General features: G+C 57.8%; 101 protein-coding genes, 9 tRNA genes, 2 rRNA genes and 1 pseudogene (2 of these 113 only partly in view). 27 read left to right on the top strand and 86 right to left on the bottom strand.

The window, feature by feature from the left end; genetic code table 11:
- Positions 1-470 carry the 3' end of an efflux RND transporter periplasmic adaptor subunit gene (locus tag R5R33_RS02780; RefSeq protein WP_318954543.1) on the top strand. 706 nt of this gene lie to the left of the window's left edge, so only the last 470 of its 1176 coding nucleotides appear in the window; the start codon falls outside the window, past its left edge; its stop codon occupies positions 468-470.
- Between the two features lie 12 nt (positions 471-482).
- Positions 483-3623, top strand: a complete 3141-nt coding sequence (locus tag R5R33_RS02785) for an efflux RND transporter permease subunit (RefSeq protein ID WP_318954544.1) — start codon at positions 483-485, stop codon at positions 3621-3623.
- Between the two features lie 435 nt (positions 3624-4058).
- Here the strand turns inward: R5R33_RS02785 and R5R33_RS02790 are convergent.
- Positions 4059-4146 (bottom strand) — tRNA-Ser (locus R5R33_RS02790).
- 188 nt (positions 4147-4334) lie between these two features.
- Positions 4335-4907 (bottom strand): nitroreductase family protein, encoded by a 573-nt coding sequence (locus tag R5R33_RS02795; protein ID WP_318954545.1) that lies wholly within the window; start codon positions 4905-4907, stop codon positions 4335-4337.
- Positions 4908-5236: 329 nt separating this feature from the next.
- Between R5R33_RS02795 and R5R33_RS02800 the strand changes: the two genes are divergently transcribed.
- Complete coding sequence (locus tag R5R33_RS02800; protein WP_318954546.1) at positions 5237-6631, top strand: adenylate/guanylate cyclase domain-containing protein; 1395 nt, start codon at positions 5237-5239, stop codon at positions 6629-6631.
- Between the two features lie 67 nt (positions 6632-6698).
- On the opposite strand, the gene queF is transcribed toward R5R33_RS02800, so the two are convergent.
- The 11 genes from queF to msrB all read right to left on the bottom strand — a co-directional run bounded on the left by queF (position 6699) and on the right by msrB (position 11573).
- Positions 6699-7529, bottom strand: coding sequence for an NADPH-dependent 7-cyano-7-deazaguanine reductase QueF (gene queF, locus R5R33_RS02805; protein ID WP_318954547.1), 831 nt, complete (start codon positions 7527-7529; stop codon positions 6699-6701).
- 25 nt (positions 7530-7554) lie between these two features.
- On the bottom strand, positions 7555-8328 hold the full coding sequence (locus R5R33_RS02810) for an ABC transporter permease (RefSeq protein WP_318954548.1): 774 nt from the start codon (positions 8326-8328) through the stop codon (positions 7555-7557).
- The gene (locus R5R33_RS02815) at positions 8325-9275 is read right to left on the bottom strand and encodes an ABC transporter ATP-binding protein (protein WP_318954549.1); all 951 of its coding nucleotides are present in this window, start codon (positions 9273-9275) and stop codon (positions 8325-8327) included. The genes R5R33_RS02810 and R5R33_RS02815 overlap by 4 nt, the downstream gene beginning before the upstream one ends.
- A gap of 140 nt (positions 9276-9415) precedes the next feature.
- A tRNA-Gly gene (locus R5R33_RS02820) sits at positions 9416-9491 on the bottom strand.
- 41 nt (positions 9492-9532) lie between these two features.
- Positions 9533-9608, bottom strand: a tRNA-Glu gene (locus R5R33_RS02825).
- 116 nt (positions 9609-9724) lie between these two features.
- Positions 9725-9800 (bottom strand) — tRNA-Gly (locus tag R5R33_RS02830).
- Position 9801: 1 nt separating this feature from the next.
- Positions 9802-9877, bottom strand: a tRNA-Glu gene (locus R5R33_RS02835).
- 108 nt (positions 9878-9985) lie between these two features.
- Positions 9986-10061 (bottom strand) — tRNA-Gly (locus R5R33_RS02840).
- Position 10062: 1 nt separating this feature from the next.
- Positions 10063-10138: transfer RNA gene (locus R5R33_RS02845), tRNA-Glu, on the bottom strand.
- Between the two features lie 232 nt (positions 10139-10370).
- Positions 10371-11132 (bottom strand): DUF1499 domain-containing protein, encoded by a 762-nt coding sequence (locus tag R5R33_RS02850; RefSeq protein WP_318954550.1) that lies wholly within the window; start codon positions 11130-11132, stop codon positions 10371-10373.
- Positions 11133-11159: 27 nt separating this feature from the next.
- Entirely contained in the window at positions 11160-11573 is a 414-nt protein-coding gene (msrB, locus tag R5R33_RS02855) for a peptide-methionine (R)-S-oxide reductase MsrB (protein ID WP_318954551.1), read from the bottom strand.
- Between the two features lie 271 nt (positions 11574-11844).
- Between msrB and R5R33_RS02860 the strand changes: the two genes are divergently transcribed.
- Together R5R33_RS02860 and R5R33_RS02865 are read left to right on the top strand one after the other, a co-directional pair.
- On the top strand, positions 11845-13059 hold the full coding sequence (locus R5R33_RS02860; protein ID WP_318954552.1) for a pyridoxal phosphate-dependent aminotransferase: 1215 nt from the start codon (positions 11845-11847) through the stop codon (positions 13057-13059).
- Positions 13060-13091: 32 nt separating this feature from the next.
- On the top strand, positions 13092-13487 hold the full coding sequence (locus R5R33_RS02865; protein ID WP_318954553.1) for a hypothetical protein: 396 nt from the start codon (positions 13092-13094) through the stop codon (positions 13485-13487).
- Between the two features lie 186 nt (positions 13488-13673).
- On the opposite strand, the gene R5R33_RS02870 is transcribed toward R5R33_RS02865, so the two are convergent.
- From R5R33_RS02870 to R5R33_RS02890, 5 genes are read right to left on the bottom strand one after another with little or no spacing between them, the layout of a single operon-like run.
- Entirely contained in the window at positions 13674-14612 is a 939-nt protein-coding gene (locus R5R33_RS02870; protein WP_318954554.1) for a class I SAM-dependent methyltransferase, read from the bottom strand.
- A complete protein-coding gene (locus R5R33_RS02875; RefSeq protein ID WP_318954555.1) occupies positions 14613-15806 on the bottom strand; it encodes an ATP-NAD kinase family protein in 1194 nt (397 codons plus the stop codon).
- A 15-nt stretch (positions 15807-15821) separates the two neighbouring features.
- Positions 15822-16973: a 4-phosphoerythronate dehydrogenase gene (locus tag R5R33_RS02880; RefSeq protein WP_318954556.1), complete on the bottom strand. Its 1152-nt coding sequence runs from the start codon at positions 16971-16973 to the stop codon at positions 15822-15824.
- The gene (locus R5R33_RS02885) at positions 16970-17923 is read right to left on the bottom strand and encodes a 5'-3' exonuclease (protein ID WP_318954557.1); all 954 of its coding nucleotides are present in this window, start codon (positions 17921-17923) and stop codon (positions 16970-16972) included. The genes R5R33_RS02880 and R5R33_RS02885 overlap by 4 nt, the downstream gene beginning before the upstream one ends.
- Complete coding sequence (locus R5R33_RS02890; protein ID WP_318954558.1) at positions 17920-18459, bottom strand: elongation factor P hydroxylase; 540 nt, start codon at positions 18457-18459, stop codon at positions 17920-17922. Before R5R33_RS02890 ends, R5R33_RS02885 begins: the two co-directional genes overlap by 4 nt.
- Before the next feature lie 540 nt (positions 18460-18999).
- On the opposite strand from R5R33_RS02890, the gene R5R33_RS02895 reads away from it, so the two are divergent.
- Positions 19000-19686, top strand: a complete 687-nt coding sequence (locus R5R33_RS02895) for a hypothetical protein (RefSeq protein ID WP_166215316.1) — start codon at positions 19000-19002, stop codon at positions 19684-19686.
- A 96-nt stretch (positions 19687-19782) separates the two neighbouring features.
- Here R5R33_RS02895 and tusA read toward each other — a convergent pair whose 3' ends face one another.
- From tusA to R5R33_RS02915, 4 genes are all read right to left on the bottom strand, one after another.
- Entirely contained in the window at positions 19783-20016 is a 234-nt protein-coding gene (gene tusA / locus R5R33_RS02900; RefSeq protein WP_318954559.1) for a sulfurtransferase TusA, read from the bottom strand.
- 69 nt (positions 20017-20085) lie between these two features.
- Positions 20086-20739: an alpha/beta family hydrolase gene (locus R5R33_RS02905; protein WP_318954560.1), complete on the bottom strand. Its 654-nt coding sequence runs from the start codon at positions 20737-20739 to the stop codon at positions 20086-20088.
- Positions 20739-20969, bottom strand: coding sequence for a YheU family protein (locus R5R33_RS02910; RefSeq protein WP_318954561.1), 231 nt, complete (start codon positions 20967-20969; stop codon positions 20739-20741). Before R5R33_RS02910 ends, R5R33_RS02905 begins: the two co-directional genes overlap by 1 nt.
- Before the next feature lie 237 nt (positions 20970-21206).
- Positions 21207-22037, bottom strand: a complete 831-nt coding sequence (locus R5R33_RS02915; protein ID WP_318954562.1) for a class I SAM-dependent methyltransferase — start codon at positions 22035-22037, stop codon at positions 21207-21209.
- 224 nt (positions 22038-22261) lie between these two features.
- On the opposite strand from R5R33_RS02915, the gene R5R33_RS02920 reads away from it, so the two are divergent.
- The 4 genes from R5R33_RS02920 (at position 22262) to mnmC (ending at position 25996) form a co-directional block, all read left to right on the top strand.
- Positions 22262-22792, top strand: a complete 531-nt coding sequence (locus R5R33_RS02920; RefSeq protein WP_318954563.1) for a glycine cleavage system protein R — start codon at positions 22262-22264, stop codon at positions 22790-22792.
- A 106-nt stretch (positions 22793-22898) separates the two neighbouring features.
- Positions 22899-23363: a tRNA (uridine(34)/cytosine(34)/5-carboxymethylaminomethyluridine(34)-2'-O)-methyltransferase TrmL gene (gene trmL / locus R5R33_RS02925; RefSeq protein WP_318954564.1), complete on the top strand. Its 465-nt coding sequence runs from the start codon at positions 22899-22901 to the stop codon at positions 23361-23363.
- Between the two features lie 53 nt (positions 23364-23416).
- Positions 23417-23938, top strand: a complete 522-nt coding sequence (fldB, locus tag R5R33_RS02930) for a flavodoxin FldB (RefSeq protein ID WP_318954565.1) — start codon at positions 23417-23419, stop codon at positions 23936-23938.
- A 12-nt stretch (positions 23939-23950) separates the two neighbouring features.
- Entirely contained in the window at positions 23951-25996 is a 2046-nt protein-coding gene (gene mnmC / locus R5R33_RS02935) for a bifunctional tRNA (5-methylaminomethyl-2-thiouridine)(34)-methyltransferase MnmD/FAD-dependent 5-carboxymethylaminomethyl-2-thiouridine(34) oxidoreductase MnmC (RefSeq protein WP_318954566.1), read from the top strand.
- Positions 25997-26161: 165 nt separating this feature from the next.
- Here mnmC and R5R33_RS02940 read toward each other — a convergent pair whose 3' ends face one another.
- Positions 26162-26788 (bottom strand): DUF502 domain-containing protein, encoded by a 627-nt coding sequence (locus R5R33_RS02940; RefSeq protein WP_318954567.1) that lies wholly within the window; start codon positions 26786-26788, stop codon positions 26162-26164.
- Positions 26789-26839: 51 nt separating this feature from the next.
- On the opposite strand from R5R33_RS02940, the gene R5R33_RS02945 reads away from it, so the two are divergent.
- Entirely contained in the window at positions 26840-27622 is a 783-nt protein-coding gene (locus R5R33_RS02945) for a glutaminyl-peptide cyclotransferase (RefSeq protein WP_318954568.1), read from the top strand.
- A 56-nt stretch (positions 27623-27678) separates the two neighbouring features.
- On the opposite strand, the gene R5R33_RS02950 is transcribed toward R5R33_RS02945, so the two are convergent.
- Complete coding sequence (locus R5R33_RS02950; RefSeq protein ID WP_318954569.1) at positions 27679-28104, bottom strand: hypothetical protein; 426 nt, start codon at positions 28102-28104, stop codon at positions 27679-27681.
- A gap of 233 nt (positions 28105-28337) precedes the next feature.
- Here R5R33_RS02950 and recQ point away from each other — a divergent pair, with 233 nt between their 5' ends.
- Complete coding sequence (gene recQ / locus R5R33_RS02955; RefSeq protein WP_318954570.1) at positions 28338-30230, top strand: DNA helicase RecQ; 1893 nt, start codon at positions 28338-28340, stop codon at positions 30228-30230.
- A gap of 114 nt (positions 30231-30344) precedes the next feature.
- The gene (locus tag R5R33_RS02960) at positions 30345-31697 is read left to right on the top strand and encodes a serine hydrolase domain-containing protein (RefSeq protein ID WP_318954571.1); all 1353 of its coding nucleotides are present in this window, start codon (positions 30345-30347) and stop codon (positions 31695-31697) included.
- Between the two features lie 78 nt (positions 31698-31775).
- Here R5R33_RS02960 and R5R33_RS02965 read toward each other — a convergent pair whose 3' ends face one another.
- Positions 31776-32720 carry a DUF533 domain-containing protein gene (locus R5R33_RS02965; RefSeq protein WP_318954572.1) on the bottom strand — a complete coding sequence of 315 codons (945 nt, stop codon included), beginning with the start codon at positions 32718-32720 and terminating at the stop codon, positions 31776-31778.
- Positions 32721-32897: 177 nt separating this feature from the next.
- Here R5R33_RS02965 and R5R33_RS02970 point away from each other — a divergent pair, with 177 nt between their 5' ends.
- Positions 32898-33881: a calcium/sodium antiporter gene (locus R5R33_RS02970; protein ID WP_318954573.1), complete on the top strand. Its 984-nt coding sequence runs from the start codon at positions 32898-32900 to the stop codon at positions 33879-33881.
- Between the two features lie 12 nt (positions 33882-33893).
- On the opposite strand, the gene R5R33_RS02975 is transcribed toward R5R33_RS02970, so the two are convergent.
- From R5R33_RS02975 to R5R33_RS03010, 8 genes are all read right to left on the bottom strand, one after another.
- Positions 33894-34211, bottom strand: coding sequence for a chaperone modulator CbpM (locus R5R33_RS02975; RefSeq protein ID WP_318954574.1), 318 nt, complete (start codon positions 34209-34211; stop codon positions 33894-33896).
- Between the two features lie 19 nt (positions 34212-34230).
- Positions 34231-35172 carry a DnaJ C-terminal domain-containing protein gene (locus R5R33_RS02980; RefSeq protein WP_318954575.1) on the bottom strand — a complete coding sequence of 314 codons (942 nt, stop codon included), beginning with the start codon at positions 35170-35172 and terminating at the stop codon, positions 34231-34233.
- 125 nt (positions 35173-35297) lie between these two features.
- The gene (locus R5R33_RS02985; RefSeq protein ID WP_318954576.1) at positions 35298-36059 is read right to left on the bottom strand and encodes an OmpW/AlkL family protein; all 762 of its coding nucleotides are present in this window, start codon (positions 36057-36059) and stop codon (positions 35298-35300) included.
- A gap of 531 nt (positions 36060-36590) precedes the next feature.
- Positions 36591-36896 (bottom strand): BolA family protein, encoded by a 306-nt coding sequence (locus tag R5R33_RS02990; RefSeq protein ID WP_318954577.1) that lies wholly within the window; start codon positions 36894-36896, stop codon positions 36591-36593.
- Positions 36897-36928: 32 nt separating this feature from the next.
- Entirely contained in the window at positions 36929-37717 is a 789-nt protein-coding gene (gene djlA, locus R5R33_RS02995; RefSeq protein ID WP_318954578.1) for a co-chaperone DjlA, read from the bottom strand.
- Positions 37718-37891: 174 nt separating this feature from the next.
- Positions 37892-39205: a sodium ion-translocating decarboxylase subunit beta gene (locus tag R5R33_RS03000; protein WP_318954579.1), complete on the bottom strand. Its 1314-nt coding sequence runs from the start codon at positions 39203-39205 to the stop codon at positions 37892-37894.
- A 10-nt stretch (positions 39206-39215) separates the two neighbouring features.
- The gene (gene oadA / locus R5R33_RS03005; RefSeq protein WP_318954580.1) at positions 39216-41003 is read right to left on the bottom strand and encodes a sodium-extruding oxaloacetate decarboxylase subunit alpha; all 1788 of its coding nucleotides are present in this window, start codon (positions 41001-41003) and stop codon (positions 39216-39218) included.
- 119 nt (positions 41004-41122) lie between these two features.
- On the bottom strand, positions 41123-41374 hold the full coding sequence (locus R5R33_RS03010) for an OadG family protein (protein ID WP_318954581.1): 252 nt from the start codon (positions 41372-41374) through the stop codon (positions 41123-41125).
- Between the two features lie 303 nt (positions 41375-41677).
- Here R5R33_RS03010 and R5R33_RS03015 point away from each other — a divergent pair, with 303 nt between their 5' ends.
- Entirely contained in the window at positions 41678-42715 is a 1038-nt protein-coding gene (locus R5R33_RS03015; RefSeq protein WP_318954582.1) for a tRNA dihydrouridine synthase, read from the top strand.
- A 246-nt stretch (positions 42716-42961) separates the two neighbouring features.
- Positions 42962-43038, top strand: a tRNA-Arg gene (locus tag R5R33_RS03020).
- A gap of 203 nt (positions 43039-43241) precedes the next feature.
- On the opposite strand, the gene R5R33_RS03025 is transcribed toward R5R33_RS03020, so the two are convergent.
- The 17 genes and pseudogenes from R5R33_RS03025 to R5R33_RS03100 all read right to left on the bottom strand — a co-directional run bounded on the left by R5R33_RS03025 (position 43242) and on the right by R5R33_RS03100 (position 54340).
- Positions 43242-43616, bottom strand: a complete 375-nt coding sequence (locus R5R33_RS03025; RefSeq protein ID WP_318954583.1) for a hypothetical protein — start codon at positions 43614-43616, stop codon at positions 43242-43244.
- A 122-nt stretch (positions 43617-43738) separates the two neighbouring features.
- Positions 43739-44155, bottom strand: coding sequence for a GNAT family N-acetyltransferase (locus R5R33_RS03030; RefSeq protein ID WP_318954584.1), 417 nt, complete (start codon positions 44153-44155; stop codon positions 43739-43741).
- Positions 44156-44633: 478 nt separating this feature from the next.
- Positions 44634-45083, bottom strand: coding sequence for a hypothetical protein (locus R5R33_RS03035; protein ID WP_318954585.1), 450 nt, complete (start codon positions 45081-45083; stop codon positions 44634-44636).
- 108 nt (positions 45084-45191) lie between these two features.
- Positions 45192-45638: a hypothetical protein gene (locus R5R33_RS03040; RefSeq protein ID WP_318954586.1), complete on the bottom strand. Its 447-nt coding sequence runs from the start codon at positions 45636-45638 to the stop codon at positions 45192-45194.
- 109 nt (positions 45639-45747) lie between these two features.
- Complete coding sequence (locus tag R5R33_RS03045; RefSeq protein ID WP_318954587.1) at positions 45748-46122, bottom strand: hypothetical protein; 375 nt, start codon at positions 46120-46122, stop codon at positions 45748-45750.
- A gap of 141 nt (positions 46123-46263) precedes the next feature.
- Positions 46264-46638 (bottom strand): hypothetical protein, encoded by a 375-nt coding sequence (locus R5R33_RS03050; protein ID WP_318954588.1) that lies wholly within the window; start codon positions 46636-46638, stop codon positions 46264-46266.
- A 133-nt stretch (positions 46639-46771) separates the two neighbouring features.
- Positions 46772-47170, bottom strand: coding sequence for a hypothetical protein (locus R5R33_RS03055; RefSeq protein WP_318954589.1), 399 nt, complete (start codon positions 47168-47170; stop codon positions 46772-46774).
- Positions 47171-47273: 103 nt separating this feature from the next.
- Positions 47274-47927 carry a hypothetical protein gene (locus R5R33_RS03060; protein ID WP_318954590.1) on the bottom strand — a complete coding sequence of 218 codons (654 nt, stop codon included), beginning with the start codon at positions 47925-47927 and terminating at the stop codon, positions 47274-47276.
- A gap of 214 nt (positions 47928-48141) precedes the next feature.
- Positions 48142-48423, bottom strand: coding sequence for a putative quinol monooxygenase (locus R5R33_RS03065; RefSeq protein WP_318954591.1), 282 nt, complete (start codon positions 48421-48423; stop codon positions 48142-48144).
- Between the two features lie 131 nt (positions 48424-48554).
- Positions 48555-48943: pseudogene (locus R5R33_RS17770) on the bottom strand (VOC family protein).
- A gap of 93 nt (positions 48944-49036) precedes the next feature.
- Positions 49037-49501, bottom strand: coding sequence for an excalibur calcium-binding domain-containing protein (locus R5R33_RS03070; RefSeq protein WP_318954592.1), 465 nt, complete (start codon positions 49499-49501; stop codon positions 49037-49039).
- A 672-nt stretch (positions 49502-50173) separates the two neighbouring features.
- Positions 50174-50758, bottom strand: a complete 585-nt coding sequence (locus R5R33_RS03075; RefSeq protein WP_318954593.1) for a hypothetical protein — start codon at positions 50756-50758, stop codon at positions 50174-50176.
- 86 nt (positions 50759-50844) lie between these two features.
- Positions 50845-51078 carry a hypothetical protein gene (locus tag R5R33_RS03080; protein WP_318954594.1) on the bottom strand — a complete coding sequence of 78 codons (234 nt, stop codon included), beginning with the start codon at positions 51076-51078 and terminating at the stop codon, positions 50845-50847.
- A 566-nt stretch (positions 51079-51644) separates the two neighbouring features.
- Positions 51645-51911, bottom strand: a complete 267-nt coding sequence (locus tag R5R33_RS03085) for a hypothetical protein (protein ID WP_318954595.1) — start codon at positions 51909-51911, stop codon at positions 51645-51647.
- A gap of 178 nt (positions 51912-52089) precedes the next feature.
- Positions 52090-52287: a hypothetical protein gene (locus R5R33_RS03090; protein ID WP_318954596.1), complete on the bottom strand. Its 198-nt coding sequence runs from the start codon at positions 52285-52287 to the stop codon at positions 52090-52092.
- Positions 52288-52421: 134 nt separating this feature from the next.
- Positions 52422-52862: a hypothetical protein gene (locus R5R33_RS03095; protein ID WP_318954597.1), complete on the bottom strand. Its 441-nt coding sequence runs from the start codon at positions 52860-52862 to the stop codon at positions 52422-52424.
- A gap of 1058 nt (positions 52863-53920) precedes the next feature.
- The gene (locus R5R33_RS03100) at positions 53921-54340 is read right to left on the bottom strand and encodes a hypothetical protein (RefSeq protein ID WP_318954598.1); all 420 of its coding nucleotides are present in this window, start codon (positions 54338-54340) and stop codon (positions 53921-53923) included.
- Positions 54341-54692: 352 nt separating this feature from the next.
- Here R5R33_RS03100 and R5R33_RS03105 point away from each other — a divergent pair, with 352 nt between their 5' ends.
- Positions 54693-55736 (top strand): integron integrase, encoded by a 1044-nt coding sequence (locus tag R5R33_RS03105; protein WP_318954599.1) that lies wholly within the window; start codon positions 54693-54695, stop codon positions 55734-55736.
- Positions 55737-55797: 61 nt separating this feature from the next.
- Here the strand turns inward: R5R33_RS03105 and groL are convergent, their stop codons facing one another.
- From groL to R5R33_RS03120, 3 genes are all read right to left on the bottom strand, one after another.
- Positions 55798-57429: a chaperonin GroEL gene (gene groL / locus R5R33_RS03110; protein WP_318954600.1), complete on the bottom strand. Its 1632-nt coding sequence runs from the start codon at positions 57427-57429 to the stop codon at positions 55798-55800.
- A gap of 45 nt (positions 57430-57474) precedes the next feature.
- Entirely contained in the window at positions 57475-57768 is a 294-nt protein-coding gene (locus tag R5R33_RS03115; RefSeq protein WP_105104448.1) for a co-chaperone GroES, read from the bottom strand.
- A 232-nt stretch (positions 57769-58000) separates the two neighbouring features.
- Complete coding sequence (locus R5R33_RS03120) at positions 58001-58492, bottom strand: FxsA family protein (protein ID WP_318954601.1); 492 nt, start codon at positions 58490-58492, stop codon at positions 58001-58003.
- Between the two features lie 255 nt (positions 58493-58747).
- Between R5R33_RS03120 and cfa the strand changes: the two genes are divergently transcribed.
- Positions 58748-59923 carry a cyclopropane fatty acyl phospholipid synthase gene (gene cfa / locus R5R33_RS03125; RefSeq protein ID WP_318954602.1) on the top strand — a complete coding sequence of 392 codons (1176 nt, stop codon included), beginning with the start codon at positions 58748-58750 and terminating at the stop codon, positions 59921-59923.
- Between the two features lie 50 nt (positions 59924-59973).
- Here cfa and R5R33_RS03130 read toward each other — a convergent pair whose 3' ends face one another.
- Together R5R33_RS03130 and R5R33_RS03135 are read right to left on the bottom strand one after the other, a co-directional pair.
- Positions 59974-60735, bottom strand: coding sequence for an SDR family oxidoreductase (locus tag R5R33_RS03130; RefSeq protein WP_318954603.1), 762 nt, complete (start codon positions 60733-60735; stop codon positions 59974-59976).
- 52 nt (positions 60736-60787) lie between these two features.
- Positions 60788-61783: a DUF481 domain-containing protein gene (locus R5R33_RS03135; protein ID WP_318954604.1), complete on the bottom strand. Its 996-nt coding sequence runs from the start codon at positions 61781-61783 to the stop codon at positions 60788-60790.
- Between the two features lie 104 nt (positions 61784-61887).
- Between R5R33_RS03135 and R5R33_RS03140 the strand changes: the two genes are divergently transcribed.
- Positions 61888-62277, top strand: a complete 390-nt coding sequence (locus tag R5R33_RS03140; RefSeq protein WP_318954605.1) for an MGMT family protein — start codon at positions 61888-61890, stop codon at positions 62275-62277.
- 39 nt (positions 62278-62316) lie between these two features.
- Here R5R33_RS03140 and R5R33_RS03145 read toward each other — a convergent pair whose 3' ends face one another.
- From R5R33_RS03145 to R5R33_RS03175, 7 genes are all read right to left on the bottom strand, one after another.
- Positions 62317-63687 carry an AmpG family muropeptide MFS transporter gene (locus R5R33_RS03145; RefSeq protein ID WP_318954606.1) on the bottom strand — a complete coding sequence of 457 codons (1371 nt, stop codon included), beginning with the start codon at positions 63685-63687 and terminating at the stop codon, positions 62317-62319.
- 86 nt (positions 63688-63773) lie between these two features.
- Entirely contained in the window at positions 63774-64331 is a 558-nt protein-coding gene (locus R5R33_RS03150; RefSeq protein ID WP_318954607.1) for a YbhB/YbcL family Raf kinase inhibitor-like protein, read from the bottom strand.
- Between the two features lie 147 nt (positions 64332-64478).
- Complete coding sequence (locus tag R5R33_RS03155) at positions 64479-65468, bottom strand: threonine ammonia-lyase (RefSeq protein ID WP_318954608.1); 990 nt, start codon at positions 65466-65468, stop codon at positions 64479-64481.
- Positions 65469-65525: 57 nt separating this feature from the next.
- Positions 65526-66446: a regulatory signaling modulator protein AmpE gene (ampE, locus tag R5R33_RS03160; protein ID WP_318954609.1), complete on the bottom strand. Its 921-nt coding sequence runs from the start codon at positions 66444-66446 to the stop codon at positions 65526-65528.
- 54 nt (positions 66447-66500) lie between these two features.
- Positions 66501-67094, bottom strand: a complete 594-nt coding sequence (ampD, locus tag R5R33_RS03165; protein ID WP_318954610.1) for a 1,6-anhydro-N-acetylmuramyl-L-alanine amidase AmpD — start codon at positions 67092-67094, stop codon at positions 66501-66503.
- Positions 67095-67295: 201 nt separating this feature from the next.
- Entirely contained in the window at positions 67296-69809 is a 2514-nt protein-coding gene (locus R5R33_RS03170) for a DUF1631 domain-containing protein (RefSeq protein WP_318954611.1), read from the bottom strand.
- 482 nt (positions 69810-70291) lie between these two features.
- Positions 70292-72565 carry a DUF1631 domain-containing protein gene (locus R5R33_RS03175; protein ID WP_318954612.1) on the bottom strand — a complete coding sequence of 758 codons (2274 nt, stop codon included), beginning with the start codon at positions 72563-72565 and terminating at the stop codon, positions 70292-70294.
- A gap of 411 nt (positions 72566-72976) precedes the next feature.
- Here R5R33_RS03175 and nadC point away from each other — a divergent pair, with 411 nt between their 5' ends.
- On the top strand, positions 72977-73834 hold the full coding sequence (nadC, locus tag R5R33_RS03180; RefSeq protein ID WP_318954613.1) for a carboxylating nicotinate-nucleotide diphosphorylase: 858 nt from the start codon (positions 72977-72979) through the stop codon (positions 73832-73834).
- A gap of 22 nt (positions 73835-73856) precedes the next feature.
- Here the strand turns inward: nadC and R5R33_RS03185 are convergent, their stop codons facing one another.
- The 14 genes from R5R33_RS03185 to R5R33_RS03250 all read right to left on the bottom strand — a co-directional run bounded on the left by R5R33_RS03185 (position 73857) and on the right by R5R33_RS03250 (position 88865).
- Complete coding sequence (locus R5R33_RS03185) at positions 73857-74942, bottom strand: glycosyltransferase family 2 protein (protein WP_318954614.1); 1086 nt, start codon at positions 74940-74942, stop codon at positions 73857-73859.
- Positions 74930-75358 carry a GtrA family protein gene (locus tag R5R33_RS03190; protein ID WP_318954615.1) on the bottom strand — a complete coding sequence of 143 codons (429 nt, stop codon included), beginning with the start codon at positions 75356-75358 and terminating at the stop codon, positions 74930-74932. The genes R5R33_RS03185 and R5R33_RS03190 overlap by 13 nt, the downstream gene beginning before the upstream one ends.
- Entirely contained in the window at positions 75345-76763 is a 1419-nt protein-coding gene (locus R5R33_RS03195; RefSeq protein WP_318954616.1) for a glycosyltransferase family 39 protein, read from the bottom strand. The genes R5R33_RS03190 and R5R33_RS03195 overlap by 14 nt, the downstream gene beginning before the upstream one ends.
- Positions 76764-76765: 2 nt before the next feature.
- Entirely contained in the window at positions 76766-78178 is a 1413-nt protein-coding gene (locus R5R33_RS03200; RefSeq protein ID WP_318954617.1) for an isoprenylcysteine carboxylmethyltransferase family protein, read from the bottom strand.
- Between the two features lie 169 nt (positions 78179-78347).
- Positions 78348-79289, bottom strand: coding sequence for a sulfite exporter TauE/SafE family protein (locus tag R5R33_RS03205; protein WP_318954618.1), 942 nt, complete (start codon positions 79287-79289; stop codon positions 78348-78350).
- Entirely contained in the window at positions 79289-79519 is a 231-nt protein-coding gene (ccoS, locus tag R5R33_RS03210; RefSeq protein ID WP_318954619.1) for a cbb3-type cytochrome oxidase assembly protein CcoS, read from the bottom strand. The genes R5R33_RS03205 and ccoS overlap by 1 nt, the downstream gene beginning before the upstream one ends.
- Positions 79520-79576: 57 nt before the next feature.
- The gene (locus R5R33_RS03215) at positions 79577-82087 is read right to left on the bottom strand and encodes a heavy metal translocating P-type ATPase (protein WP_318954620.1); all 2511 of its coding nucleotides are present in this window, start codon (positions 82085-82087) and stop codon (positions 79577-79579) included.
- Between the two features lie 4 nt (positions 82088-82091).
- Complete coding sequence (locus R5R33_RS03220; protein WP_318954621.1) at positions 82092-82649, bottom strand: FixH family protein; 558 nt, start codon at positions 82647-82649, stop codon at positions 82092-82094.
- Positions 82650-82699: 50 nt separating this feature from the next.
- The gene (gene ccoG, locus R5R33_RS03225) at positions 82700-84115 is read right to left on the bottom strand and encodes a cytochrome c oxidase accessory protein CcoG (protein WP_318954622.1); all 1416 of its coding nucleotides are present in this window, start codon (positions 84113-84115) and stop codon (positions 82700-82702) included.
- Between the two features lie 150 nt (positions 84116-84265).
- Positions 84266-85174, bottom strand: a complete 909-nt coding sequence (gene ccoP, locus R5R33_RS03230; protein ID WP_318954623.1) for a cytochrome-c oxidase, cbb3-type subunit III — start codon at positions 85172-85174, stop codon at positions 84266-84268.
- Positions 85171-85395 carry a cbb3-type cytochrome oxidase subunit 3 gene (locus tag R5R33_RS03235; RefSeq protein WP_318954624.1) on the bottom strand — a complete coding sequence of 75 codons (225 nt, stop codon included), beginning with the start codon at positions 85393-85395 and terminating at the stop codon, positions 85171-85173. Before R5R33_RS03235 ends, ccoP begins: the two co-directional genes overlap by 4 nt.
- Before the next feature lie 13 nt (positions 85396-85408).
- Entirely contained in the window at positions 85409-86026 is a 618-nt protein-coding gene (ccoO, locus tag R5R33_RS03240; RefSeq protein WP_318954625.1) for a cytochrome-c oxidase, cbb3-type subunit II, read from the bottom strand.
- Positions 86027-86038: 12 nt separating this feature from the next.
- Entirely contained in the window at positions 86039-87499 is a 1461-nt protein-coding gene (gene ccoN / locus R5R33_RS03245; RefSeq protein WP_318954626.1) for a cytochrome-c oxidase, cbb3-type subunit I, read from the bottom strand.
- A gap of 145 nt (positions 87500-87644) precedes the next feature.
- Complete coding sequence (locus tag R5R33_RS03250) at positions 87645-88865, bottom strand: argininosuccinate synthase (protein ID WP_318954627.1); 1221 nt, start codon at positions 88863-88865, stop codon at positions 87645-87647.
- A gap of 357 nt (positions 88866-89222) precedes the next feature.
- Between R5R33_RS03250 and pyrC the strand changes: the two genes are divergently transcribed.
- From pyrC to R5R33_RS03270, 4 genes are all read left to right on the top strand, one after another.
- On the top strand, positions 89223-90260 hold the full coding sequence (gene pyrC, locus R5R33_RS03255; RefSeq protein WP_318954628.1) for a dihydroorotase: 1038 nt from the start codon (positions 89223-89225) through the stop codon (positions 90258-90260).
- Positions 90261-90305: 45 nt separating this feature from the next.
- Positions 90306-90983: a ribonuclease T gene (gene rnt / locus R5R33_RS03260; RefSeq protein WP_318954629.1), complete on the top strand. Its 678-nt coding sequence runs from the start codon at positions 90306-90308 to the stop codon at positions 90981-90983.
- Between the two features lie 98 nt (positions 90984-91081).
- Complete coding sequence (locus R5R33_RS03265; protein WP_318954630.1) at positions 91082-92026, top strand: extracellular catalytic domain type 1 short-chain-length polyhydroxyalkanoate depolymerase; 945 nt, start codon at positions 91082-91084, stop codon at positions 92024-92026.
- Positions 92027-92127: 101 nt separating this feature from the next.
- Entirely contained in the window at positions 92128-92325 is a 198-nt protein-coding gene (locus tag R5R33_RS03270; RefSeq protein ID WP_318954631.1) for a hypothetical protein, read from the top strand.
- Positions 92326-92430: 105 nt separating this feature from the next.
- Here R5R33_RS03270 and secF read toward each other — a convergent pair whose 3' ends face one another.
- The 4 genes from secF to queA form a co-directional block, all read right to left on the bottom strand.
- Entirely contained in the window at positions 92431-93432 is a 1002-nt protein-coding gene (gene secF, locus R5R33_RS03275; RefSeq protein WP_318954632.1) for a protein translocase subunit SecF, read from the bottom strand.
- Between the two features lie 10 nt (positions 93433-93442).
- Entirely contained in the window at positions 93443-95311 is a 1869-nt protein-coding gene (gene secD / locus R5R33_RS03280) for a protein translocase subunit SecD (RefSeq protein WP_318954633.1), read from the bottom strand.
- 202 nt (positions 95312-95513) lie between these two features.
- A complete protein-coding gene (tgt, locus tag R5R33_RS03285; protein ID WP_318955767.1) occupies positions 95514-96629 on the bottom strand; it encodes a tRNA guanosine(34) transglycosylase Tgt in 1116 nt (371 codons plus the stop codon).
- Between the two features lie 70 nt (positions 96630-96699).
- On the bottom strand, positions 96700-97758 hold the full coding sequence (gene queA, locus R5R33_RS03290; protein WP_318954634.1) for a tRNA preQ1(34) S-adenosylmethionine ribosyltransferase-isomerase QueA: 1059 nt from the start codon (positions 97756-97758) through the stop codon (positions 96700-96702).
- Between the two features lie 144 nt (positions 97759-97902).
- On the opposite strand from queA, the gene R5R33_RS03295 reads away from it, so the two are divergent.
- Positions 97903-97989: transfer RNA gene (locus R5R33_RS03295), tRNA-Leu, on the top strand.
- 64 nt (positions 97990-98053) lie between these two features.
- On the opposite strand, the gene R5R33_RS03300 is transcribed toward R5R33_RS03295, so the two are convergent.
- Complete coding sequence (locus tag R5R33_RS03300; protein ID WP_318954635.1) at positions 98054-98524, bottom strand: hypothetical protein; 471 nt, start codon at positions 98522-98524, stop codon at positions 98054-98056.
- Between the two features lie 353 nt (positions 98525-98877).
- Between R5R33_RS03300 and R5R33_RS03305 the strand changes: the two genes are divergently transcribed.
- A complete protein-coding gene (locus tag R5R33_RS03305; protein ID WP_318954636.1) occupies positions 98878-99906 on the top strand; it encodes a beta propeller repeat protein in 1029 nt (342 codons plus the stop codon).
- On the opposite strand, the gene R5R33_RS03310 is transcribed toward R5R33_RS03305, so the two are convergent.
- From R5R33_RS03310 to R5R33_RS03320, 3 genes are read right to left on the bottom strand one after another with little or no spacing between them, the layout of a single operon-like run.
- Positions 99903-101120 (bottom strand): C69 family dipeptidase, encoded by a 1218-nt coding sequence (locus R5R33_RS03310; protein ID WP_318954637.1) that lies wholly within the window; start codon positions 101118-101120, stop codon positions 99903-99905. The two genes, R5R33_RS03305 and R5R33_RS03310, sit on opposite strands and share 4 nt — an antisense overlap.
- The gene (locus R5R33_RS03315; protein WP_318954638.1) at positions 101068-102483 is read right to left on the bottom strand and encodes a flavin monoamine oxidase family protein; all 1416 of its coding nucleotides are present in this window, start codon (positions 102481-102483) and stop codon (positions 101068-101070) included. Before R5R33_RS03315 ends, R5R33_RS03310 begins: the two co-directional genes overlap by 53 nt.
- 49 nt (positions 102484-102532) lie before the next feature.
- Positions 102533-103639 carry a carbon-nitrogen hydrolase family protein gene (locus R5R33_RS03320; protein ID WP_318954639.1) on the bottom strand — a complete coding sequence of 369 codons (1107 nt, stop codon included), beginning with the start codon at positions 103637-103639 and terminating at the stop codon, positions 102533-102535.
- 100 nt (positions 103640-103739) lie between these two features.
- Between R5R33_RS03320 and R5R33_RS03325 the strand changes: the two genes are divergently transcribed.
- Positions 103740-104480, top strand: coding sequence for a Mut7-C RNAse domain-containing protein (locus R5R33_RS03325; protein WP_318954640.1), 741 nt, complete (start codon positions 103740-103742; stop codon positions 104478-104480).
- Positions 104481-104575: 95 nt separating this feature from the next.
- Here the strand turns inward: R5R33_RS03325 and rrf are convergent.
- Positions 104576-104691, bottom strand: a 5S ribosomal RNA gene (rrf, locus tag R5R33_RS03330).
- A gap of 203 nt (positions 104692-104894) precedes the next feature.
- Positions 104895-105614: ribosomal RNA gene (locus R5R33_RS03335) — 23S ribosomal RNA — on the bottom strand; it runs 2166 nt beyond the window's last position.

Genomic DNA, 105614 nt, shown 5'->3' on the forward strand with positions numbered 1-105614 from the left:
TGGGCTTTGTCGCCAACCGCAAAAGCCCCGGTCCGGCAGTCACCCTCTCCGCCCTGGTCGGCACCCACGAACAACACTGGCAGGGTCGCATTGTGCGCACCCAGGCGGCGGTGGATCAGCAGACCCGGCTGATTTACGCGGTGGCAGAAGTGCAGGATCCCTATGGCGCCGGAGCCAGCAACGGTGTACCGCTGGCAGTCGGGCTATTTGTCACTGCCGACGCCGAGTCAACCGAACAGCGCCAGGCCGTCGTGGTCCCCAGAGAAGCACTGCGCAGTGCCGACAAGGTTTATGTTGTCGACGAGAACAATCGCCTGAATATCCGCACTGTGGATGTACTTTCCACTTCTGAGGACCGCGTGGTACTCGCCTCCGGTGTCGCAGATGGCGAGCGCGTAGTGACTTCCACCGTCGCCAACCCGGTAGACGGCATGGAAGTGCAGCCCATCACCCACCTGGCCCGCCGTTAAGGGAGTACGTTCATGAACAGTCTCATTGCCTGGTGGGCCCGCAACAGCGTGGCCGCCAACCTCGCCATGATCGGGATTCTGGTTGCCGGCGTGATTGGTTTCTTCAGCATGGAGCGGGAAATGGACCCGCAGGTGCGTTTCCCCGGCCTCGAAATCCGCGTTTCCTGGCCTGGCGCCGCGCCGCAGGAAGTGGAAGAGCAGATCGTCTCCCGCATCGAGGAAGCGGTGAGCGATCTCGACAATATCGACTGGGTGCGCTCCAGTTCCGGCGAGGGCATGGGCGAGGTATATATCCTCGCGGAAACCTCCGTGGACTTTTCCCGCTTCATGAATGACGTGAAGATCCGTGTGGATGGTATTTCGTCTTTCCCCCGCGACATCGAACCGCCGCAGGTGCACCAGTGGGTGAACCGCGAGGAATTTATTCGCGTGGCGGTACATGGCGATGTAGGCGAGCGGGAACTGAAGCGCCTGGCGGAACAACTGCGCCGCGAAGTGGCCACCCTGCCGGCGATTTCGGTGGTGGAGCTGTTCGGCACACGCATGGAAGAAGTTTCCATCGAAGTCAGTGAGCAGGCACTACGCCGCTATGGTATGACCTTCCAGGAACTGGCGAACGCGATTCGCAACAGCTCCATCAACCAGTCCGCCGGCACCGTGCGCACCGAAGTGGGCAGCTACCAGCTGAAAGTACGCAAGCAGGCGGACAGCGAACAGGAATTTGCCAACATCATCGTGCGCCAGACCGCCGACGGCGGCACCATCCGCGTGGGCGATGTGGCGAAAGTCATCGACGGCTTTGAGGACAACGAGATCCTCGCCACCCTGAACGGTGAACCCGCGGTACTGCTGCAGGTGATGAGCACCGAGACCATGGACATCGTCACTGCTTCGGATTCCATCCGCAAGTGGATTGAGGATCGCAGCAAAACCCTGCCCACCGGGGTAAAGCTCACCCTGTGGACCGACAATGCGGTTGAATTCAAAGGCCGCATGGAGACCATCGGCAGTTCCGCACTCCAGGGGCTTGTCCTGGTATTGCTGGTGCTGGTTTTCAGCCTGCGGCCGAAAGTGGCCTTCTGGGTGTCCATCGGTATCGGCACCGCCTACGCCGGCGCCTTTGTGTTGCTGCCGAGCATGGGTGTATCCCTGAACATGCTCTCGACCTTCGCCTTCCTGCTGGTGCTCGGTATCGTGGTGGACGATGCCATCGTGGTGGGCGAAAGCATTCACACCGAATCCCACAACCCGGAACACCAGCATCCGGGCGGCGGTCTCAACGCGGCCATTCTCGGTACGCAACTGGTGGCGAAGCCGGTGATCTTCGCGGTGGCCACTACCATCCTTGCGTTCCTGCCGTGGATCTTTATCAGCGGCTCCACCAGCGAATTCACCCGACACATCACCTGGGTGGTCATCCTGGCACTGGCGTTCTCGCTGGTTGAAGCGCTGTTTATCCTGCCGGCGCACCTGAGCAACCTGAAACCACAGACCAATCTTGGGCGCTTCGGACGCGTACAGAACCGTATCGCTGACAGCATTATTCACTTCGCGCAGAACCACTACCGCCGCATCGGCAACTGGGTGGTGGAGCGCCGCTATCTCACCTTGAGCATTTTTGTCGCGGTACTGATGATCGGCTTCGGCATGTTTGGCAGTGGCTGGGTGAAAAAAGGCTTTATGCCGGACATCGAATCCGATCAGGTAATTGTGAACGTGACCATGCCGGAGGGCGCACCCTATAGCCGCGCGCTGGAAGTGCTGGCGCAATTGCAGGATGCAGAAAAACAACTCGAGGAAGAGGTCAATCAGCGCACCAACGGTGAAGGCGCCCTGATCGAAAACTGGTACACCCGCTCCCGCCGCGACAGCGTCATGGCCATCGTGCAGCTGGCGCCGCCGGAAACCCGCGACATGTCCGCCAAGGACGCCGCCCTGCGCCTGCGCGAACTGCTCGGCGATATACCGGACGCAAAGGAAGTCTCGGTTCAGTACTCCTTCAACAACAACGGCCCCGGTTTTGAACTCTCCATCCGCCACCCCGACCTCGACGTACTGCGCGAGGCCACCGCGGACCTGGAGGCAAAACTGCGCACCTTCGAGAGCCTGTACGATGTCCGCAATAACCTTGAGAGCGCCTCGGAGGAAATCCGTATCGACCTCAAGCCCGGTGCCGCCAAGCTCGGTCTGACCCTCGCTGACGTCAACCACCAGGTGCGCCAGGCGTATTTCGGAGAAGAGGTACAGCGCCTGCCCCGCGCTGGCCAGGACGTGAAGGTCATGGTGCGCTACCCGCTGGAATCCCGCCGCTCCATCGAGAGTCTCAAGGATTTCCGTGTGCGTACCGCCGACGGCCGCGAAGTACCTTTGCTGGCCATCGCCGATCTCGAATACGCACCGGGTATCAAACGTATCCAGCGCTGGAACGGCAACCGTGCCGCGCGGGTGATGGCGGACCTCAAAGACGATGTGCGCGGCGAGATCATGAAAGACCTGGACGAAAACTTCTTTCCCGAGTGGGAGAAGCGCTACCCCGGGATCATCCGCGGCGCCATCGGCCAGGCCGAAGGTGAAAAACGCTTCGTTCAGGAAGTCCTCGGCCTCTACACCATCGCCTTCTTCGCCATGTACAGCCTGCTGGCGGTGGCTTTCCGCAGCTATTCGCAACCGATCCTGATTCTGGTGGCCATTCCGTTCGCGTTTATCGGTGCCATCTTCGGCCACGCGGTGATGGGCATGACGATGGCCATCTTCAGTTACTTCGGTATTGCCGCAGCGGCGGGCGTGGTGGTCAATGACAACCTGGTATTGATGGACCAGTGCAACCGCCTGCGGGAAAAAGGCATGGAGCCCTTGAAGGCCATCGTGGAAGCCGGTGTTTCCCGCTTCCGCCCCATCCTGCTGACCACCGTTACCACCATTGTCGGCCTGTTGCCGATGATGATGGAGCGCAGTATTCAGGCGGCGTTCCTGAAGCCTATCGTGATCGCACTGGCATTCGGGGTATTCATCGCTTTCTTCGTCACCCTGCTGCTGGTCCCAGCGATGTACGGGATTGGAGTGGATATTCGTACCGTTTCCGCGCGGGTGAAGAACCGGATTGTGTCTGCACTTGGCGGCAAGCCAGCGGACAGTATTGCCGTTCCGGAATAAGTAACTTAACGACCACCTGTATACAAAAAACGCCGGCAGTCTCAACAGCTGCCGGCGTTTTTTTATGTCTGGGCAAAATTCATTTCGCAGTGGTTTTCACCCACGTTAATTCGCGAACGATTTTGTACACTTTATTGCTGGGGACTGAATCCTGTCAGCAATTGAGATTGCTGGCAGCTCGTGGCGGGGCAGAGCATTTCTATAATGTTGGAGTCGAACGCAATCAAATGAGTTCGCCCAGAACCAAGTTAGGAGTGAACAGCAACCCCGGTCGGGATTGACTCAAAACACGCTCGCGCGTGTTTTGACCCTGCGGGCTCGGCTGCGCCTCGGTCTCAACTCGCTGCGCGAGTTGATCGAACCCGCGAGGTTTCTCACCCGACCTCGGCGACATTAAACGAAAAAGCCCGGCATATAGCCGGGCTCTTCGTTTAATGGCGGTGAGGGAGGGATTCGAACCCTCGATACCTTTCGATATACACACTTTCCAGGCGTGCTCCTTCGACCACTCGGACACCTCACCAAATTGTATGCGTTGTCACGGTTTGTTTAGCGAGCTTACCGTCCGCACGCTAGCGGGCTCGTCGGCATTTTTGCCTTGCTAATCAGTAACATAGCGCCCCGATCAGCGAGCGCGCACTTTACAAAAAGGCGGCGGCTGGTGCAAGCCTATTTTGAAAAAAAACCTGCCACTCACCAAGCCGCTAGCGATCACTGCCCCTGCCAGTCGGCAAAAAAATCGCTCACCGCAAGCGCTGGCGCGGGGCGCGGCGTTTTTTGCGGGGTGCCCATATAGATGAAGCCGCTGATCTCTTCGTTGTCCGCCAGACCGAGGGCGCGCGCGACCTGGCGGTTTTCGGCAAGCTCGCCGGTGCGCCAGTAAGCACCCACCCCTTCGGCGAAGGCGGCGGTGAGCATGGCCTGCACGGCGCCGGCGGTGGACATGCGCTGTTCGCTCTGCGGGACCTTGGGGTGCTCCTGCAGGCGGGTGATGGCCACAAGGATCAGGGGCGCGCGCAGCGGCATGGCCAGGAAGCGCTCACGCTGGGCATCACTCAACGGCTCGCCCTCGGTGTCGCCGCTCTCGCTGGCGTCGAGGTAGATCTCCCCCAGGCGGTTGCGGGCCTCGCCTTCCACCACCAGAAAACGCCAGGGGCGCAGATTGCCGTGGTCGGCGGCGCGCAGCGCGGCGCGGAAGATGTTGTCGCGCTGCGCGCTAGAGGGGGCGGGATCGGTGAGTACACCGACGGATACCCGATTGTGCAATGCTTCCAGCGCGTCCATGGTTGCCTCCTGATTCTGGCACGGTATTGGCGCCGAAACTCTGGGTGTCGGGCCGTGAAAGGTGTGGGAGTTTACCCCAAGGCGCGGAGATTCCGATGCCAGACGAATACTCAATTTTAGGAACTTGTCCCTATTGACCGTCGCTTTCCGGGGTGCCAGAGGGTAAACTTTGCGCCTGTCCGTGATCCACCCCTCGAAATGGCGACCACAGCGCCTAATGTAACGTCGGGGGGTGCGCTGCATCGAGCCAGCTGGCTGGTCAGCAAGAAAAAAAGACTAAAGACTCCCGGACGACTCAAACCCAGCTATCAAAATAAGACCAAGCGTTCATGCAGAATCCGCCAGAAGAAACCAGCGGCCGCCAGACGGAATCCAGGTATCCGCTCTATTTCCGTGCCCTGATCTGCTTCGCGGCTTCAGGGACCTTACTGAACAGTATCAACTGGTCCGCTGTCTTTTCCCAGAACACGCTGTTACAACTCGCCATGGCCGCCCTGCTGCTGGGCTATATTCCTGTTGCCTACCAGATCGCTCGCCGCAGCGACCCGGACAACAGCGACGTCGTGCGTCGCTGGCTCGCGTTTACCGATGCGTTGCTGATCGGCATGGCGATGGCCATGTCCAACTTCAATCTTCTGCCCAGCCTGCTGTTCCTTACCATGATCCAGTTCAACGCCCTAACCCAGGGCGGTGGGCGCAGCTGGTTTGAGCACAATACGGCAATGCTGCTGGGCGTGGCCATCGGCTATCTGATTCACCGTCCGGCACTGGTAGTGAATGCTGACCTGAATATCAGCGCCGCCAGCCTGATCGGTGTTTTTACCTATTTCTGCTGCTACGCCTTTTACACCCACAACCAGATCGCGCGACTGAAGGCGGACAGCCAGCAATTGCAACAGGAACAGCGCGCCGCCAACCTGGCCAGTTACAAACTGTCCCGCTACCTGCCCAAGCGCCTGTGGCGGGCAGTGACCACTGGCAAGGAAAAGGAAATTGTCACCGAGCGCAAGCTGCTGACGGTGTTCTTTTCCGATATCAAGGATTTCAGCCAGCTCACCGAAGAGATGGAGGCGGAGACCCTCACCCGCCTGCTGAACAACTACCTGACCGAAATGTCACGCATCGTCGCCCACTACGGCGGCACCATCGACAAGTTCATCGGTGACGCGGTGATGGTGGTGTTCGGGGACGATCAGAGCAAAGGGCCAAAATCCGATGCCCTGCGCTGCGTGGCCATGGCGCTGGCGATGCGCAAGCGGGTGCGGGAAATGATGCAGGAGTGGTACGACCAGGGTATTTCCCACCCGCTGCAGATCCGCATTGGTATCAACACCGGCTACTGCACCGTGGGGGTTTTCGGCACCGCCGACTACCACACCTATACGGTGATGGGTACCCATGTGAACCTGGCGGCGCGACTGGAAAGCGCGGCGGAGCCGGGCGAGATCCTAATCAGCCATGAAACCTGGTCGATGATCAAACAGACGGTGATGTGCCGCGACAAGGGGCATGTGAGCGTTAAGGGCTTCAGCACCCCGGTGAAGGTCTACTCGGTGACCGACCTGCGCAAGAATCTCGGCGGCCAGCTGAGCTATCTCGAAGAGCACGCACCGGGATTTGCCATGCACCTGGATCTGGACAAGATCCGCAATTACGACAAGGAAAAAGTCATGCAGGCGCTGCAAACCGCGCAGGCACGCCTGAAGAGCAAAGTCATTATCTGACGCGTATAAAGCGCCCCCCACTATCACGGGGCGCTTGTCGCACCCCGTTACCTCCCAAACCCCACACTTACTGCCGGGCAAAACGCCCGGGAAATACGATTTCGCCGGTTGAGGTGCGCAGTGGATTGATATCCAGGCCACCGCGGCGGGTATACCGCGCGCAAACGGTGAGCTTTTCAAATTCTGCCAGCTTCTGCAGATCGCAGTAGATGCGCTCCACGCAGTGCTCATGGAAGTCCTGGTGCTCGCGGAAGGAGATGATGTAGGCCAGCAGCGCCGCACGCTTCAGCGCGGGGCCACGGTACTCGATCACCACTGTGGCCCAGTCCGGCTGGCCGGTTACCGGGCAGTTGCTGCGCAGCAGATGGCTGTAAAGCACCTCCTCTGCCACCTCGCCGCTCTCTTCCAGTTTGAGCAATGCTGCATCCGGCTGATAGGTGCGCGCCTCGATATCGAGCCCGTCCAGACAAACGCCGGTCGGCCTGTGCACGTCGAGCGCGACATCCTCCACATCGAACAGGGTCACGGCCACGTCGCTGCCCGCCGCTGAACTCAAATCCCGCTCAAGCGTTGCCTGTACTGCATCCCTGGACGGGAACTCGGTCTGGTTGTAGGAGTTCAGATACAGCTTGAAGGATTTGGACTCGATCATCGCCGGGCTCGAAGCCGCAAAGCGGAAGCGAACCACCGCCACCTGTGGCACCCCCTTTGGATTCAACCAGGAAAGTTCAAATCCCCACCATTCGTCCGCACCCGAGAATGGTAGCGCCTGCCCCTCCAGCCCCAGCTGCGCGCGGGAAACCGAGCGCGGGATCGGGTGCAGCAGCTTGGGGTTGTAGCTGGATTCATAGCGGGTTTCCTGCCCCAGGGGGAGGTTTTGCCAGTCTTCTCGATTCATGCAACGTTAACTCAGTCGAACAATTTCAGTGGCGCAGGCGCTTACCGTGACGCATCAGATACAGGGACCAGGCAGACAGCAGTGCGATAAACACCAGCACGCCGGCAAAAGCCCAGCCCACATTGATATCGGAAACACCCAACACGCCATAGCGGAAAGCGTTGACCATATAAAGAATGGGATTCAGCTTTGACAGTCCCTGCCAGAACGGCGACAGCAGCTCGATGGAATAAAACACCCCGCCCAGATAGGTCAGCGGCGTAAGCACAAAGGTTGGAATGATGGATATGTCATCGAAGCTGTTGGCATAGATGGCATTGATAAACCCCGCAAGGGAAAACAGCACCGAAGTCAGGAACACGATCAGGATCGTCAGCCCAATATGCTGTACCGTCAATGAGGTGAAAATCAGCGCGATCACGGTAACGATCAGCCCCACGATCAACCCGCGGGCCACACCACCCAGCACATAACCGGCCATCACCACCCAGTTAGGCGTCGGCGACACCAGTAGTTCCTCGACATTGCGCTGGAATTTGGCACTGTAAAACGACGACACCACATTCGCGTAGGAGTTGGTGATCACCGACATCATGATCAACCCGGGCACCACGAACTCCATGTAGGAGTAGCCGCCCATATCGCCGATACGGCTGCCGATCAGCGAGCCGAAGATCACGAAATACAGTGACATGGTGATCACCGGCGGCACCAGGGTCTGTGGCCAGATACGCGTGAAGCGCCGCACCTCGCGGCGGAAAATCGTCGAGAAGGAAGTCCAGATCAGTTGCGGGCTCACGACTTCACCTCCTTGCCGGCAGTTTCCTGCACCTTGTTCTGTGCCAACAGGGAAACAAACAGTTCTTCCAGGCGGTTGGCGCGATTGCGCATGCTGGTCACGGAAATATTCTGCGCACTCAGGTGTGCAAACAGGTCGGACAGGCTCTGCCCCTTCTCCACCGTCACTTCCACGCTGTGTTCGTCCAGCAGTCGCCCCACGAAATCGCCGAAATCTGGCGCCTCGAGCAGGGTTTCGCGACAGTCGAGAATAAACACCTCCCTGCTCAGGGTCTTGATCAGGGACTTGATGGAAGTGTTTTCAATAATGTCGCCCTTGTCGATGATGGCGATATTGCGGCACAGGCTCTCCGCCTCTTCCAGGTAGTGGGTGGTGAGAATGATGGTAGTACCCTGGGCGTTGATCTCCTGCAGGAACTCCCACATGGAGCGGCGCAGTTCGATATCCACACCGGCAGTGGGCTCATCGAGAATCAGCAGGCGCGGCTCGTGAATCAGCGCACGGGCGATCATCAGCCGCCGCTTCATACCGCCGGAGAGCATCCGCGCCTGGGAATCGCGCTTGTCCCACAGGCCCAGCTTGCGCAGGTACTTCTCAGTGCGCTCTTCCGCCAGTGCGCGCGGCATACCGTAAAAGCCGCCCTGGGTGCAGACGATGTCGAACACCTTTTCAAACTGGCTGAAATTGAATTCCTGCGGCACTACACCGAGCATCTGCTTGGCTGCCGGAAAATCCCGGTCGATGTCGATACCGAAGATCGACACCTCACCGCCGGTCTTGCGCACCAGTGAGCAAAGAATACCGATGGTAGTGGACTTGCCGGCGCCGTTCGGTCCCAGCAGAGCAAAGAAATCACCCGGCTGCACCTCAAAGCTGATGCCCTTCAGCGCCCGAAAGCCGTTGTCGTAGGTTTTTTCAAGATTTTTGATGGAGAGCGCAGCAGTCATGGAGCCTCCTGAAATGGGTGACGTTATTCAACGCCCATATCCTGCAGATTTCAACGGCAGGCCATATTCACAGCACCCTGACGGTACCCTCAATGGTCAACCGGTAAAAAAAAAAGCCGCTCATTGAGCGGCTTTGAAATTGGAGCGGGAAACCGGGTTCGAACCGGCGACCTCAACCTTGGCAAGGTTGCGCTCTACCAACTGAGCTATTCCCGCTTTTTTCTGTCACCAGAACCGCATGTGCAGCCCCGATAAAATGGCATCCCCAAGGGGAGTCGAACCCCTGTTACCGCCGTGAAAGGGCGGTGTCCTAGGCCTCTAGACGATGGGGACAGAAACTTTGCTTCAATTTGGTATTTGAAGCATCCGGCCTGTCAGACCGGCTTGGCGAAACAACGACTGCCCCACCGGCTCACCCGCACCCTAGAGTGGTGCGCCTGAGCGAAATTTGGAGCGGGAAACCGGGTTCGAACCGGCGACCTCAACCTTGGCAAGGTTGCGCTCTACCAACTGAGCTATTCCCGCATGGCATCCCCAAGGGGAGTCGAACCCCTGTTACCGCCGTGAAAGGGCGGTGTCCTAGGCCTCTAGACGATGGGGACAGAATTTGCTTCAACTTCCTGAAGCATCCGACCTGTCGATCGGCTTGGCGAAACATAACTGTTTTACCGGCTCAACCGCACTCTAGAGTGGTGCGCCTGAACAAAAATTGGAGCGGGAAACCGGGTTCGAACCGGCGACCTCAACCTTGGCAAGGTTGCGCTCTACCAACTGAGCTATTCCCGCGTGGCATCCCCAAGGGGAGTCGAACCCCTGTTACCGCCGTGAAAGGGCGGTGTCCTAGGCCTCTAGACGATGGGGACCCAGAATCCTTCTCGGCAATCGTCGCTGCGTTTCCGCGAGCGCCCAGTGCGTCGAAGTGGGGCGGATTCTATGGACCCCCCCGAAGACTGTCAACACTTCGCTGCAAAAAAATTTAAGAATTTTCCCTTTGCATACAGACACTTACCGAAATCCCGCAACAATACGAGACAAACAGGTCAAACTTAGACAACCGGCAATTGATATTTGTTGCGCCAACAGGCGGCTAGCTGGTCAGCGCCGTTCCGTCCTCCTGCGCATCTGATGCAGAAAAGTACGGATGCGCTCGCCGTTGCTGCCAAGATCGAAGGTCCTGGCACGGGACGCAGAACGCACATCCACTTTTACACCATCTCCCTCTTTCTTCACCCGCACCACCACATCTTCGGTAAACCCAAGCACCGGCGTGCGCGCCACGGCCTCTATACGCCCCTGATTGGGACTCTTCGCCACCACCCGCCAGCCGAGCTTCTGCGCCACCTCAGCAGCCAGCTCGGTGGCCTCGGCCACAGTCATCTTGAGCGGCAGCGGCTGGATATCCTGGTACAGCGGTGAGTTGCGCTGCTGACTGGCCACTTCGGCGCCGGCGTAGTCCGGGCTGTTATCGCCCGGGCCGCGCAGGGACAGAATCGCCTCGAACGCCGGTGGGTCCTGCAGATCGGTGGAGATATCGTGGATGGGCGGGGCGCGGAAATTGTGCTCTCCCACCACAAACAACGGGATTGCCACCGGAATCGCCCCCAGGACCGCGGCCCACAGGGCGGCGCTGCGCGCCTCCGGGTGACGTTTTACCAAGCCCCAGATAAACACCAGGATCGAAATCAGCGCCACCACCACCGCAGCCAGCCCGGCGTACTTGAACACCTCAAAGGCCGTCATATAGTGGAGCAGCCCTAACCTGACCGCCGTCACCGCCAGCGCAATGATTGCAAGCAGCAGCCACTGAATACGGTACAGCCACCGGCTCCAGTGGCGTTTTCGGCCTGATCGGATCATCGGAGCCCTCCGGTCATTTTCTAGAGGTCACTCTTTGTCGGCGCCCTCCTCTCGTTCGGGATCGTGCTGTACCGACAGTGAATTAACACAATAGCGCAGCCCCGTGGCAGTCGGCCCATCCGGAAATACATGCCCCAGGTGGCAGCCGCAATTGGCACACAGGATCTCTACACGCTGCATACCGAAACTGTAATCCTGCTGCTCCGCCACCACGCCGGCCTTGGCCTCGGCGTCGAAGCTCGGCCATCCACAACCGGATTCGAACTTGGATTCCGAGTCAAACAGCACCTCACCGCAACAGCGGCAGCGGTACAGGCCATCCTCGAAGTGTGCCCAGTACTCGCCGGAAAATGGCCGCTCAGTCCCCCCTTCCCGGCAAACGTGAAATTCTTCCGGTGTCAGGCGTTCGCGCCAGTAGTTATCGTCTTTTTCTTTTGACATACTGTAGTTCCTTTTTTCGCCAGACAAGTCAGTATCCAGCGGCATTATCCTGCCCGGCAAAACGCTTAGCGGCAGCATCGCAATTATCCACGGTGCCAGCCCCATCGCGCCCGGTTCATCAAACCAGTTCACGATGGCCCAACCCGCCCCGCAACAGTTAGCGCAGCCTACAAGAAACCCGGGCGCAGGTTGGAAAAATTTGCCCACAAGATTGTCTCCCGCAGACACTCTTCCACCAACATCAGTTGAAGGCTCTACGAAGTACGCAGCAATGAAGGATATTCACAAGTCGGAAAAACTCCATGGCGTCTGTTACGAAATCCGCGGTCCGGTCATGGAACAGGCATCGCGCATGGAGGAAGAAGGCCACCGGATCATGAAGCTGAACATCGGCAATCCGGCCCCGTTCGGTTTTGACGCGCCGGACGAAATTTTGCAGGACGTGATCTATAACCTGTCCCAGGCACAGGGCTATGTGGAATCCAAGGGCTTGTTTGCGGCGCGCAAGGCGATCATGCACGAGTGCCAGAACCTGGGTGTACCCGGTGTCGACATCGACGATATCTACCTGGGCAATGGCGTCTCCGAGCTGATCTCCATGTCCACCCAGGCGCTGCTGAACAACGGCGATGAGATGCTGTTGCCGATGCCCAACTACCCGCTGTGGATGGCCGCCACCAACCTGACCGGTGCCAAACCGGTACTTTACCGCTGCGACGAACAGGCGGGCTGGCTGCCGGATATCGAAGACATCAAATCCAAGATCACCCCCCGCACCCGCGGCATTGTGGTGATCAACCCGAACAACCCCACCGGTGCGGTCTATCCGAAAGAGCTGCTGGAGCAGATCGTCGAGGTCGCGCGCCAGCACAACCTGGTGATTTTTGCCGACGAGATTTACAGCAAGATCCTGTACGACGATGCGGTATTCACCCCCATGGGCTCCCTCGCCCACGATGTGCTGTGCCTGAGTTTCAACGGCCTGTCCAAATCCTACCGCCTCGCGGGCTTCCGCTCTGGCTGGATGATAATAAGCGGGGCCAAGCACCGCGCGCGCGGTTTTATCGAGGGCATGGATATCCTTTCCTCCATGCGTCTGTGCGGCAACGTGCCGGCGATGTTTGCGGTGCAGACGGCTCTCGGCGGCTACCAGAGCATCAACGACCTGGTACTACCCGGCGGCCGCCTGCGCAAGCAGCGGGACCTGGCCTGGCAGATGCTGAACGACATCCCCGGTGTCAGCTGCGTTAAGCCCCAGGGCGCAATTTACATGTTCCCGCGCATCGACCTGGACCGTCACAAGATCGAGAACGATGAGAAATTCGTGCTCGACTTCCTGCGTCAGGAAAAAATCCTGCTGGTTCAGGGCAGCGCCTTTCACTGGGATGCGCCGGACCACCTGCGCATTGTGTTCCTGCCCCGTCTAGATGACCTGGGCCACGCGATTGATCGGCTGGGCAACTTCTTAGAGCGTTACACGGGTTAACAACAAACAGGTTAGGAATCATCAGACGATCTATGCTGGACGATCTGCATATTCACGATTTTTACCGCGATGCGGGGCGGATTCTGCTGGCACTATTCCAGCAGTTTCCGGCCCCGGCCACGATATATGTGGAAGACATCGCCGGCCCCGATACCCCGGACGAATTCGGCCTCCACTCCCACCGCCACCTCGCCTGCCTGGGTGCGATGACCTGGCTCATGCAATGCGGCTACATCCATTTTTCCCAGCTGGTGCGCCAGGAAGCCATTGAAGACGCGACGCTTTCCCACCGGAGTTTTCTAGTGCTGGTCAGTCGCGGGGAGGATGGGGTCAGCAATGCGGAAAAATTGGACCAAATAGTGCGCGGAGGGTCTTCACCTCAGCTGGAAGAGCTGATGGTGGGGCTGATGCGGCACCTCGAAGTCTGAATTCTGGTGGCTTGAAAAATTGATGGTTTCGAAGTGAGCGCGCGATGCGAAGGCTAAGTGCTGGGTGCGGGTTTTCAGGATCGTCGGCAACAGGGATGTTGCCGACGAAGCGTACAGGAACGTATTCACAGCGGTCCTGAAAACCCGCACCCAGTGCTTTGCCGCCACTAAACCATCTACGAAGCCCTACGAGGCTCGACGAAACCTCACGTGCAACATCTTCAATGCTGCATCCGGATCACTATCCGGAAAGTCCGGGTTCTGCGGCAACCGCTCAACTACCGAATAACCGGGATTCGCTGCAGTAATCAGCTCCCGGAAATCCGCCTCACTGATCCGGGGCGAGTTTACTACCAGCAACAAATCCGCCTCATCCGCCAAACAAGCCGGCAACAGCTCCAACTGGCGGGCGTAGTTCTCCCCCACGTCAAAACTGCCCTTCTGGAATGTGGGTGGATCAACCACCGCCAACTGGAAAGGCCCTCGACGGTCAAAACTCCGGAAATCCCGCAGCGCATCTTTGGCCAGAAAACTGATGCCCTTCAGAGGTAATCCATTCGCGCGATGATTGGCCTCGCCGCGTCTCAGCACACCCTTGTTGAGGTCTACATTAAGTACCCCCAACTCACCGGCCGCGCGCGCTACCACAGAGAACGCACAGGTAAACGCAAACAGGTTCAACAGCTTGAGATTGTCCACCTGCCCCGCCCTCTCCCGCACTTGCTGTTCCAGCCAGCGGCGCCCGGGTTCAATGTCGAGAAAGAACCCCACATTCTGACGATCAAAGGTCAGCGGAATTTCGAGATCGCCACGCCTGGCTACCGGTGACTCCACCGGCGCGCCCGCCTGCCACACAATCGGCGCACCGCGCTCGTAGCGCCGCTGCACCGCCACGCCGGTGTAACCGAGCGGCTCAGAGAGTGCCCACAGCGAAGCCACCAGACCTTCCTCATCTTCACAGGCATCAAACAGCGTCACCAGAAGGGCTGGCTGATAACTGTCTACGCAGATGCTCTCAAAGCCTGGGTAGCAGCGCCCGCGACCGTGAAACAGACGGCGGCTGTCGCTAAGGTTTTCTTCCAGTTTGCCGCGTACAACCTGCAGCAACGGTTCCCAATCCATCATTTACTCGCCTGTATTCTGTACTGCCGGGACTTCGCCGCTGCCATCGCCAGACAGGGGGTAGAGAATCTCATCGCGGTAGCCGGTCACCACCCGCACAAAGCCACTCCAGGCTTCATCCAGAGAAGGTTCGCCGCTGTCGATCAGCAGCGGGCGCCCGCCCAGTTCGGTGATCTTGGTTTTGGTGGCGATCACTATCAGGTTCTCGCGGCCAACCGCGCGCAGTACCCGCGGGCTCAGTTGCTGGTTGCCGCGCCCGATCAGGTGGCCCTGGCCACCGATGGCAGTGAGGATGATTTTGATCGGGACATGGGGCTGTGCTGCGCGGTGCTCCGCGATGGCCGTTTCGATCGCTGGTGCGCTCACATCAGCGGCCATCAAACCACCCTCGTGCCACAGGTCCACCCCCAACAGCGTGCCGTCTTCTCCCAGCTCGGAAAGTACCGCCAGAGTGGTGGAGCCAGGGCCAAAAATACAGAGTGTTTCCGGCGCCAGATGATTAATTTCCTCTACCACCTGCGCGGCAATGTCGGCCACCGCCAGCTCTTCCACTTCACGTCCGGCATTTTTCACCGCCTGCAGGAAATGCCCCTCTTCCGGCACCAGCAACTCACCGTAGTAACGGGTGCTGACACGGCCTTCGCGGAAGGAGTTTTCGTCGATGTCACGCACTTCACGCTGGTGCAGGTCGACAAGCTCACCCGCCATCAACCGACGCAGTACTTCGCCGCCCGCCTTGGGGGAAATGGCAAAGCACGCGGAGTGCATTTTGACTCCGGCCGGAATACCGAGCACCGGGAAGGCGTCGCCGAGGGCGTTGACCATATTGCGGGCGGTACCGTCGCCGCCGGCGAATACAATCAGGTCGGCACCGGCATCACGGATAGCGCGTGCGGCGGCCTCACTGTCTTCCGGTGTGGATCGCTCGCCCTGCGCCTCACCGGCCAGCACAACATTGAATCCCAGCTCGCGTGCGAGGTTTTCCCCCATATCGCCGGCGAAGGTCACCAGCTCCAGTTGTGCAGCATAGGGTTTGAGCGCTTCCAGAGCGATGGCCACGCGCTTGTGCGACTGCGGCTGGATACCCGCCGCCAGTGCGCGTTCGACAGTTTCCGCTCCGTCACTGCCTTTTAGGCCCGCGGGGCCGCCGATACCGGCCCAGGGGTTGATGATGAGTCCGAGTTTCTTCAGTTTCACTATTTGGCCTGATACTTAGTTGAGCCCGAGAATCGCAAGCTGGTGAAGGGTCGCCTCGTCCAGTTGCGGCGCCTGTACCTGGTAATGGGAAAATTCCAGGCGCTGCGGGTAGTGTTTGCGCAGCGTGTCGAAGGATTTCGCCATCGTTTCCCCACCCGCGGCCGCCACCATAGCGGCGTCCCGCAGCCTGCGATCGTCTTCTCTCGGGTCGTAAATTTTTAGCAGCAGCTCGCGGATAGCGACGAAGCCGGATTGCTCGGTGGCAACCCGCTGTTTCACCTCAGCGCCACTGTCCTGCTGCTCTGTTTCCGGCAATTCGAGTGCGCGGTTAAGCGCGTCGCGGATCATGCGTGTGCCCGCCAGCTTGCCGTCGTGGCTGTAGCCAGCGATATGTGGGCTGCCCAGATCCACTTTTGCCAGTAGATCGGTGCGGATATCTGGTTCGTTTTCCCATACATCGAGCGCCGCGGTAAACCCGGGGGTTTGCTCGAGACACTCAAGACATTGGAGCAGTGCGCCGTTGTCGATAACCGCTCCACGCCCGGCACTGATCAGCACCGCGCCGGGCTTGATGGTCGCGAGCGCCACCGCATCGATCATATGGTGACTGGGGTGCGGCCCGTCTTTAACCAGTGGCACGTGCAGGCAAATCACGTCCTGCTGCAACACACTGGGCAAATCGCTGCTGTCGGGGTTATCGGCAAGCCAGGGATCGTAGATCTTGCAGGGGATATCGAGGGCATGGAGCCTGCGCTGCAGCAGGCCGCCCACGTTGCCGCAGCCGACAATACCGAAGCTGCGGGTGCGCCAGTCGATATCCAGCGCGGCGAGCGTACAGAATACGTATTCCACCACCGAATTGGCGTTACAGCCCGGTGCGGCGCTCCAGGCAATACCCTGCGATTCCAGCCAGGGAATATCCAGGTGATCGGTACCGATGGTGCAGCTGCCGACAAACCGCACTGGGGTATCCCGCAGCAACGTCTCATTCACTTCGGTGACGGAGCGCACCAGCAGCACATCGGCCATTGCCAGCTGCGCCCGCGACAAATTGCGCCCGGGGACCCTGGTAATATTCCCGAGATCACCAAACCAGGTTTCCAGACCCGGAATATTTTCGTCGGCGACGATGTTGAGCGGTGTCTCTACCTTCCTGTCACTGTTCATTGGGATGCGGACTCCATGTGCGCGCGCTCTCGGTGTGCGCCATCGGTATAAGTGTGGCTATCGGCCATAAGGGTGAGAGTACGGCGTATTTTGTTGGCGAGACCGCCAATGCCGAACTCCTCCGCCAATGCAACGGCAAACTCCGGCTCCACCGTTTTGCGGGCCAGGCCGCTAAAGTCGGTACTGAGGGGCACGTCGTATTCCAGCCGCGCCAGTTGCAGCGCCATGCGGATCTGGCCCGCATGGCTGGCAATTTTTTCCGCGATGCCTTTTGCCCCTCGCAGTTTAAGGTCCGCGATCTGATCCACATTGGCGATCAACGCTTCCACATCGGCAAACGCCGCCAGCAGCTTTGCCGCAGTCTTGGCGCCGATTCCAGGCACGCCGGGAATATCGTCGATACTGTCGCCCACCAGCGCGAGATAATCCGCGATCTGTGCGGGCTCCACGCCAAATTTCTGGCGAATGCTGTCCCGCTCCAGGGTCTGGTTCGCGGCGAAGTCCCACAGACTGGCGGCGCCCCGGTCCAGCAGTTGCCCCAGGTCCTTGTCACGGGTAACGATCACCGGTGCCCGCTGGTGAGCATCACACAGCCGGGTAAGCGTCGCCAGGATATCGTCCGCTTCGAAGCGCTCGCTGGCGAAACTCGCGATCCCGAGCGCCTCCGCCATCTCCCGGCAGGCGGTCAGCTGATAGGCGAGCGCCTCATCCGGCAGTGCGCGGCTGCATTTGTAGTCTGGATAGATCTCGTTGCGAAAACAGTTGCCGAGGGATTCATCGAAGGCGCAGGCAATATGACTGGGATTGCGGGCGAGGAGATCCAGCAGGAAATTGCTGAAACCATATACCGCCTCGGTACTGTAACCGGCGCGACTCTCCCAGTTCGGCGGCAGCGCGAAGTAGTAGCGAAAGATATAGACCGACGCGTCTACCAGGTAGATCTCGCTCACCCGAGCTCCTCCAGCCTGTAGTGCTCTGCTAATAGAGGATCAGGCTGCGCAAAGGCGCTGGCGAGTGCAAGGGCAAACCGATAGGCCCGGGGATTCACGCCCTCGCGGCAGTAACGCTGCACCTGCCGCCAGATATTGCGCTTGAATGCGTCACTGGGCCCCAGACCCGCGTCGAGATTGTCGGCACTGACGCGGAACTTGAGGCCGCTGGCGCGGGCAAAGATCCACTCCAGCGCCTGCGGTTTAACTTCCACCACCTCAAACTCCACCTGCTGCGCGGCCGAGCGGCCATCCGGTGCGTACCAGTACCCATAATCGGGCAACTCGCGGCGCTCGGCCCCGGCGACACACCAGTGTGCGGTCTCATGCAGGGCGCTGGCGGGGTAGTCGCGGGTGAACTCCACCTGGTGCCAGTGCGCACCATTTTCCGACGCGGGACGGTAATAGGGTTCCGCATGCCCACCCACCAGGCGTGTATTCAGCCCCGCTGGCGAAGAAAAGCAATGATCAAAGACCGCGACTATTCGTTCAGTCACAGTGGCTGGCGGCGCAATACGCACGGCCTCACCAAGTGCTGCAGACTGGTATGAAACTTGCTGGTTTTGAATGTCTACCGGAGAAAGGTGTGACAACAGCGACTCCTGTGCCTGAACCTGTAATTGGCGCGGACTATAACAGCGAGCGCGAGGGGATCAAGGCCAGGCCTCTGGGGACAATATGTCCAATTCGGTGACGATGCGGACAACCCCCGCCAGCACTAGCGTTTACAAAGATAAAAAGGAGGAAATTCCAGACAAAGAACCCGTTTCCGCTGGTTGTATTTCCGCGGATCAGAATATACCTTTGAACTCAGGGATACCGGAAACCTGCTGCCGCTCAGCGCGACCCTCACAGGGGCTTTGAGTGGTTGTTTTCGGTTGCGGTACCGGCTTCCCAGGGAGGCAAAAAAGGCGCTCCCGGAGTCAGGATTCGGCGATTGGTCGCCCGGCCTTCGCTCGGTATCTCTACGCCGGTTGCACTTAATAAGTAGTACAAGACCTTCCCGCCCTACTACCGGCCCTGCAAGGAGGTGCTCTATGACCGACCACCGCAACAGCAACGTGGTTGACCTCTTCACCGGCAAGCCTATCGAAACTTCAGAGAGTCGGCGGTTTATTCGCCTATCTCCGGAGCTGGATGGCTTGGAAATGCTCTACTCCAACAATTCCAGTGGAACTGATCTCTACAGCCTGAAAATCCTTTGCTGGGGCCTGCGTGCCAATGGCGAGGTCGTCGGGCTGGTTCCCTGGTTGAACTCCATTACGGCCTGCCCGGATATCCAGGATCCCCTGGACGGCCGGTTTGAAGGCTACTACGACCCGGGAATCGAGGAAATTTTCCACGAGCCCCCCATCCACAAAATCGTCGAGCTGGAGACTGCGGCGGAATACTTCGAGTTCGAAAGCAATCAGGCGGATGAGGTTGTGCAGGAGATCCCCGATACCATTGGTACCCACGCGGTATTCATGGATGCGGACCGGGAGAACCTGACCCTTTCCGAAGTCGTGAGCTGGCGGCTGTTCGCCAGCGGTGAGATCCACGGCATGCTGATTGATCACAGCAGTGTAGAGACAACGCCGGTTCTTCCCGGGGACGACTGCCTGTACTCGGCCCAAGAGTCGGAGTGTTTCCGATACTTCTTCCAACACCACATCGCCAACAAGATCAAATCCGAGGACCCGGAGGCCCTCGCTGCGATCGCGGCGCTAGTCACATCGCCCTGAACACTTCCCTCAATTCCAGATAACACAAGGGCGACCAGTGGTCGCCCTTGTTGTTTATAAAACGTTGTCTAGGAACATGGTGGTCGGATCAAAAAATCACTCGTCGGCCTTTTTAATCCAGTAAACAAATTCATCGTTCTCCTCCGCATGCTTCACCAGCTCGTAGCCGAGAAACTGGCAGAACTTGGGTACATCTCGCTGGGTGGAGGGGTCGGTGGCGAACATCTGCAAAACCTCACCCGCGGCGACTTTACGCACCGCCGAGTGGAGCATCATGACAGGTTCCGGGCACAGCAGGCCGCGGGCATCTAGGGTGTGATCTGATTTCATGGAGCTATTGTCGGAGATTTGACCAGAGGCGTCACCTACAAAAAGTGAGCGGATAGCGCACTTGGCAGGCTAACCAGCCGCACACATAAACGCCGCCGCCCGTTCCGCCGCTGTCTGCCAGTGGTGCTGCTGGGTATGGCCACTGGATTTGCGCGGCTTGAAATCGTGATCGCCATCTTCTAGCCACAAAAGCCTAATCTCAGAAGAAAGCCCATAGCCTTCCACTTCCGGGCGATCCCCCAGCTTGTCCCGAGTACCCTGCACAATCAGTGTGGGACAATCGAGGCTCTGGAGATGCTCAGTGCGCAGACTCTCCGGCTTGCCCGGCGGATGAAACGGATAGCCCAGACAAACCGCCCCGGCCACCTTCCCGGCCCGAACATTTTCCGCGACCAGCATACTCGCCACCCGACCGCCCATGGACTTGCCGCCAACGAACAACCGCGCCCCGGGAAATACCTCACCGGCACGATCAATCTGCGCCTGAAACGCCTCCAGCAACACATCCATCTTGTTCGGCGGCCTACGCTTGCCGGTTTCCCTCCGCTCCGCCATATACGGAAACTCAAACCGGATTACCCCCACGCCGCGCTCCGCCAGCATCCCCGCAAGCGCCTGCATAAAGTCACTATCCATCGGCGCACCTGCGCCGTGGGCGAACAGAAACCAGCACTTGGGCGTATCTTGCGGCCGATCCACCAGCCAACCGTCCACTTCAGCCATCAGTAATCGCCATCCTTGGGAATATCCTCGGCGAGAACCAGATTCACCGACTCCTCTCCCGGCTCAAACCAGATAACCACGGTCTTGTTTTCCAGTTGACGCCGCAGGCTGGCGACCTTGCTCTCCAGACTCACCTCCTGCTCACCGTAGTCGGTGCCATCGCGGGTGGCGTATTCCTCCAACAGGTTTTGCAGGGTTTCAGGGTCTAGCTGTTGATGGGGAATAATCATTTCACTCTCACTACGCGTGAATGTATTAAAGCTTACGAAGCACATGGCTTGAATTGAAGGACAGGTGGCGGGGATTCGTTTTCGAAAGCGTCGCAAACAGGGATGTATTTAAGGGGGGCGCCTAGCCCGGTTTCGCAAATACATCCCCAGCGCGCTACCGCCACCGAACTCGAAAAGAACCACCAACAAAAATGCCCCGGGGTCACCGGGGCATTTTAACTTCGCAAAAATAAATTATCAGGACTTCGGCTTGCGGAACCGCAAAGTCATACGATCACTTTCACCGATCGCCAGGTACTTGTCCTTATCCTCATCCCCCAAACGCAGGGACGGCGGCAGCGTCCATACACCTTTCGCGTAATCCGCCGAATCTTTCGGGTTTGCATTGATCTCACTGGATTCCTCCAGCACAAACCCGGCATTCTTCGCCAGCTCAATCACATATTCCTGGGTCACATACCCGCTCTTGCCCATACCCTCGCGAGTGGTACCCGGCTTCGCCCGGTGCTCAACCACCCCCAGCACACCGCCCGGTTTCAGCGCATCGTAAAACGCCTTGAAGGCCGCCTGCTCGTTATTGCCACCCATCCAGTTGTGCACATTGCGGAACGTCACCACCACATCCGCTGAACCCGCCGGCGCAATCTCACTATCGCCACCCGGAACAAACTCCGTCAGCTTAACCGCACCATAGGTGTCCTTGTCCGCCGCCAACATCTCCTCGAACTTGGCCCGGGAATTCTTGTAATAGCCCACCTCGGTCGCCTTCGGGAAATGCGCCGCATACAGCGTGCCCTCATCCTTCAGCATCGGCGCCAGGATCTCGGTGTACCAGCCGCCGCCCGGCCAGATTTCCACCACCGTCATATTCGGCTCAATCTGGAAAAATGTCAGCGTCTCAGCCGGGTGGCGGTATTTGTCCCGCGCCACATTTGCCGGCGTGCGCTGATCCCCCTTGAGTGCGCTGTCGAGCGCCTTGTGCTGCGTGTCTGCGTTAACCGCGCCGGCAAAAGTCGCCGCGCAGGCAACGCCCGCCAGCCACAGTGCAATGTTCTTGGGGTATCTCATCGGGTGTCTCCTTTTGAGAGGCTGTCTGGGCATGTTAGGAATTATTTTTCGCGAATACGGATTCAACACCGCCAATCCACCCTTGTAAAGGCCTCGACCAAGCCGTCCCGACTCCCCATGCCCAGGTTTGAGAATTTTGCCCACGCGGCGTCACACTGGCTACAATTCAGCTCAGCAATGAGGTACCGCACTACAATTCAGAAACACCAATAAGGATATCCCCCATGCAGCAACACCTTGTCATATCCATTATCAGCGATGACAAACCTGGCGTAGTGGAAATGCTCTCCGCCGCGGTAGCGGAAAATGGCGGTAACTGGGAAGACAGCCGCATGGCCCACTTTGCCGGCAAATTCGCCGGTATCCTGCGGGTCAGCGTGGCGGCAGAAGACAGTGGGCGACTCAAGGAAGCATTGAAAGGCCTCACCGGTGCCGACTTCAAACTGCAGGTGGAGGACGCCCTCGCCGTCGCCGCAGACAGTCGCCAGACCTTGCAGCTCAAATTGGTGGGCAATGACCGCCCGGGGATCGTCAAGGAGATCTCCCGCGCCCTCGCCGCCCGCAGGATCAACGTGGAAACCCTGGACACCCGCTACGGCAGCACCCCCTGGAGCGGCGAGCCACTGTTCACCGCTGAGTGCACCATCAGCGTGGCGGAAGACATCGACCTCGACGGCCTCTACGACGAACTGGATGAGATTGCCGACGAACTCGGAGTCGAGATCGACTGCGAAGAGACCTCCTCCGCGCTATAATCCCCGCCCTTCGCGGCCCATCTGGTCAATTATCGACCTGGGCCGCCTGTCTGACCGCCCCCAGTGGGGCATTCATGGTCGAACCCGATCCGTCCAAGTTGTAGCCATGTTCAAAATAGTGCTCTACCAGCCCGAAATTGCCCCCAACACCGGCAATATCATCCGTCTGTGCGCCAATACCGGCGCCGAACTGCACCTGATCGAACCCCTCGGCTTCGATATGGACGACAAGCGCCTGCGTCGCGCCGGACTCGACTATGCCGAGTACAGCCGCGTCGTGCGCCACCGGGACTGGCAGGCATTTGTGGAATCCGAGCAGCCTGCGCGGGTACTGGCACTGTCCACCAAAGGCAGCCGCGCCCATTCGGAGATCGAGTTCCGCGACGGCGACGCCATCGTCTTCGGCCCCGAAACCCGCGGCCTGCCCGCGGAATTCCTGGCCATGACCGGCAGCGAACACACCCTGCGCATCCCCATGTGCGCCAACAGCCGCAGCATCAATCTCTCCAATGCGGCGGCAATTGTGATTTACGAGGCCTGGCGACAGCTGGGTTACAAAGGCGCGATTTGATCGCCAGATACTTTATTTTTTGGGATTAATCCCACAGAACTCTGACCGGAACCATGCGCGCACCCATCGGACTTTTTTACGGCTCCAGCACCTGTTACACCGAAATGGCGGCGGAAAAAATCCGCGATCGCATCGGCGAGGATTGGATCGACATCCACAACGTGGCAGATGAAGACATCACCCAGATACAGGAATACGACTTCCTGATCCTGGGTATTCCCACCTGGGACTACGGCGAACTGCAGGAAGACTGGGAAAACTGCTGGGACCAGCTGGCGACGCTCGATCTCGGCGGCAAGACCATTGCGATCTACGGCCTCGGCGACCAAGCCGGCTACCCCCAGTGGTACCAGGACGCCCTCGGCTACCTGCACGCCCAGGTACTAGCCCTGGGCGCCAAAGCGGTGGGCTACTGGCCCGTGGAAGGCTACGAATTCGAGGAGTCCAAGGGGCTGACCGCGGACGGCAAATACTTTGTCGGCCTCGCCCTTGATGAGGAAAACGAATTCGACAAAAGCGACGAACGCCTCGACCAGTGGTGCGCGCAGATCATGCGCGAATTTGGCCTGCGCTGAACGGTTGTCGCCATGTCTGAACAGGAAAAAAAGCCGGTCAAGCTGGCGCAGCTCGAATGGCGGGACAATGGCCAGCCGGTGTCCTCCGCCTTCGACGACATTTACTTCTCCACCGCCTCCGGCCTCGAAGAAACCCGCCACGTATTCCTCGCCCACAACCACCTGAATGAGCGCTGGGCGAATCTCGCGGACGGCGCCACCTTTACCATCGGTGAAACCGGCTTTGGCACCGGCCTGAATTTCCTCGCCGCCTGGCAACTGTGGCAGCAGTGCGCCCCCGCATCGGCCCAGCTGCATTTTGTCAGCGTGGAAAAATTTCCCCTGCACCCCCAGGATCTCCGCCGCGCACTGGCGCTGTGGCCGGAATTGCGTGAATTCAGCGCACAGCTGATTGCCCAGTACCCGACCTACCTGGCCCCCGGTGTACACCGGCTGAATTTTGCCGGCAATGTGCACCTGACCCTGATCATCGACGAGGCGAGCCGCGGCTTCGAAAGCGTGCAACTGGATGATCCGCAAAGAGACAGTACGGTAAATGCCTGGTTTCTGGACGGCTTCGCCCCGTCAAAAAACCCGGAGATGTGGAGCGACGAACTGTTCCAGGCCATCGCCCATCTCAGCGCAGCAGACTGCACATTTGCCACCTTTACCTGCGCAGGTATCGTCAAACGAGGTCTGAAGGCGGTCGGATTCGAACTGGAAAAAGTGCCGGGATTTGGCCACAAGCGGGAAATGCTGCGCGGCCAATTTGCAGCGGAGACACCCGCCGGGCAGCGCCCCCACCAGGCAACGCCCTGGCACCTGCCCGCTCCCGCCGGACAGGTACCAACCACCATCGCCGTGATCGGCGCGGGCATCGCCGGTGCCACTGCCGCGCGTGCGCTGGCGGAGCGCAATTTCCGGGTCACCGTGTTCGAACAGGGGGAAGAACCCGGCAGCGGCGCCTCCGGTAACGACCAGGGAATTCTCTACGCGAAGCTCTCGCCCAAACCGGGACCCAACGGTGACTTCAACCTGCTGGCACTGCAGTTTGCGCAGCGTTTCTACACCGCTCGCTGCGCCGACGCGATCCATTTCGACGGCCTGCTGCAACTGGCGGAGACGGAAAAAGAACAACAGCTGCAGCAGCATGTGGTGGACCATCTGGGACTGGATGCCGACGCCCTGCTCGCACAACCCGTGTCCGCACCGCACGCGAGCGAGCTGGCGGGTGTCGCTCTCGCCATGCCCGGGCTCTACTTCCCCGATGCCGGCTGGCTGCGCCCCAAACAGGTGTGCCGCAGCCTGCTGCAGCACACGAACATCCACTTCCGGCCCGGCACGCAGGTTTGCAGCTTGCGGCAATCCGGCGAGCGCTGGGCGCTGGAAACAGACAGAGACGGTGCTAGCGAATCGCAAATGTTTGACGCGGTGATCCTGTGCAGCGCCAATTTCAATCGGCAATTCCCTCACACTGCACCACTGCCACTGCAGCCAATCCGAGGCCAGGTCTCTTTCGCCGAAGCGACACCGCCATCGCGAGCACTGAAAATCGCCCTCTGCGGCGAAGGCTATATCGCCCCCGCGGCCCCGGTATCAGGCACAGATGAAAAGCAGCAACACAGCTTTGGCGCGACCTTCAAACTGAAGCAGACGGATACCGAAATCCGCGAGGAAGAACACGAGGAGAACCTCGAAACCCTGGCTTCTCTGTTGCCAGAGATTGCGGAATCCTTCCGCCATCAGTCACTGCGCGGCCGCGCCGCACTGCGCGCGGCCACCCCCGACTACCTGCCCATGGCCGGCCCGGTCGCGGAGTGGGATCAGTTGGAAAATAGCTACGGCGCGCTGCGCAAGAATCGCAAGCAATTGATTGACCGTCGCACGCCGTACCAGCAAAACCTGTACGTACTTGCCGGGCTCGGATCGCGCGGATTTGCCTACGCGCCGCTCGCTGCGGAGGTGCTGGCGGCGTGGATCAGCCAAGAGGTGATGCCAGTATCGGCAGATCTGGTGAAGGCTCTGCACCCAATGCGCTTTGCCATACGGAACTTGGGAAAGAACAGAGCAGCTCACTGAATAGTGCGGAAAACTTGACGCGAAGGGGAAGTGCTGGGTATCCGTTTTTAGAAGCGTCGGCGACAGGGACGTCGCCGACGCAGCGTACAAGGACGTATTCACAGCGGTTCTAAAAACGGATTCCTAGTGCTTTCCCGCCACCAGGCTTTCTAGAACCCAAAGGACTCAGGAATCCACGGAAGCAGGTGCCTGCAACAGGGCACCGCTACCGGAGCCACAGGACACAATGGATTTCATCGCCGCCTCCACGGTCACGTGCGGAAGAATCTCCACACACTCCGGCGGCAGGTGGTACACAAATCCGGAAGTCGGCACCGGCGCCGTCGGCACATACACGGTGAAATCGCCATTCGGATGCTGCGAGGTCACGATCGCCGTCACCGACAGCGGATTATCCGCCCCGTGAATCCGCGCCCTTGCCACCGGCCCCGACAGCACCCCTTCACTGCCCGCACCGCCGATAAACTGCAGTACCACGTCCTTGATGGTGCTGTACCCCGGCGCCAGCCTGCCCAGCCAGTGGTCCAGATGCCGGTGCATCCAGCGCCCCACACTGGTTTTAACCAGCAGGCCAATCACAAAACACAGGCCGAGAATCAGCGCTAGGACGATCAGGCGCGCAAAGTTATCCTTGAAATCCGTATGAGCCTGCATCCACTCCGTGGCCGGTGCCACCAGCTCACTGATCTGGCCGAACAGCCACTGAAACAGCAGGATGAAAATGGCAATGGGCAACACCACCGCCAGGCCACCGAGCAATGTCAAAGTGACAAATGCCTTTATTCTGGTCATAAACTACTGTACCGATAAAAAACGATTAAACAGGGACACGCTCAGTCAACCATGAAATCCGCCATTACCGCACTGCTGTCGCTGCTGGTTTTCCCTCTGGCCGGGCTCGCCGCGGCAAAGCCGGCCCCGCTGCAACTCGACTACCAGCTGCTCGACAGCAAAACCCGCCCCGCGGATCACTTTACCCAGGGGCTGTATTTTGACGGCGAGCGCTGGCTGGAAAGCAGCGGGCTCTACGGCCGTTCATGGCTGGCGGAGTATACCGACCCGGGCGCCAATCCCGTAAGACGCAAATGGCTGGCGGGGAATCGCTTTGCGGAGGGACTCGCAGTTTTCGGCGAGCGCCTGTACCTGCTCACCTACCGCGCGGGTGAGGTGCAGATCTATCGCCGGGGAGATTTTTCGCTGGAGAAGGTACTGAACTACAGCGGCGAAGGCTGGGGTCTCACCAGCGACGACAAACAGCTGATCATGAGCAATGGCAGCGACACCCTCACCTTCCGCGATCCGGAAACCTTTGCCATTACCCGCAAGCTTCAGGTGCGAGGCGGTGGCGAAAACTGGACGCGGCTGAATGAACTGGAATACGCCAACGGCCTCATCTGGGCCAATATCTGGCAGGATCCGAGGGTTATTGCCATTGATCCGCTGAGCGGTGAAGTGAAGGGGGTTCTGGATCTGGCGGCATTGCGCCGGGACAGCGCGATGGATGAGTGGAACGTCGATGCGGTGGCCAACGGTATCGCCTGGGACCAGGCCCGCAACGGGCTCTGGGTGACGGGAAAATACTGGCCCAAGCTCTATCTGATCCGCCCGCAGGGGCTCGGTTTCTGAGCCGCGGCGCAGTCCATACGCCGTGTCAGTCGCCGCGCCGTCGATGGCACCGCTAATCAGTGGCGATAGTAATCAATCACCGTGAGGAAGCCGCCGCTGCGCATGGACTCCAGCGCGGCGCCCTGTAGCTGCAGACGGTAACCACGCTGCTGGCGCTCCAGGGTCACACCGTCGGCCCCTTCCGCTCCGTCAAACAGCATTGCGTGCTGGCCACTGGCGGCGCGCCACTGCACCCCTTCTACATTGCGCATGCCCGGCAGTTCAATGGTGACCGCTAGCAGGTCCGCCGGCAGCTCGCGCATTTCCATACGGGCGATGCCGCTGGAGGTGGCCAGTGAATAGTTGAGCTGGTGTTCCGGCGCCGGCTTCCAGCCGAGGTGGGTGTCCGCCACCGCGGACTGGGCGAGATTGCGGGGATTGAGAGAATTGCCGCTGTTTGTGGCGCAGCCCGCAACCCAGATCAGTGCACAGGAGATCAGCACACGGACCCAAATTGAAGATGATGTTGATGTGGTGGATGACGTCACTGTCTTGGCGCGCATAGCTTTATCCCTGTCTATGTCTGCGGTGGAGGGATTATAGACCAGTATCACACTCCCTGAAGAAAACAGGCGCCATCGCCGGGCGAATTAGCGCAATCGGGCGTCAACAATTCGACCCCAGACAGCCAGATACGGTTCACACCCCACCGAGGGCAAACGGTATACTGCCGCCCATGACAGAATCACACTCGTTTTCCGGCACAGACGCCGGGATTTCAGCACCGCAGCCCGCCGCGGGCAGCCCCCATTTCATTCTCGAGCATACCTTCGGCTACACCGGATTCCGCGGTGACCAGGAAGCCATTATCAGCACCCTGGTGGCCGGTGACGATGCGCTGGTGCTGATGCCCACCGGCGGCGGCAAATCCTTGTGTTACCAGATCCCGGCGCTGGCGCGCCCCGGATGCGGAATTGTGATTTCACCTCTGATCGCGCTGATGCAGGATCAGGTCGAAGCCCTGCGGGCGGCCGGCGTGGCGGCGGCGTTCCTGAACTCCTCCCTCGGTTTCGACGAAGCCCAGCAGATCGAAAACCGGCTGCTCGGTGGCGAGCTGGAGCTGCTGTACCTGGCCCCGGAACGACTGCTTCAGCCGCGTACGCTGGATCTTCTGCAGCGCGCCAACATATCCCTGTTCGCCATCGACGAGGCCCACTGTGTCAGCCAGTGGGGGCACGACTTCCGCGCCGACTACCTGCAGCTGTCCTGCCTGCACCAGCGCTTCCCCCACGTTCCCCGGGTCGCCCTTACCGCCACCGCAGACCAACGCACCCGCCGCGAGATCGCCCAGCGGCTGGACCTGGAAAACGCGCGGCATTTCGTCAGCAGCTTCGACCGCCCCAATATCCAGTACCGCATCGCGCCCAAGGACAATCCCAAGCGGCAGCTGCTGCAGTTCCTCAACAGCGAGCAACAGGGCAGCGCCGGTGTGGTTTACTGCCTCTCCCGCGGCAAGGTGGAGTCCACCGCGGAATGGCTACAGCAGCTGGGGTTCAATGCCCTGCCCTATCACGCGGGCCTGCCGGCGCCGCTGCGCGCGGAACACCAGCGCCGCTTCCTGCGGGAAGACGGCGTGATCATGGTGGCCACCATCGCCTTCGGTATGGGAATCGACAAACCCGACGTGCGCTTTGTCGCCCACCTGGATCTGCCCAAGAGTATCGAGGCGTATTACCAGGAGACCGGGCGCGCCGGCCGCGACGGCGAACCCGCCACCGCGCTGCTGCTGTATGGCCTGGAAGATGTGGTGAAGCTCAGCCAGATGGCCGCCACGTCCGAGGGCAGCGAGGAACACAAGCGTCAGGAGCGCCAGCGGCTCGACGCCATGCTGGGGCTGTGCGAGATCACCAGCTGTCGGCGCCGGGCGCTGCTGCGCTACTTCGAGGAGGAGCTGGCGGCGGACTGCGGCAACTGTGACACCTGCCTGGAACCACCCGCCACCTGGGATGCCACCGAGCCCGCGCGCAAGCTGATGTCGGGGATTTACCGCAGTGGCCAGCGCTTTGGCGCCGCCCATGTGATCGATATATTGCGGGGCGCGGATACCGAGAAGGTCCGCCAGTTCGGTCACGACAAGCTGTCCACTTACGGTATCGGCGCGGACATGAGCGCCAACGAATGGCGCGCGATCATCCGCCAACTGGTGGTGCGCGGTTACCTGCGGGTCAACGCCGAGGCATTCAATGCGCTGCAACTGACCGAGCAGTGCCGAACTGTGCTGCGCGGTGAGGAAAGCGTGCAACTCCGCACCCTGCCCAAAGCCGCCCCGGCCAAGGCCACCAGGCGGGATAGCGGTGCTGGCGAAGCCCGCGCAGAAATTTCCGCCACAGACCAACCGCTGTGGGATGCACTGCGCGCCCTGAGAAAGTCCCTCGCCGAGGAGCGCGGCGTCCCCCCCTATGTGGTATTCCACGATGCCACACTGCGGGAAATGCTCAGCGCCCGCCCGCGCAATGCCGCAGAGATGCTGGCCATCTCCGGTATCGGCGACAGCAAACTGGCGAAATTCGGCGAGCCCTTCCTGGCGTTACTGCGGGAGTTTGACGCCGAATACAGTTCGGGCGACTGACGAGATTCCAGGTACCTCGCCATCGGCAGCGCCAAAAGCTGGCCGCCGATAACCTGCCGGCGCCCAATACCCCATTGTTAGAATCCCGCCAACACGCTCAACCGGGTCAAAACCGTGAAAAAAATAATACTGACTCTGCTCGCGACACTTGCCACCCTCGGCCTGGCGCTCGCGCTGCTGGCACCGACTCTGCTCGGCTTTTCCATCACCCAGCTCGGCAGCGCGGTCAATGTGGCCACCGGCATGGGTGCCAAGCTGGCCTGCTCCGGGCGCTATGTGTCCGGCTTCAGTGAAGCGCAAAACCTCAAGGACCTGGCCTCCTACTCCCCCGCCAACCGCTTGCTGGACCTGCGCTATGAAGACAACCCGAAACGGGTAACCGCCACCCTGCTCGGGCTCGGAGAAACCAGCGCGAGTTATCGCCCGGGCCTCGGTTGCACCTTGGATATCGGCGATACCAGTGCACTGGAGCGCATTGCATTCGCGCCGCCGGCAGCGAACGATGCCGAGTGGCCGGCGGGCAGCAATGCACCGCATATCGATAGCAAGCTGCAGCAGAAACTCGACGGCTTGGTGGCCAGCGACAATGCCGCCGGCCTGCAGACTCGTGCATTAGCGGTGGTGCAGAACGGCAAACTGGTGGCAGAGTCCTACGCGGAAGGCATCGGCGCGCAAACGCCGCTGCTGGGGTGGTCGATGGGGAAAAGCCTGACGTCGATGATGATCGGACGCCTGCAGGCGCTGCAGCCAGAACAGCCTATTTCGCAGCCGCTGTTCCCCCAGTGGAGTGACGCGCGCGCGGATATCTCGCTGGAAAACCTGCTGCAGATGTCGTCCGGGCTCGACTTCGACGAAACCTATGCCCCGGGCAGCGATGCCACCCGCATGCTGTTCAATGCCCACAGTGCTTCCGGCGTTGCGCTGCAAAGCCCACTGAAATACAACCCCGGCGAACACTTCTCCTATTCCTCCGGCACCACCAACCTGCTGGCGCGCTGGGTCTACGAGCAACTGGGCAGCTCGCCCCAGGCCAGTGCGGACTTTTTCCAACAGCAGATTCTCGCACCGCTCGGCATGCGCAATACCGTATTCGAGGTCGATGCCAGCGGCGTTTTCGTGGGCAGTTCCTATATCTACGCTTCCGCCCGCGACTGGGCGCGGCTGGGCCTGTTGATGCTGAACCGGGGCAACTGGAACGGAGAGCAACTGCTTGCGGAGAGCTGGGTGGATGCCGCCCAGCGCCCGAACCACAGCAGCAACGACCCGCGCTACGGCTACCAGTTCTGGCTGAACGGCGGTGGGGACCAGCTGCGCTTTCCGGAGCTGCCGCAAGACAGCTACTTTATGCTGGGCAACCGCCAGCAGGTGGTCATGATCTCCCCCTCCACCAATACCGTGATTGTGCGCCTGGGGTGGACTGCGGGCGATTATCCGACGGGTGAAAACTTCGCGCAGTTACTTCCCTGATACGACCATTTCAACTTACTCCCGAAATTTCCGCGAAGGTGCCGCTAGCGGCACCGCCACAGAACTTTCCAACCGCAACTATCCCGGCAACTGCCGCTCAATCAGTTGCGCCGCCTGCTCGGAAATTCCCAGTTTTTCCGCCAGCGCATCGAGATACTGACGCTCCTGCGCGTTGTCCGGGTTGGCGGTCATCGCCGATACCAGGTACAGGTTGAACGCGGTGGCCGGATTGTCGGCGGCCGCTACCACTTCATCGACACTGACCGGCTGGGTCAAGAAATCGCGGAATTCATCCAGGTCGGAGGAATCCAGCTGGCCGCCCAGCGCCTGCAGAATATTGCGCTGCTCCGCCTCGTCGATGCGACCGTCCGCCTGGGCCGCGGCCACCATCGCCTTCAGCATGGCGTCTGCCTGCAGCTCGCCGTCGGGCTCGCCGCTCTCATCGGCGGTATTCACAAAGCCAAACAGGCCGCCCTTTCCCCGCGGCGACATGCTCTGCCAGCTGCCAGGATTGGTCTGCGGCCCCTGCGGGCCCTGCTGCCCGAACTTGCCGTTGGCGCGACCAAATATCTGCCCGAGAATATCGCCGAGGCCACCCATATTGCCTCCGCCGGCGCCGCCCCCCGGCGCCTGAGTACCGCCGGGCATCTGCCCCGGCACACCTCCGGACTGCTGCATCTGCTCGAAAATCCGGCGTGCGATTTCCACCAACACCGCCGCACCTCCGGCACCGGCGCCGGCGGGGATGGCCCCGCCAAAGATATCGCCACCGGGAGCCTGCCCACCCGGGCTTGCGCCGCCCCGGTTCCAACCACCCGGCTGGCCAGCGCGGGCGAGGATATCGTCAAGGCTCGGTGCATCTGTCTCACTTCCGGACTGCTGGGGCGGCGGCACCTGACTGAAGTCCGGGCGCTTGAAGTCCGGTGTAGTGCCCGGTGCCGGTGCAGACTGCTGGCGCATTTTCTTGTTGAGCATCGACATACCCGCACCAATCAGCGCGCCCAGAAGTAATTTCTTGTTCATTGATCACGTCCTCAGCCCGTAGCGAAACAGTGCAAACTGTAGAGTCCGCAATATCGCGCCACCACCGCCGGCAAAGCGCCATTCAGCCCTGCAAGGTGTCCACAGAGTCGCTACAATCGCCCCCCGAAACGGCTGCCCGCCGCAGCTACACTGAAGTACCAGAAATTAAGGATGCCCATGATTCTTCCCCTGCTCGCCATCGTTGCCGGCTTTGCCATCTTGGTCTGGAGCGCCGATCGCTTTGTGGAGGGCGCCGCCGCAACCGCCAGGCACGCCGGAATGCCGCCATTGCTAATCGGCATGGTGATCGTGGGTTTTGGCACTTCCGCGCCGGAAATGGTGGTTTCCGCGATCGCCGCACTGGACGGCAGCCCCGGCCTCGCGCTGGGCAACGCCTACGGCTCCAACATCGCCAATACCGGCCTGATCCTCGGCGCCACCGCAATGCTGATTCCGTTGACCGTGAACAGTAAAATCATCCGCAAGGAACTGCCGCTACTGCTGGCGATCACCTGTGTCACCGCGGTGTTTTTCTGGAATGGCGGCCTGAGCCGCATCGAGTCCCTGCTGCTGCTCGCCGGCTTTTTCGCGCTGATTGGCTGGTCAATCTACTCGGCCCTGCGGGGAAAAGGGGATATCGTCGAAAGTGAAATTGAGAGCGAGCTGGCGGAACACGACATGCCGCTGGGCAAGGCCCTGTTCTGGGTAGTCGCCGGCCTGATCCTGCTGATTTTGAGTTCTCGCCTGCTGGTATGGGGTGCCGTCAGCATTGCCCAGCAACTGGGGGTCAGTGATCTCGTCATCGGTCTGACCATTGTTGCCCTCGGTACCTCCCTGCCGGAACTCGCCGCCACCGTGATCGCCGCACGCAAGGGCGAACACGATATCGCCATTGGCAATGTGGTCGGCTCCAACATGTTCAACCTGCTGGCGGTGGTGGGGATCGCCGGTGCCATTGCGCCCATGCCCACTATCCCGCCGGAACTGCTCACCCGCGACTGGCCGATGGTTGTTGGATTGACTCTGGCGCTGTTCGTGTTTGGGTATGGCTTCGGCAAGCCGCACGGCCGCATCAACCGCTTCGAAGGTGCCCTGCTGCTAACCGCCTATGTGGCCTACACCACCTATCTGGTGGTGGAAATCACCGGCAAGGCTGCGTAAAGGCAGCAAACATCAACGCCGCTCCAGGCGGCGTATACGCGCCCGGAGCTGTTCGATTTCCTCGAGCAGCTCCAGCGCCAGCGCAGCACCGGCATGGTTGACGCCGAGATCCTGCTCCAGCCGCACCACGCGACGCACCCTGCCGACGCAGACGCCGCTGAACAGCATGGTCCCGGAGACCTGCCGCGCCTCAATAATCCCCTCGTCCACCAGCGCGATAACCTGCTCCGCATTCAGCGCACACGCGGAACACAACTCCCGCAAGGTTATCTGACTGCCCTCGTCCAGGATGATTGCCGCCATCTCGGTGCTGTGGTTTCCCTGCGTCATCGCTAGAATCCTCCTGCTGTCATCCGCGCGGATCAAACTGGAATGCGTCGCGGAAATTTTGGTAGGCCTCGCGCTCCGCTTCCGAATTGGCCTCTGGCGTCACAATATCGAGCACCACGTAAAGGTCTCCCGGCTCCCTGGCGGGCAGCCCCCGCCCCTTGAGACGCAGCTTGCTGCCGCTTTTGCTGTTGGGCGGGAGAGTCAGGTTTACCAGACCATCGGGTGTTTTCACCGGCACCTTGCCGCCGAGCGCAGCCTCCCACGGAGACACCGGTAAATTCAGGTACACCGTGCTGCCCTCGACGCTGAAACGCGGATCGGGGTTAAACACAATTTCCAGGTACAAGTCCCCGGGCTTGCCATCTCCCACTCCGGGCTCCCCCTGCCCCGCCAGGCGAATCTGCTGCCCCTCGATTACGCCCTTCGGAATCGTCACGTTCAGCTTGCGCTCCTTCACCACCGGACGCCCATCCTCGCCCAACACAGAATGCTTCAAAGTGATCTGGCGCTTGCTGCCCGCATAACTGTCTGCAATATCAATGGCAATGCGCGCGTAGGTATTTTCCCCATGGGCATGGTAGCGATGGCCGCCATGGCGAAAATCCGCACGAGTGAAGCCACCGCGGCCAAACAGGCTTTCGAAGAAATCACTGAATGCTTCCGGGTTCGCCTCGGTGTAGCCGCCACCGTGAAATTCGAATCCCTGATCCCAGTTGGGCGGCGGCCTGAATTCCTGGCCGCTATTCCAGCTGCTCCCGAGCTGGTCGTAGGCGGCGCGCTTTTCCGGGTCTTTCAGTACTTCGTAGGCCTCATTGACTTCCTTGAAGCGCTCTTCCGCATCTTGCTCCTTGCTCACATCCGGGTGGTATTTGCGTGCGAGCTTGCGGTAGGAGCGCTTGATGTCATCCTGCGCGGCGCTGCGTTCGACCCCGAGAATTTTGTAGTAGTCGCGGTATTCCATAAAGAAATGGTCGCTTCCCTATCACGTTTTTTGATGATCATATTGTAGAAATGAAAAAGGCACCCGCAGGTGCCTTTCCGTTCTTCCATGAACGCTACTCGTGATTAACCGATCACATCACGTGATCAGAAAGAGTAGCCAACGCCCAGGTTGAATACCCAGGGGCTGTAGTCCACATCGCTCACCGAAATGCGGCGAGTGACATTTGGATCCAGGGACTGTGCATCCTTGTAGTAAATGTTGAAGTCGGTATCTGCATCAATGTACAGAACCGCGGCATTTACCAGGAAGGCACTTTCACGACCAAAGCGGAAATCCACACCGATTTGACCGGTGAAGCCCCAGGAGTGACCCAGCCCAACACTGGCATCGTCCACAATGATGTCATTATCGATCAAGAGGTCATTGAACCGGCGAGAGAAGCTTTCATCGCTGAAGTCGGTGTAGTTCACACCGATGCCAACGTAGGGCTGTCCCATGCAATCACGGCTCAGCGGATACCAGTTAAGGAACAGATTGGAGTAACTTGCATCGAAGCTGCCTACGTCATAGTTGTCGATGTCATAAACAACGTCACCGGTACGAAGACGTTGAAGCTCCATATCACTGGAAGTATCACCGATATACATCAGTTCAACACCCCAGTGCTCTACCGGCAGCCAGGCGCCGGAGATGTTCCAGGTGGTATCACTATCCAGATCGAAATCTTCCTTGATCCAGTTTTCATCAAAGCGAAGATTGTTGTCGCTGTTATCCGGATCGACCCAGCTGGCGCCAACACGGACAACAAAGTCACCATCACTCCACCAATCGGCTGCTGCCTGTTGGGCACTAACCATTGCAGCTACAGCGATTGCAAGCGGTGTCAGAACGCGTGTCATTTTCATTGAGAACTCCATCGTATTCGGCAAATTAAACAGCAATTAACCCAATCACTGTCAGTCTAGACACGGAACTATTCGACTGTAGAAAAAACAACCAAAAAAAATCTTGATCTGTGGAACTTTTGCGCGATTTCGTCGCCAGATTACTTTATTTAAATGCGCCGCACGCCAGGCATAAAAATCCTCTACACAATGAGGGCGTGTCCGGAAGGGAAAATAACCGCCAATAAGGAAATTTTTCACGCCAAACCGGGCACGCAAAAATGTTTTTTGCGACAGCGCGTTTAAAGAGCAAACCCGTGACGAAAAACAATAGAAAAATTTCCGTCAGCCATTCAGACGACATTCAGGTCAAAAATTCGGCGGCGCGGCGAAGGTAAAGAAATGTTTTCGACAGAAAAAAGGCGGGAAAAACAGCGTGCAGACAGAAGGCGAGATAACAGGTAGGGATTAAATAGAAGGGAAAAAATGAACACCCGGGGCAGAATCCGCGAGCCGATGCATCGGCTCGCGGATTCTCGCATACAGCCGCACTCAGGCCTTGCTGCCGCCCATGCACTGCGGACTGGCAGGCGCCTGGCCTTCCCACTCTTCCGCGGTGTATAGATGTAGGGCCAGTGCGTGAATCGGGCCGGCCATTTCTTCCGCCAGCACCGCGTACACCTTCTGGTGCCGCTGTACTTTGCGCACGCCGGAGAAGGCATCGCTGACCAGCACCACGCGGAAATGCATTTCCGAACCTGCGGGCACATTGTGCATATGGCTCTCGCACGCGACTTCAATGTGCGAGGGGCTCAACGCCTCACTCAGTTTCTGCTGAATCTGTTGCGCCAGTGACATTTGCTGTTCCTTTATTAAATCCCGTCAACCAATCACACCTGGTCCACCGCAGCCTGGCGCTTGCGCGCGGCAACAATGGTGTCGTACGCCACGGTAATACTCTTCATCTGGTCTTCCGCGTGGCGCATGAATTCATCTGGCAAGCCTTTGGCGGCGATCTTGTCCGGGTGGAACTCCGCGGCCTTGCGGCGATAGGCCAGTTTCAGGTCCTTGTCGCTCACCTCCGCGCTGCAGCCGAGCACATCGTAATGGGCCTGCAGCGCGTCGCCGCGGGCGCCGGGGCTGCGATGCGTGAACTCATTGAACATGGCGGTAAAAATCGAGTCGTGTAGTCCCAGCGCCTCGGGAATCCGGCGCAGGATCTGCTCTTCTGCCGGGTGCAGCTCGCCATCGGCAAAGGCCACCGCAAACAGCAGCCGGTACACCATCTCCCGCATTGCCTGGTTGCGAATCAGCTGGCGGTACTGGTTGGCGTAATCGTAAATGCTGAACTGGTCGTCCTTGGCATTCTGGAAAATCTTGATCGCCTGCTGGCGGTCTTCGGCATTGAGGCGCAGGTTGTTGTTGATGAAGTCATCAACCAGCTGGATTTCCGCTTTGGAGACCTGACCATCGGCCTTGGCCATTTTGGCCAGCATGGAAAACAGCGCGACGATAAATACCGTCTGCGCACCGTCGCGATTCAGGGTAATCCCGGCCTCACTGAGCTTTTTCAGGCCGGAACCGAAGGAGCTGCCGACCCACGCACCCAGCGCCGCACCAATGGGGCCACCAAACATCATGCCGATACCGGCGCCGATACCCGCACCCAACCAGGACATAACCTCTCCTACCGGCACCCAATAGTGGCGCCACTTTACTGACAAAAAAGGGCCGCCATCTTAGCACGTCCTCCCCGCTTGCCCGGAACCCTTGGTGACCAATCGGTCTCGACTGAATTGCGCACATGAAAAACCCCGCCGTAGCGGGGTTTTTCAGGACATGGCGCCAACCGATCAGCCGGTCATCGCGCGCACCATGGTGATCATCACCCCCGCCGCCACCGCGGAACCGATCACCCCGGCCACATTCGGCCCCATGGCGTGCATCAGCAGGAAGTTGTGCGGGTTCGACTCCAAGCCGAGCTTGTTGGACACCCGCGCCGCCATCGGCACCGCAGATACCCCGGCGGAGCCAATCAACGGGTTGATCTTGTTCTGGCTGAAGACATTCAGCAATTTGGCCATCAGCACGCCGGCCGCGGTACCGATCGCGAAAGCGGCAATACCCAGTGCCAGAATGCCGAGGGTTTTCGGGTCGAGGAATTTGTCCGCCGCCAGCTTGGAGCCCACGGAGAGACCGAGGAAGATGGTGGTGATATTGATCAGCGCATTCTGCGCGGTATCCGACAGGCGGTTGACCACCCCACTCTCGCGCATCAGGTTGCCAAAACAGAACATTCCCAGCAGCGGCGCCGCGTCCGGCAGGAACAGCGCCACCAGAATCAGCAGCACCAGCGGGAACACGATTTTCTCGCGCTTGCTGACCGGGCGCAGTTGCACCATCTCGATCCGGCGCTCCTGCTCCGTGGTGAGCGCGCGCATGATCGGCGGCTGAATCAGCGGCACCAGCGCCATATAGGAATAGGCCGCCACGGCGATGGCGCCGAGCAGATCCGGCGCCAGCATGCTGGACACATAAATGGCGGTAGGGCCGTCGGCGCCGCCAATGATGCCAATCGCCGCCGCATCGGCAATGGAGAAATCCATGATTCCGGCTGCGGACATCGCCACCGCCCCCAGCACCGTGGCAAAGATACCGAACTGAGCCGCCGCCCCCAGGAACAGGGTGCGGGGGTTCGCGAGCAGAGGGCCGAAATCGGTCATCGCACCCACGCCCATAAATATCACCAGCGGGGCAACGCCAGAGGCAATGGCGACACTGTAGAAGTTGTACAGCATGCCATTGTTAAAGCCCGCATCCGCCGCTACCTGTACCGCGCGCTCGTGAACCGCAGCAGGCGCGTGCTCGAGGGCGACTTTCAGCGCTTCAATGGATTCGAAGCCGGCAAGCCCAAGCGCATGTGCCAGCTGTGTCAGCACCCCGACATCGCCGGAATGGAGGGCGGCCTCCACCGCCGGTGCGGCCATGTTGGCCCCGGGGATATTCGCGAGGATGCCGCCAAAACCGATGGGCACCAGCAGCAGCGGCTCGAAATTCTTGCGGATGGCCAAGAACAGCAGCAACAGCCCGACAAGAATCATGATGAACTGCCCGGAGGTCATCTGGTAGACCCCGGACGAGAACCAGAGATTGGTGAGATTATCCACGAGGCCCCCGTTATGCGATGGTCAGCAGGGCATCGCCCACGGCCACGGAATCGCCTTCCTTGATAGTGACCCCGGTGATACTGCCGGCACGGGGGGCGCTGATCGCCGTCTCCATTTTCATGGCCTCGAGGATCACAATATTCTGGCCTTCCGTCACCCGGTCACCGGGCTTCACCAGCACCTTGAAAATATTGCCGGCAAGCGGCGCCTTCACCGGAGCGCCGCTGCCGGCGGTGGGCGCCGGCGCACTGACCCCGGCAGCGGTACCACCGCCAATCCGCACCATACCGGTCAGGTCGCCGCCATCGGAAACGGTAACGGTGTAGCTCTGCCCTTCCACGGTCACGGTATAAACACTTTCGCCCTGATCGTTCTTGACCTCAGACGCCTCTTTACCGGTGGGCACCGGTTCGAAGGCCGACGGGTTGCCGCGATTTTTCAGGAACTTGAGACCGATCTGCGGGAACAGCGCATAGGTCAGCACGTCATCGATTTCGCCGTCACCGCTGGTCAGCGCAATGTCGTCTTCCACCGCCTTTTGCTGCAGCTCGGCCGCCAGCTTGTCCAGCTCCGGCGACAGCAGGTCGGCCGGACGACAGGTTACCGGCTCTGCACCATCCAGAATGCGATCCTGCAGCTCCCGGTTCACTTCCGCCGGCGTCGCGCCGTACTCGCCCTTGAGTACCGCCGCGGTCTCTTTGGAAATGGACTTGTAACGCTCGCCGGTCAGCACGTTGAGTACCGCCTGGGTACCCACGATCTGGGACGTGGGTGTCACCAGCGGGATGAAACCGAGGTCCTGGCGTACCCGCGGAATTTCTTCCAATACCTCGTCGAGGCGATCGCCAGCGCCCTGCTCCCGCAGTTGGTTTTCCATATTGGTCAGCATGCCGCCCGGCACCTGCGCCACCAGGATGCGGGAGTCCACACCGCGCAGCGAGCCTTCAAATTTCGCGTATTTCTTGCGCACCTCGCGGAAGTACGCCGCGATCTCTTCCAGCAGGTTGATATCAAGACCGGTATCGCGATCGGTGCCTTCGAGAATCGCAACCACGGCCTCGGTGGGGCTGTGGCCATAGGTCATGGACATGGAGGAAATGGCGGTGTCGATATTGTCGATACCGGCCTCCACGCACTTCAGCGCGGTAGCCGTCGACAGACCGGTGGTCGCGTGACACTGCATGTGAATCGGAATATCCACCGCCGCCTTGAGTCGGGTAACCAGCTCGAAGCCCTCGTACGGGCGCAGCAGGCCGGCCATATCCTTGATCGCAATGGAATCCGCACCCATGTCCTCGATCTGACGGCCGAGGTCCACCCACATGTCCATGGTGTGTACCGGGCTCACGGTATAGGAGATGGTGCCCTGCGCATGCTTGCCCTGCTTTTTCACCGCGGCCAGCGCGGTCTGCAGGTTGCGCATATCGTTCATCGCATCGAACACACGGAATACGTCCACACCGTTGGTGGCCGCGCGCTCGACAAATTTTTCCACCACGTCATCCGCGTAGTGGCGGTAGCCGAGAATATTCTGGCCGCGGAACAGCATCTGCTGCGGCGTATTCGGCATGGCCTTTTTCAGCTCGCGGATACGCTCCCAGGGATCTTCCCCCAGGTAGCGGATACACGCATCGAAAGTAGCCCCGCCCCAGGATTCAAGAGACCAGAAACCGACCTTATCCAGCTTCTCCGCAATCGGCAGCATGTCATCCAGGCGCAGGCGGGTAGCGAACAGCGACTGGTGGGCGTCGCGCAGGACTACATCGGTAATCCCCAGTGGCTTTTTAACCTCAGTCATGGGTCGTCTCTCTCGGAAAATTGATCTTGGCAAGTTGGGGGTTGAAAACCTTGCCCGCTATTGCCATCGGCATACACGGGCAAATCAATATTTATTGGCTTTTTTAAAGTGACTTCCGCTCAGCGGCGCTTGTTGCGATGCTGCTCGATCGCGGCCTCGATGATCTTTCTGACGCGTGAATCGTTCTCGGGGGCGGAGTGGGCAATCCCGGCCGGTGGCGTTACGGCTGCGGGTTCCGGCTCAGGGAAGTAACGTGTCATCACGCGGGACATGATGGTGGTGCAGATCACGAGCAGCAGCAAAAACGTGAATACGATTCCCATCCCGAATAAGGTGATATCGAGACCTTGCTGTAACAGTGATTCCTGCACTTTTCCCCTCGCTTATTTGAATATTGTTGAGCTTGTTATGGCACTGCGGTGAATCAAGCGAGCCACATTATCGATACAAGATCCTTTCAAAATCAAACACTTATTAGTTACAGAAGCAACCAAGATCCCACCAAAAATCGGTATTTTCGTTCATTTTCATTGCCAGATTCGACCAGCCAGCAAAAACACCGAAAGAGACGCCAGGGGGGAACGTCAGCCACTGATGAAAAATTGCGCAAGCGGAAAGCATATTACGTACAATGCGCCCCCAAACCTTTCAACGCAGTAAGTCGTAACCTGCCTATGCGCGACCAGCCCAAACTACCCACACCGAAAATCTATCAGGCACCGATGGAAGGGGTCATCGACCACCATGTGCGGGCCCTGCTGTCCGCTATCGGCGGCATTGACGTGTGCGTGACAGAGTTTGTGCGGGTGACCCACACGCGCCTGCCGCGCAAGGTCTTTACCCGCTTTTGCCCCGAACTGGAGCAAGGCGCAACGACCCCAAGCGGCACTCCGGTAAAGCTGCAACTGCTCGGGGGCAACCCGGAGTCCATGGCGCACAATGCCGCCCGTGCCGTGGAAGCCGGCGCCCGCGCCATCGACCTGAACTTCGGCTGCCCGGCCAAATCCGTCAACAACAGCGATGGTGGAGCCTGCCTGCTGCAGTCTCCATCACGGGTGGAAGGCATTATTGCCGCTGTGCGCAAGGCCCTGCCGGCAGAGATTCCGGTATCCGCCAAAATCCGCCTGGGCTACGAAGACCGCAGCAGCTATCTTGACAACGCCCGCGCCGCAGAAGCCGGCGGTGCCTCGGAACTCGCCGTCCACGCCCGCTCCAAGGTGGATGGCTATCGCCCCCCCGCCTACTGGGAGTACATCGGCGAGATTCGCCAGCAGATCGGTATCCCCGTCATCGCCAACGGCGACCTGTGGACCGTCGACGACTTCCTGCGCTGTCGCGCAGTGACCGGCTGCGACGCCTTCATGTTCGGGCGCAGCCTGCTCGCGCGCCCGGATATCGGCCTGCAGATCCGCGCCCAGTGCGAAGGACGGGACTATCAACCACTGCAATGGCACGAAATCGTCGCCCGCCTCTATAACTACTACAACGCCACCAAGGCCGAGTACCCCGCCAAGTACCTGGGCAACCGGATCAAACAGTGGCTCGCCTACCTGAAACTCAGCTATCCCCAGGCGGAAGTGTTCTTCGAGCAGATCAAGCGTCATCGGGAACCGGAGTTGCTGGAGCTCGCATTCGCACAACATCTGAACCCTAATGCCGAGCGCGAGGCACCCGCGCCCGAGCGCTTAGCGGCAGAATGCAGCGCGGCCTGAGGGCGTCCAAGAGACGAATGTGGCGCTGAAAAGGCAAACCCAGCCAAGAAAAAGCGGAAATTGAAAAAGTGCTTGCAATAGCCCCACCCCAGAGGCAGAATGCGCGCCCTATCGAGCTGAACCGGCCTTCCCCGGAACGCCCACAAGTTCGGTAACCTGCGGATTTTTAAAGAGTTTTTGAAAAAAATCTTTAAAAACAAGTTGACGAAGCCAAGGCAAGTCACTATAGTTCGCAACCACAACGACGCACTCGTAGCTCAGCTGGATAGAGTACTCGGCTACGAACCGAGCGGTCGGAGGTTCGAATCCTCCCGAGTGCGCCAAATAGCAAAGCCCGATCCGAAAGGATCGGGCTTTTTTATTTCCCCTGCCTATGCACCTTCTGCCCTAATATCCCGCCAAGAACGCAACAAGGCCAGGCACTCAACGCAACCCGAACCCAATGACCAGCACAATACTCCTTACCCATCAGTGAACGTGTCTGAGTGTGCTGAGTGGCGACACGAAGAAATTAGGCTGCGCGCAATTATGGCCTGCTCTGCCGCGGCGGCACTGCATACGCGACACCCCGACACTCCATGTATTCATGGCACATGTCATAGGCAGTTTTACCACACGCCTCAAGTACTACGCCGTTACCACCCAAGCTATGGGTTCTAACCTTTAGATCGCTTACCAAGGCCGCTTTACTTGGCTTTGGCTGATCTAAACGCTCCTGGCAGTAAGAAGCCTCAACAAATCCCAGAGAAGTCGCGTCGTACTTTGAGATCTCTGCCAGCGAATACTCTTCAACGATTACCGTTTTTACTTTATTTGTTGCGTACGGTCCCAGATTTGTATTAAAGGTCATACCATTGCATGCGGATATCAGGACAGCAAAAATTATTACAAATATCTTCATTGTTGTTTCCTCCATTACGCCGCCCCCAAGGACGCCTTACTTTATACCCCTTTTGCGCGAAAATTGAAGCGCAGCAACTGCGCAAAAGGCGCATAACGTAAGACGTTGACTGAAGCACCATGTTAACCGCTGATGCTCCTATCGCGATCCAGCACCCAACAACGCTCGTTATTTTGAAAACCTAAATGTTCATAGTAAGAATTTGCTGCGGGAGCCGCGATCAAGATTAGTTTACATTTTGGACCAAGCTGCTCTTGCGTAAGGACTTGTAAATTTCGCCCTACTCCCATTCCTTGATAGCGTTTATCTACCGCCAAATCAGAAAGATAACATGCATAATGAAAATCTGTGACGCTCCGCGCAATACCCACAAGGCGATCTCCATCCCAGGCACTTACCGTGAGATTGCTATTTTTTAGCATACCTTGAAGACACTCTCTGTCCTCTACCGGCCTACGCTCGGCTAAAGTTGAGCTTTCCAGCAAGTTCAGGAACTGCTCGACTGATACTTCTTTATCAATTCTATATTCGATGTTCATCGTTACCAGAGCCGTTAACGTCCACAGCGGGATGGCTTATCTTACGTGCTTTTTGCGCGAAAATGGGACCGAAGCGAGCACGCGACATGCACACAAGTTAGGTTGCCCCACGGAAGGCCGCAAGCCTGGAACAAATTACCCGACCTTGCTATGCATTGCCCGGAGATACACGTTCTATTGCCCAGGAAGGTCATTGCACAACTTACATGCGACCCGCCTTTTGTAGTTACGCACACGTACAATCAAGAAGATGCATGAGCTGATCAAGGCCCAAAATACACCGAACTTTAACGCGTAAACTAGATCCCTTCCTTTTAGATACTGTACACCGGAAAATAGTGCGAAAAGCGCCAGCACCATCACGACAGTTTGAAAACTCCATTTTCTAATTGGCATATCGAAATTCCACTAGTGTTGATTACGATGCTTAACGCGCCCCACGGAGGCCCAACGGGTCGGAGTATACTGCCTGTGATTGTTAGGCATACTTACCCTCTACGAAGCATGTTACCAACAGTGTACTACCGATAAAAAGTATATTTATTGCTGCACGGACAATCCACGGATATGAGCGATAAGAAATAGCAAAATACTTTGATAGAACAACTGCAACACCCATAAGGGAAAACCATGGTGTAAAAAATATAATTACTTTCCATTTAACGAGAGAAACCGCTAAATCATGGAGCGCGCCACTAACAAGAAAGGTAAAAACGACCGCCAGCCAACTCGGCATAAATAAACCGAGCGGCTTCATGATGTTGCGCGACAAATAGTAGCCCCATATTGGGTTCCAATAATGCCAAAAGACCGGGAATGAACCGGCACCCAAAGAGCGAGATAGCATATTTCTCATGGAATGGTTTGCGCCCAGCGAAACACCGTTTCGCCTCCTAACGTACTGCGATAATGAAACTGTATTTTGCATGATATTTCCGGATGCCTAACGCTCGGTTTAGGGGCAGCTGGAGCGTAGTGTAAGCCGTTCCAGCCGCGTATTCCGCGGCGATTACAGCCGCTTTTTATGTGAGCGAGGTCATCGCTTTAAATCGTGTGGATCAAACCCAGTACCAAGCCGCTCACATAGCAGCCTAACCTTTGATTCATCCGCGAAACCTGCACGGTAGCATCTTAAAATAAATGCATACGCAGTATCACTTAGCTCTTTATGCATTTTTTTCAAATCAGAGCTAGGAACTCTTACCGGCGGGATTGGCACGCCATCTGAAAACTCACACCTTCCCATACAGATCGGGCAGTACTCATGAACTACCGTTCCATGTTCTCTTACCCAGGTTTTTTGAGCATCTCGCATACTCTCAAAACGATGGTGATATTCATTAAGAGCCGATAGTGCCGATTCGATTTCACCTAGCCAGAACTCCAAATTGGCAAATTGTCCCGAAAGGTGGTGAACATATGACGTAGTAAAGCGCCTTATTTGCTCATTTATCAGCCCCGCTTTTTGAAGCGTATAAACCATAGTTCAACCCTCCAGCTTAAGCCTCCTGGCTCACAGGTAGCCCACATAACGCTCGTAGCACGAGCAAATTTGTAGCGCAGCGGAAACTTTGTCGACGTGCTTACGTTTGTTATATTGCCGACGTATCAGGTTCACTCTGAACCCACCAAGACACGTCCATTCCTCTAAACCCTTCCGGAAAACCACATTGGTCATGGCTATTGATGTAAGGAAAACATTCTAGGGTAATTTCAGAATCTAAAAAAATTAACAAATACCCAGTTTCCAAACTCCCCGCAGATGCGCAAACCCAGGGAGTATCAATAATTGCATGTTCCTTCGGGAAAATCTCATCCGCAACAGTTAGATAATAGCCCCATCCAGTATATTCATACTGAGCATAATCTAGACATTGAGAAAGCTTCGCCCTTTGTTCACCAGACAGGTGAGCTTGAGCTAAAAATCGAATGATTTGCTGTTCGAAACTCTTGAGCTTAACTTTCATGCAATATAACGCCCACAGCAAGGGCAACTTACCTTATTCATGTTTTGAGCAAAAATGGGAGCGAAGCGACCGCACAAAACGTGCATAAGGTAAGCCGTCCCGCAGAGGCTCAAAGGGCCGGAGCTTCACTGCCTGTGATTGTTAAGCACTTGGCACTGGGCATGAAGGTTCTTTACCTTCCAGCGGTGACAAAAACTTAGCCAATTCCCCTGAGCATATTAAGTAGAAATTTGGATCAGAGTCAGCATCTTTCGCTTGCACCGCTGAATGAATGACTTTGCCATTAGAATACAGAGTTGACTCAAGATTCTTAGAATTCTTGGGATTTACTATAACGGAGAGACGAAGCTCGTCCGTGAGCACAAGTTCTTGGGAGACATAAGAGTCTATATCTATCAGAAACTCTTGGATTGAATTCTGATCAATTACAACTTTTAGCTTAAACGGTGCTCTCTCGTTTGCTGATGCTAAACCAGAAAGGAGCATGAAAAGTAACGATGCAGCTATGGTTTTCATTTTCTATTCCCTGATTGTGATTTCTGTGCTTAACGCCTTGCACACGGGCCGACTGAAGCGCAGCGTAAGGAGGTCCGGGCCGCCGCGCAGTGGCGGCTGAAGTGCTGCAAATTGTTATGCATTTTACCTAAATTCATTTTAGCCGGATTAGCTCTTTGGCATTTATCTCTCTATATTCACCATAGACGTCACAATTAATAGTTTTCGAAGATTTTAATTCACACATAATTGTCACTTCACCTTGGTCTCTACCATTATCGCAAAATCCGCCAGTGCCACTTAAAAGAATAATCTCTTCACTTTTGTATTCTATATATGCCGGCTGGTAACACCGAGTAGGGTCCGACTCGATCGCTTTATTTGAATAATAAGTAGAAAGTGAACCTACTTTATGATTTACGCAAAGCGTAACTATATTTTCATATTCTCCAATTTCTGCTGTCCAACACCCCACAGCGTACTTATCTTCACCAGAATGGGCCAACAACGGAATTAACAGACATACGACAAATACGGAGAATCTATATTTCATACTGGTATCCTATGACATGCATAACGTTCGCCGCACAGGCGAGCAACTTGTTGCGAGTCCAGCGCACGTAGTGCGCGATTGTGCCGGTGCTTGTTAGGCTGGCTTACCCCCAAAATTTCCACCATGGCCTTGGGGTAACTTCTTCTACGTCGACAATATTGATACTTTTACAAACCTGATTCATTTTAGAGCGGACTTTACTTAAAGGATGCTCTGGGAATTGGCTATCATATTCCTCAGAGTCTGCATTATTCCTCAGGCTTGGCCCTTTATATTCAGGAAAATAAGGATCGCATGCCCAACCAGATGGAATTCCATCGTCATTGAGAACATCATCTCCACTTTCAGATAAATATTTATCAAAAACTATGGCATCCCTAAGGCCAGTCATTCCATCTTCTCTGGAGTAAAGCGACAATACAAATGATCGATCCATAAGCGGCATTGAAAGTGATGCAATATATTGCGCTGATTCACCAGAAGCGACTATTTTCCCAATCGCTCTCGCGGATGGGTAACCAGAAATAATGACTGAATCACATTCGACCACGCCCACACCCTGCGCGGCCAGATTAGCTCTAAAATACTCTCTCATAGCATTTTCATCAGAGAGCAAGTCGCTTAGTTCTTTATCTGGGCCAATACATTGCAGTCGCATGAGAACGCCATTTCCATCGTGCCAATTCTTTACATTTTCTCCTGAACTCTTTTCGTCAAAGATCCACTCCTTATCAGAAAATTTGAAATATTTTGGCATTTTTACCATCTCCTTGGCTGCCTAACGCCGCCGACAGGGGCAGCTTACCTTGTGCGCGTTTTGCGCGAAAATGGGAGCGCAGCGACCCGCGCAAAATGTGCACAAAGTAAGCTGTCCCGCGGAGGGCCCCAGGCCCGGAGCAAATTGCCCGGCCTTGTTATGCCTAGGGGCTATGGGATAACTACAATCCACCACATACGCCTCAGATCTGTACTTAGCCCTGCTCAAAAATTTGGTAATGACGCTCTACATTTTTTGTGACTTTACCCCAGTGCGAACTTTTGACTCGCTGCTGATGGTAAGCAAATGCTTCTTTGTTAGAAAATTCTTCGTATACGTTGAATCGACAAATATTATTTTTGTCTTGACTAACGTTGAATTTCTCGCAGCCAAATTCTTCTCTAGTGAGCTGAATATGACTAATCAATTCCTTTTTGACGATCTCAAGATCTGACTCAGGAACGACGATATACCCTTCCAATATTACCTTGTTCAATATTCGATCCTTGATGACGCATAACGCCGCGCTCAGGGGCCGCTTGCTTTGGGCGCATTTTGCGCAAAAATGGGAGTGGAGCGACCTGCGCAAAAGGTGCATAAAGTAAGCCGTCGCTTTGCAGCGCCTTGTTAGGCTGCTGGCTGTACCAAATTTATAAGATTGCCACAGCTATCTTCGAAAAGAACATTTGTAATAGGACCCATGTTCTTTGGTTCGCCGCGAAATTGCACCCCGAGCGCCTTAAGTCGAGTGTACTCAGCGGAAATGTCACTTGAGATAAACGCGGTAGCCGGAATTCCGGCTTCAAAAAGCGCCTTCTGATATGTAATCGCCGGTGGAAATGCAGCCGGTTCAAGAACAAGCTCAACTCCGGCAGCGCTTCCGGCGAAATTACCGTAAGCCAACGAAATTCACCAATCGGAATGTCATTCTTTACTTCAAAACCGAGCACTTTCGTATAGAAATTCAAAGCCCGATTTTGATCTTCTACTGTAATGCTTGCCAACGTAATTTGCATAAATATACCTGGATCAATTTTTAAGCCTAACGCCGTCCCGCGGAGGCCCGAAGGGCCGTAGCAAACTGCCTGCGATTGTTAGAGTTTGCTGACTCAGAACCTGGAATCGTTCTCACATGGAACCCCGTCATTATCGCCATCCATTTTTGTATTTGGGCAGTTTCTTATAAAAAACACCGCCTCTTCTCTGGATGTCATTTGGCTACAATGCTGCCGGCCATCGCATTTGAAATGCGGACTTGAAAGATTGGATGAATAGAAATTTGAATTTTCAGGCCTTAATACGTTTAAGTTGGAGAAGCTTGAACTTACCGAGCCCGGCAATTCCAAACCGCCATTTGCATACGCCAACCCCAAGATTACAAGAATTCCCAAAAGTTGGAGCTTGAATGGACCTTTTGCATCTTGCCAATGGACGATTAAATAAATTATGGAAACTGGTGCAATGAGCAGTACTGCAAGCCCCCAGAGGATGCCTGTTCTAAAGGCCGCTATAAGTAGGCCGATTCCGCCGATAATAAATATCCCAAGGCCTACGTAAAAAATTATCTCTGCCACTCGATATTCCTTTGCGTACTCTAACGCTCGGTTTAGGGGCGGCTGGAGCGTAGCGGAAGCCGTCCCAGCCGCGTATTTCGCGGCGATTACAACCGCTTGTTAGGCATCTGGCTAACCACGCAACGCCTCTTCGTATTGCACCCTATCAAAAACAAACTCTTCGGGTATTTGTTGCCACTGCAATTCACGATCAACATCTAGTCCGTTTTCATAGCGCCAGTCAGACCAGCAATAGCAATCACCTTGCTTAGAAACACGGACAGTGATAGCACCACAATTGATATCTCGACAGAGCTCACATGCTAGAACTGCATTCCGCCCGGATTCGAGCTCCGGCAGAGACCTACATAGGAATCTACTGACACACTCATTGTGATCCAGACCTCCAAACACAGATAACTGTGTGGGGTGGAGGCCTTTCCTACTCACAAAATATTTATTTAATGCTTGGCCATCTATGTAGATGTCCAAGTACTTTTCTCCATTATAGGTAGAGGGCACTAATTCGATCTTATTCATATACCGGCTATCCGTGCCTAACGCCCGCAACAGGGGCGAGCAATGCTATGCACATTTTGTGCGAATATGGGAGCGCAGCGACCCGCACAAAATGTGCATAGCGTTGGGCGTCCCGCGGAGGCCCAAAGGGCCGTAGCAAACTGCTTGCGTTTGTTAAGCATTTGACGCTGAAACTGGGTGCTGGGGAGCTGGAATCCCAAGCTTTGTGAAAAAGAACGTCACTGTTAAGGCCCGTATGCCTCTCGCCGCAATTTCCAACATTGCATAATCATCCGTGGTATTTTCTCTGCCCAGAGTTGGATGAGCTATCTCTTTATGCCCTATGTGAATAATTCTTGCTAGTGACATCTCCGCCTCTTCTTTCGGACCAGGGTAAAGACTGTATACATCTTCAATACTAACCTTGGATAGTTTTCCACTGGTGCCTTCGAAGTCCTCTATGAAGAGGTCATCATCATATCTTCTTCCATTTCTTTCACTCAATTTGTATGGGTTTCCTTTTTCTACCTTTAAACCCAAAAATTCGAGCAAAGCTCTTGCATTAATAATTCCAGCTTCGACAGCACCATTCGCTATGAATGAAGTATTTCCTCGCACCTTGAGCTTGCCTTCGACGAAAAGCTCAAAGGGTTTGCTGCCCTCTTCAAAGATAAGAGTGTCTAGCACGAAATGCATGATATCTACCATGCCTAACCGGTGAGGAATGATTGAACTTATATACTCTTCTTTAGTTCTCATTTTGCTTAACGTTCTAATAACCGGCAGCCGAAGCGTAGCGTAGGCTGTCCGGCGCGCGCCTTTCGCGCGCGAAGTTCATTAGCTTGTTATACGTATTGCTGCCCATAAATCACCAAGGCAGCAGAAACAATGACGGAGGCGAAGATCGAGAAGTTTAGCCTCTTTAACCATACCTCATTCTCTCTATTCTTAAAGCGAACAAATGCTCCGATAAGCGAAAGAGCCAAGAGAAGGATCATGACTGGCATAAAGTCAGTTAAAACTGCCCAAGCCGTCATTGCGATGATGCCCAGCGGAGCCAGGAAAGCAAAATCCTTCAATTCATTCTCCGATCTAATACGTATAACGCCCACGGCAGGGGCGGCTTACCTTATGCGCAATTTACGCGAAAATGGGAGCGAAGCGACCCGCGTAAAACGTGCATAAGGTAAGCCGTCCCGCGGAGGCCCGAAGGGCCGGAGCATCACTGCCCGTGATTGTTATGTGGAATCTGGCACATGGCCTAACCAACGCGCTATAAGTACCAGCAACAGAGAAAGTACCCACGCTGGCCAGGCCCCTTCTACCGTACGGAACAATGCGACAACACCTTGAGAATCAACCATATCTGGGCCGAGACCATCTCTCAAGACGTAGCTAATTGCGCCCCCTAGCACGAAGATCAAAATTGACAGGAAGTACGCGACTCTTCTTCCGATTAACTTCGCTTTCATTTTCTATATATTTCTAGCTGCGTTTTCGATGGACACATAACGCCCACAGCAGGGGCGACTTACCTTGTGCGCGTTTTGCGCGAAAATGGGAGCCAAGCGACCTGCGCAAAATGTGCACAAGGTAAGGCGTCCCGCGGAGGCCCGAAGGGCCGGAGCTTCACTGCCTGTGATTGTTATGTGTTGCTTGCGACAAAGCTCGATAAATATTCTCTTGCATCCTCAAAAGTTGGCAGAATTGCCTTCTCATTTTCCGGGCACCAAACTGGAAGGCGCCACTGATGATCTCGTTGCTTTCTAAATGAATAAGGTAGATAGCAACCATCAGCTCTTTGATAAATTATTTCTAGGCGATCCAGCTTCTTGCTATAGCTTTCATGCACCACTCTAGATGAATCATCTTCTTCAATGTTAAGCCAAATTGCTTCGTACTTTTCTTCCATGACTACTTACACATAACGCTGCCAGCAGGGGCAGCTTACCTTGTGCGCGTTTTGCGCGAAACTGGGAGCGCAGCGACCCGCGAAAAACGTGCACAAGGTAAACTGTCCCGCGGAGGGCCGAAGGCCCGGAGCATTACTGCCTGGCCTTGTTATAGGGCACCTCACTCGATACTTTAATTTATGCATAACCATATATGCCGGGATCACTGAATATTGCAGCTACCGTATTCTGCGCCTGCTCTATTGAAAGCTCAGCACGTAGTAAAATAGCAACTGCCTCCCTCTCGTCCCGCGCCAATATCGCAGCATCGAATTGCTTGATGAGCCCGACATTAAAAAGGCGCTCGTTTATCGTCATTCCAGCGAGTTCGCTCATAGTCAGATGGACGCCCTATAACGCCGCGCTCAGGGGCGGCTTACTTTGTGTATTTTATGTGCAACAATGGAGCGAAGCGACGGCGCATAAAGTGCACAAAGTAAGCCGTCCCGTTGCAGCGCATTGTTATGCGCTTACTCTGAGCGCCATAGGACCTCTGTTAAAACTGGAAACTCACCGTAACTCAGCACAATTTCTTTTTCCAAACTGTCATTTAACCCGCTAAATCCAAGGTAAACATAGTGATCGAAGCAACCCTGCACCATAATGTTGCCCTGCTTAGGTCTTACCTTTACCACCTTTAAATCATTGAATTCATCAGGCAGCTCATTATTTTGTAGCCTGGAGTATCCACCGAACGGCGTATCTTCACTCAGAGAGTAGTCATGCATTTGAAGGTAGAGCAACTCCAAACGCTCTTCAGATAGTGAGCGCGCATATCTAACAGCCTCAGAGTCTTCATCACAAGAAGGACGGTCCCAGCCAAAAATAAACCCGCCCAAAATGAAAAAGAACAGGCAAATACCAAGAAATGCCGATGTTAAGATTCCTATAAGTTTGAGAGTAAACTTCATCAGTCTCTACGCATAACGCCCGCAGCAGGGGCGACCAATGCTATGCACATTTTGTGCGAATATGGGAGCGCAGCGACCCGCACAAAATGTGCATAGCGTTGGGCGTCCCGCGGAGGCCCGAAGGGCCGGAGCATCCTGCCTGCGATTGTTATATGTGATACCACCATTTTTCACTAATTTTTCCGTGATATTCCTTACCGCTCCGCACCAATACTCTCACAAAACAGGCTGGATTTGACGTGTTTCCAAACTGCAACTCCAACCCTCCAATGTCTATGCCTGAGCTGCTACCAGACTTGATACTGGTGTCTTTCATGTCCATGGAATACAAATGGTTTCTCATATGGTCAAGGAAATCGATTCTTCCTACGATCTGTTCTCTAAAGGAATTATTTTTGAGTATCACCATCAATGGTGATCTTCTATGCGAACAGTATTTGCCTTGATAGTTTTTATAGGCTTTTACAACCAAAAAACCACATATGAGTCTCTTCCATGCGACATATTGGGTTATCACGACAACGATGACCAGAAGGGTCCAAATAATTAGCTCGTCAGTTTTCATTTACATATAACGCCGCCAGCAGGGGCAGCTTACCTTGTGCACGTTTTGCGCGAAAATAGGAGCGTAGCGACCCGCGCAAAACGTGCACAAGGTAAGCTGTCCCGCGGAGGGCCGAAGGCCCGGAGCTTTACTGCCTGGCATTGTTATGTTTTTTCCTATTCAGGCTAAAAATACCAATTAAAAATAACCCGAACACACTTATTTGGCTTAATTTCCTATCTAAAACCCCTACCAAATAGCTGACATCACCTGAGCTAGCCCCCTTAACCTTAAGTATTTCATCGAGTAGTTCTCGCATTGTTTGTACATGAAGGAAAAGAGTCGAAAAAAGCAGTAATAGCAATATTTCCGGAAGATATCTTAATGTGAAATTCTTAATAATTAGCAAAGTGAGATTCTCAGTAAAACATAACGCCCACAGCAGGGGCGGCCGACGCGTAGCGTAGGCCGTCCCGCAGAGGCCCGAAGGGCCGGCGCAAACTGCCTGTGATTGTTATGAGCAGGAGCGCTCATAGGTAAAAACGTAGCCATCATATAGCTCGAATATTTTATTAGAGTTCACTATTTCAATATAAGTGTATGGATCTTCCTCATCTTTATTTTCATAAACCTCAATTTTCTTAACAAGCTTACGATCCGGGTATACACCATAAAATACCGAATCTTTCTGCCTGATATTTCCCTCTTCGTGGTCGGCGAAATTTTCTACAGTTAATTTATAGATAGGATTGTAAATCACGCTCGAGAGGGAGCTAAATTCATTTTTTGAAATTAAAACTTTGGTCCCAAGCCAATTTTTAGCCTCTTCCTCAGGGATTATTGAGCCACGAAAGGTGTCCATTTTCACTACGCACCATTCCCCAAAGAAGTCTTTAAATGGTTCTTCTGCAGAAATATTGAAGGAAACCAACATAAATATGAGTGGTAATAGTCTCATTTTTTATCGCTCATAACAGTTTATTCAAGGGCCATTGGCCTTATATCTCTTTCGCAACTATTTCTTGTCGCCAACTTAACCCTGGAAACTGATTTCTCTTTAAAATCAATGGGTTATTAATTTCAAGCCCAGTACTTTTCCAAATTAGAACGAATCATCGTTCTCCAATGAGTTTATCCAATGGCTTTTGAGCATATTTGAATGTCCTTAAAAGTCAACGACTTACACGCTCTCTTCCAGAAATAGTGGACTGTTCAATATATTTCGGTGATTGACGGAATCCTATACTGCGACCACTGTATATAAAAACAGTAGACGAGAGGCCGTCATGGATGACATTCGCCATGCAATACCCAGCTCTTCCGAACGCTTTATGCCGTTGCTTAGACGGCATATGCGGGAATCTGGACTTGCATATCGCTCAGAGCAGACTTACACGCACTGGATCAAACGGTTCATTCATTACCACAAGCTTCGTCATCCAAGGGATATGGGGGTTGTGGAGGTGGAAGAGTTTTTGACCTATCTGTCCGTTGACAAGTTTTGTGCAATTAACACTCAGAAAATTGTATTAAATGCTCTCGTATATCTTTACAAGCGCTATCTGGAATTAAGCCTTGAGGGGCTTAACTTTAAACCGGCGCGACAATATCGGCGTCTACCCGTGGTATACAGCCAATCTGAAATCCAGGCGATTCTTGTGCACTTGAACGGAACACACCGTCTTTTAGTGGAACTTATGTATGGTGCCGGGCTTCGCAGTGCCGAGTTACTTTCCCTTCGAATCAAGGATATAGACTTCGGCAGCAATAATATTGTGGTGAGAAGTGGCAAGGGAAATAAGGATCGCACTACGATTCTTCCTCAGGCTCTCATTCCTGCATTGAGGCGGCAGATTGAGAAAGTGAGGATACTTCACGCGGAAGACGTTGCTGCCGGCTTTGGGGAGGTATATCTGCCTGACGCGCTGGAGCGGAAATATCCAAGAGCCGCTAGCGAAATTGCCTGGCAGTTCCTGTTCCCCTCCTCCAGAGTCGGGCCCTGCCCGCGGACAGGAGTTATTAGGCGCCACCATCTGCATCCGTCCGCGCTGGCTAAGCATATCCGCCATGCAGTCAAATCCGCGGGCGTACACAAGCCTGCTCGCGCGCACGCGTTTCGGCACAGTTTTGCAACGCACCTGCTGGAATCCGGTTACGACTTGAGGACTATCCAAGAGTTACTTGGCCACTCGGATATTTCTACTACCGAGATTTATACCCATGTGGTTAATCGAGGTGGGAAAGGAGTTCTTAGTCCAATGGATCGCCTGCCGACACCATTGGATTCAGGAGTTTCGGAACACTGCCCTGAATATCGCTTAGCCGGCTAAGGCTGACCAATAAAAAACCCCGCAAAAGCGGGGTTTTTTATTGGTTTGGCTGGAGGCCGGCTTACATCATGCCACCCATTCCGCCCATGCCGCCCATGTCAGGCATTGCGGGCTTGTCTTCCGGGATGTCAGCAACCATGGCTTCGGTGGTGATCATCAGGCCGGCGATGGAGGCAGCCGCCTGCAGCGCAGAGCGGGTTACCTTGGCCGGGTCCAGGATGCCCATTTCCAGCATGTCGCCGTAAACACCGGTAGCTGCGTTGTAGCCGAAGTTGCCTTCGCCCTGCTTCACCTTGTCTACCACTACAGAAGCTTCTTCACCAGCGTTGGCAACGATCTGACGCAGCGGCATTTCCATGGCGCGCAGAGCAGCGGCAATACCGTGGTTCTGGTCTTCATTGTCGCCGACAACCTTGATCGCCTGGATTGCGCGCACCAGAGCGGTACCGCCGCCAGGAACAACGCCTTCTTCCACTGCAGCGCGGGTGGCGTGCAGGGCGTCTTCAACGCGGGCTTTCTTCTCTTTCATTTCGACTTCGGTGGCAGCGCCAACCTTGATCACGGCAACACCGCCAGCCAGCTTGGCTACGCGCTCTTGCAGTTTCTCTTTGTCGTAATCGGAAGAGGATTCTTCGATCTGGGCGCGGATTTGCTTAACACGCGCTTCGATGTCGCTAACAACACCAGCGCCATCAACGATTACGGTGTTTTCCTTGGACAGGGTTACGCGCTTGGCGGTACCCAGGTGCTCAAGGGTAGCGCTTTCCAGCTCCAGGCCAACTTCTTCAGAGATCACGGTGCCGCCGGTCAGGATGGCGATATCCTGCAGCATGGCCTTGCGACGATCGCCGAAGCCCGGGGCTTTGGCAGCGGCTACTTTCACGATACCGCGCATGCTGTTTACCACCAGGGTGGCCAGCGCTTCACCTTCCACATCTTCAGCGATGATCAGCAGCGGCTTGGAGGCCTTGGCTACCTGCTCCAGCAGCGGCAGCAGGTCGCGGATGTTGGAGATTTTCTTGTCTACCAGCAGGATGAACGGGTTATCCAGCTCGGCAGTCATGTTTTCCTGGTTGGTGATGAAGTACGGGGACAGGTAGCCGCGATCGAACTGCATACCTTCAACCACGTCCAGCTCGTTCTCGAGGCCGGAACCTTCTTCAACGGTGATTACGCCTTCTTTGCCCACTTTTTCCATCGCTTCAGCGATGATGGTGCCGACGTTCTCGTCGCTGTTGGCGGAGATGGTACCTACCTGAGCGATGGACTTGGTGTCTTCACAGGGAGTAGCCAAGCTGGCGATGTGCTCAACCGCTGCCGCAACGGCTTTGTCGATGCCGCGCTTCAGGTCCATCGGGTTGAAACCTGCTGCTACAGATTTCAGACCTTCGGTCACGATGGCCTGGGCCAGTACGGTGGCGGTGGTGGTGCCGTCACCAGCGGTGTCGGAAGCCTTGGAAGCAACTTCCTTCACCATCTGTGCGCCCATGTTCTCGAACTTGTCTTTCAGCTCGATTTCTTTGGCTACGGACACGCCGTCTTTGGTTACGGTCGGAGCACCGAAGGACTTGTCCAGTACCACGTTGCGGCCTTTCGGGCCCAGGGTGGTTTTTACTGCGTTAGCCAGTATGTTTACGCCGTTCAGCATTTTCTGACGGGCGTCATCACCGAATTTTACGTCTTTAGCTGCCATGATCTTATTTCCTCAATTCTGTGTGCGATGGAGGTTCGGGGCTTATCAGCCTTCCAGAACGCCGTAGATGTCGCTTTCGCTCATGATGATCAGCTCTTCGCCGTCCACCTTGAGGGTGTTGCTGTCGGCGTAACGGCCGAACACTACGGTGTCACCCACTTTTACGGACAGTGCGCGTACGTCGCCGTTGTCCAGCAGCTTGCCTTCACCCACGGCAACCACTTCGCCCTGATTCGGCTTCTCTTTTGCAGCGCCCGGCAGAACGATACCGCCAGCAGATTTGGCTTCTTCTTCCTTACGGCGTACTACGACGCGGTCGTGTAAAGGACGAATTTTCATGGATTGGCTCTCCATTGAGTTATTTGAGGTTGCAATAACAAGTGGCCCCACGCCGTCTTGGTGGCCGTGGAACCAGCCCCTCTGCAGAGACTGCAGCGGGGCAAAAACTTGAGGTGGAAGCTATCTGAGGGCGAGCGGTGGGATTTCAACAGCGACAGGAAAAAAACTGGGAAAAAATCTGTGGTAAGTACTGACGGATGGCAAAATCGAACAAAAAACAAGCAATCCTGTTCTAGCGATCATCCTTTGGGGATTCGTCGCGCGACTCGTCACGCGGGTTCCGATCTCGCCCCTCCCGCTGATAGTCTCCCTCAATGACGTTGCCGCCCCCCTGCTCTCGCCCGCCTGTATGCGGACCATACCCCGGGCGGATCACGACGATGTGGTTCAGCAGTTTACCCAGCACCAGCTGGCGCAGTCCCGGTATCAGGCAGATAAACCCCAGCGCGTCGGTGATAAACCCCGGCGTAAGCAACAGGGCGCCCCCAACCGCAAGGAAGATTCCTTCGGCCATTTCCCGCGCAGGTACTTCCCCGGCGCGCATTTTCTCCTGCGCGCGCATCAGGGTGGATATTCCCTGGCGCCGTAACAGCGCCACCCCCACCACCGCGGTGAACAGTACCAGGCCGATGGTGGGCAGTGCGCCGATCTTCTCGCCGACGGTAATCAACAGCCACATTTCGAGAATGGGCAGGACGATAAACAATACAAGGAACGGACGCATGGTCTTGAACTCCCCCGGGCGCACCGCCGCACAACGCGGCCCCGGACTGTGAATACCGGCGAATCCCGGTATTTCTAATATGCTTAAATGGAAAAAGCGCAAAACCCGCAAATACGGGGAAATCGGCGCAAGTCATTGGGTTCGCAGTGTAGCCACTCTCCAGTATGACGCGCAAATGCGCGCTGCAGAGCCCATTCCACCACGACACGGATTCAGCCAACGGCTGGTCGGCACTGCGACGGGATATTCGGCAAGATGGAAAGTGACACCGTTACCAACAATCCGGAAAAAGAAATCCGCAGCAAGGGCGCCACCGCGGCGGGCTCTCCCGGATCACACCTGCTGGCGGAGCTGCTGCAAGCTGCCGATATACGCATCAACGGCGACAGCCCCTGGGATATGCAAGTGCACCGTACCCGGGCACTGGACGAGATTGTCGCCCGCCACAGCCTGGGTCTGGGGGAAACCTATATGCGCGGCGACTGGTCCTGCGCCGCCCTGGACCAGTTTTTCTGCCGCCTGCTGCGGGCAAACCTGCAAAACCAGATCAAACCGTTTCGCCACCTGTGGAGAGTCGCGCGCAGCTACTTCATCAACCTGCAGAGCCAGCGCCGGGCATTTCAGGTGGGCGAACACCACTACGATCTGGGCAACGATTTTTACCGCACGATGCTGGACAGTCGCATGACCTACAGCTGCGGCTACTGGAAAGACGCGGAATACCTGGAACAGGCACAGGCGGCAAAGCTCGACCTGATCTGCCGCAAACTCGGCCTGCGACCGGGCATGCGCCTGCTGGACATCGGTTGTGGCTGGGGCAGCCTGGTGGGCTACGCGGCGGAGCATTACGGCGTGGAATGCGTGGGGGTTACGGTTTCCCGCGAGCAGAAACAGTTTGTCGACGAGCACTACGCCGATCGCCCCATCCGCGTTGAGCTGATGGACTACCGCAAACTCACCGGCAAATTCGATCGCATCGCCAGTGTCGGCATGTTCGAACACGTGGGCCGCCGCAACCATCGCACCTTCATGCAGGTAGCCAAGCGCTGCCTGAATCCCGACGGGCTGTTGCTGCTGCACACCATCGGCAAGAACCGGCGCCACTCCACCTGTGACCCCTGGATCGAAAAATACATTTTCCCCAACGGCGACCTCCCCAGTAACGGCCAGATCTGTGATGCCGCGGAAAATCTGCTGCTGGTGGAAGACCTGCACAATTTCGGCTGTGATTACGACCGCACCCTGATGGCCTGGCACGAGAACTTTGAAAATAGCTGGGAAAAGTTTGCAGATCGCTTCGGTATGGAGTTTTACCGTATGTGGCGCTACTACCTGCTCTCCTGCGCCGGCGCCTTCCGCGCCCGCCATATCCAGTTGTGGCAGTGGCTGCTATCCGACAATCGCGACGGTGGCGTCGCCAGGGTGAGCTGAATCTCGCAACTACGCGAGATCCAGCAGAAGGAAAAATATGTGCGGACGGATTACATTCTCGCGCCGCCGTCAACCTCGATAACTCGACCGCTGATGTAATCATTGTCGATGATAAACGCCACGGTGCTGGCGATTTCTGCCGGCTCGCCAATACGGCGCAACGGAACCTGCTTCACCAGGCTGTCCAGAATTTCCGGGCGCATCTGCGCCACCATATCGGTACCGATAAACCCGGGGGCGATGGCCGCAACCCGCACACCGTAACGGGCCAGTTCCCGCGCCCAGGTCACGGTCATGGTGGCGACACCGGCCTTGGACGCAGAGTAATTGGTCTGCCCCATATTGCCGGCGCGGGACACGCTGGAAATATTGACGATCACGCCACCCTCGCCTCGCTCCGCCATAATGCCAGCGGCCGCGCGCGTGCAGAGAAATACTCCGGTCAGGTTCACATCGATCACCGACTGCCACTGCGCCAGCGACATCCGCTCGGTGACCTTGCCGTCCTTCACCTTGAGCAGCATACCGTCGCGCATGATGCCGGCGTTGTTCACCAGCACATTCAGCCCACCAAAATCTCCGGCAATGGCCGCGAAGGTGCCATCGACCGCCTCCTCATTCGCCACATCCACCACATAGCTGCGCGCTTCCGCACCCAGCGCGGCACAGGCGGCAACACTCTCGTCGAGACCGGCCTGATTCACATCCAGCAGCGCGAGCCGCGCGCCGCGCTCGGCGAGATAAACGGCCATGGAACGACCGAGGCCCTGACCGGCTCCGGTAATGGCAATAACACTGTTTGCAACCTGCATAGCAACCTCTGAATTAAGATGTCGCGGGGCTTTCGCATGTTCCCTGGACGGGTTACCAGGAATAGCCCACGCCGACGGTCATTTTTGTATCTTCTTTTTCACTTTCCAGTGACGGCGTATTGTCGTACTGCCAGGCGTATTTCAATTCCATCAGAATGCCTTTCACCAGCGGAGTGCGCACACCGATTTCCGCATTGCTCTGGTAGTCCGCGCTGCGATCCAGCGACTGCAGCAGCTCCTGGTTGTAATACACCTCGGGGCCCAGCTCGAACTTATAGCGGAAATCCCATGCGGTACGGCCCGCTGCGTATCGCTTGTCGGAAGTTTCACTCAAGGTGGGATCGATGAAGTCGTCTTTTACGCTACTCATACCACCCTGAATGGAAAATGCGGACTTGTCTGTATCGAAAAACAGGTAACCGAGACCGAGACCCACGGTGGTGCTGAGATCCAGGTTGCGCGCCTCTTCGTGCAGGAAGGCGCTGTTGCCCGCGGCAAACCACTTCTCGGAGAAGATCCAGCGCAGGTCGTAGTTGAGGCGATATTTCTCCAGGTTTTCGACTTCGGTGCTGTTCTGATTCTGGTACTGGGTGGCGACCAGATGGTGGAAGTCGCCATTGCGCACATCGAAGTTGGCATTGATATCCCAGTCCTCACGCTCGCGGTTGCCATCCTCGAATACACCGGACGCGGCCACGTTACCGCGGAAAATAATCGGGTCACCCACAAAATTGATATAGGGCTCGGCGTGGTCGATCGCGGGGAAGTCCATCACCCAGCCGTCGCCCTCATCGCAGTAAAGCTCCCACTGTTCACGACGGTGACCTGCCAGCGCACAGGGTTCATCCCGACCGGCAATTTTCAGGTCCTTATCGGTTTCCAGCGACAGGATTTTGCCTTTCTCTACGGTAATATCGCCGAAGGTTTCCGAGCGCCACACCACGTGATCGCGCTCGACCACCACCAGTTCGCCTTGAATCCGGTCCCCGTTGGCCAGGCTCAGTACACCTGCGCGGGTATTCGGGGCAACGGCGGTCAGCAGAGTCATCGTCAGTACTGCGGAAAGGGGGCCTGAAGCAGCGGAAAAGAAGCGTAAAGTTCTGGAAACAGCAGAATGCACGAAACAACCTTTAGATAGCCTGGAGTTATTAGGTGAAAGTGCGCAATAAATCTGGAAATGAAAATATTAAAACTTCAGGAACCAGTGGAACGCGGAAAATCAAAGATGAGCCCAATGATGCCACAAGTCGCATCTGCCTTGCACTTGCGTTGGTCCCAATGGGGCGGGTGGTAACTTATGGAAGTCTGGCGGAACTGGCCGGGTTGCCGAGGGCAGCGCGCCTTGTGGGGCAGACCCTGCGCAAGCTGCCAAAAGACACTCGTCTGCCATGGCACCGGGTGCTGAACGCGCAGGGAAAAATTTCACTGCCGGAACCCGGCGCCGAGCGGCAGAAGAAGCGGCTTGAGAATGAGGGCGTGACCTTGCTTAACGGCAAGGTGGATTTGGGCATTTATCTCTGGCCCAAACCGGGGGAACTCTAGTTTGTTGAACGCTAGTCTGCACAAATACCGCCAACAAACCTAGCTTTGCACTCTCTCCGCTTTTTCTGCAAAGCTTGCGGCCTCCTCATCCTTGTTGCGATACCAGATATAAATCGCGAGCAGGACCGCAGGAATACCGAGAATCGCCACCAGGATAAAGAAATACGGGTATCCCTCTGCATCCACAACAATGCCGGAAAAGCCGCTGATAAACTTGCCAGGCAGTGTCATCAGGGAGCTGAACAACGCGTATTGCGTCGCCGTATAGGATTGGTTGACCAGGCTTGAAAGGAAGGCAATAAATACCGAGTTGGAAATACCCCCGCTGATATTGTCTGCGCTGATCGCGATCGCCAACCACGTCTTATCCGCGCCCAATGTGGCTAGGTGCGCAAACAACAGATTGGTAGAGGCCACCATCACCGCGCCGAGTATCAGCGGGCGCAGGATACCGAAGCGCACAACCATAGCCCCGCCCAAAAAGGCGCCAATCATGGCGCAGAAAAAACCGAACAATTTGCCGATCTGGGCAATATCGTCTTTGCTGAAACCGAGGTCCAGATAGAAGGGGTTGGCCATAACCCCCATGGCGATATCGCTCAACCGGTAAATACCGATAAACAACAGCAGCACAATCGCAAACCGGCCATTGCGCTCGAAGAAATCAATAAACGGGCAGGCAACCGCGCGCACGAACCACTCGCTGAACCGGCTGTGCTTACCACTGCCGAGCACGCGGTCCACCCACTCGTGCTGGAACTCCTCACCCTGAGCACGGACTTTCTGGTGGTCAGGTTCTGATACCAGCAGTGTGGTGATAATACCGACCACCATCAGCGCCGCCATGGACATATAGGCGATGCTCCAGTTGGTATATTCGGCAATGAACAGGGCTCCGGCGCCGGCGATCAGCAGTGCCACCCGGTAACCAAACACGTACATGGCCGCCATCGCGCCCTGGTATTGCTTGTCCACCGCTTCGATACGGTACGCGTCGATCACCACATCCTGCGATGCCGAACAGAACGCCACCAATACACCAAAACCGAAAATCGATGGGAGACCCAGCTGCGGGTTGATCTGGCTCATGGCGAACAGCCCTGCGGCAATGCCGATCTGTGACACCAGCATCCAGCTGCGCCGTTTGCCCACGAGGCTGGTGAGGAAGGGAATACGCAGGGAATCAATAATCGGCGCCCAGGCAAACTTGATGGAAAAGGTGATGCCAATCCAGGCCGCAAAACCGATGGTGGTGCGACTGACACCGTAATCCCGCAGCCAGGCCGTGAGGGTGGAGAATACCAGCAGGTATGGAAGCCCAGCGGATATCCCCAGGAAAAACATGGCCAGCACTTTCGGTCGCGAATAAACCTTGAGCGCCTCTCCCCAGGTCATTTTATTTTGCTGCATGGGCGAGCTCTGTATCCTTATTGTTTGTGGCTTACAGCCAACGGCGCACCGTTCCGGCAGAATTCTGATGGTAATCGAGCCGCAGATCAGCGGCCGTATATGACATCCATTTGTGCTTCCGCCAGTTTATTGGCATGGATGTGATCTGCCACCATCGCCGCGGGACTGCTTTCATCCAGCGGTAACAGGTCTACCTTGAGTGCGTAAATCCGAAACTGGTAGCGGTGACCATTGCTGCCCTCCGGCGGGCAGGCACCGCTGTAGCCGTGACCGCGGAAATCTGTGCGCCCCTGGATCGCTTCGGGAATCAGCCCGGACTTGGGCTCACCCGCACCTTCCGGCAGGGACATCGACTCCGCCGGAATATTGAATACCACCCAGTGCCAACGGCCACTGCCGGAGTCCGCATCCGGGTCGTACATGGTCAGTGCAAAGCTGCGGGTACCCAGCGGGGCATCCCGCCAGTGCAACTCCGGCGAAATATTCTCACCACTGCAGCTGGACCCCATATACAACCTTGCAGACGCTATCCGATCCCCACCGCTGACGGCATTGGACGCCAGGGTAAACACTTCCGCACCAGCCTGCGCAGTGGGCAACACGAACAGCGACAGCAACCCCAGAGACGAAAGCCAAACCGCCACTGTGCGACGGCGCAAAACTGCCAACAGTGTAGCAGCAGACGTATTCAACCATTGTGCTGCGCTTACTCGCATAACCTGCGCGCCCGCTGACAACCGTCTAGGGTATTGCATACAACACTCCGAGCAATTTTTCACAGGCCGTCGCCATTACCGGTCGGCCAGTAAGCCCGCCACTGCCGCAAAATCCATATTGCCGCCACTCAGCACCACCACCACGCGCTTGTTGCGAAAGCGCGCGCTGTGCTCCATCACCGCGGCCAACCCCACTGCGGCCGAGGGCTCCACCAGCTGCTTGGTGCGGCGCCACAACAGTTCCAGCGCGGTCAGGATCCCCGTCTCGGATACCGTCACGATGTCGCTGACACGCTCGCGGATCACCGCAAAATTGCGCACGCCCAGTGTGGTACGCAAGCCGTCGGCAATGGTCTCCGGCACCTGCTCGGTTACCCGCGTGCCGCTGCGGAACGAGCGCTGCGCATCATCCGCTCCCGCGGGCTCGGCTCCAAGCACCCTGACATCCGGCGCCAGCGCGGACATCGCCAGCGCCACGCCCGCGAGCAATCCGCCGCCGCCCACCGGGGCCACCACCAGATCCGGGCTGAACCCCAGCTCGCGGCACTGGCCGACAATTTCCTGCGCCACCGTACCCTGCCCGGCTATGATGCGGGCATCGTCAAATGGCGGTACCACGTGGGCGCCGGTTTTTGCCACCAGCTCCGCCAGGGTGGACTCCCGCGCCGCCAGCGTGGGCGCGCAATACAGAATTTCCGCGCCGTAAGCGGCCACCGCGGTTTTCTTCGCGGCCGGGGCATTTTCCGGCATGACCACGGTGCAGCGGATGCCCTGTTGCGCAGCGGCCCAGGCCAGTGCCGCGCCGTGATTTCCGGAGGAGTGGGTTGCGACCATCTCCGTGCCCGGTGGCAGCTGCAGCACCGCATTGGCCGCGCCGCGCGCCTTGAAGGCACCCACTTTCTGCAGGTGCTCGCACTTGAAATGGATCTCCGCCCCCAACAGCTGGTTGAGGCTCGAAGAGGTCACCAGCGGTGTGCGATGGATCTGCCCGTGCAGGCGTTCGGCGGCAGCAAATACATCCGCCGCCGTTGGCAGGTCAGGCGCCTGAATATTCGTTTCGGTCACATATTCCCCAGTGTGCAGGTGTCAGATAAAACAAAAAACATCCGCAGTATTGTGAGCTTAGCTGCCAAATAGCACATACAGCGCCATGATCGTCAGCCACATGAGTAGTGCGCGGGACAACACCCCCTGCATGGCTTCGAGTTCCGCACCGCACAGACGCTGCCCCTCGCTGACCATCGCACCTGCGCTGCATTCACTGCTGTCGATGCCGCCCAGGGCGCCCTCGAGGTAGCGCTCCATAATCTCTTCGGTACGACTCTCGCGACAGGTCAGGTGTTCCCGCCAGACGCGATAGCAACCGGCGAAATTACCGACGATCGCCAGGGTGAATCCCACCACCCGTACCGGCAGCCACTCGATCAGCCACAGCCAGCGCACTGCCAGGTCCCGGTTCGCTGCGATAGCGGGCGTCGACGGCCCCTCCCGTTCGCAGTGCGCGAGTGTCTCGGCGGCAAGCTGGCTCAGGCGATACAGCACCGCCCCGGGAATTCCCAGCAGCAGGAACCAGAACAACACAGCGAAAATACGTTCAAACGCACGATAGGCGGCAGCGCGGACAACCAGCAAATGCAACGCCTGGGGGTCGGCTAACGAAGCCTCGATGGCATCCTCCGGCTTCAATAAAGGTTTAGCCGCGGCTCTGGCAGCCACCATATCGCCCTGGTACCAACCCCGCAGGTATCCGGACATAGCCTCGTTGAAGTTGCCGCGACCGAAGCTATACAGCAGTGCCGGCACACTCACCAGCAATACACCGAGGCCCCCGAGCGCCGATTCCGCCAGTGCCAGTAATAGTGCCACCAGCAGCGCCGGGCCGAGCACCAGCAGGCCGAAGCCGACCCCCTGCCTGTCGCGCATCAGCGTGCGCCGGTAAATGAATTGCTGCCAGTGTACGAACCAGCCATCGCGCTGGACGGGTCCGCCGGAACCCCAGATCTGTACCAGTCCCAATGCCAACAGCACGATTAAAAGCGCCATAGCACCCCCACGTCAGTTTCTGATTATCGTTTGGCCGATCAATCGACCGTGTCTCTAACGTCCGCCGTTATCCGCTGGCGGGATTCGGTCCCCGCTCAATTGATCCAGCGTCTTGAAATACAGTGGCCAGTCGAATCCCGGGCCGGGGTCCAGCTTCCGCCCCGGCGCGATATCCGAGTGGCCGGTAATGCGCGATTTGTCGATCATCGGATAGGCATCCATGATCGCCAGTGTCACCTCCGCGAGTGACTCGTACTGTGCCGGCGTAAAAATGTCGGTATCCAACCCCTCGAGCTCGATACCGATCGAGAAATCATTGCAATTTTCCCGCCCGCAGAATGCCGACTGTCCCGCATGCCAGGCGCGCCCGGAGAGCGGCACATACTGGGTAACGCGGCCATTGCGGTCGATCAGCAGGTGCGCGGACACCTGCAGGCTGGCGATTTCGGAAAAGTAGGGATGCGCATCAATATCCAGATGCCCGAGGAAGAATTCGTCGATATAGGAGCCGCCGTACTGGCCGGGCGGCAGGCTGATACTGTGGATGACCAGCAAATCCACTTCTGCACTGTCCGGGCGGCAATTGCAATGCGGACTCGGCACCCGGCGTACACCGGACAACCAGCCTGACTGGACCTGGTATTTCACAAACACGACTCCGCTGGAAATGGGCAGAGGACATTTTATGGAAGCAACTAACCAACTGCCAATAGCCGTGCCCGATTCCGCGATGCCAAACAGGGCGCATCCGTCGGCAGCCACCCGAAAATGAAAAGGCCGGAGTAACTCCGGCCTTTTCGTCGCTCACTCTCGGCGCCTGGCACCGCGGCAAAGCGCCGCGGTCTGGCATCAGACGCTGATCGCCAGCTTGCTTTCACCGCAACTGCCTACCACATGCTGCAGTGCGCGCTCAAACAGCGGCCCCTGCTCCAGCGGCAGTAACTCCTCGTCGCGCAACGCGTGGGCGAGCTCCAGACGGGAGTAAACGCCCACCTTGGCGCCCTGGCGATTGACGAACATAAACTGATCCAGATCGCTGATGATGGCCGCGAGACGGCAGCGCATCGGCAGTTTTTCCGGCTGCCGCAGCAGGAACCAGCTGTCCTTGAGGTGGTAGGTCTGCTGCCAGTGGTCGTCGCTCTGCGGCAGCGCCTTCAGGTCGACGGGTTTGACGGCACTGGCCTGAGTGACCACCTGCTGGATTTCCTCTACTTCCGGCAGCGCCTTCTGCGTCGGCGGCAGTTCACGCGCTTCGTCGAGTACCACATCCGCGGCGCCCACGACTTCCTGCAGCGGTGGTGCGGACATCACCTCGTCGGCCACCGGAATCGACAGCACGCTGTCCGCCTCCCGCCGCAATTCCTGCACCAGCCGCTCGCGAATACGGCGCTCGCGCTCCGATTCCACACGCTCTCCGAGTTTCTGCCGCTCCCGGTACAGCGCCTCAAGGCCGCCGAGCAGCCGCTGGCAATCAGCACCACTCAGTGACAGCGATTGCGCGCCGTCTTGCAGCCGCTTTTTCAGATCCGGCAGCAACTGGCGCATCTTGGCACTGCTCTCCGGCATCGGTGCCACCACGCTCCAGATGAGGTCGCGGGCGGTCAACACATGCTGGCGCCAGGAACCGCTGTCGGTTCCCTCTTTCAGGCAGGTGCGGAACAGCACACTGCTCCACACCCGGTTCAGCCACTCGTGCACAATTTTTGGCAGTTTGCGCTCTGCGGTAAGTGCTTCGAAGACCGCCGCCACCCGCGCCTTGGCCGCCTCTACCCGGGCCGTACCCTGGGCTTCATCGATGGTGCGCCGCTCCATGACCGCGGCGCGCTTGCGCTCACGCTGTGAAAATTCGCGGAAGGATTCCAGCAGGCGCAGGAAGATCTGCTCATCCTGGTCGTACTCTGCCAGCACGCCGTCGACAATCGCGGATATTTCACGATACAGCGGGTCGTTGCGGTAGTCTTCTCCCGGCTGCCAACCGATCGCGGCATCCGCCAGTTCGTTCAGCAGACGCCGCGCCGGGTGCCCGCCCTTGCTGAAAAAGGCCTTGTCCGCCACCGCCAGTTTAAGCATGGGCAGCTGCAGGCGAATCAACTGGACCTTGATGGGTTCCGCCAGATTGCGGTCCTCGAGCATGAACGAGAACAGCATGTCCACCAGGCGGATAACTTCGCTATCCAGCTCCTGCAGCGACGCACTCTGCTTGCTGGCAATCAGATGTTGCTGCAACAACTCAGTGACATTGACCAGGTGACCGGTGGCACCGGATTGCACCGGCAGAGCCATCTGGAATTGCCCGAGATGCTGTAGCAGCGTCGGCGTCGCCATCGGCGCAGCGCCGGAGCCGAACGGCATCAGCCCCGGGGCATAACTACCATTGCCGGTACCTGCACCCCCATCGACTGCGCCGCCATAACCCATTTCGGGGTAACCTGGCGCGGCGTATCCGGAAGCACCCGGCGCCATCCCGGCAGCAGAGAGACCGGTGGGCGCCATGCCTTCCGTGCCCTGCGGCCCTGCTGGCAATTGACCGAGGGCTTGCATGCCGGCATCCGCCACTGCGCCAGGAGGCATTGGCGGGCGGCGCTGGGGACGGGCCTGCTGGCGAGACTGGCGGCGCAGCGGGTCATCGATCGTGGGGAGCACGCCCTGCTCAATCAACAGGCGGTTGCACGCCTCATACAATTCGCCCAGGCGATTGACCAGCTGCAACTCAAACTTCTTGAATACGGTCATGCGCGCACGCAGCGAAATTTCCACGTCTTCCAGTGCATCGGCAAAGGCGGCGCAGATGGCAGCCGGGCCGAGGGGCATATTCTCGTCGTAGATTTTGCTTGGCAGCAGCGTGTCCAGACGCAGTGACAGCGCCGCAATGGATTCCGCGTGATCCCGCCTTACGTTCGCCACCATGGTGCGAATGGCAACCTGCTGTTCCAAGTCGTCATTGTTGAGCAGTGACAGGGATTTCAGGGTGCCGGAGGAGTTGAGCTCAGCGTCTTCGCCGGGGTTGTCGTTGCGCGGGGAATGGAATCGCTCCTCTATACCATCGCAGAAACCATCCAGCAGGTTGCTGTGCTCCACGCGAATGGCACGAATTGCCCCGAACAGGCGATCCTGCTCATCCTGTTGGTGGGCTTTTTCCGCCATGGTAAACAGTGAATCATCCACCTGGGCGAGAACCTCTTCCGCCCGGGCCTGCAACCACTGTATGGCTTTCTGATTGACTAGGTTCACATTCTTCGACAATTGTCGCGGTGCGGAATGACGGGAGCCACCACGGGTTTTACCGTAGCCGCCGAAATCTCTCTTGTCTCCATTCGGAGCACCGCCAGTGATGACAAACAGTTCTTTATTGTTTCTTTCCATATCGTCCATGCTCACCCCAGTTGCCCTCCTGGCAATGGTTTTGAGTGTACCGACCGCAGGGGCCTTTACGGCATCCCCAAACCCTGCGAAGGGCGAATGTTTTACAACATATCGGGCAAATAAATCAGGTTTAAAAACCACATCAATGGCCCAGTGCCGGCGAGACGGCGCAACAATCAACGCAACCGATCACCTTACTAGTTGGCACTAGTTACCAATAAAAATGGAACTTTCGCTCAATATCCTGCAAACATAAACGACACGCAAGTCCCAAAGAGGACCATTATTAGACAATTGGCTTGTATAAAGTTGGATTTTGAACACTAGACAGGAAAGTCAAGCGAAAGATGTATTAAAAGGCGACGAATATTCGATATTCGCCGCCATCCAAACACTTCGCCTGACTTAAAACGACGGCTTTATGACAGCGCCGCCGGAATGGTTTACGACCCGCACCGAGCCTGGGCACTACGCGCTTCAGATCAGTGCATTTCTCCACGGGATTTGCGCACGGTACCGATCACGGACTGCAGTGCCCGCTCAAACAGCATGCCGTCATCCAGCGGCATCAACTGCGCAGCCCGCAGTGCCTGCGCCAGCTCCATGCGGGTGAATTCCGCCACCTTGGCGCCGTTGCGATTGACGAAGATGAACTGGTCGATATCTTTGATCACAGCCGCCAAGCGACAGCGAAACTGCTCCTCGTCACCGCGCTTCAACTCGAACCAGCTGCCCTGGGCCAGGCGGAATGTCTGCTGCCAGTGAGGATCACTCTCTGACAACTCCTCGGCTTCCGCCTTTTGTCCCTTACGTTCGACTTCGGCAACCACCTGCTCGAGCTCTTCCATCTGCGGAAGCTCGACGACCTTTTCCACGTCCACGACCACCGCGCTGTGCGAAGCCACGCGAACTTCCTCACGCACCTCATCGCGCACCTGTTCACGCACTTCATCACGCTCTTCCTGGGCCTTGCGGCTGCGCTCTTCGACGATACGCTGTGCCAGCGCGAAGCGCTCGCGGTAAACCTCTTTGAGGCCCGCAAACATGCGCCGCGCATCAAAGGAATTGAGCGACACCGCTTCCACCCCCGCCTTCAGCCGCTCCTGTAGCGCTGGCAGCAAACCCAGCAACTGCTTGCGACCGTCTGGCATCGGTGCGTGCACACTCCACACAAGATCCCTGGCGGTACGCACGTCGCGAGTCCAGCTCTCGCTGTCGGTGCCCTCCTTGATACAACTGAGGAACAGCATGTTGGCCCAGACTTTTTCCAGCCACTCGCTAACCACGGGCGGCAGTTCCCGCTCCGCCACCAGCGCATCCATGACCGCCGCAACCCGCGCACGGGCAGCCTGGGTCTTGGCGCGACCATCGGCCTCGTCGACGATGCGCTGCTCCAGCTTCTGCGCACGCTTGCGCTCGCGCTCGATGAACTCCCGGAAGGACTCCACAAGCACGGAAAAGATATTGATGTCCTGATCGAACTCCGCCAGTACCTGCGCGACCACTTCGCTGACTTTTTTGAACAGTGGATCCGATTCGTACTTGTCTTTTGCCTGCCAGCCGGTGCTGGCATCCGCCAGCTCGTTCAGCAGCTTGCGCGCCGGATGCCCGCCCTTGCTGAAAAAGGACTTGTCGGCAATCGCCACCTTGAGCAGTGGCAATTGCAGGCGCCCCAACTGGGTTTTGATCGGTTCGGCGAGGTTGCGGTCTTCAAGAATGAACGAAAACAGCATCTCCACCAGTTTGATGATGTCGCTGTCGACCTTGGTCAGCGCCGCCGCCTGGCGCACATCCACCAGGCGCTCCTGCAGCAGGCTGTTGATATTCAGCAGCTGGATTCCGCCGTCGCTGTAACTGCCCGGCAGGTGGCTCTGCAGCGCACCGAGGTGAGACAGCAGGTCCTGAGCCGCCATCGGTGCAATGCCCGAATTCATCGGCAGCAGGCCGTACCCGGCGGCCGTTACCGTGGCTCCCATGCCCGCTGAGCCCACAGGCTGTTGACCCGGCTCCTGCCCCGCCTGCGGCGCTGGGCCGCGCGCAGAAGAACGCTGTTGCTGGCGCGCGACGCGACGCTGCTGTTTGAGCGAAGGCAATACCCCGTGCTCCACAAACAGGTCATTGCACTGTTCGTAAACAGTTCCCAGATTGGCCATAACAATCTGCTCGAACTTCTTCAGCAGGGTCAGGCGGGCACGGATATGCAGGTTCAGCGGGCGCGACGCCTCGACAAACGCATCGCAGATGGCGTCGGGGCCAATAGGATTGTTCTTGTCGTAAATTTTGACGGACAACAGGGTGTTGAGGCGCAGAGAAATTTCCGCGAGCGGCTCGGCAAAATCCCGCTTGGCGTTGGCAACCATGGTATCGACTGCCACCAGCTGCTCGAGGTCGTCGTTATGAACCAATGACAGGCTATCGGCGGAGTAGAGATCATTGGCTTCATCGGAGGATTCGCGCACCAGAAAGGCGCGCGCCACATTGTCCGCAAACCGCTCCACCACCTTGCGCCGCTCTACGCGCAACAGTCGCAGAGCCTGAAACAGGCCGTCCTGCTCCTCCTGGCCGTGGGCCTTCTCCGCCATAGCGAAGAGCGAGTCGTCCACCTTGGCAAAAACCAGTTTGGCCTGCTCGGCAAACAGTTCTCTGGCCTTGTCACGCACGGCGGCTACCGGCACCGGAAGGCTGGCGCCTCTTTTGCTCTCGCGCTGCTCCCGTTGTAAACCCTGGATGGATACTACGTTATCGGAGTCTTTCATTGCCAATCAGCCTCGGCCAGCGGCCCCGTCGGGCAGCCGGGTAGTGCAACCGCAGCGGGCCTGGGAAACCCTCCGCGAACCTGTTGTTATGTTGTGTCGCCGGTGTTGCCGCTCTTGCAACCGCCAGAAAACTGCGGCTGGTAAGGTTACAGGAGAGCGGAACAACAGCGTGGTATGACCAAAAATGGTCGACGGTCGATTCTACGGAGTTACGCGCCAATAGCACAACAGCCTCATAATTGACACGGATGTTTTTGCGACAGTGGTCACAGCGCCATAGGCACAAGGCCGCAGACAGGATGGCCATGGAAGCGACCATTTACCTTCAGACCCACACTGTGAATTTGCTAGTATTGCCAGCCACAATATCCGGCCACGTTTCACGCCGGGCCCAATTTACCGAGGTTCCCCATGACACCTGCCGACGCCGCCATCCCCAACCTGCAGCAGGATATCCAGCGCGCCGTAAAAAATGCACTGGCGGAGGACATAGGCGATGGTGACATCACCGCACAACTGATTCCGGCGGACCGCCAGGCGCGCGCGCGGGTGATTACCCGTGAGGACTGCGTCTTCTGCGGCAAAGCCTGGGTTGATGAAGTGTTTCGCCAGCTGGACCCGGAGCTGCAAGTGCTCTGGCAAGTGGCAGACGGAGACAGGGTCACGGCGGACAGCACCCTGTTTGAACTGCGCGGCAACGCGCGCTCGATACTCACCGGCGAGCGCTGCGCGCTCAACTTTGTACAGACGCTCTCTGGCACCGCCACGACGGCATCGGAGTATGCGGCCCTCGCAGAGGGCTCTGAAATTCGTATTCTCGATACCCGCAAAACCATCCCGGGCCTGCGCACCGCGCAGAAATACGCGGTGCTCTGCGGCGGCTGCCACAACCATCGCATCGGCCTTTACGACGCCTTCCTGATCAAGGAAAACCACATCGCCGCTGCGGGTGGCATCGACAAGGCGGTCAGTCAGGCGCACCAGATCAAACCCGGGGCACTGGTAGAAGTGGAAGTGGAAAGTCTGCAGGAGCTGCAGCAGGCGCTCGACGCCGGCGCCGATGTGATCATGCTCGACGAGTTCACCGATGAGATGACTGCGGAAGCGCTGAAACTCGCCCGCGGCCGCGCAAAAATCGAAATTTCCGGCAGCGTAAACGAGGCGCGCCTGAAGCAGCTGTCCGGGCTGGCCGTGGATTACATTTCCTCCGGCAGCCTGACCAAGCACCTGCGTGCCATCGACCTGTCGCTGCGATTGCTGTCTGAATAACCGGGAAAGTGGAACCCGCCTATCAACGGCCAGGCGGGTTGGCCAGCGCTTCGTCGCGGGCCAACCCGCCCGGGTAGCGCGCCTGCGGATACCCCGGCATTAAACTGCCCGCCTCCGGACCTACCACCGGCTCGGCGCCGACCACCTCACGCAAATGGAACCGAGGTCGGCGCTTCACTTCTTCGTAGATCTTCCCCAGGTACTCGCCGATCACTCCCAGGCAGAGCAGCTGTACACTGCCGATAAACAGCACCGGCACCATAATCGACGCCCAGCCTGGCACCACAGAATTGGAAAAGAGCTTCACGAACAACACCCAGACAATCAGCCCCAGCGCCAGGCCACCGGAGACCAACCCGAGCAGGGTTATGGCCCTGAGCGGTGCAATGGAAAATGCCGTTACCCCCTTCCACGCCAGCGACAACATCCGCCGCAGCGGATATTTGCTCTCCCCTGCCAGACGCGGCCTGCGGGAATAAAACACGCTGGTGGAGCGGAAACCGAGCTCGCGCACCATGCCGCGCAGAAACAGGTTGGTTTCCGGATACTCGAGCAGGGTGTCCACCGCGCGCCGCGACATCAGGCGGAAATCCGCGTGGTTGAATACCAGATCCACACCGAGGCTCCGCATCACCCGGTAATAGCCCTCGGCGGTCATACGCTTGAACCAGGTGTCCGAATCCCGCTCCTCACGCACCCCGAACACCACCTCAAACCCGGCGCAACAGGCATCCACCATCGCAGCGATATTTTCCGGCCCGTCCTGCAGGTCCGCATCGATACTCACCACCATATCTTCCCGGGTCTGCGAGAGACCGGCGTACAGCGCGTTCTGGTGACCGCGGTTGCGAGACAGCGCCACGGCCACAATGCCATTGTTTTCTCTGGCGAGCTTTTCCAGCAGCGGCCAGGTGGCATCGCGACTGCCGTCGTCCACGAAATAGATTTTGGAGGCCGCCGCGATACGCCCGCTGGCCTCCAGTTCCGACAGTGCCGCCAGTAATTCCGCGGCGGTATCCGCAATCACCGCCTCCTCGTTGTAACAGGGGACGACAATGGCCAGGGATGGCGCCAGCAAGTGTGCCGCAGGTTCAGTTACGGATTCCATTGAGGCTCCCGGTAGATCCAGTATTGATGCAGGATAAAGTTGCCAACCAACGTGACCAGTGTGGCAATCAGCTGCGCCAGCAGGTAGGGCAACAGCGGCAGCGCCAGGGAAAAACACAGGGTATTGGTAGCAAGCCCGAGCGCGGCCACCACAACAAACTTCGGCAGGGCCTGCCAGTGGCGTGAACCGCCTCCAAACGTGAGATGGAAGTTCAACAGATAGTTGAAGACAGCGGCAAGGCCAAAAGCCAGCGCTGAGGAAACCACCTCCCCCACCGCCGCCAGCTCAACCAGTGCCACCAGCAGCAGATACTGGACAGCGGTCGCCACGCCGCCCACCGCGGCAAAACGCACGGCCCTGCCGAGCAACTGTTCACAGCGGCGAGGCGAAGTGGTGCAGTGATCAGACCGCGGCATTGTCTTTTTCCCGCCGCGTTTCAGGCTCGGGCACAGTGACCGCCACAGGCTCCGGCCCTGCTGTCGCCGTCAACACGCCGGCATTCGCCAACGACACCTCGTCTTCGCCTTCACTGTCGCGCCGCGCGCGACGGCGAAGGACACCGGCCAGCAGCACGGCCTGGGTGAGCAACAGCCCCTCCGCAGGTTTGCGGTAGCGCCCTTCGTTGACCGCGATGGGCAACAGCCCCTGGACCAGAATCCAGGTCGCAATGAGCGCCGCAAACAGGCGCGCGCTCCGCAAACGGCGCCAGTAAAGCGCGGTGCCCAGCATCAGTAACAGGGTCAACGGCGCCCACAGCCAGCGACTCTGGTGATTCACACTTTCCAGCCAGCGCGCGCGGTTGTTGTCCGGCCAGGAGGAACCGAAAAACAGGTAGATCAGGTTTTCCCCGGTCAGCGTCAGGTAACGCTCCAGTGTCCACGGATATCTGGCCAGCGCACGGGTCCAGTCTTCGCTGCCATTTTCGATACGGATACGCGCATGCACCTGGCCTTCGCGGGAGGTGGTCCAGTCACTGAGTGGCGCCAGCGGCTTTTCGCCGGTAGAGGGGGAGCCGAACCAGTAGTTCCAGTGCGCGCCCTGGCGGCTGTAGTGCACATGGATTTCGCGCTTGCCGGAGCGCAGGTACAGCGCCACCAGCTGGCCGATGCCATGGGGCGAAACCATATGCATAGCCGCATAGCTGCGGTAGGCGAGCGGCCCCATCAGCAAACCGAGCAGCACTAGGCTGTACCCGGCCTTGGCCAGCTTCTGCGGCTGCCACAGCCACAGCCAGGTAGTAACGACCGCCGCCAGCGGGATGGCGATGCCGCGGGTCAACCCAGCCAATGTCCACAACACCACCATCAACAGGAAGCTCGCCAGGGTCTGCTTGCGCCGGCAGCGCCAGCTGGCGTAGAGCGCCGCCCCCAACAGCGGCAGCAGCAATGTCTCCTGCATGAAATAGCTGTAGATCGCGATCCACGACGGCAACAGCGACAGCGCAGCCCACACCGCAGTCGCCTGCAGGCGCCCCGGCAGCAGCTCGCGGGCAAAGCGATACCAGATCCACGGCGTCAGGCACGCGAGCAGCGCGGTGAAGAAAGCAACCAGCAGCGGCTCACCCAGGGTAAGTTTTGCCAGTATCCCCACATACACCTGGTACATCACCGGGTCTGTGAGGGTCATCGGGTCCCGCCGCAAGGTCTCGGTGCCCTGCTCCCAGTGCCGCTGGGGGTCACTCCAGATGTGGTCCATCGGGTTGTAGGTGAAAACCTGGTCCACCCGCAGCCAGATCCCCAACGCGATCAGCAGGTAGAGCGCGGCATAGGCCCACCAGCGGCGATCGATCCGGCGCATACCCGGCGGTACCATTTCCCACATACTCAATAACCACCTGCGCCCGCGGTGGCATTGCCGGTTACCAGTGGTGCCGGTGGCGGCACATCCGCCCCCCGGTAAAACAGGCGACCGTTACCGAAGCGCAGCGCCGGGAACCAGCGGCCGAGGAAGGCAAACAGCCCCCGCTCGCCGATGTAGTTGGCGTAAGCCACATAGGTGGGGTCCCAGGAGAGGTGGCGTTCTTCGGTACGTGCACGCATGAAGTAAATGAAGTTCACCACCAGCAACAGCAGTGAATGCCGCAGGGCCTCCGGCACACTGGAACTCACCATGAACGGCATGGAGATCATCCACCAAGAGAGGTTCTTGCTGATGTATGCCGGGTGCTTGGTGTAGCGATAGGGTCCGTTGGTGAGAATGCCGCGGTGGGTCAGGTTGGAAAAGCGGATCCCGAAGGGGATGCTCGCCCACACGTAAATGGCAATCAGCAGCAGGATCGTCGAGCCCCAGATGCCATACGCCAGCGGGGTATTCCACAACCAGTAGCCCCAGGCCGGCGCTTCGTCGTATTTGAGATAAGTTCCTGAGAACAGGCTCCAGAACGGCTGATAGCCGATCAGCGCCACACCCCAGCCGAGAAAACTGGGCTCTGCGGTGCGGATATGCGAATCGAACAGGCGCAGGGTGCACACATACCCCGCGGTGACAAACAGCAGGTCGATGTAGAACAGGAAGTTGAAGGTGAAATCAAACACCGCCTTGAAACTGTCCAGCAGACGGGAGAAATCGAATGCCAGCAGCGTACCCAGGTTGTTGCCCATATACACGAACATCAGCGGCAGGAAGAACAGCTTCACCAGCCAGCCCAGATACAGCTGGCCCACCGCCTTGCCGGAGATTCCCGTGCGCGTACCCAGCAGCCAGCTGCCCAGCTGCCAGTAGCTGTCTTTGGGCTCGGCCATGGCGCCGTCGAGCAGGTAGAAATACGGCACCGCGAGCAGCAGCCACCAGGGCAGCACAGCGCGCACCACCGAGAAATAGTTGTGGTAAAACGAACCGTGATATTCGGGCAGCAGCCAGTACACAAAGGCCACCGAGCCCACCGCGAGATAGAAGCCCAGCAGTTTCACCGCCGTGCGACGCAGGCTGTAATTCCTGCGCCCGAAATCCAGTCCCGCCGAGGGGTTGCGATAGGGTTTGAGGAAAAACCACTCGAGTACAATGATGGGCAGGGCCAGCGCCAGTGCCACGATCACCAGGGCGTGGGTTTTCACGTTCAGATCCTGACCGTAGGCCCGCAGCCATAACACCGCCCCCAGCGAGACCGCCAGCGCGAGCAAATTGATCCATATACGGGTGGGCGAATCGGGGCAGTCTGGCGCCACCGCAGCTTCCGATGCCGATTTCCTGTGCGCGACGCTGTTTGCGCCGCCTGCTTTGTTTTTTATTTTTTTCATAGCCAATCCAACTGTCACTTCGCGAACTCTGGCGACGGCAAGCGCGACCTCAGTGATGGCCAGCAAAAGTGGTCAGGCCAGAAATTGCCGTGGCGCCAGTGTACCCGCAACCCCCGAAATCTGCCACGCCGCCAAAGCGGCGATGGGGCTCATGCAGCGATGGCGAGAATCAGTCCCCAGAATCGTCGCCGAAGTCCTCGCCCGCGGTCTGGTCGTCATGGTGATGGTGATGGTGGTGGTGCGCGCCGGGGTGGGCATCCTCCGTCCGTCCCTGTTCTGGAGTGGGATTGACCGCCGGATCCTGATGCGTTGAAGAATGTTCGATCGTGGCTTGCGGAGCGGAAGCGTGATCGTGCACCCCATCATGGGCAGGCGCATGAGTCTGGTGAGCGCTGTGATCCCCATGGGCACCTTGTCCGCTGTGGGCACCCTGCCCGCTGTGGGCGCCGTGGCCCAGCGCGCCCCAGATGGTCCAGATACCGAACAGCAGTACCAGCGCCGCCATAAACAGGCGCACACCTGGCCGGCGCACAATCTCCCGCAGGCGCGTGGCCGCAAAACCAGTGGCGAGTACCGCCGGCAAGGTACCGATCCCGAAGGCGAGCATGGCAAGCGCCGCCTGCCCACCACTGCCCTGGGCCAGTGCAAACGTGAGCGCGCTGTATACAAGCCCGCAGGGCAACCACCCCCACAGGGCCCCGAGTGCCAGCGCTTGGGATGTGGATTTGACCGGCAACAATTTGCGCGACAGCGGTTGTACGCCCCGCCACAGCACGGCACCGCCGCGCTCGAGCCAGGTCAGGCCCCGCCACCAGTCCGCCAGATACAGGGCCATGGCAATCAACATCAATCCCGCCAGCAAGCGCAGCGGTGCCAGGCTACTGGCGATGTCCGTCGCCACATAGGCCCCCAACAGGCCGACAAGTAACCCCATCAGGGTATAACTGGCCACGCGGCCGGTGGAATAGCCGAGCAGGCGCGGCCAGGCGGCCTTCTGCCCCGGCACCGCGAGCCCGAGGGCACCGGAGATACCGCCGCACATACCGATACAGTGACTGCTACCCAGAAAGCCGATGGCCAGGGCCGCGCCGAGGCTGCTCCATTCAGGCATCAATTTTGCTCCCGCGACGGGCCTTGTGGGGAGGGCGCAGACTCGGTGTCATCTTCCTGTGCGGGGATATCCTTGCCGGATGTCCGCGGCGCGTCATCGTCAAACAGGATGCGCCGGCCCTCGGTCTCCAGGTCGTCATACTGACCGCTGTTGACCGCCCAGAAGAACAGCTTTACCGCAACGGCGATAAAGATAATGACAATGGGGACCAGCAGAAAAATACTGTCCACGATATACCTCAAACGATTTCAGTAGCGGCCTCGGCAATTACCCGAGGCCCCGGGCCATCAAAGCGCCGGCTGCCAACGGGACAGGCGCAGGGCGTTGACCACCACGATCAGGGAACTCAGCGACATACCGATCGCCGCCGCCCACGGCGGTACCAGGCCGAGGAACGCCAGTGGCAGCGCCACCAGGTTGTAGAGAATGGCCCAGGCCAGATTCTGGCGAATAATTGTGCGGCACTTGCGCGCCAAAGCAAAGGCCCGGGGCAGTGCGCGCAGGTCCCCCTGCAGCAGGATGGCGTCGGCTCGCGATTGCGCCAGATCCGCTGCCGACATCATCGCCACCGACACATCCGCACCGGACAGCACCGGCACATCATTGATGCCGTCACCCACCATCAGCAACCGCTCACCGCCCGCCTGCAACGATTGCAGACGGGCCAGTTTCTGCTCCGGCGAGGCACCTGCGCGAAAAGTTTCGATGCCGGTAAGCTCCGCCAGGCGCGGAACCTCCGCAGACTGGTCGCCGCTCAGCAGTTCCGCCGAGAGCCCCTCATCCTGCAGCTGCGCGACCGATGTCGCCGCGCTCTCGCGCACTTCATCGCCGAGCCCCAGCCAGGCCAAGGGCCCAACAGTATCTCCCAACAGCAGCCACTGCCCTGGCTGCGATGGCACCTGCAGCGGCGATGTGGCACCGGCAAAGCCTTCCTGCACAAAGTCGGCACGCCCGAGACGGTAGTTCAAGCCACTGCAGATACCGGACACCCCGCGACCGGTGACCGAGCGCAGCTCCCGCGCACTGCGCTTTCCGATCCACGGTTGGAAAGCGCGCGCCAACGGGTGGCTGCTGTGGGCCTCCAGCGCGGCAGCAATTTCGCGCACGTCGGTGTCGCTCACACCGGTGCGCAGCGGCACAATCGCCCGCAACCGCGGCTGCCCCTCGGTGAGGGTTCCGGTCTTGTCAAAAATCACCCGGGTGAGGGTTGGCAGCGTTTCCAGCACATGCCCCCGTGCGACCAGGAGCCCCAGCTGCTGCAAGCGCAGGGTTGCCGCGGCCAGCGCCGCCGGCGTCGCCAGGGACAGCGCACAGGGGCAGGTCACCACCAGCACCGACAGCGCAATCCAGAAGGCCCGCTCCGGTGCCTGCTGCCACCAGAACACGAAAGCCGCGACAGCAATTAACAGCACCGCCGCGATAAAGCGCCCGGCGAGGCGATCCGCCAGTGCCACCTGCGCAGGCTTGTCCAGCTGCGCCCGCTCCACCAGCTTTTCGATTGCCGAGAGCCTCGTACTCTTGCCCGCGGCCGTCACCTCCACAGTCAGTGAAGAGTCACTGTTTACACTGCCGGCATAGACCGAGCTGCCAACCACCTTCTGCTGCAGTGCGGACTCGCCGGTGAGTATGGACTCATCAACCCCGCTGGCCCCGTCAGTCACCACGCCGTCGACCGGAATCGTATCCCCCGCCCGCAGCAGTATGCGTTCACCAACCTTCAGCGCCGTTACCGGCACAGATTTGATCACCGCGCCATCGCCCTCAACACACAGCCGCTGTGCCGCCAGCGGCAGCAACTGGGCCAGGCCGCCGCTGGCCAGTCCCGCGCGGTGTCGCGCGCGCATTTCCACCGCGCGCCCCAGCAGCAGGAAGAAGGTGAACATGGAAATCGATTCGAAATACACCTCACCGGTTGCAAACACCGTGGCATATACACTGGCGCCGTACGCGAGACCGATGGCCAGGGATACCGGCACATCCATCACCAGCTGGCCGCTGCGCAGCGCCCGCCAGGCGGCGGCAAAGAAGGGTTGTGCGGCATAGCACACCACCGGCGTCGCCACGATCAGCGACACCCAGCGGAAGAACTGCTCGAACTCGCGCTCGATGCCCTTGCTGGCACCAAAGTACAGGGCAATGGCAAACATCATCACCTGCATGGTACCGAGTCCCGCCACCCCCAGGCGGCGCATGGCCGCGCGCCGCTCCTGCAGGATCAGCCGCTCGCTGTTGGCGGCGGTGGCGGGCGCGGGGCGGTAACCGATGGTGGCGAGGGCGGCAAACAACCGGCTGACCGGGATCTGCGCCGGATCAAACACGACCTGGGCGCGGTGGGTGCTGGCGTTGACCGAAACCCGCTCCACGCCGGGAATGCCCAGCAGGTGCTTTTCGATCAGCCACACACAGGCGGCGCAGGTGATGCCACTGACCAGCAGGCTGGAAACCTTCAGTGCCCCCACCTGCCCTGTCCGGCCAGGCGGTTCAAAATCGCGTACGAATTCGCCCTGTACTTCCGGCAGATCGTAAGCACTCCAGCGGTCACTTTGTGCGGCCGATTCCGGGCGCTGGCTGCTCTGTTCGCGGAAACGGTAGAAGTTGTCTAGGCCACCGGCGACGATCGCGCCAGCGACCGCTTCGCATCCGGGGCAGCACATGGGTCTGCGTGCCCCGTCAATCTGGACGAAGTAATTGCTGCCCTCGGCCACCGGCAGACCGCAGTGATAGCAGTCAGCAGAGGTTGCCAATGTCTCTGGACGGGAGGGTGTGGCGGTAGAAGCCGTGGCAGAAGATCCTGTCATGGGCTTACTGCACGGCGGGTTTCAGGGGCACTCCGTTGCCGAGGTCAAAATTGATTTCCCCTTTGAGCCGCCACTGGGCATTGCGGAACTCTTCCGGATTCATTTCCGGACTCACCTGCACATACCAGCGATGCTGTAGTGGCGCATGCACCTGCCCGCGATAGCGGCCAATCGACACCTGCTCCAGCACGACGTGATCGTCCAGATCCGCCTCTACCGGGTGGCTCAGGGACAGCAGCAATTTTTCCGGGTAATCGATATCGCCGCGCAGGTCCAGGGTGACCACCTTGTCTTCCGGTGAAAACAGCAGCACACCGGCCAGATTCAACTCCCGGGCATGCTGATCCTGCTCCGCACTGTAGTGATACAGACGGCTCTCCTTGTAATAGGTGTCGCTCACCACATCGTCGCTGTGGCGCACGGCGATCGAGACCATGACGAAGGAAGTTATCACTACCAATATCAGCGGTGCCATCACCATCCAGAACCATGGCTCGCGATACCAGGGAGCCGGCGCGTCGGTATTGTTGTTGGCGGTCTGCTGCACTTTTCGTTTAACCATCAAAATTTGTTTCTGTAGGATGGCAACTGCGCTCGGCAGCTGCCCCGGGGTCATTTGGGCCCGATAAACACCGTCTGGTGGCGGTCTTCAAGCTCGGGAGCATCCTTGGCCTGGATCACGATCTCGATATCGTGCTTGGTTTTCTTCAGCTGCTGTTGCGGCACACTGACGCGGATGGGCACGGAGTATACCTCACCGGGGTTTACCACAATCCCCTGCTGCATCCTTAGTGAATAGTCGTAACCCTCTCTGCCCTCGATATGAATGCTGAATTCATGGGGCTTCTGGTCCATATTGTTGATTTTGACCGTGTAGACATTCTGCACCAGTCCCTGGGAAACCCGGTACATACGCGCACCGCGATCCCGCAATACCTCCGCCTGCACAGGACTTCTCGTTGACACCGCGTAGGCAAACGCGCCGATCATCAGCAGCAAAACCAGGCCGTACCCAAACAGGCGCGGGCGCGCGAAATTTGTCTTGCCTGTTTCCAGCTCGTCTTCCGAGGTAAAACGGATCAGACCGCGGGGATATTCCATCTTGTCCATGACGCTGTTGCAGGCGTCCACACACAGACCGCAGTTGATGCACTCGTACTGCATGCCGTCGCGGATATCGATATCCACCGGGCACACCTGTACACACCAGAAACAGTCGATACAGTCGCCCATGCCCTGGGCCTTGTAGTCGATGTTTTTCTTGCGCGGACCGCGGGCTTCCCCACGACGGGCATCGTAATAGACCGCCAGGGTGTCCTTGTCGTACATCACCGACTGGAAGCGGGCATAGGGGCACATGTACTTGCACACCTGCTCGCGCATAAAGCCCGCGTTCATATAAGTGGCGAAAGTAAAGAACGCAACCCAGAACACACCCTGCGGATGGGCGCTGAAGGTGGCGAGATCCACCACCAGGTCGCGGATGCCGTAAAAGTACCCGACGAATGCCAGTGCGGTGGCGAGGGAGATAAGTAGCCAGATGAGATGGGTGCCGCTCTTGCGCAGAACCTTCTCCGCATTCCATGGGGAAGCATCCAGCTTCATGCGCTTGCTGCGATCCCCTTCGCACACCCGCTCTGCCCAGATAAACATCAGCGTCCACACCGTTTGCGGACAGGTGAACCCGCACCAGACACGACCGAGCCAGGTGGTCACTGCAAACAGCGCAAACGCGGAAATGATCAGCAGCCAGGCGAGAAGGAATCCATCCTGGGGGCCGAAGGTGGTCCACAAGATGTGGAACTGGCGCGCCGGGAGATCAAAGTGAACCGCCTGGTGCCCATCGATGTTGATCCAGGGGATAAAGAAAAATGCCAGTAACAACGGAAGACCCGTGTACTTGCGAATGCGGGTGTAGACGCCACGGATATGGCGAATATACACCTTGTCTTCAGACTCATAGAGCATGCGATAGCGGACTTCGCCGTCGCCGTCCTGCTCTTCCCGTGTAGGTATTCTGTCGCTCACAAAACCTCACTCCCCGAATTTTCCGGATCGGGACATCGCTGCAGTTAGATGCAATGAGGCTTGTTATTCTTCCCTGCGGTGCCCTTCCCTGTGAGACGAGTGGCGGCTGAACCGCCACGCGTCCAATCAATCAGCTCGCTCAATCCGAGCTTACTGCTGAACCTCATCCTGGCGAGACAGACTGTAGACATAGGCCGCCACCAGACGGATTTTGTCCTCGCGCAGTTTTTCTTTCTGGGCCGGCATAACGTTGCTGCGACCGCCGCGAATGGTGTGCTGGATCTCTTCGCGAGTGCTGCCGTAAAGCCAGATATTGTCGGTCAGGTTTGGCGCACCCAATGCCTGGTTGCCCTTGCCGTCCATACCGTGACACGCCATACACACAGTGCCGAAGATCTTCTTGCCCTTCTCTGCCATGGCGGCGTCATGCTCGAGACCATTCATCGCCAATACATACTCTGCTGCATCCCTGACACCGGCCTCACCGATCACAGGACCTTGCGGCGGCATCATGCCCTGACGGCCGTTATGCAGGGTCTCCAGGATTTTTTCCGGTGTACCGCCGTACAGCCAGTCGCTGTCGGTCAGGTTCGGGAAACCGTAGTTGCCGCCACCATCGGCGCCGTGACACACCGCGCAGTTGTTGGCAAAAATCCGCGCACCCATTTTGAGGGCTTCCGGACTTTCGGCAATTTTCTCGATCGGCATGTCCACATATTGACCGAACGTTTCCTTGAACTGTGCCTGTGCCTTGGCCTGGTCCGCCTTCAGCGCGCCTACGGAACTCCAGCCGCCGACACCCTTGAAGTTACCCATGCCCGGGTAGATCACCAGATAAATGGCGGAAAACACCAGCGTCAGTACGAACAACAGGAACCACCACTTGGGCAGCGGGTTATCGTACTCCTCGATGCCATCGTAAACGTGGCCGGTTGTGCGGTTTTCCGGGTCGTCCTGGTCATTTACCGCCACCTTGCGGTTTGCGAAAAGAACCCAAGTTACCAATCCGAGATTGGCGAGGGTGAGCACAATTACCCAAACACTCCAAAATGTACTCATTTGTCCTGCCCCTGTTCCTGTTTCTTACCGACCTCGTCGCCGGTGCTGGTTTCGCGCGTTTGCGCGGCCTTGTCAGAAGTTTGTTCTTCGTCTGCGAATGGCAGCTTGGCATCCTCCTCAAAGCGCTTTCTGCGCTTCGGGGAAAAGGCCCACCAGCAGACGGCCAGGAACGCTACCGCCCCTAGCACCACTGATATCTGCCGCAGAATATTGATATCCACTGCTCGCCCTCGCTTAGCGCTTCTGCTGCACCAGCGTACCCAGCTGCTGCAGGTAGACCACCAGCGCGTCAATCTCGGTCACACGACCGCCGACAAACGGCTTGGCGGCACTGGCAATGTCTTCGTCGGTATAGGGAACACCCACGGTGCGCAGCGCGCGCATCTTGGCCGCGGTGTGATCCCCGGTTACCACATTGTCAAACAACCACGGGTAAGACGGCATGATGGATTCCGGCACTACGTTGCGCGGATTGTAGAGGTGTGCACGGTGCCACTCGTCAGAGTAGCGACCACCCACACGCGCCAGATCCGGACCGGTACGCTTGGAGCCCCAAAGGAAGGGGTGCTCGTATACGTGTTCCTGCGCCATGGAATAGTGACCATAGCGCTCCACTTCCGCACGCAGCGGGCGCACCATCTGGGTGTGGCACACATGGCAGCCTTCGCGGATATAGATATCGCGACCTTCCAGCGCCACCGGACCCAGCGGCTTCAGGCCGGCGATGGGTTCACGGTTGTTCTCGACGAAGAACTGGGGAACGATCTCCACCAGCGCGCCAAAGCTGATCGCAATGACGGTGAGGATGATCATCAGGCCGATATTCTTTTCTACGATGTCATGATTCTTCACGATCGATTCCCCTTAAACACTCTTCGCAACCGGCAGGTTTTCGTCGTCACGCACTTCGCCTTCTTTCGGCTCATCGGTGATGGTGCGGAAGACGTTGTAAGCCATCAGAAGCATGCCGGTCACAAAGAAAGTACCGCCCAGCCAGCGGACGATATAGCCCGGATGACTTGCGATCACACTTTCCACGAAGCTGTAGGTCAGGGTGCCGTCGGCGTTGAATGCACGCCACATCAGGCCCTGGGTAATACCGTTCACCCACATCGCGGCGATGTACAGCACGGTGCCCACGGTAGCCAGCCAGAAGTGCGCATTGATCAGGCTCACGCTGTACATCTGGCGACGGTTCCACAGCACCGGAACCAGGTGATACAGGGCGCCGATGGAGATCATCGCGACCCAGCCGAGTGCGCCGGAGTGCACGTGGCCCACGGTCCAGTCGGTGTTGTGGGACAGCGCGTTCACGGTCTTGATGGACATCATCGGGCCTTCGAAGGTAGACATACCGTAGAAGGACAGGGAAACCACCAGGAAGCGCAGGGTCGGGTCGGTGCGCAGTTTGTGCCAGGCACCGGACAGGGTCATGATGCCGTTGATCATGCCACCCCAGGACGGCGCCAGCAGGATCACGGACATGATCATCGCCAGGCTCTGGGTCCAGTCCGGCAGTGCGGAGTAATGCAGGTGGTGACCACCAGCCCATACGTAAATGGAGATCAGCGCCCAGAAGTGCACGATGGACAGCTGGTAGGAGTAAACCGGGCGACCCGCCTGCTTCGGCACGAAGTAGTACATGATGCCGAGGAAGGCTGCGGTCAGGAAGAAGCCCACCGCATTGTGGCCGTACCACCACTGGATCATCGCATCGGTGGTGCCCGCGTAGGCGGAATAGGATTTCAGCGCACTCACCGGAATCGCGATGCTATTGACGATATGCAGGGCGGCCACGGTGATGATGAACGCACCGAAGAACCAGTTGGCCACATAGATGTGGGAGGTGCGGCGCTTCATGATGGTGCCGAAGAACACGATGGCGTAGGCGACCCACACCAGCGCGATCAGGATATCAATCGGCCACTCCAGCTCCGCGTATTCTTTACTGGAGGTGTAACCCAGTGGCAGCGTGATCGCGGCGGCGACGATAACCACCTGCCAGCCCCAGAACGTGAATGGAATCAGCCAGCCGCCCCAGAGACGGGTCTGGCAGGTACGCTGAACAACGTAGTAGGAAGTGGCGAACAGTACGCTACCGCCAAACGCGAAAATTACCGCGTTGGTATGCAGCGGACGCAGGCGCCCGAAGTGCGTAAAGGGCTGCCAGATATCATTCAGCGCAGGCCATGCCAGCTGTGCGGCGATGAGTACGCCGACACCCATTCCAACAATACCCCAGACCACCGACATGATGGTGAACTGGCGCACAATGTTGTAGTCATAGTCCGGCAACTTGCCGGCCTCTGCCACTGTTGTCGTCATTGTGTAACTTCCGTTGCTTTTAGAGATTCGTTTCCGTCAAGCGCGAGTGATATCCGCCATTAAAGTAGCGGCTGTTCCCTTCACGGTAGACCGGGGGGGCGCAGAAACGACGATTTAAACGCTTCAATCGTCGTTTCTGACTGATTTAGATCAAGTCTCTGCCTTTACCTGCCGCAATTCGCAGGCGCAGGGCGTTCAACTTGATAAATCCTTCGGCGTCTTTCTGGTTGTAGGCGCCAGCATCGTCCTCGAAGGTGGCGATGCGCTCATCAAATAGACTGTCGGCGGAGCGGCGCCCTACGGCACTCACGCTGCCCTTGTAGAGTTTCAGGCGCACTTCGCCGTTGACCACCGCCTGGGACTCGTCGATCGCCGCCTGCAGCATGCGGCGCTCGGGGGACCACCAGTAGCCGTTGTAAATCAGCTTCGCGTAACGCGGCATCAGCTCATCTTTCAGGTGTGCCACTTCACGATCCAGGGTGATGGATTCGATGGCGCGATGCGCCTTCATCAGGATGGTGCCGCCGGGGGTTTCGTAGCAGCCGCGGGACTTCATGCCCACGTAGCGGTTTTCCACGATATCCAGACGGCCGATGCCGTTGGCTCCGCCCAGCTTGTTCAATTTCTCCAGCAGGGTCGCCGGGCTCATGCGCTCGCCGTCGATGGCAACGGGATCGCCCTTTTCAAATGCCAGGGTGATATAGGTGGGCTGGTCTGGCGCAGCTTCCGGGCTGACACTCCAGCGCCACATGTCTTCTTCGGCCTCAGCCCACGGTTCTTCGAGCACGCCACCTTCATAGGAGATGTGCAGCAGGTTGGCGTCCATGGAGTAAGGGGACTTTTTCTTCTTGTTGGAAAAGTCCACCGGAATCTTGTGTTGCTCACAGTACTGCATGAGCTTCTCGCGCGAGGTCAGATCCCACTCGCGCCAGGGAGCGATCACCTTGATGCCAGGTTTCAGCGCGTAGGCGCCGAGCTCGAAGCGCACCTGGTCGTTACCCTTACCGGTCGCGCCGTGGGAGATGGTATCGGCACCGGTTTCGTTGGCGATCTCGATGAGTCGCTTGGCAATCAGCGGACGGGCAATGGAGGTACCCAGCAGGTACTCCCCTTCATAGATGGTATTGGCGCGAAACATCGGGAACACGAAATCGCGCACGAACTCTTCGCGCAGATCGTCGATGTAGATCTCTTTCACGCCCAGGGCCTGAGCCTTGGCACGCGCTGGCTCGACCTCTTCACCCTGACCGATGTCGGCGGTAAAGGTAACAACCTCACAACCATAGGTATCCTGAAGCCAGCGTACGATCACCGAAGTGTCGAGCCCGCCAGAATACGCCAGTACCACCTTGTCGATCTTGCTCATTACTATCCTCTGTATAGTGGGCCCGTACACTCGGGCAAAGCCGTCACCAACAGGCGCAGCACATCCTGAACGGGCGCCAGCCACCTGTGAAATGTCTCGATCTGGGGAGATTCTTTTTGGATATGTGCCCAGGAAGTGCGGATTGGCCGCCCTTTTTTCGGGGCGGGATTGTAGCGCCTAGATTGGCCCACGACTAGCACCCGACAGAGAGTCGGCAGATTACACAGGAAGCAAACAGCAGCTCCTGTTTACTTTATATTCAATCTGTCGAGCGATGAGGCAATTACCGCAGTTTTCGCAATTTATTGGCGCTTCAGGTAGCATCGGCGCCGCGATCAATCCGGGAGGAATTATTCGGTGGACTCCAGACAACAAATTACCCTGCGCGCGCCTGATGACTGGCACATTCACCTGCGGGATGGCGCCGCCCTCGCGCGCACGGTTGGCGATGCCGCCCGGCAATTCCGCCGCGCCATCATCATGCCGAATCTGGTTCCACCGGTGGTCAATGCCGAAGACGCGCTGGCCTACAAGGCCCGCATCGAAGACGCAGTGCCCGCGGGAAATGTATTTACCCCGCTGATGGTTATCTACCTGACGGACAAGACCACGCCCAAAATCGTACAGCAGGCCCACGCCGCCGGTGTCGTCGCCGCCAAACTGTACCCGGCCGGCGCCACCACCAACTCCGATTCTGGCGTTACCGATATCACCAACATCTATCCTGCGCTGGAAGCCATGCAGTCCTGCGGCATGAAGCTGCTGCTGCACGGAGAGGTCACCACCAGCGATATCGATATCTTCGATCGCGAGCGTGTGTTTATTGAGAATATTCTCGGCCGCGTGGTAGAGGACTTCCCGAGCCTCAAAATCGTGCTCGAGCACATTACCACCGCCCATGCGGCGGAATTTGTGGCAAATGCCCGCACAGGGGTTGCCGCAACCATTACCGCACACCACTTGCTGTACAATCGCAATCACATGCTGGTGGGCGGAATTCGCCCCCACTATTACTGCCTGCCAATCCTGAAGCGCAGCATCCATCAGGACGCGCTGATTGAAGCGGCGACCAGCGGCAGCCCGAAGTTCTTCCTCGGTACCGATTCCGCCCCGCACGCCCAGGGCAAAAAGGAAGCCGCCTGTGGCTGCGCCGGTTGCTACACCGCGTTCAGTGCCATTGAACTGTATGCGGAGGCCTTCGAGCGCGCGGGCAAACTGGACAAACTGGAAGGTTTCGCCAGCGAATTCGGTCCCGATTTTTACGAATTGCCGCGCAACAGTGACACCATTACCCTGGTGCGCGAGCCGTGGACTCTGCCCAGCGGGCTGCCGATGGGTGCGGACGCGCTAATTCCGCTGGCCGCGGGTGAAACGCTTAACTGGCGACTGCTCTGACAGCAGCCGCGCCAACCCACGAAAGATGAAGTACCAGGAAACCCCGTGACCCCAGCAGAAGCTCCCACCGGCCCCAAATCCCTCTTGGCTCAGCGATTCCGCGGTTTCCTGCCGGTCGTGCTGGATCTCGAGACCGCGGGATTCAATGCCCGCACGGATGCCCTGCTGGAGGTTTCCGCGGTCATCCTGAATATGGATGAGGACGGCACCCTCTACCCGGAGGAGACCCACAGCTTCCATATCGAACCTTTCGAGGGTGCGAACATCGAGCAGTCGGCGCTCGACTTCATCGGTGTTGACCTCGAGTCACCAGAGCGCGATGCCTGGCCAGAGGAGATTGCACTGCCGGAGCTGTTCCGCCAGATTCGTCGCGCGATCAAGAGTCACAGCTGCACCCGCGCCATCATGGTGGCGCACAACGCGCATTTCGATCTCGGCTTCATCAACGCCGCCGTCAACCGCTGCGGACTGAAGCGCAACCCGTTCCACCCCTTCTCCTGTATGGATACCGCCACGCTTTCCGGTCTCGCCTACGGGCAGACGGTGTTGGCGAAGGCCTGCCAGACTGCCGGGATCGCCTTCGACAACAGTGCCGCACACTCCGCCGAATACGATGCGGAAAAAACCGCTGAACTGTTCTGCGGTATCGTCAATCGCTGGCGCGACCTGGGTGGCTGGCCGCTGTTGGCGCAACCGGAAGACGACATCCCCGCGGACGAATAATCCGAGCTGCGGCCCGGGTTAATACCTTGGTCGCATGTTCACTGCTACCGCGCCCCGCTAGGCTGAGGCGGCCTTAAATAACAATAGCGGTGTATGTGATGAACTGGACCAAACAGCCCAAGCTCCTGACGTTAGGCCTGGGGATATCCGCGGCACTGGCTGCCGGCAGTACAAACGCCGGTAGCTGGCAGCAGAACGTCTCGCTCGGCGGTTTCGACAAGGTCCACATCTACACCCCGGATTCCACCTCCCCCATCGGCAAGGGCCACTCCCTGCTGGTGGTCCTGCACGGATGCACACAATCCATCGATGCCTACCTGACGGCAAACCTGCAGGACGCTGCCGACGAATACGGTATGGTTATCGCCGTTCCCGACGCGATGAACAAGGCCGGCTACGGTTGCTGGTCCTACTGGGAGGACAATCGCTCCCGAACTTCCGGCGATTACAAGAACCTGATCGATCTGGCCAATACCATGAGTGGCGATGCCAGCCGCAATATCGATCCCGATCAGGTCTATATTGCCGGTCTTTCTTCTGGTGCCGTATTCGCCAATACCGCCGCCTGCATTGCCCCGGATGTCTTTGCCGGCATGGGCATCAGCGCGGGACCGAGTGTTGGCACCAGCCCCAGCGGTGCTATTCGCAACTGTGAAAAGGCGGATGTTGCCAGCCGCTGTGGCAGCTATGCCGGCAGCTATTCCAGCCATTTCAGCACCCAGATATCCTCAATTACCCACGGCACCAGCGATGCGGTGGTCGACAACTGCTACAACACCCAGAATGCGGAAGGCATGGCGGAGTTGTACGGTGTTGAGCAGCAGCCGGGAAGCAATACCATTAGTGAAGGCGACCACACCGCCACCGAAACCCTGTGGCAAGACGGAAGGGTTTCGATGCTGTGGCTGAACGGTGTGGACCACTCCTGGTCCGGCGGACAGGGTGCAAGTGGCAGCTATGTCAGTGCTGCAGGCGTCAATTATGCGAGCTATCTCGGCCAGTTTTTTGTCGACAACAACAAGCGTGTTAATCGCAATCCGTAACCCCCAAATCAGACCCTTCCCGGGGCGTCAATAGTTGCGGGTGATTTTTTGCACAGATTGCGGTATTATCTTGCGCTCATACATGAATAGTGGACAAAAAAGTGGCTAAGAAAGCATCCAGCGTGAGCAAACGGGGCAAGGAAACCGTGTCGACCGAATCACGCGAAGCAATTGAAGCGCAAGTTCAGGCATTCCTCGCCAACGGCGGAAAAATTGAACAGATCCCCAAAGGGGTCAGCGGGCAGACCAACACCTCAGGCCCCAAGCACATTACCCTCGGTAAAAAGCCCCGCGCCTGACCCCCACCTGGGGTCTCATTGAAAAAACGCAGCGCAGAGGCTGCGTACAGATAAGAAAAAGGCGGGTATCACCCGCCTTTTTCCGCATACCGAGAACAATCCCAATCAGGGCATCTCATCCAGTTCTGCGCCTTCCTTGACCGGAGGCATCAGGTCTTCCTTGGTGGTATTCATCGCCATCAGAATGTTGGCGGCCACGTATACCGACGAGAAAGTACCGATAACGACACCGACAATCAGGGCCAGGGAGAAGTTGTGAATCAGCTCTCCACCGAAGAACTGCAGCGCCCAGAGCACCAACAGGGTGGTGAACGAGGTCATGAAGGTACGGCTCAGGGTCTGACTCATGGAGATGTTGATAATCTCCTCCGGACTCGCCTGACGCACCTTGCGGAAGTTTTCCCGCACCCGGTCGTACACCACAATGGTGTCGTTGATCGAATAACCGATCACCGCCAGTACGGCGGCCAGTACCGTCAGGTCAAAGTCCAGTCGCAAGATCGCAAAGAACCCGAGCACGATGATGACGTCGTGAATCAGCGCCACAACTGCGCCTACCGCGAATTTGTACTGGAAGCGAAGCGCTACGTATGCCATCACCACCGCAAGGGCAAACAACATTCCCAGGCCGCCGTCGTCACGCAGCTCTTCACCGATCTGCGGACCGACCATTTCCACCCGGCGCAGGTCAATTCGACCGTCGCTGTGCTGGCGCAGGGCACCCACGACCTTATCGCCAATGGAATTGTTGGCCTCGGCGTCGCGGGCGTTCTGCTGCGCCTGGGCTTTGGCGACTTCCGGTGGCAGCTTGATCAACAGCTCTCTGTCGGAACCGAAGCGAACCACGGCCGCGCCCTTGAAGCCGGCGCTTTCCAGCTGCGCGCGTACATCTTCAATTTTCGGGGCATTTTCATACCCCACTTCGATCTGGGTACCGCCGGTAAAGTCGAGCCCCAGCTTCAGGCCATTCATTGCCAGCGCAATAATCGAAACAATCACCATCCCCAGGGAGATGGCCGCCGCAAGCTTGCGCCAGCGCATGAAATCGAACACGCGCTTGCCCATATATTCGGTGATTCGGCCGTTTTCTTCTTTGGTTGTACTCATCGCCGCGCCCTCAAATCCAGAGTTTCTGAACACGGCGACCGCCGTAGAACAAGTTGATCAATGCCCGTGTACCCATAATCGCACTGAACATGGAGGTCAGGATGCCGATGGACAGGGTCACCGCAAAGCCCTGAACAGGACCGGAGCCGATCGCATACAGAATCACCGCAACGATCAGGGTGGTGATGTTCGCATCCACGATTGCGCTGTATGCGTTATCGAAACCGGCACTGATCGCCGATTGCGGTGATAGCCCGTTGCGCAACTCCTCCCTGATCCGGGAGAAAATCAGCACGTTGGCGTCCACCGCCATACCGATCGTCAGCACCATACCGGCAATGCCAGGCAGGGTCAGTGTTGCGCCGAGAATCGACATCACCGCCACCAGCAGCACCATGTTCACCGCCAGGGCAATATTGGCGGCGAGACCGAACACCCGGTAGAAAATCAGCATGCACAGCACTACCGCCAGCATACCGATCTTCACGGAGGTCACCCCCACCTCAATGTTGTCTGCACCCAGGGACGGTCCGATGACCCGCTCTTCCACAAAGTACATCGGTGCCGCCAACGCGCCGGAGCGCAACAGCAGAGCCAGTTCCTGGGCTTCCGCGGGGCTACCGAGCCCGGTGGTACGGAACTGACGCCCGAGGGGGCTCTGCACCGTGGCCAGGCTGATAATTTTCTTGTCGTCGGTGCGCTTCTGGACAATGACTTCATTGCCTTGCGCATCCACCTGCTTCTCCGGGGTGAACCGGCTCTCCACAAACAGGGTTCCCATGCGACGACCGACATTTTTCCAGGTAGCCCGATGCATCATCTCGCCGCCGCGGGAGTCCAGGGTGATATTCACCTGCGGAAAACCGCTCTCGTCATACCCTACCCGCGCATCGGTTACGCGCTCACCGGAAATGATGATCTTGCGTTCCAGCCAGGCGCCGCCGTAGGCCGCGCGCTCCTGTTCATTGCGGTACTCGAAGTATTCCTTGTTGGTGACCAGCGCGTCGGGCTTGGCCTCCATACGGTATTCCAGGTTCGCGGTCTTGCCGATGATGCGCTTGGCCTCGGCGGTATCCTGCACCCCCGGCAGCTCTACTACGATCCGGTTGCGACCCTGGCGCTGAACGATGGGCTCGGCAACACCCAGCTCATTGACCCGGTTGCGCAGGGTGGTCAGGTTCTGGGTTACCGCATAATCTTCCAGCTGCTTGATTTCCTGTTCGGAAAGCGTCGCCCGCACCTCGAGGTTATCGCCGCTGCCAGACTCGGTGAGCTGGAGTGTCGGGAATTCCTTGCGCAGGGTACGCATACCCAGAGCCCTCAGCTCCTCGTCGCGAAAGCTGGCGACGATCTCGCGGTCACCTTCCAGTTCCACACCGCGATAACGCGCTTTGGCGGCGCGCAGCTTGGTTTTTACATCCGCGACATAGCCTTCCATATTGGTTTTGACGATGGAGTTGGTATCCACTTCCATCAGGAAGTGCACCCCACCGGCCAGATCCAGGCCGAGCTTCATCGGGCTCGCGCCCATTTTATTGAGCCAATCCGGGGTCGTCGGCGCCAGGTTGAGCGCCACTACATAGTCGCTGTACCCCAGCGCTTCCTGAATGGCGCGCTTCGCTGGCAGCTGTTCCTCAATGGACTTCAAGCGCAACAGGACCGATTTTTCCTGCACTTCTCCGCCAAAGTAGGCAATGCCAGCGTCATCCAGTGCTTTCTCGGCGCGACCGAGCACATTTTGATCAACCTTGAGCGCGCTCGACTGCCCGGAAACCTGTACTGCGGGATCGGGGCGGTACAGGTTCGGCGCCGCGTACAGCAGCCCCAACCCGGTAATGATCAGGATCAGGAAATATTTCCAGAGGGGGTAGCGATTCATGCTTTTCTCATTGTTGGAATGGCCCGCAGGGCGGACTCGTTTTTAGCAATATCCGTGGATATGCGGGCTAACTCTTATATTTACAAGGCCAGTTCTCGGTCGCACCGACCGGATGGGCCCTTCCCGGCTTCGCACCGGTGATAAAAGGCGGTGGCTGATTATACGGGGATAAAAAGTCGGTACAAATGCGCCAACCCGCGGCTCACCCCAGCGGCGGCACTTCTCGTCCCAGACCGCGGTAGAAATCGGCCACGAAAGCATCCAGCTCACCGGCATCCAGCGCATCGCGGATCTTCTGCATCAGGCGCTGATAGTGCCGCAGATTGTGAATCGTATTGAGCTGGGAGCCTAGAATTTCGCCACATTTGTCGAGATGATGCAGGTAACTGCGGGAAAAGTTCTGGCAGGTATAACAGTCGCACTCCTCTTCCAGAGGGCGCGTATCGTGGCGATGCACGGCATTGCGGATCTTGACCACGCCGGCAAAGGTAAACAGATGGCCATTGCGGGCGTTGCGGGTGGGCATAACACAATCGAACATGTCGACACCACGGCGCACCGCCTCGACAATGTCCTCCGGCTTGCCAACGCCCATCAGGTAGCGCGGCTTGTCTTGCGGCATCTTGTAGGCGAGGTGGTCGAGTACCTTGATCATGTCTTCCTTGGGCTCACCCACCGAGAGCCCGCCGATCGCATAGCCGTCAAATCCCAGCTCGGTGAGCCCGGCGAGGGAGACATCGCGCAACTCCGGGTACATCCCGCCCTGCACGATACCAAACAGTGCCGAAGGGTTGTCGCCGTGCGCATCCTTGGAGCGCTTGGCCCAACGCAGCGACAATTCCATGGACTTGCGCGCCTCGTCAGTCGTGGCCGGATACGGGGTGCATTCGTCGAAGATCATCACGATATCCGAGCCCAGGTCCCGCTGCACCGCCATGGACTCTTCCGGCCCCATGAATACCGGGCTGCCATCTACCGGGGACTTGAAGGACACGCCCTCCTCGGTGATCTTGCGCATCTGCCCCAGGCTGAACACCTGAAAGCCACCGGAGTCGGTCAGGATCGGTCCGTGCCACTGCATGAAATCGTGCAGGTCCCCATGGGCCTTGATGACCTCGGTGCCAGGGCGCAGCATCAGGTGAAAGGTATTCCCCAGAATGATGTGGGCGCCGATGGCCTCCACATCCCGCGGCAACATGCCCTTGACCGTGCCGTAGGTACCCACCGGCATGAATGCCGGGGTCTCTACCACACCACGGGGAAACTTCAGCCGACCGCGTCGGGCCTTTCCTTCGGTGCTGTCCAGCTCAAACTGCATAAAACACTGGCGACTCACAGGGTTCTCCTCAAATGAATTCCGGGCGCTATAGATAAAAGGGACTTCGGCCTTAATCAGCGCATCCGACTTCCGCAGGATCCACAGCGGAATTGCGGTCGATCAGCATGGCGTCGCCATAACTAAAGAATCGGTATTTTTGATCCACCGCCTCGCGATAGGCATGCATTGCGTGGCGGTAGCCGGCGAAGGCACTGACCAGCATTAACAGAGTGGATTCCGGCAGGTGAAAATTCGTGATCAGGCGATCAACCACCCGGAACTCATAGCCGGGATAGATGAAAATCTCAGTTTCCCCCACTGTCGGCTGCAGCGAGCCGGAGGCCGCCGCGCTCTCCAGCGCCCGCACACTGGTAGTGCCCACGGCCACCACCTTGCCACCACGAGCGCGACAATCTGCCACCGCCCGGCATACGGCTTCCGACACATCCAGTACTTCGCTGTGCATCTGGTGGGTATAGATGTCGTCCACCCGCACCGGCTGAAACGTGCCTGCACCCACGTGCAGGGTCACGAATGCGGTTTCGACACCTTGCGCGCGCAACGTCTCCAGCATGTCTTCGTCGAAATGCAGCCCGGCGGTCGGCGCCGCCACGGCCCCGGCGTTGCGGCTATACACGGTCTGGTAGCGTTCGCGATCCGCGTCGTCGTCTGGCCGGTCAATATAGGGCGGCAGCGGCATGTGCCCAAGGCGCTCGAGGACGGGCAGTACGCCCTCTTCGGGGAATTCGAGCTCAAACAGCGCATCGTGACGCGCCACCATCTGCAGCGGGGTATCGTCTTCCAGCAGGATTTCACTGCCGGGCTTGGGCGATTTACTGGAGCGCACATGTGCCAGCACCCGTCGGTCATCCAGCACCCGCTCCACCAGTACTTCCAGCTTGCCGCCACTGGCCTTGCGGCCAAACAGCCGGGCGGGGATCACCCGGGTGTCGTTGAATACCAGCAGATCGCCGGGCTCCAGCAGGCTCGGCAGGTCGGCGAAATGGCGGTGGGTAAGCTCGCCGCTCGGGCCATGGAGGCACAGCAGGCGGCTGCCGCGGCGCTCTTTGGTCGGCGTGCGGGCGATCAACTCATCGGGAAGCTCGAAATGGAAATCCTGGCGGCGCATGCAATCAGTTTAGGTGGACAATTAACGGGCGCGAAGAGTAACGGAATCCGATGGCTTCGCCAAATCTGGTTGACCGGCAACCGGCCATCGCTATAATCAACACCCTCGCCGAGGCACCTGAAAGCACATTCGCCTCGAGCCACTGCCAGAGTGGTGAAATTGGTAGACACAGGGGATTCAAAATCCCCCGCCCTTAAAAGCGTGCCGGTTCGAGTCCGGCCTCTGGTACCAAATAAAAAGGCCTGCATTTGCAGGCCTTTTTTGTTACTGGAGGCAAATCACGCTGCGAACCTGGTCAGGGGGTCGCCTCGTCAGTGCACTCCACTTTTTGATAGGTAATTTGCTCGGCCGGGCCATATCCTGCGTCAATTGCCGCGTCGAGCGCATTCGCTCTGATCAAGTGCAGCAATATGCGTCCTGTGGGCTCGCCGCAACCTGCCAGAAAAACCTGATCTGTGCGAAATCCGCAGTGGGATTCATGGGCAGCCACACCACTCTCTTTCAGCTTGGCACGGCTCTCATCCAGTGACATATCCTCACCCTGGCACTGCTTAACCCGTCGATGCCGAAAGACCCAGATTAAGGGACTCGGCTCAGCCGGCTTCGCCGCCTGATCTTGCAACTCCTGAGATTGGGCCATCAGTGGAAGCAACACTGTTTCGTGGGCTGCGACCAACTCTACTTTCTTGACCACGTTCTGCCCGAAGGCCCCCACCGATAATACAAGGCCAATCGACAGCAGAAAAAATTTGCACTCAAACTTCATGCTTCCTCCAGAAAACTCGGGGGAGTGCTTAACCATCGCAACCAACCGCCCGCAGGATTTTGGCGGCCATATCAATTCGTCAGCAACGAACCGGTACCTGTGCCGGTCGTGCCGAATTCTCACGTGCAAAGGCGCTCCCACTTTGAAGGATAGCAACGGTCGATAAATGTTGCGGGGGGAATGCCAGCCCCTAGCACAATAACTTGTCCGCCCACCTTTCCGTATCGCCATCATCCCTACCTTGTGCCCGGTAATACCCGCGCTTTATAGTGATCTCCGGCGCTCCCCCGCGAGCAATACAATAAACACAACCGCCCAGCCATTGCCGAGAACACAAGATGCCGATTCGCCCCATGTTGACCACAATCATTACCCTGGCCTTGCTCAATCCGCTATACACATTGGCCAGTGAAAAGATGCCACAGTGGAAGTTACTCAACCTGGAAAACAAGGCCTCGCTGCGCGGCAGCGCGGTGGGTCCGGCAACTCTTTGGATTACCGGCACGGGGAATACCGTAATGCGCAGCGTCGATGGAGGTAACACGTGGCAGGACGTCTCAGTCCCCGCCGAGCCGAAAATGGACTTCCGCGATATTGCCGTATTCGACGACCAGAGCGCGATCGTTATGGGAGTGGGGGAAGGCGCGCAGTCCCGCCTGTATCTCACCGAGGATGGCGGCCAAACTTGGCAGTTATTGTTTGAAAACCCGGACGAACTGGGGTTCTTTGATTCCATCGGCTTCTGGAACCGGAAACACGGCCTTCTGCTCGGCGACCCGGTCGACGGCTATTACGTGGTCATGGTCACCGAAGATGGCGGACAACACTGGCAGCGCATTCCAAAAGCTGCGCTGCCGGCACTCAGCGAGAGGGAAGCGGCGTTCGCCGCAAGTGGCAATACCCTCATCACCGGCCCCAACGGCAAAGCCTGGTTCACTACAGGCGGTTTTGCCGCCCGGGTGTACAGCAGTAATGATTACGGACGCACCTGGCAGCAAGCCGAAGTCCCCCTCCACCGGGAAAGCCAGACGTCCGGCGGCTACGCACTGTCATTGAACAGTCTCGGAGAAGTATTTGTCATGGGCGGCGACTACACCAATCGCCCGGGCACTTACCCCAACCTGGCAAGTTACGACCAGGGGCAGTGGAATTTGGCCGACAACGGGCAGCGCGGTTTGCGCACCGCCATGAGCTGCATTAAAAGCACCTGCGTGGCTAGCGGAAAAACCAGCAGTGATATTTCGTTTGATGACGGGAAAACCTGGCAGCCGTTGGCCGGTCCCGGTTTCTACACACTTGCCGCCGGCGGTAATCTGCTACTGGGCGCCGGCGCGGAGGGAACGGTCGGCATACTCACCCTACAACGGGATAAATCCCACTAAAAACACGCTTCTGGTTCCATACCGTCCGCGATCGTATTGTTGAATATGGTCGCCATCCCGTGCCGGGCAACTTTTTCCGACGCTTCGAGCTGGCCGCTCTCCAGCTTCGCGAATATTTCTCGTTCGGCCTCTTCGATTTTTATCGCGAGCCGTTCGCGGTCTTCATTTGTGAAATTGTGATGATCCAGCCACACCTTGTGTCTTTCCCACAGATCCCGCTGGCAAACACTCCAGCTTGCAGAAAACCCCACCGGTTTAAACAGACTGGCGCAGGTAGAGGAAGTCCCGGTAAATACAACTTTGGGACCATCGCCTCCCAAGCGTACGATCATGCTGTTGACGGTATGTGATGGGCGCAGGAATTTAAACGGTGAGTGCGCGGAGCCGGCATGCATACACAGATCGCCATTGCCACTCGGTCTGTTACGTCGATGGGATCTCAATAGCCGAGCAAAGTCCGCAAAGCTAACGCTGTTTACATCGAGTTTTCGCAGCGCGTTGAGGCTGGTGTTGCGCCGTCGATGGCTGGCACCGACAAACGGCACCAGCCAGGTATCAAAGTGACGGCGAAAATTCAGCGGATTTGCGGCCAGCTGCGCATCGCTGTGTTGAAAGTCGCTACCGATGGTCAGCGCGTTGGAAATACTGTCCGCGGTTCCCACTCTCTCCGCTGCCCAGTGGCGCCCGGCCGTTTCGAGCTTCCAAACGGATGCTTTGTCGGCAATAAGAAAACTGTTGTCGTAGCGAAAATCGCTTTGGGTATAACCTGCCGGACCGCCCTGCCCGTATTGTTCAAGCAGATCGACCATTACCTGCAGAGCATTGTCTGCGGTGTCCGCCCGCTCCAGCGCCAGACGCAACAAGTCCATCCCCAGCAAGGCCACGCCGCTGCGGCGCACCTTGCGGGAAAAAATCGCCTCGTTGCCGATCGCCAGGCCACATTCATTGACCCCCATTTCGGCACCCCACATCCACGCCGGACGACCGATGATACATCTGTAGCGATCGGGCACCTGCGCGACGTCGATCCAGGTACAGCGAACGCGTTTGGCGTTGTCACCATGCACCGCGGTAATCACTTCCACTCGCTGCGCCTCCAGCGGGTCCCTGTCGCTGTTCTTGGCCAACCAGGTGAATTCAGGCCCGCGCAATGTCAGGGTGTCACACATGGTGGGCCTCAGGTTTATTAAAATCGTGGTGGCCAGTCGTCCCATTGAGGACTGCGTCTACTTCGGCGGCCACACGTTCGGCGGCCTCCAGTGCCCCCTCCATATAGCCGAACCATTCCACAGCAAATTCCGTTCCCGCCCAGTGAATCCGGCCATTGGCCTCCCGCAGCCGCGCACCTCCACCGGTCCAGGTACCCGGAGCGAATAGCGCCGCGTAACAGCCTCGCGTCCAGCCTTCGCTACTCCAGTCCTTGTCCACATATTCCAGCGGGTTGCGCGCAGTCTCACCAAAGTAACGTGCGAAACAGTCGAGTACCGCCTCACGCCTTTCAGAGGGACTTACATTGCTGTAGTAGCGCGCCACATCTCCTTCCAGAAACCCCATCAGCAAACCGGAAGCCTTGCCCTGCTCGGAGTTATCAAATGTCACCCGCACCGGCCCCTGCGGGCTCGCCACCTGCCCGGACAGGTTACTGTCTCGCCAGAATGGCTTTTCATAACGGGCGACGCACTTGATACAGGAACCGGCAGGCATCCGCTGCAATAGCTTGTCCCGCCACGCTGGCAGTTCGGGTTCAAAGCGAATGCGCAGCGCCTGATTCGGCGGTACCGCAACAATAACCCGATTACAAATAATGACGCCTTGCCTGTAGCGTACTTGCAAGCTGCCGCCGGGCAATTCCGTAACCGATTCAACGGGCGCGTTGCACCGCACTCTTTCCCCCAGATCCCGTGCCATGGCCTCGCACAGGCCCGCGGTACCACCATGTACCCGGTCCTGTTGAGCACCACCGGTAACGGCAAGCAGAGTTTCCAGAGAGTTACCGGAACGAGCGTAGAAAAGTGCGTGCAGCAGGGAAAGCTCGGCGGGCTCTGCCGCAAAAACCGCTCCGATTCCCACGGCAAATAGCTGCCGGGCGAGCTTTGTGCGGCAATTTTTCTGCAACCAGCTATCCAGCGTCATGGAATCCCAATGCAACGCCTTCTTATGTAGCCAGGGTGCCGCCGGGTCGAGACTGCGGGCCATAGACTCGAATCGAGCCATCGCGAGCCCCAGGTCCGCAAGTGCAATGGGATTGATTTTAGGGATAGTGCCGCGGTAACGGCGGGATTTCCCCGCAAGATAAAGCAGGTTGTCGCCGCGGTCGTACAGCGGCCAGATAGCTGCGCCCAGCTCTCCAATCAACCGGTACATGCGATCCTGACCCGGTCCTACCCATTGCCCACCAACATCCACGCTATCGCCATTGGCAAAAAAATGATTCTGTAACCGCCCGCCCACCCGTTCCCTGGCCTCGAGCACCTTTACCGAGTATTTACCCCGCAGCAGACGCGCTGCCTGAAGGCCTGAGATTCCGGCCCCCACCACCACGACCTCGACACGTTCCGGCTCTATTTCGTTTTGCATTGTTATTGTCCTTGCCTACCGTCTGTCTTGCTGTCGCCCGTATCAAAAATCACGGTAACCAGACACTGGAAATGATCGCACCATTCCGACGCTCCCCCTGCATGACCTCACCATTGATGATGGCCGTGGTACGGCCATCATCTCCCAGGTCCCAGAGATCACCGCGTAGAAAAGTATTTATACCCGCGCGTATATGGCCGCCACGCCCTGCCAGCGCGTACTTGAGCCAGGCTTCACCCTCACTTAACCGCCCGATGTCCTGACGATCTACGTCTATCGGTGTTGCCGCGCCGTTATAACCTGCCCAGGGTTTTTGCCAGATGCCACTGGGCGAAGAAAAAGACGGTACCGCCACAATGTCTGCCGATGCAATCTGCTGCCAGCTATATGGATACCAGCTATCAGCACAGATCAGTACGGCAAGACGACCAAGCGGCGTTTGGAAAATGGGTAAATCCCTGTCGCCCGGCTGGATAAAAGGCTGTTCACTATCGATCGGATAATTTTTACGTACCGGCCCCGCGACACCACCGTCGGCATAGAAAACAAAGCTATTGTTGTACAGTGGTCCCGGCCTCAGGGAAATTCGGTTGTCTTCGATTTTCGGATCTGGAAGCACAATGGATCCGGCCACCAATGTCACACCGAATTCCCGCGCTAGCCCGGAAAAAATCTGCTGGTACTGCCCTGCCATCTCCGCAGATTTGGATTTGAACAGCGCTGCAGCAAACGGGTCGGTGGCAGTTTCCTCCATCAGCAGCCGGGCAAATTGCGGCAGGTTTCCCAGTGCCGACCAGAACAGGGCGGTATCTGTGCGCCGACTGGAGAAAACCATAAAGCTTTCACCTTCAGCAACCAGCCAGGTTCCAATATGCTCGGGAAACACCACCAGGCTTTTCGCACTCAGCAATCCCGCATCCCGCGCCCTCTGCAGATATTCGTGTAACTTGCGCTGCAGCCGTTCGGCACTGGCGTAGTCATCCGGTGTTAAATAGGGCTGGATTGATACCAGGTTCTCAGCATCCGGACGGGGGGTATTGAGCGGCTCGAGTACAACGGGCGGTTCCTCACGGACGCGGCTTGAGGGCGGGACATAGAGCAACGCGACCAGCACTGCGATGCATAAAACCAAAGTAACAAACAGTTTTTTTATCATTATTCTGCGTTTTGTTATGTGTAGTTTAACTACTATACCGATGTTCTATCCGGGCCGGAAACATTGACCTGGTGGCCAATACTTCCGAGGCAGAACTGAGATGCCAACACTGACATTCCGCATTTATCGCGAACTAAATGACTTTCTACCGAAGCCGTTCAGACAACGAAGCTTTACCCGGAAATTTGTCACTCTCAGCACCATAAAGGATGCGATCGAAAATCTCGGCATACCACATACGGAAGTGGATTTGATTCTGGTGAATGGCCAGTCAGTAGATTTTAGCTGGCGACCACAGGACGGCGACCGTGTCAGTGTATATCCAATGTTTGAATCACTGGATATCTCCGGCATCACACGGCTGCGCCCCAAACCCCTGCGCGAATCGCGCTTCATCCTCGATTGCCATCTCGGGCGCCTGGCACGTTACCTGCGGATGCTCGGTTTTGACTGCCTGTATTATGGACATTGCAGCGATGAACGCCTGGTAGCGATTTCCCTGGATCAGCAGCGGATTCTGCTTACTCGCGATCTGGGGCTGCTGAAACGAAAAGCGCTGACGCACGCTTATTATGTGCGCGCTACACGGCCTCAAAACCAGATCGAAGAAATCGTTGCTCGATTGCAGCTTCAGAACAGCTTCCGACCTTTTTCACGCTGCACGTTCTGCAACGCTCCCTTGGTAAAAGTAGATAAGCAGGCCGTGTGGTCAAAAATTCCCGAAAACAGCCGACGTTGTTTTAATGACTTTGCCTACTGCAATGTTTGCGGCCGCGTGTACTGGAAAGGCAGTCACTTCGAGCGTATGCAGCGACTGATAAGCAAGCTGAGAGATAGCTAGCAGCGGCGTCGATGCAGTGCCACCCACCGGAAACGCATTTTAGCGCAAAAAGAAAAAAGGCCCAGCCGCGTAAGCGACTGGGCCTTTGAATTAAAACCTGACGATGACCTACTCTCACATGGGGAAGCCCCACACTACCATCGGCGATGTTGCGTTTCACTTCTGAGTTCGGCAAGGGATCAGGTGGTTCCACAACTCTATTGTCGTCAGGCAAACTGGCTTGGGTTGGTGTTGGTCTTATGGGCGATTGTTGCCCTGCGCTACCTGTTATCGCTGTTTGCCTGGTCTCTTTGGACCGGCGATAACCCCAAATTAATCGGTGAAACATTCTGTAGTAATACACCGCAAGTCGATCTTGCTCTGTGTGTCTCTTGGGCCACAACCCAATCAATCGTTAGTAACCATCTCTGTTGTATGGTCAAGCCGCACGGGCAATTAGTACTGGTTAGCTCAACGCCTCACAACGCTTCCACACCCAGCCTATCAACGTGGTAGTCTTCCACGGCCCTTTAGGAGACTCGAAGTCTCAGGGAGATCTCATCTTGAAGGAGGCTTCCCGCTTAGATGCTTTCAGCGGTTATCCCGTCCGAACATAGCTACCCGGCAATGCCACTGGCGTGACAACCGGAACACCAGAGGTTCGTTCACTCCGGTCCTCTCGTACTAGGAGCAACTCTTCTCAAATCTCCAACGCCCACGGCAGATAGGGACCGAACTGTCTCACGACGTTCTAAACCCAGCTCGCGTACCACTTTAAATGGCGAACAGCCATACCCTTGGGACCGGCTTCAGCCCCAGGATGTGATGAGCCGACATCGAGGTGCCAAACACCGCCGTCGATGTGAACTCTTGGGCGGTATCAGCCTGTTATCCCCGGAGTACCTTTTATCCGTTGAGCGATGGCCCTTCCATACAGAACCACCGGATCACTATGACCTACTTTCGTACCTGCTCGTCATGTCTGACTCGCAGTCAAGCGCACTTATACCATTATGCTCATTGCATGATTTCCGACCATGCTGAGTGCACCTTCGTACTCCTCCGTTACTCTTTGGGAGGAGACCGCCCCAGTCAAACTACCCACCATACACTGTCCTCGATCCAGATAATGGACCAGAGTTAGAACCTCAAACA

Origin of the sequence: Microbulbifer pacificus, assembly GCF_033723955.1 — a bacterium.
Lineage (GTDB): Bacteria > Pseudomonadota > Gammaproteobacteria > Pseudomonadales > Cellvibrionaceae > Microbulbifer > Microbulbifer pacificus.

Excerpts from the sequence above, each read along its gene's own strand:
- ampE (WP_318954609.1), bottom strand. The coding sequence starts at position 66,446 with ATGGCGCTTTTAATCGTGCTGTTGGCATTGGGACTGGTACAGATCTGG.
- R5R33_RS02860 (WP_318954552.1), top strand. The coding sequence starts at position 11,845 with ATGAAGGATATTCACAAGTCGGAAAAACTCCATGGCGTCTGTTACGAA.
- trmL (WP_318954564.1), top strand. The coding sequence starts at position 22,899 with ATGTTCAAAATAGTGCTCTACCAGCCCGAAATTGCCCCCAACACCGGC.
- R5R33_RS02800 (WP_318954546.1), top strand. The coding sequence starts at position 5,237 with ATGCAGAATCCGCCAGAAGAAACCAGCGGCCGCCAGACGGAATCCAGG.
- fldB (WP_318954565.1), top strand. The coding sequence starts at position 23,417 with ATGCGCGCACCCATCGGACTTTTTTACGGCTCCAGCACCTGTTACACC.
- R5R33_RS03145 (WP_318954606.1), bottom strand. The coding sequence starts at position 63,687 with ATGCAGCAAAATAAAATGACCTGGGGAGAGGCGCTCAAGGTTTATTCG.
- R5R33_RS03130 (WP_318954603.1), bottom strand. The coding sequence starts at position 60,735 with ATGCAGGTTGCAAACAGTGTTATTGCCATTACCGGAGCCGGTCAGGGC.
- R5R33_RS03305 (WP_318954636.1), top strand. The coding sequence starts at position 98,878 with ATGTTGACCACAATCATTACCCTGGCCTTGCTCAATCCGCTATACACA.
- R5R33_RS03325 (WP_318954640.1), top strand. The coding sequence starts at position 103,740 with ATGCCAACACTGACATTCCGCATTTATCGCGAACTAAATGACTTTCTA.
- secF (WP_318954632.1), bottom strand. The coding sequence starts at position 93,432 with ATGAGTACAACCAAAGAAGAAAACGGCCGAATCACCGAATATATGGGC.
- R5R33_RS03015 (WP_318954582.1), top strand. The coding sequence starts at position 41,678 with ATGCGCGACCAGCCCAAACTACCCACACCGAAAATCTATCAGGCACCG.
- R5R33_RS03205 (WP_318954618.1), bottom strand. The coding sequence starts at position 79,289 with ATGCCTGAATGGAGCAGCCTCGGCGCGGCCCTGGCCATCGGCTTTCTG.
- R5R33_RS02990 (WP_318954577.1), bottom strand. The coding sequence starts at position 36,896 with ATGTCACTGGCGCAACAGATTCAGCAGAAACTGAGTGAGGCGTTGAGC.
- R5R33_RS03190 (WP_318954615.1), bottom strand. The coding sequence starts at position 75,358 with ATGCCGCGGTCTGATCACTGCACCACTTCGCCTCGCCGCTGTGAACAG.
- oadA (WP_318954580.1), bottom strand. The coding sequence starts at position 41,003 with ATGACTGAGGTTAAAAAGCCACTGGGGATTACCGATGTAGTCCTGCGC.
- ccoP (WP_318954623.1), bottom strand. The coding sequence starts at position 85,174 with ATGAGTACATTTTGGAGTGTTTGGGTAATTGTGCTCACCCTCGCCAAT.
- R5R33_RS03055 (WP_318954589.1), bottom strand. The coding sequence starts at position 47,170 with ATGAAATATAGATTCTCCGTATTTGTCGTATGTCTGTTAATTCCGTTG.
- R5R33_RS03030 (WP_318954584.1), bottom strand. The coding sequence starts at position 44,155 with ATGAACATCGAATATAGAATTGATAAAGAAGTATCAGTCGAGCAGTTC.
- R5R33_RS02870 (WP_318954554.1), bottom strand. The coding sequence starts at position 14,612 with ATGATGGATTGGGAACCGTTGCTGCAGGTTGTACGCGGCAAACTGGAA.
- R5R33_RS02920 (WP_318954563.1), top strand. The coding sequence starts at position 22,262 with ATGCAGCAACACCTTGTCATATCCATTATCAGCGATGACAAACCTGGC.
- R5R33_RS03075 (WP_318954593.1), bottom strand. The coding sequence starts at position 50,758 with ATGAGAACTAAAGAAGAGTATATAAGTTCAATCATTCCTCACCGGTTA.
- djlA (WP_318954578.1), bottom strand. The coding sequence starts at position 37,717 with ATGTCCTGGTTGGGTGCGGGTATCGGCGCCGGTATCGGCATGATGTTT.
- R5R33_RS02915 (WP_318954562.1), bottom strand. The coding sequence starts at position 22,037 with ATGAGATACCCCAAGAACATTGCACTGTGGCTGGCGGGCGTTGCCTGC.
- R5R33_RS03215 (WP_318954620.1), bottom strand. The coding sequence starts at position 82,087 with ATGACAGGATCTTCTGCCACGGCTTCTACCGCCACACCCTCCCGTCCA.
- recQ (WP_318954570.1), top strand. The coding sequence starts at position 28,338 with ATGACAGAATCACACTCGTTTTCCGGCACAGACGCCGGGATTTCAGCA.
- R5R33_RS03090 (WP_318954596.1), bottom strand. The coding sequence starts at position 52,287 with ATGAGCGAACTCGCTGGAATGACGATAAACGAGCGCCTTTTTAATGTC.
- R5R33_RS03025 (WP_318954583.1), bottom strand. The coding sequence starts at position 43,616 with ATGAAGATATTTGTAATAATTTTTGCTGTCCTGATATCCGCATGCAAT.
- tusA (WP_318954559.1), bottom strand. The coding sequence starts at position 20,016 with ATGAAATCAGATCACACCCTAGATGCCCGCGGCCTGCTGTGCCCGGAA.
- R5R33_RS03095 (WP_318954597.1), bottom strand. The coding sequence starts at position 52,862 with ATGAAGTTTACTCTCAAACTTATAGGAATCTTAACATCGGCATTTCTT.
- R5R33_RS02965 (WP_318954572.1), bottom strand. The coding sequence starts at position 32,720 with ATGAACAAGAAATTACTTCTGGGCGCGCTGATTGGTGCGGGTATGTCG.
- secD (WP_318954633.1), bottom strand. The coding sequence starts at position 95,311 with ATGAATCGCTACCCCCTCTGGAAATATTTCCTGATCCTGATCATTACC.
- R5R33_RS02880 (WP_318954556.1), bottom strand. The coding sequence starts at position 16,973 with ATGAACAGTGACAGGAAGGTAGAGACACCGCTCAACATCGTCGCCGAC.
- R5R33_RS03310 (WP_318954637.1), bottom strand. The coding sequence starts at position 101,120 with ATGGGACGACTGGCCACCACGATTTTAATAAACCTGAGGCCCACCATG.
- R5R33_RS02905 (WP_318954560.1), bottom strand. The coding sequence starts at position 20,739 with ATGGCTGAAGTGGACGGTTGGCTGGTGGATCGGCCGCAAGATACGCCC.
- R5R33_RS03250 (WP_318954627.1), bottom strand. The coding sequence starts at position 88,865 with ATGAGCAAGATCGACAAGGTGGTACTGGCGTATTCTGGCGGGCTCGAC.
- msrB (WP_318954551.1), bottom strand. The coding sequence starts at position 11,573 with ATGTCAAAAGAAAAAGACGATAACTACTGGCGCGAACGCCTGACACCG.
- R5R33_RS03105 (WP_318954599.1), top strand. The coding sequence starts at position 54,693 with ATGGATGACATTCGCCATGCAATACCCAGCTCTTCCGAACGCTTTATG.
- R5R33_RS03045 (WP_318954587.1), bottom strand. The coding sequence starts at position 46,122 with ATGAAAGTTAAGCTCAAGAGTTTCGAACAGCAAATCATTCGATTTTTA.
- R5R33_RS02795 (WP_318954545.1), bottom strand. The coding sequence starts at position 4,907 with ATGGACGCGCTGGAAGCATTGCACAATCGGGTATCCGTCGGTGTACTC.
- cfa (WP_318954602.1), top strand. The coding sequence starts at position 58,748 with ATGGAAAGTGACACCGTTACCAACAATCCGGAAAAAGAAATCCGCAGC.
- R5R33_RS03175 (WP_318954612.1), bottom strand. The coding sequence starts at position 72,565 with ATGAAAGACTCCGATAACGTAGTATCCATCCAGGGTTTACAACGGGAG.
- R5R33_RS02985 (WP_318954576.1), bottom strand. The coding sequence starts at position 36,059 with ATGAAAATGACACGCGTTCTGACACCGCTTGCAATCGCTGTAGCTGCA.
- R5R33_RS02850 (WP_318954550.1), bottom strand. The coding sequence starts at position 11,132 with ATGATCCGATCAGGCCGAAAACGCCACTGGAGCCGGTGGCTGTACCGT.
- R5R33_RS02815 (WP_318954549.1), bottom strand. The coding sequence starts at position 9,275 with ATGACTGCTGCGCTCTCCATCAAAAATCTTGAAAAAACCTACGACAAC.
- R5R33_RS03170 (WP_318954611.1), bottom strand. The coding sequence starts at position 69,809 with ATGGAAAGAAACAATAAAGAACTGTTTGTCATCACTGGCGGTGCTCCG.
- nadC (WP_318954613.1), top strand. The coding sequence starts at position 72,977 with ATGACACCTGCCGACGCCGCCATCCCCAACCTGCAGCAGGATATCCAG.
- R5R33_RS02785 (WP_318954544.1), top strand. The coding sequence starts at position 483 with ATGAACAGTCTCATTGCCTGGTGGGCCCGCAACAGCGTGGCCGCCAAC.
- R5R33_RS02970 (WP_318954573.1), top strand. The coding sequence starts at position 32,898 with ATGATTCTTCCCCTGCTCGCCATCGTTGCCGGCTTTGCCATCTTGGTC.
- R5R33_RS02980 (WP_318954575.1), bottom strand. The coding sequence starts at position 35,172 with ATGGAATACCGCGACTACTACAAAATTCTCGGGGTCGAACGCAGCGCC.
- R5R33_RS03300 (WP_318954635.1), bottom strand. The coding sequence starts at position 98,524 with ATGAAGTTTGAGTGCAAATTTTTTCTGCTGTCGATTGGCCTTGTATTA.
- R5R33_RS02895 (WP_166215316.1), top strand. The coding sequence starts at position 19,000 with ATGACCGACCACCGCAACAGCAACGTGGTTGACCTCTTCACCGGCAAG.
- R5R33_RS03315 (WP_318954638.1), bottom strand. The coding sequence starts at position 102,483 with ATGCAAAACGAAATAGAGCCGGAACGTGTCGAGGTCGTGGTGGTGGGG.
- R5R33_RS02940 (WP_318954567.1), bottom strand. The coding sequence starts at position 26,788 with ATGACCAGAATAAAGGCATTTGTCACTTTGACATTGCTCGGTGGCCTG.
- queF (WP_318954547.1), bottom strand. The coding sequence starts at position 7,529 with ATGAATCGAGAAGACTGGCAAAACCTCCCCCTGGGGCAGGAAACCCGC.
- R5R33_RS03085 (WP_318954595.1), bottom strand. The coding sequence starts at position 51,911 with ATGGAAGAAAAGTACGAAGCAATTTGGCTTAACATTGAAGAAGATGAT.
- R5R33_RS03035 (WP_318954585.1), bottom strand. The coding sequence starts at position 45,083 with ATGCAAAATACAGTTTCATTATCGCAGTACGTTAGGAGGCGAAACGGT.
- mnmC (WP_318954566.1), top strand. The coding sequence starts at position 23,951 with ATGTCTGAACAGGAAAAAAAGCCGGTCAAGCTGGCGCAGCTCGAATGG.
- R5R33_RS03120 (WP_318954601.1), bottom strand. The coding sequence starts at position 58,492 with ATGCGTCCGTTCCTTGTATTGTTTATCGTCCTGCCCATTCTCGAAATG.
- R5R33_RS03060 (WP_318954590.1), bottom strand. The coding sequence starts at position 47,927 with ATGCCAAAATATTTCAAATTTTCTGATAAGGAGTGGATCTTTGACGAA.
- R5R33_RS03320 (WP_318954639.1), bottom strand. The coding sequence starts at position 103,639 with ATGATAAAAAAACTGTTTGTTACTTTGGTTTTATGCATCGCAGTGCTG.
- tgt (WP_318955767.1), bottom strand. The coding sequence starts at position 96,629 with ATGCAGTTTGAGCTGGACAGCACCGAAGGAAAGGCCCGACGCGGTCGG.
- queA (WP_318954634.1), bottom strand. The coding sequence starts at position 97,758 with ATGCGCCGCCAGGATTTCCATTTCGAGCTTCCCGATGAGTTGATCGCC.
- R5R33_RS03115 (WP_105104448.1), bottom strand. The coding sequence starts at position 57,768 with ATGAAAATTCGTCCTTTACACGACCGCGTCGTAGTACGCCGTAAGGAA.
- groL (WP_318954600.1), bottom strand. The coding sequence starts at position 57,429 with ATGGCAGCTAAAGACGTAAAATTCGGTGATGACGCCCGTCAGAAAATG.
- R5R33_RS02865 (WP_318954553.1), top strand. The coding sequence starts at position 13,092 with ATGCTGGACGATCTGCATATTCACGATTTTTACCGCGATGCGGGGCGG.
- R5R33_RS02910 (WP_318954561.1), bottom strand. The coding sequence starts at position 20,969 with ATGATTATTCCCCATCAACAGCTAGACCCTGAAACCCTGCAAAACCTG.
- R5R33_RS03050 (WP_318954588.1), bottom strand. The coding sequence starts at position 46,638 with ATGAAAACCATAGCTGCATCGTTACTTTTCATGCTCCTTTCTGGTTTA.
- ccoN (WP_318954626.1), bottom strand. The coding sequence starts at position 87,499 with ATGACGACAACAGTGGCAGAGGCCGGCAAGTTGCCGGACTATGACTAC.
- R5R33_RS03185 (WP_318954614.1), bottom strand. The coding sequence starts at position 74,942 with ATGGAATCCGTAACTGAACCTGCGGCACACTTGCTGGCGCCATCCCTG.
- R5R33_RS03200 (WP_318954617.1), bottom strand. The coding sequence starts at position 78,178 with ATGAAAAAAATAAAAAACAAAGCAGGCGGCGCAAACAGCGTCGCGCAC.
- R5R33_RS02975 (WP_318954574.1), bottom strand. The coding sequence starts at position 34,211 with ATGACGCAGGGAAACCACAGCACCGAGATGGCGGCAATCATCCTGGAC.
- R5R33_RS02945 (WP_318954568.1), top strand. The coding sequence starts at position 26,840 with ATGAAATCCGCCATTACCGCACTGCTGTCGCTGCTGGTTTTCCCTCTG.
- R5R33_RS03040 (WP_318954586.1), bottom strand. The coding sequence starts at position 45,638 with ATGGTTTATACGCTTCAAAAAGCGGGGCTGATAAATGAGCAAATAAGG.
- R5R33_RS03220 (WP_318954621.1), bottom strand. The coding sequence starts at position 82,649 with ATGGTTAAACGAAAAGTGCAGCAGACCGCCAACAACAATACCGACGCG.
- R5R33_RS03100 (WP_318954598.1), bottom strand. The coding sequence starts at position 54,340 with ATGTTGGTTTCCTTCAATATTTCTGCAGAAGAACCATTTAAAGACTTC.
- R5R33_RS03135 (WP_318954604.1), bottom strand. The coding sequence starts at position 61,783 with ATGACTCTGCTGACCGCCGTTGCCCCGAATACCCGCGCAGGTGTACTG.
- R5R33_RS03265 (WP_318954630.1), top strand. The coding sequence starts at position 91,082 with ATGAACTGGACCAAACAGCCCAAGCTCCTGACGTTAGGCCTGGGGATA.
- R5R33_RS03195 (WP_318954616.1), bottom strand. The coding sequence starts at position 76,763 with ATGTGGGAAATGGTACCGCCGGGTATGCGCCGGATCGATCGCCGCTGG.